This is a genomic window from Radiobacillus sp. PE A8.2 (genome assembly GCF_045635475.1).
Lineage (GTDB): Bacteria > Bacillota > Bacilli > Bacillales > Amphibacillaceae > JBJGXI01.
The window spans coordinates 1-91,655 of record NZ_JBJGXI010000016.1 but is presented as its reverse complement, the minus strand read 5'-3'; the positions used below and the strand labels follow the sequence as shown (position 1 = coordinate 91,655).

84 protein-coding genes and 1 riboswitch are annotated in these 91,655 nt (G+C 38.3%); of the genes, 59 read left to right on the top strand and 25 right to left on the bottom strand.

The annotated features are described in order from the left end of the window. Positions 1 to 120: 120 nt before the first annotated feature. On the bottom strand, positions 121 to 264 hold the full coding sequence (locus ACI6MV_RS10620) for a hypothetical protein (RefSeq protein ID WP_407270268.1): 144 nt from the start codon (positions 262 to 264) through the stop codon (positions 121 to 123). Between the two features lie 502 nt (positions 265 to 766). Here ACI6MV_RS10620 and ACI6MV_RS10615 point away from each other — a divergent pair. Then, on the top strand, positions 767 to 922 hold the full coding sequence (locus ACI6MV_RS10615) for a hypothetical protein (RefSeq protein WP_407270267.1): 156 nt from the start codon (positions 767 to 769) through the stop codon (positions 920 to 922). Positions 923 to 1,120: 198 nt separating this feature from the next. On the opposite strand, the gene ACI6MV_RS10610 is transcribed toward ACI6MV_RS10615, so the two are convergent. The 3 genes from ACI6MV_RS10610 to ACI6MV_RS10600 all read right to left on the bottom strand — a co-directional run bounded on the left by ACI6MV_RS10610 (position 1,121) and on the right by ACI6MV_RS10600 (position 4,127). After that, on the bottom strand, positions 1,121 to 1,732 hold the full coding sequence (locus tag ACI6MV_RS10610) for a YpmS family protein (protein WP_407270266.1): 612 nt from the start codon (positions 1,730 to 1,732) through the stop codon (positions 1,121 to 1,123). Positions 1,733 to 1,754: 22 nt separating this feature from the next. Next, positions 1,755 to 2,651, bottom strand: a complete 897-nt coding sequence (locus ACI6MV_RS10605; protein WP_407270265.1) for an SGNH/GDSL hydrolase family protein — start codon at positions 2,649 to 2,651, stop codon at positions 1,755 to 1,757. Between the two features lie 852 nt (positions 2,652 to 3,503). Beyond that, positions 3,504 to 4,127, bottom strand: a complete 624-nt coding sequence (locus tag ACI6MV_RS10600) for a YitT family protein (RefSeq protein WP_407270264.1) — start codon at positions 4,125 to 4,127, stop codon at positions 3,504 to 3,506. Positions 4,128 to 4,292: 165 nt separating this feature from the next. Here ACI6MV_RS10600 and ACI6MV_RS10595 point away from each other — a divergent pair, with 165 nt between their 5' ends. From ACI6MV_RS10595 to ACI6MV_RS10500, 20 genes are all read left to right on the top strand, one after another. Further along, a complete protein-coding gene (locus ACI6MV_RS10595) occupies positions 4,293 to 4,730 on the top strand; it encodes an Lrp/AsnC family transcriptional regulator (protein ID WP_407270263.1) in 438 nt (145 codons plus the stop codon). A 73-nt stretch (positions 4,731 to 4,803) separates the two neighbouring features. Beyond that, the gene (locus ACI6MV_RS10590) at positions 4,804 to 5,547 is read left to right on the top strand and encodes a ZIP family metal transporter (RefSeq protein ID WP_407270262.1); all 744 of its coding nucleotides are present in this window, start codon (positions 4,804 to 4,806) and stop codon (positions 5,545 to 5,547) included. Positions 5,548 to 6,045: 498 nt separating this feature from the next. After that, a complete protein-coding gene (locus tag ACI6MV_RS10585; RefSeq protein ID WP_407270261.1) occupies positions 6,046 to 6,477 on the top strand; it encodes a MarR family winged helix-turn-helix transcriptional regulator in 432 nt (143 codons plus the stop codon). 33 nt (positions 6,478 to 6,510) lie between these two features. Next, complete coding sequence (locus ACI6MV_RS10580) at positions 6,511 to 7,476, top strand: ATP-binding cassette domain-containing protein (RefSeq protein ID WP_407270260.1); 966 nt, start codon at positions 6,511 to 6,513, stop codon at positions 7,474 to 7,476. A 7-nt stretch (positions 7,477 to 7,483) separates the two neighbouring features. Continuing rightward, complete coding sequence (locus tag ACI6MV_RS10575) at positions 7,484 to 8,314, top strand: ABC transporter permease (protein ID WP_407270259.1); 831 nt, start codon at positions 7,484 to 7,486, stop codon at positions 8,312 to 8,314. Positions 8,315 to 8,403: 89 nt separating this feature from the next. Continuing rightward, positions 8,404 to 9,015, top strand: coding sequence for a flavin reductase family protein (locus tag ACI6MV_RS10570; RefSeq protein ID WP_407270258.1), 612 nt, complete (start codon positions 8,404 to 8,406; stop codon positions 9,013 to 9,015). A gap of 567 nt (positions 9,016 to 9,582) precedes the next feature. Next, positions 9,583 to 10,296 carry a gamma-glutamyl-gamma-aminobutyrate hydrolase family protein gene (locus ACI6MV_RS10565; RefSeq protein ID WP_407270257.1) on the top strand — a complete coding sequence of 238 codons (714 nt, stop codon included), beginning with the start codon at positions 9,583 to 9,585 and terminating at the stop codon, positions 10,294 to 10,296. Positions 10,297 to 10,308: 12 nt separating this feature from the next. After that, positions 10,309 to 11,259, top strand: coding sequence for a dipeptidase (locus tag ACI6MV_RS10560; protein ID WP_407270256.1), 951 nt, complete (start codon positions 10,309 to 10,311; stop codon positions 11,257 to 11,259). 227 nt (positions 11,260 to 11,486) lie between these two features. Beyond that, positions 11,487 to 12,245 carry a threonine/serine exporter family protein gene (locus ACI6MV_RS10555; protein ID WP_407270255.1) on the top strand — a complete coding sequence of 253 codons (759 nt, stop codon included), beginning with the start codon at positions 11,487 to 11,489 and terminating at the stop codon, positions 12,243 to 12,245. Between the two features lie 382 nt (positions 12,246 to 12,627). After that, the gene (locus ACI6MV_RS10550; RefSeq protein ID WP_407270254.1) at positions 12,628 to 13,071 is read left to right on the top strand and encodes a threonine/serine exporter family protein; all 444 of its coding nucleotides are present in this window, start codon (positions 12,628 to 12,630) and stop codon (positions 13,069 to 13,071) included. A 64-nt stretch (positions 13,072 to 13,135) separates the two neighbouring features. Continuing rightward, positions 13,136 to 14,044, top strand: coding sequence for an AEC family transporter (locus tag ACI6MV_RS10545; protein WP_407270253.1), 909 nt, complete (start codon positions 13,136 to 13,138; stop codon positions 14,042 to 14,044). Between the two features lie 523 nt (positions 14,045 to 14,567). Next, the gene (locus tag ACI6MV_RS10540) at positions 14,568 to 15,464 is read left to right on the top strand and encodes an NAD(P)/FAD-dependent oxidoreductase (protein WP_407270252.1); all 897 of its coding nucleotides are present in this window, start codon (positions 14,568 to 14,570) and stop codon (positions 15,462 to 15,464) included. Positions 15,465 to 15,991: 527 nt separating this feature from the next. After that, entirely contained in the window at positions 15,992 to 16,300 is a 309-nt protein-coding gene (locus ACI6MV_RS10535; RefSeq protein WP_407270251.1) for a PTS sugar transporter subunit IIB, read from the top strand. Positions 16,301 to 16,325: 25 nt separating this feature from the next. Then, entirely contained in the window at positions 16,326 to 17,636 is a 1,311-nt protein-coding gene (gene celB, locus ACI6MV_RS10530) for a PTS cellobiose transporter subunit IIC (protein ID WP_407270250.1), read from the top strand. Positions 17,637 to 17,720: 84 nt separating this feature from the next. Beyond that, the gene (locus ACI6MV_RS10525) at positions 17,721 to 18,026 is read left to right on the top strand and encodes a PTS sugar transporter subunit IIA (RefSeq protein WP_407270249.1); all 306 of its coding nucleotides are present in this window, start codon (positions 17,721 to 17,723) and stop codon (positions 18,024 to 18,026) included. Positions 18,027 to 18,040: 14 nt separating this feature from the next. Then, positions 18,041 to 19,429, top strand: a complete 1,389-nt coding sequence (locus ACI6MV_RS10520) for a glycoside hydrolase family 1 protein (RefSeq protein ID WP_407270248.1) — start codon at positions 18,041 to 18,043, stop codon at positions 19,427 to 19,429. Between the two features lie 281 nt (positions 19,430 to 19,710). Then, positions 19,711 to 21,651, top strand: coding sequence for a BglG family transcription antiterminator (locus tag ACI6MV_RS10515; RefSeq protein ID WP_407270247.1), 1,941 nt, complete (start codon positions 19,711 to 19,713; stop codon positions 21,649 to 21,651). A gap of 235 nt (positions 21,652 to 21,886) precedes the next feature. Next, the gene (locus tag ACI6MV_RS10510; protein WP_407270246.1) at positions 21,887 to 22,768 is read left to right on the top strand and encodes a basic amino acid ABC transporter substrate-binding protein; all 882 of its coding nucleotides are present in this window, start codon (positions 21,887 to 21,889) and stop codon (positions 22,766 to 22,768) included. A 136-nt stretch (positions 22,769 to 22,904) separates the two neighbouring features. After that, on the top strand, positions 22,905 to 23,594 hold the full coding sequence (locus ACI6MV_RS10505; RefSeq protein WP_407270270.1) for an amino acid ABC transporter permease: 690 nt from the start codon (positions 22,905 to 22,907) through the stop codon (positions 23,592 to 23,594). Continuing rightward, on the top strand, positions 23,591 to 24,313 hold the full coding sequence (locus ACI6MV_RS10500; protein WP_407270245.1) for an amino acid ABC transporter ATP-binding protein: 723 nt from the start codon (positions 23,591 to 23,593) through the stop codon (positions 24,311 to 24,313). Before ACI6MV_RS10505 ends, ACI6MV_RS10500 begins: the two co-directional genes overlap by 4 nt. A 54-nt stretch (positions 24,314 to 24,367) precedes the next feature. Here the strand turns inward: ACI6MV_RS10500 and ACI6MV_RS10495 are convergent, their stop codons facing one another. Beyond that, on the bottom strand, positions 24,368 to 25,090 hold the full coding sequence (locus ACI6MV_RS10495) for a phosphoadenylyl-sulfate reductase (protein WP_407270244.1): 723 nt from the start codon (positions 25,088 to 25,090) through the stop codon (positions 24,368 to 24,370). Between the two features lie 223 nt (positions 25,091 to 25,313). Between ACI6MV_RS10495 and ACI6MV_RS10490 the strand changes: the two genes are divergently transcribed. The 15 genes from ACI6MV_RS10490 to ACI6MV_RS10420 all read left to right on the top strand — a co-directional run bounded on the left by ACI6MV_RS10490 (position 25,314) and on the right by ACI6MV_RS10420 (position 42,472). Further along, positions 25,314 to 26,255 carry a fumarylacetoacetate hydrolase family protein gene (locus tag ACI6MV_RS10490; RefSeq protein ID WP_407270243.1) on the top strand — a complete coding sequence of 314 codons (942 nt, stop codon included), beginning with the start codon at positions 25,314 to 25,316 and terminating at the stop codon, positions 26,253 to 26,255. Between the two features lie 631 nt (positions 26,256 to 26,886). Beyond that, positions 26,887 to 27,924: an N-acetyl-gamma-glutamyl-phosphate reductase gene (gene argC / locus ACI6MV_RS10485; protein ID WP_407270242.1), complete on the top strand. Its 1,038-nt coding sequence runs from the start codon at positions 26,887 to 26,889 to the stop codon at positions 27,922 to 27,924. A gap of 13 nt (positions 27,925 to 27,937) precedes the next feature. Beyond that, positions 27,938 to 29,179 carry a bifunctional ornithine acetyltransferase/N-acetylglutamate synthase gene (argJ, locus tag ACI6MV_RS10480; RefSeq protein ID WP_407270241.1) on the top strand — a complete coding sequence of 414 codons (1,242 nt, stop codon included), beginning with the start codon at positions 27,938 to 27,940 and terminating at the stop codon, positions 29,177 to 29,179. A 20-nt stretch (positions 29,180 to 29,199) separates the two neighbouring features. After that, positions 29,200 to 30,003: an acetylglutamate kinase gene (gene argB, locus ACI6MV_RS10475; protein ID WP_407270240.1), complete on the top strand. Its 804-nt coding sequence runs from the start codon at positions 29,200 to 29,202 to the stop codon at positions 30,001 to 30,003. Then, entirely contained in the window at positions 29,996 to 31,180 is a 1,185-nt protein-coding gene (locus ACI6MV_RS10470; protein ID WP_407270239.1) for an acetylornithine transaminase, read from the top strand. Before argB ends, ACI6MV_RS10470 begins: the two co-directional genes overlap by 8 nt. A 71-nt stretch (positions 31,181 to 31,251) precedes the next feature. Then, positions 31,252 to 32,151 (top strand): formyltetrahydrofolate deformylase, encoded by a 900-nt coding sequence (gene purU / locus ACI6MV_RS10465; RefSeq protein WP_407270238.1) that lies wholly within the window; start codon positions 31,252 to 31,254, stop codon positions 32,149 to 32,151. 92 nt (positions 32,152 to 32,243) lie between these two features. After that, positions 32,244 to 33,224, top strand: coding sequence for a serine hydrolase domain-containing protein (locus ACI6MV_RS10460; protein ID WP_407270237.1), 981 nt, complete (start codon positions 32,244 to 32,246; stop codon positions 33,222 to 33,224). Between the two features lie 212 nt (positions 33,225 to 33,436). Continuing rightward, positions 33,437 to 34,219, top strand: coding sequence for a hypothetical protein (locus ACI6MV_RS10455; RefSeq protein WP_407270236.1), 783 nt, complete (start codon positions 33,437 to 33,439; stop codon positions 34,217 to 34,219). Positions 34,220 to 34,270: 51 nt separating this feature from the next. Continuing rightward, positions 34,271 to 35,263, top strand: coding sequence for an NADPH:quinone oxidoreductase family protein (locus ACI6MV_RS10450; RefSeq protein WP_407270269.1), 993 nt, complete (start codon positions 34,271 to 34,273; stop codon positions 35,261 to 35,263). Between the two features lie 108 nt (positions 35,264 to 35,371). Continuing rightward, positions 35,372 to 35,698 carry a DUF2680 domain-containing protein gene (locus ACI6MV_RS10445; RefSeq protein WP_407270235.1) on the top strand — a complete coding sequence of 109 codons (327 nt, stop codon included), beginning with the start codon at positions 35,372 to 35,374 and terminating at the stop codon, positions 35,696 to 35,698. Positions 35,699 to 35,790: 92 nt separating this feature from the next. Beyond that, positions 35,791 to 36,288, top strand: coding sequence for a cupin domain-containing protein (locus ACI6MV_RS10440; protein ID WP_407270234.1), 498 nt, complete (start codon positions 35,791 to 35,793; stop codon positions 36,286 to 36,288). 12 nt (positions 36,289 to 36,300) lie between these two features. Further along, on the top strand, positions 36,301 to 38,298 hold the full coding sequence (locus ACI6MV_RS10435; RefSeq protein WP_407270233.1) for a S9 family peptidase: 1,998 nt from the start codon (positions 36,301 to 36,303) through the stop codon (positions 38,296 to 38,298). A 667-nt stretch (positions 38,299 to 38,965) separates the two neighbouring features. Further along, positions 38,966 to 39,658 carry an L-ribulose-5-phosphate 4-epimerase gene (gene araD, locus ACI6MV_RS10430; protein WP_407270232.1) on the top strand — a complete coding sequence of 231 codons (693 nt, stop codon included), beginning with the start codon at positions 38,966 to 38,968 and terminating at the stop codon, positions 39,656 to 39,658. 62 nt (positions 39,659 to 39,720) lie between these two features. Further along, complete coding sequence (gene araA / locus ACI6MV_RS10425) at positions 39,721 to 41,205, top strand: L-arabinose isomerase (protein ID WP_407270231.1); 1,485 nt, start codon at positions 39,721 to 39,723, stop codon at positions 41,203 to 41,205. A gap of 157 nt (positions 41,206 to 41,362) precedes the next feature. Then, entirely contained in the window at positions 41,363 to 42,472 is a 1,110-nt protein-coding gene (locus ACI6MV_RS10420; protein ID WP_407270230.1) for a GntR family transcriptional regulator, read from the top strand. A gap of 41 nt (positions 42,473 to 42,513) precedes the next feature. On the opposite strand, the gene ACI6MV_RS10415 is transcribed toward ACI6MV_RS10420, so the two are convergent. Next, positions 42,514 to 42,915 carry a secondary thiamine-phosphate synthase enzyme YjbQ gene (locus tag ACI6MV_RS10415; RefSeq protein ID WP_407270229.1) on the bottom strand — a complete coding sequence of 134 codons (402 nt, stop codon included), beginning with the start codon at positions 42,913 to 42,915 and terminating at the stop codon, positions 42,514 to 42,516. A 157-nt stretch (positions 42,916 to 43,072) separates the two neighbouring features. Here ACI6MV_RS10415 and ACI6MV_RS10410 point away from each other — a divergent pair, with 157 nt between their 5' ends. Both ACI6MV_RS10410 and ACI6MV_RS10405 read left to right on the top strand, forming a co-directional pair. Next, complete coding sequence (locus ACI6MV_RS10410) at positions 43,073 to 43,447, top strand: RidA family protein (protein ID WP_407270228.1); 375 nt, start codon at positions 43,073 to 43,075, stop codon at positions 43,445 to 43,447. A 500-nt stretch (positions 43,448 to 43,947) separates the two neighbouring features. Further along, positions 43,948 to 44,850 (top strand): DUF1002 domain-containing protein, encoded by a 903-nt coding sequence (locus ACI6MV_RS10405; RefSeq protein ID WP_407270227.1) that lies wholly within the window; start codon positions 43,948 to 43,950, stop codon positions 44,848 to 44,850. Positions 44,851 to 44,889: 39 nt separating this feature from the next. Here ACI6MV_RS10405 and ACI6MV_RS10400 read toward each other — a convergent pair whose 3' ends face one another. From ACI6MV_RS10400 to ACI6MV_RS10375, 6 genes are all read right to left on the bottom strand, one after another. Further along, positions 44,890 to 46,077, bottom strand: a complete 1,188-nt coding sequence (locus tag ACI6MV_RS10400; RefSeq protein WP_407270226.1) for an MFS transporter — start codon at positions 46,075 to 46,077, stop codon at positions 44,890 to 44,892. Between the two features lie 245 nt (positions 46,078 to 46,322). Further along, entirely contained in the window at positions 46,323 to 47,117 is a 795-nt protein-coding gene (phnE, locus tag ACI6MV_RS10395) for a phosphonate ABC transporter, permease protein PhnE (RefSeq protein ID WP_407270225.1), read from the bottom strand. Next, positions 47,117 to 47,926, bottom strand: a complete 810-nt coding sequence (gene phnE / locus ACI6MV_RS10390; RefSeq protein ID WP_407270224.1) for a phosphonate ABC transporter, permease protein PhnE — start codon at positions 47,924 to 47,926, stop codon at positions 47,117 to 47,119. The genes phnE (ACI6MV_RS10395) and phnE (ACI6MV_RS10390) overlap by 1 nt, the downstream gene beginning before the upstream one ends. Beyond that, positions 47,926 to 48,696, bottom strand: a complete 771-nt coding sequence (gene phnC, locus ACI6MV_RS10385) for a phosphonate ABC transporter ATP-binding protein (RefSeq protein WP_407270223.1) — start codon at positions 48,694 to 48,696, stop codon at positions 47,926 to 47,928. Before phnC ends, phnE (ACI6MV_RS10390) begins: the two co-directional genes overlap by 1 nt. A 151-nt stretch (positions 48,697 to 48,847) precedes the next feature. Further along, a complete protein-coding gene (locus tag ACI6MV_RS10380; protein ID WP_407270222.1) occupies positions 48,848 to 49,792 on the bottom strand; it encodes a phosphate/phosphite/phosphonate ABC transporter substrate-binding protein in 945 nt (314 codons plus the stop codon). Between the two features lie 95 nt (positions 49,793 to 49,887). Continuing rightward, positions 49,888 to 50,679 carry an inositol monophosphatase family protein gene (locus tag ACI6MV_RS10375; protein ID WP_407270221.1) on the bottom strand — a complete coding sequence of 264 codons (792 nt, stop codon included), beginning with the start codon at positions 50,677 to 50,679 and terminating at the stop codon, positions 49,888 to 49,890. A gap of 369 nt (positions 50,680 to 51,048) precedes the next feature. Between ACI6MV_RS10375 and ACI6MV_RS10370 the strand changes: the two genes are divergently transcribed. From ACI6MV_RS10370 to ACI6MV_RS10350, 5 genes are all read left to right on the top strand, one after another. After that, positions 51,049 to 52,788, top strand: a complete 1,740-nt coding sequence (locus ACI6MV_RS10370; protein WP_407270220.1) for an ABC transporter ATP-binding protein — start codon at positions 51,049 to 51,051, stop codon at positions 52,786 to 52,788. Beyond that, positions 52,769 to 54,601 carry an ABC transporter ATP-binding protein gene (locus ACI6MV_RS10365; protein WP_407270219.1) on the top strand — a complete coding sequence of 611 codons (1,833 nt, stop codon included), beginning with the start codon at positions 52,769 to 52,771 and terminating at the stop codon, positions 54,599 to 54,601. The genes ACI6MV_RS10370 and ACI6MV_RS10365 overlap by 20 nt, the downstream gene beginning before the upstream one ends. Positions 54,602 to 54,700: 99 nt before the next feature. After that, positions 54,701 to 55,711, top strand: a complete 1,011-nt coding sequence (locus ACI6MV_RS10360; protein ID WP_407270218.1) for an LLM class flavin-dependent oxidoreductase — start codon at positions 54,701 to 54,703, stop codon at positions 55,709 to 55,711. 273 nt (positions 55,712 to 55,984) lie between these two features. Then, on the top strand, positions 55,985 to 58,351 hold the full coding sequence (gene helD / locus ACI6MV_RS10355; RefSeq protein WP_407270217.1) for an RNA polymerase recycling motor HelD: 2,367 nt from the start codon (positions 55,985 to 55,987) through the stop codon (positions 58,349 to 58,351). Between the two features lie 458 nt (positions 58,352 to 58,809). Next, positions 58,810 to 59,649, top strand: a complete 840-nt coding sequence (locus tag ACI6MV_RS10350) for an aldo/keto reductase (protein WP_407270216.1) — start codon at positions 58,810 to 58,812, stop codon at positions 59,647 to 59,649. A gap of 331 nt (positions 59,650 to 59,980) precedes the next feature. Here the strand turns inward: ACI6MV_RS10350 and ACI6MV_RS10345 are convergent, their stop codons facing one another. The 6 genes from ACI6MV_RS10345 to ACI6MV_RS10320 all read right to left on the bottom strand — a co-directional run bounded on the left by ACI6MV_RS10345 (position 59,981) and on the right by ACI6MV_RS10320 (position 63,443). Then, positions 59,981 to 60,415, bottom strand: a complete 435-nt coding sequence (locus tag ACI6MV_RS10345; RefSeq protein WP_407270215.1) for a hypothetical protein — start codon at positions 60,413 to 60,415, stop codon at positions 59,981 to 59,983. Positions 60,416 to 60,554: 139 nt separating this feature from the next. Then, positions 60,555 to 60,920 (bottom strand): hypothetical protein, encoded by a 366-nt coding sequence (locus ACI6MV_RS10340; RefSeq protein WP_407270214.1) that lies wholly within the window; start codon positions 60,918 to 60,920, stop codon positions 60,555 to 60,557. 314 nt (positions 60,921 to 61,234) lie between these two features. After that, positions 61,235 to 61,483, bottom strand: a complete 249-nt coding sequence (locus ACI6MV_RS10335) for a hypothetical protein (RefSeq protein WP_407270213.1) — start codon at positions 61,481 to 61,483, stop codon at positions 61,235 to 61,237. 119 nt (positions 61,484 to 61,602) lie between these two features. Beyond that, complete coding sequence (locus ACI6MV_RS10330) at positions 61,603 to 61,815, bottom strand: hypothetical protein (RefSeq protein ID WP_407270212.1); 213 nt, start codon at positions 61,813 to 61,815, stop codon at positions 61,603 to 61,605. Between the two features lie 408 nt (positions 61,816 to 62,223). Continuing rightward, a complete protein-coding gene (locus tag ACI6MV_RS10325; RefSeq protein ID WP_407270211.1) occupies positions 62,224 to 62,769 on the bottom strand; it encodes a SurA N-terminal domain-containing protein in 546 nt (181 codons plus the stop codon). 344 nt (positions 62,770 to 63,113) lie between these two features. Continuing rightward, positions 63,114 to 63,443: a hypothetical protein gene (locus ACI6MV_RS10320; protein WP_407270210.1), complete on the bottom strand. Its 330-nt coding sequence runs from the start codon at positions 63,441 to 63,443 to the stop codon at positions 63,114 to 63,116. Between the two features lie 139 nt (positions 63,444 to 63,582). On the opposite strand from ACI6MV_RS10320, the gene ACI6MV_RS10315 reads away from it, so the two are divergent. From ACI6MV_RS10315 to ACI6MV_RS10300, 4 genes are all read left to right on the top strand, one after another. Next, positions 63,583 to 63,819, top strand: coding sequence for a ferredoxin family protein (locus tag ACI6MV_RS10315; RefSeq protein WP_407270209.1), 237 nt, complete (start codon positions 63,583 to 63,585; stop codon positions 63,817 to 63,819). 147 nt (positions 63,820 to 63,966) lie between these two features. Then, positions 63,967 to 64,437, top strand: a complete 471-nt coding sequence (locus ACI6MV_RS10310; RefSeq protein ID WP_407270208.1) for an NUDIX hydrolase — start codon at positions 63,967 to 63,969, stop codon at positions 64,435 to 64,437. A 79-nt stretch (positions 64,438 to 64,516) separates the two neighbouring features. Next, positions 64,517 to 65,383, top strand: coding sequence for an AraC family transcriptional regulator (locus tag ACI6MV_RS10305; protein ID WP_407270207.1), 867 nt, complete (start codon positions 64,517 to 64,519; stop codon positions 65,381 to 65,383). 177 nt (positions 65,384 to 65,560) lie between these two features. Beyond that, positions 65,561 to 66,466 carry a DMT family transporter gene (locus ACI6MV_RS10300; protein WP_407270206.1) on the top strand — a complete coding sequence of 302 codons (906 nt, stop codon included), beginning with the start codon at positions 65,561 to 65,563 and terminating at the stop codon, positions 66,464 to 66,466. A 64-nt stretch (positions 66,467 to 66,530) separates the two neighbouring features. On the opposite strand, the gene thiW is transcribed toward ACI6MV_RS10300, so the two are convergent. Further along, a complete protein-coding gene (gene thiW, locus ACI6MV_RS10295; RefSeq protein WP_407270205.1) occupies positions 66,531 to 67,031 on the bottom strand; it encodes an energy coupling factor transporter S component ThiW in 501 nt (166 codons plus the stop codon). A gap of 74 nt (positions 67,032 to 67,105) precedes the next feature. Continuing rightward, a riboswitch (TPP riboswitch) is annotated at positions 67,106 to 67,219 on the bottom strand. A gap of 187 nt (positions 67,220 to 67,406) precedes the next feature. Here thiW and ACI6MV_RS10290 point away from each other — a divergent pair. The 7 genes from ACI6MV_RS10290 to ACI6MV_RS10260 all read left to right on the top strand — a co-directional run bounded on the left by ACI6MV_RS10290 (position 67,407) and on the right by ACI6MV_RS10260 (position 75,656). Next, positions 67,407 to 68,381, top strand: coding sequence for a ring-cleaving dioxygenase (locus tag ACI6MV_RS10290; RefSeq protein ID WP_407270204.1), 975 nt, complete (start codon positions 67,407 to 67,409; stop codon positions 68,379 to 68,381). A 106-nt stretch (positions 68,382 to 68,487) separates the two neighbouring features. Continuing rightward, positions 68,488 to 69,276, top strand: a complete 789-nt coding sequence (locus ACI6MV_RS10285; protein WP_407270203.1) for an SDR family oxidoreductase — start codon at positions 68,488 to 68,490, stop codon at positions 69,274 to 69,276. A 250-nt stretch (positions 69,277 to 69,526) separates the two neighbouring features. Next, a complete protein-coding gene (locus tag ACI6MV_RS10280) occupies positions 69,527 to 70,381 on the top strand; it encodes a Cof-type HAD-IIB family hydrolase (RefSeq protein ID WP_407270202.1) in 855 nt (284 codons plus the stop codon). Between the two features lie 227 nt (positions 70,382 to 70,608). Then, a complete protein-coding gene (gene ade / locus ACI6MV_RS10275) occupies positions 70,609 to 72,402 on the top strand; it encodes an adenine deaminase (protein WP_407270201.1) in 1,794 nt (597 codons plus the stop codon). Positions 72,403 to 72,498: 96 nt separating this feature from the next. Further along, entirely contained in the window at positions 72,499 to 73,344 is an 846-nt protein-coding gene (locus ACI6MV_RS10270; protein WP_407270200.1) for an NAD-dependent epimerase/dehydratase family protein, read from the top strand. 20 nt (positions 73,345 to 73,364) lie between these two features. Next, entirely contained in the window at positions 73,365 to 74,348 is a 984-nt protein-coding gene (locus ACI6MV_RS10265) for an aldo/keto reductase (protein ID WP_407270199.1), read from the top strand. 93 nt (positions 74,349 to 74,441) lie between these two features. After that, a complete protein-coding gene (locus ACI6MV_RS10260; RefSeq protein WP_407270198.1) occupies positions 74,442 to 75,656 on the top strand; it encodes an ROK family transcriptional regulator in 1,215 nt (404 codons plus the stop codon). Positions 75,657 to 75,853: 197 nt separating this feature from the next. On the opposite strand, the gene ACI6MV_RS10255 is transcribed toward ACI6MV_RS10260, so the two are convergent. Continuing rightward, the gene (locus ACI6MV_RS10255) at positions 75,854 to 76,621 is read right to left on the bottom strand and encodes an IS4 family transposase (protein ID WP_407270197.1); all 768 of its coding nucleotides are present in this window, start codon (positions 76,619 to 76,621) and stop codon (positions 75,854 to 75,856) included. Positions 76,622 to 76,813: 192 nt separating this feature from the next. Between ACI6MV_RS10255 and ACI6MV_RS10250 the strand changes: the two genes are divergently transcribed. Next, positions 76,814 to 77,458, top strand: a complete 645-nt coding sequence (locus ACI6MV_RS10250) for a hypothetical protein (protein ID WP_407270196.1) — start codon at positions 76,814 to 76,816, stop codon at positions 77,456 to 77,458. A 156-nt stretch (positions 77,459 to 77,614) separates the two neighbouring features. Here ACI6MV_RS10250 and ACI6MV_RS10245 read toward each other — a convergent pair whose 3' ends face one another. From ACI6MV_RS10245 to ACI6MV_RS10230, 4 genes are all read right to left on the bottom strand, one after another. Then, on the bottom strand, positions 77,615 to 78,652 hold the full coding sequence (locus ACI6MV_RS10245; protein ID WP_407270195.1) for an aldose epimerase family protein: 1,038 nt from the start codon (positions 78,650 to 78,652) through the stop codon (positions 77,615 to 77,617). A gap of 625 nt (positions 78,653 to 79,277) precedes the next feature. Next, positions 79,278 to 80,768: a UDP-glucose--hexose-1-phosphate uridylyltransferase gene (galT, locus tag ACI6MV_RS10240; RefSeq protein ID WP_407270194.1), complete on the bottom strand. Its 1,491-nt coding sequence runs from the start codon at positions 80,766 to 80,768 to the stop codon at positions 79,278 to 79,280. A gap of 7 nt (positions 80,769 to 80,775) precedes the next feature. Then, positions 80,776 to 81,771, bottom strand: a complete 996-nt coding sequence (gene galE / locus ACI6MV_RS10235) for a UDP-glucose 4-epimerase GalE (protein WP_407270193.1) — start codon at positions 81,769 to 81,771, stop codon at positions 80,776 to 80,778. Continuing rightward, positions 81,768 to 82,961, bottom strand: coding sequence for a galactokinase (locus tag ACI6MV_RS10230; RefSeq protein WP_407270192.1), 1,194 nt, complete (start codon positions 82,959 to 82,961; stop codon positions 81,768 to 81,770). The genes galE and ACI6MV_RS10230 overlap by 4 nt, the downstream gene beginning before the upstream one ends. A gap of 1,373 nt (positions 82,962 to 84,334) precedes the next feature. On the opposite strand from ACI6MV_RS10230, the gene ACI6MV_RS10225 reads away from it, so the two are divergent. The 3 genes from ACI6MV_RS10225 to ACI6MV_RS10215 all read left to right on the top strand — a co-directional run bounded on the left by ACI6MV_RS10225 (position 84,335) and on the right by ACI6MV_RS10215 (position 89,566). Next, entirely contained in the window at positions 84,335 to 85,771 is a 1,437-nt protein-coding gene (locus tag ACI6MV_RS10225) for a glycoside hydrolase family 1 protein (RefSeq protein WP_407270191.1), read from the top strand. A gap of 411 nt (positions 85,772 to 86,182) precedes the next feature. After that, positions 86,183 to 87,757 carry a bifunctional metallophosphatase/5'-nucleotidase gene (locus ACI6MV_RS10220; protein WP_407270190.1) on the top strand — a complete coding sequence of 525 codons (1,575 nt, stop codon included), beginning with the start codon at positions 86,183 to 86,185 and terminating at the stop codon, positions 87,755 to 87,757. Positions 87,758 to 87,910: 153 nt separating this feature from the next. Next, a complete protein-coding gene (locus tag ACI6MV_RS10215) occupies positions 87,911 to 89,566 on the top strand; it encodes a catalase (protein ID WP_407270189.1) in 1,656 nt (551 codons plus the stop codon). Positions 89,567 to 89,975: 409 nt separating this feature from the next. Here ACI6MV_RS10215 and ACI6MV_RS10210 read toward each other — a convergent pair whose 3' ends face one another. Continuing rightward, the gene (locus tag ACI6MV_RS10210) at positions 89,976 to 90,176 is read right to left on the bottom strand and encodes a DUF6199 family natural product biosynthesis protein (protein WP_407270188.1); all 201 of its coding nucleotides are present in this window, start codon (positions 90,174 to 90,176) and stop codon (positions 89,976 to 89,978) included. Positions 90,177 to 90,433: 257 nt separating this feature from the next. Between ACI6MV_RS10210 and ACI6MV_RS10205 the strand changes: the two genes are divergently transcribed. Next, the gene (locus ACI6MV_RS10205; protein WP_407270187.1) at positions 90,434 to 91,201 is read left to right on the top strand and encodes a 3D domain-containing protein; all 768 of its coding nucleotides are present in this window, start codon (positions 90,434 to 90,436) and stop codon (positions 91,199 to 91,201) included. The last annotated feature ends 454 nt before the right edge of the window (positions 91,202 to 91,655 follow it).

The following is a 91,655-nucleotide window of genomic DNA, read 5'->3' as shown; positions in this document are numbered from 1 at the left end:
ATAGCCAAAGAAAATATATAAGTTAAATGCGAGTAAAATTCTTCCCCCTTTAGCTTTTCTTGATAACAGCTCGATAATTAATGAAACAGGGAAACCATATAAAGCAATACCAATGCTAATTTATGATCCTACAAGCATCAGATCTAGATATATCGTATCTTGTTTTGGTTTTCCAAGAAGACCATCGATCGGCAGAAAAATAGTAATTACTATGGTTGAAATTAGTAAAGTTAAAATTGCAGAGAATAGCTTTCTTTTTAGCATTTATAATGACCTCCTATCCTTACTATTCAGAACTATAATTCAAGTTTTTAGTTCCTATGTTCTGATATTCGATTTAGACTTCTAATTAGTATTTTACCATTTTATTCTATACTGTTGTTGATTTATGTAATAATCACAATGTTTGGAGAGACGCTGCTCATAAGCAAACACTGATATATCAATTAAAAAAATACGCCAATCAATATGCGATGGAATGCTAGCTTATTAACTTTTTATTTTTATCTATGAAAGTAAACTACTTAGTGAATATAATGAGTAGTTGCGTTTCGTTTGAGAAACAGACGAAATCGAATAATGTCAATAGCTGTTGTCAATGTGCTTCTTTCCTAGGTGAATTTGTATGTTACTTACGATGCCGATTTCTTTATAATAAGAGGGTAATTGTAATTTTATGTTAAAATAAGTGTAGAGATTGTGAATAGATCTAGTTAAACTAACTGGTAGAAGAGTTTAATAAACGAATTGCAAATGGGAGGAAAAAATGTCTAAGCTACTATCGGGTTTTAAAAATATGTTTTTGGACTTATTTTCAATGGGCAAAGGCTTTACTTATGGTTTTGTAATGGTTGGACTATTTGTTGTTATATGTGGTGTCTTGATATATGGTTTTCTTTATTTAAGAAATTTATTTTTCTGATAAAGTTATCATCTTTGTTCAGTTAAACCAGCTAATAGAAGCTCAGTGCTTATTGCGTTAACGGGTGCTTTAGTCAAACAGAACACTCTATAAACAAAACGCTCGGATAGAAAATCCAAGCGTTTTGTACGTCATTTAATATTTTAGATTTTATCCATTATATCGGAACTATTTATTAAAATTTAGTTTCTTTGCAAATCACAAACCTAGTGTTTCATTAGGTACCTTTATTCGAAAAGAAATGTCGTCGTTTTCTAAATCGAACTGCTGGACCTTCACTTTAAAATTACTTTTCACTTCCATTTGAGTGATCGCCATATAGATGTCTTCCTTGTTAGGATCTATCGTTACCCATTCAGGAGTTGGTAAGTTATTTTTTAAATAACGCAGTACTTGTTCATTTGGTAAGTGCAACAATCCAAGTGATATTTCTTTTTGACGTAGAATAAGATCTCCATTTTCTTGGACGATTGGCTCCAAACGAATGGAAAAAGGAATCTCTATTTGGAATGCCTTGACAACCCCTGTTAACTCTACATCCTCATCAAGGTGAACCGTATATTTTCCATCATTGTCTTTTAGTAATTTATCCAGGTAGCCATTGACGAGCTCGCCTACATTCTGTTTGCTAGACTGAACAGTAAATTCGGCACCAGCCACATTTTCAATATCTTGTTGTTCTGGAAATTCTACGGTGGCAGATGGCAGGAATAATAAAAGACAAATGATAACAATGATACCAATGTTAATACTGAGTAAGCTAAAAAATAAAAGCTTCCACTTATGTTTTAATCCAAGCAGTTTGTTCATTGTGTTCACCTTTCTTCAATGCTTATTCCATTACGATGATGGATGGTTGAATTTTGTTTAAAATACGATCTGCCATTAATTGATAGCCTGCTTTGTTTGGGTGAAAATTATCGGTTGCTAATAAATCGTCTCGATCCTCAAATAGATCTTTTGTAGCGATAAAGTATGCATTATCAAATTCATTGGCTATGCTTTGCTCTGTCGCATTCCAGCTATTCACAATCAGGTCTAGCTCTTTAATGTAACCAAAATATTGCTCAAAAGGATTATAGAAGCCTATTAAATAAATGATTGCATCGGGATTTTTGGATGCGATATTATCCATGATGGAACGCATACGATCTTTAAAATGTACTTGCTCTTTTTCAAATGGTTCATATTCTAGATTAAGAATGTTGTCTTGTGCTACTTTCATAATATCATTGGCACCGATCGTAATAAGAACAATATCAGCATCTTTAATAGAATCGATAATAATATTACGATCCAATCGCTCCAGTAAATTATCTGTACGATTTCCTTGCACGCCATAATTAGTTATAGTTACATTTTCACTACTTGTTTTTAGGGTCTGTTCCAATATACCAACATATCCTTCACCATTGCTTTCATCCCCGATACCTTCTGTTAACGAATCACCAATCGCAACAATATTTAAATCTTCTTTGATTGATAAATTCATATTATTATCTGTGATTTTAGCAACGGGTGCTGTAGATTGTTGATCTTCAGCGGATACTTGATTAAATACTGCGGTAGATTCTAGTGGATTATCTGTTTCACCCTGCTGATTTGATTGCTCCTCTTCTTGGTGTGTTGATTCGTTGTCAAATAAATTATATGGTCTTAGCAAAATGAACAAACCAACAATCATAATGACTAGAAAGGTAAAGAGCAATGTAGTATTTCTTTGGCGCACTTCTATCCCACCTATCTAAAAATAGTAATGCTTACTATTTATTCCCATTAAAATAAGTAACCAAACGAAGCAAAGGGAAGTGTAAAAGAAATGAAATATTGTTTGCGAAGCACGAGTCAATTTTGTAATATATTGTACGGTTATCTGCATCCACTTATCGTTTGAGACTGGATGCGGATTATGAAATGGAATAAACAGCTAATAATAAAACCTACCATTAGTATACTATAGGCGGGTTGAATTCGCATTATGATAGTTTTTCCTGTTAGTGGTGTTAATTTAATAGACAAAGGGCCTGTGCATTTATCAATTAATATTAAAATATTATCCTTCATATGATAACCAAACGAAACACGCATGGATTTACAAATCCATGCGTGTGATTAAAAACTATGGCTCATTTCGTAAAGATTGTGGATTTTAGAATTCATAGTTGAAGTAAACTCCGTCGTAACTTGGACAGTGCTAGCACCGCTCCGGAAATCCACTTCGCTTTCCGCGGGGGGCTTGTGAGCCTCCTCGTCGCTTCGCTCCTGCGGGGTCTCACTTACGCCACTAGTCCCGCAGGAGTCGAAGGGCATTTCCTCCGCTGCTAGGGGGTATGCCTTTACGTTGGGTGATTGGAGCTCCAGGCAGTCAACTCCAGCGGGAAAAGCGCGAGCTGAAGATCCACTCAGAAGCGCTCTTTGCTTCTGAGTTAGCTGAAGCCGTGCCCGCGGAAAGCGACTGCCTGGAGCGGAAATCACGTGCACTACGTTACGACGGAGTTTAGCTATCTAACGCAAAAAGAACGTGTCACCATATTGGTGACACGTTCTTTTGATTGAAATTTAATGACTGGTTAGACAGTCCCTATGCTTCGACTGTATGTTTTTTAACAGCAACATTTTTCGAGCGAACAGGCTTTTCTTGTTTCGTAGCAATGTAATTTTTAAAGTAGCTAATTACTATTGATGTGATGGCGATCGAAAACACAGAGGATACGCCTCTTAATAGACCAACTGCATAAAGGCTTGTAGCCACAACGATAAAATCAAAAATGAACGTTGTTACTCCGGGATTAAATTTATACTTCTTATGAAGGAATAGAGCTAGTATGTTCGCTCCTCCTAATGAAGAACCGTTAGCGAATAATATCGATAGTCCTAAACCGATAATAACCCCACCAGCAGATACACCAACCCAAACAGGTACGGAGAAAGCTGGTAGCCATTGGTCGATACTCGTTAAGCCTGACAAAAGACTAACCGATGCAATTGTGTATAATGTAAATTTCCAGCCCATTTGAACGACCGAAAAAATATAAAAAGGAATGTTAACAATAAAAAAGAGAACGGAAAAAGGTAACCCGAACAAATAAGCAAGGTTTAACGAAAGCCCAGCTGTTCCCCCGGTGACGACATGTGTATGTTTCAGGATAATCACACCTGTACTAACGATTAATACACCTAAAAATATCATAAACCATTTTTTCATATAGTATGAACTCCCCTTCAATGGTTTTCACGAAATACTCCTATCTTTAATTTTAGTATATAAAGAGGCTTTTATATATAACAAAAGGTATGTATAATCTAAAATATACTTCATAATGAATATAGATAGGTTGTATAAAATTCAAAATGAAATGAGAGGGTTTACGTGGATAAACTAGATATTCAGTTATTGAGCTTACTACAAAAGGATGCACGGATTACAATTAGTGATTTATCTAAAGCTTTAGCGTTAAGTCGACCTAGTGTGTCGGAACGGATTCAAAGGTTAAAGGAAAAGGGGATCATTGAAGCATTTACAGCTAGGGTGTCGCTTCCAGCGGTTGGACGTGAAATTTTACTAATTATTCAAGTGAGTGGATTGAAGGTGTCTCCACAGGAATTTGAAAAAATGGTTGCACAGAAGGAAGACATTATTGAATGTCACCGTGTTACAGGTCATGTTAGTTATTTTCTGAAGGCAGCAGTTGCTAGTATGGACCGGATGCGTTTGCTAATTGACAGTTTAATGCCGTATGCAACAATTAACACATCAACGGTGTTAACATCACCAGTTTCTTACCGTCATATCTTGCCACAAGAGTGAAATTAGCATTATGGAAGCGGAAACGGGGCACAATAAGAGCAAAGATAGCTTGATTGTGGGAGGAACCGCTTTTATGTGGAATGCCATCATGTGGGGAACAATTGCTGCCTCTGCTACCATGCTCGGGGCTGTGATTGTTTTGTTAGTATCGATACCCAAAAGAATTATCGGATTTATTATGGCGCTTGGTACGGGCGCTTTAATTGGAGCCACAACCTATGAATTGTTAGAAGATGCGTTGGAAATTAGTGGTTTTACAGAGATTGGATTAGGGTTTCTAGGTGGTGCATTAGTATTTACAATATTGGATATTATCGTCTCTCACCGAGGGGGTAAGCATCGGAAAGTAACCGATGGCAAACAACAATCGATAGCAAAAACAGCTGTTAAAGGATCGGGGTTAGGCATTTTCATTGGGACAATCATGGATACGCTCCCGGAGTCAGCGATGATCGGGCTGAGTATACTTACAGAGGATTCGGTTAGCTTAGCGTTAGTCATCTCGATTTTTATTAGTAACCTTCCCGAAGGTATCTCCAGCACAGTTGGCTTGCAGCAGAGTGGTTATTCTAAGAAAAAAATTATGGTGCTTTGGCTTGCTGTCGTTTTCTTTTCGGCGTTAAGTTCATGGGGAGGCGTAATGCTCGAAGATGCCTCCAATAGTATAAAAGCAATCATGAGTGCTTTTGCAGGTGGAGCAATTATTGCGATGGTTGCTTCAACAATGATGCCTGAAGCGTATAAAGAAGGTGGACCGACTGTAGGCTTTATAACGGCAATCGGCATATTCATTTCGTTGTGGCTGCACCATTTATAACCACTTTTGATGGGAAATGCGATGCAGTGATTAGCCATAGAAATATGAACTTTTTCCGCATACAATGTCGGCTAGGAACAGGGCGCATAAGATGGTCGGTAAGTCGAGCACGAGCAGATAACAAAACTTTTTGGCGGACGCAGAAGACCTTATTTTGCTCGAAATGCCTGGATCAGTGATTTGGCGGCCACCAGAGAGCTTATTTACTAAAACAAGTTACAGTAACAACGGTTTTATTCAAATAAGCTCTCTGGTGGCCGCGCAATTCTATTTTTGCCCTTTTTGTCACAGATAAGCGCTCTGATGTCCGTCAAAAAATAACTTGCCGGTTTCGTCCTACATCTTGATCCACCTCATGCCTAGTGTCCGCAAAAACCGTCGTAATTTCTACCAATTTTTCCGAAATACAATAATGTTTTCTTACATAGTATCGTATGTTATAATATTTCGTATACGAAATATTAGCTTGCGAAATATATCATTAAGGAGAAATAACCAATGAGACACCAAGTTGGTTCAGAAATTAACACATTGTTAAGAGAGATTAATGCTTCGCTCAATCATCGATGGCGGGAAGCATTTAAGGAATATGAACTAACACCGCCACAAATGATGATTATGTTTATGCTATCTGAAGAAGAGCAGCTTCGAATTAGTGATATTAGTAAAAAAATGAGTCTGGCAAACAGTACTGTATCTGGAATCATTGATCGACTGGAAAAACAAGGTTATGTTAATCGTTTGCGAAGCGAGGAAGATAAACGAGTTGTATATATTGTTCCATCGGTGCAAGTAAAAGAATTACACGAATCGATGCGCAATATGGTAACAACATTTTTAGGGGACTTGGTAGATGAATCCAGTGAAGCAGAAAAACAACAAATCGTTAAAGGGTTAACGTCATTAAGAAACTTAGTGAAGAAAGCTTAAAAAAATCAGGTAAAGTGACAGGGGGAAATGCTAATGTCAAATATTCTTGAAGTGAAGGGAATAAAAAAGCGCTATAAAGATTTTGAAGCAGTAAAGGGAATAGATCTATTTGTCAAAGAAGGAGAAATCTTTGGATTCCTTGGACCAAATGGAGCAGGTAAAAGTACAACGATCAATATGCTGTCTACGATTATCAAACCATCAGAAGGTACAGCGCGTATTAATGGGTTTGATAATGTAACAGAGAAAAACAAGGTTAGAGCAAGTATTGGATTAATCTTTCAAGAGTCAACATTAGATGAAAAGTTAACCGCTAATGAAAACTTGATGCTACACTGCAAATTTTACGGTATCGACAAAGATAAGCGAGAAGCACGAATTCAAGAGGTACTTCAAATAGTAGATTTAACCGATAAACGAAAAAACATCGTAGAAACATTTTCTGGTGGTATGAAAAGAAGATTAGAAATTGCCCGAGGATTACTTCATTATCCTAAGGTGCTTTTTTTAGATGAACCAACGGTAGGATTAGATCCTCAGACGCGCGCTCATATTTGGGAGTATATTCTAAAGTTAAAAGAAAAAGCTGGAATCACCATTTTTCTAACAACCCACTATATGGACGAAGCGGAAATCTGTGACCGGGTAGCTGTTATGGACCATGGCGAGTTAATTGCACTTGATACGCCAGAGCAATTAAAGACGAATGTTGGTGGCGATATTATCGCAATTTCTACCGAAAACAATCAAGATGCTAAACAATTAATTGAACAAACTTATAATACGGAAGTGAAATTAGAGCAAGGCATACTTACCTTCCAAGTAGATAAAGGTAGTGAGTTCCTCGTGAATTTTGTGAAAGAGTTCGATATTCCGATAACGAGCGTCAATTTACGTAGACCAACGTTAAATGACGTTTTTCTCCACCTTACTGGGCGAGAAATTAGGGAAGAATCGGCTTCTAGTAAAGACAAAATGAAAAGAACTATGAGGGGGTAACAATAAGATGGAAGGAATAATAGCGATATGGCAACGAGACGTGATTAAGTTTTTCAGAGACCGAGCTAGAATGGTAGGATCCTTTGCGATGCCGTTTATGTTTCTTATACTATTTGGTAGTGGTATGAGCGGGGCAATGTCATCGATGATGGGAGCAGGAGGCACATCGGGTGCACTTGCTGACTTTGATTTTGTTGAGTTTATGTTCCCTGGTATTATTGGAATGACCGTTTTTAATACGGCAATATTTTCGGCATTATCAGTTGTGCAGGATAAGGAATTTGGGTATATGCGAGAGATATTAGTCGCACCAATATCAAGAGTTTCTATTGCTATAGGTAAGGTACTTGGAGGGAGCACTGTTGCCTTATTTCAAGGATTAATGATGTTGATTTTTGTACCGTTTATTGGCGTTTCGATATCGTTTATGATGATCCTGCAGTTAATCCCGGTCATGTTCCTAGTCGCATTTGCGCTATCATCGATTGGTTTATTGATTGCAAGTACACTAAAAACATCGCAAGCCTTTCAAATGGTCATTCAAGTTTTAATATTCCCGATGCTATTCTTATCAGGGGCATTGTTTCCTTTAAACGGAATGCCGGGCTGGATGAACTTTATCGTAAAAATAAATCCATTAACATATTGTGTTGATATGTTTAAAAAAATCATCTTACAACCAGATCAAATGGCACCTATATTGCGAGAAGCAATGGGGCTGGATTTAACAGTATTTAATCATGTGATTACCTTTACGGATGAAATTATTGTTGTTCTTCTAATCAGTGTAGTGTTTGTTGTGCTAGCAACATTTCGGTTCTCGCGTTCGGAAGCATAAGCAATTTTAAAAAAGCGGTAAGTATCCTTGTTGGATGCTTGCCGTTTTGTGCGTATAATGGAGATAATTAATACTCGCGAGGTGATTTTATGATCATTGACCATACCCAATTTTCCGAACGTCAAATGGACAAATTAATCAAAGGAGCGGTGGTGCCTAGACCGATTGCGTGGGTATCAACAGTTAACAAAGCAGGGGAAACCAACCTTGCCCCTTATAGCTTTTTTACAGTTGCATCATTAGATCCAATTACATTATGTATCTCCATAGCAGCTAAAGAGGAGGGTAACGGAGCCAAGGACACGTTGAATAATATTAGGGAGATTGGAGATTTTGTTATCAACATTGTAAACGCCCCTCTTGCAAATGCGATGTATGAAAGTAGCCTGAACGTTCCTCCACATGAAAGTGAATTTGAATTAGCTGGGCTAACCACCGCTAAAAGTAAGCATGTCACGTCTCCAAGAGTTGCTGAATCACCGATTAGTATGGAGTGTCAGCTTGATCAATTAATTCCAGTAGGTAATAGCACTCTCGTTCTTGGTACACTTGTTTGTTACCATATTGATGAAGAGATTCTTGCAGATAACGATAAAGTTGATCCCCACAATCTAGAAGTAATCGGTCGAATGGCCGGTGATTATACATATAGTAATAATTTCTTTTCTTTGCCGATTAAAAAATTCCCTTCCCGTAAATGACAAATTTGAAGTAAAATGCGTCGTAGTACTCGAGATTTCCGCTCCGTGCAGTCGCTTTCCGCGGGCACGGCTTCAGCTAACTCAGAAGCAAAGAGCGCTTCTGAGTGGATCTTCAGCCCGTGCTGTTCCCGCTGGAGTCGACTGCCTGGAGCTCCAATCACCCCACATGAAGAGCAATCCCGTTAGCAGCGTAGGAAATCCACTTCGACTCCTGAGGCACGGCAAGGGTCATGCAGGCGTTGTCCGACAAGGACGGGTTTAGCCTGTAGTCCTTAAGAAACGGCCTAAGTGAGACCCCGCAGGAGCGAAGCGACGAGGAGGCTCACTAGCCCCCCTATGGTGCGCGAAGTGGATTTCCGGAGCAGTGCAAGCACTCTCCAAGTTACGACAGAGTTTAGGATAAATTGTGCAATAACACCACTATTTTAGATGACAGTCTAAAGAAAAGAAGAATAAAACAGTTGTAAAAAAGAGTGAAAAAATCACCAGACCTCTAACTAAGACAACTTCATACTACATAAGATATATCATTGCATATGATATGGAAGAAATGAGGGGGACGATTATATGAAGCCAATCATAGGAATTACTTCATCGATGGAAATAGATGAACAAGGTTATTCCGTTAGTTCAGCTAATGCGGATGCGATTGTTCGTGCAGGTGGAATCCCAGTGTTTTTGCCGAATCTTACTGAGCTAGAGGATATTCGGCAGGTGGCTAAAAAAATAGATGGATTATACGTTACTGGTGGCTACGATATTGATCCTACGCTATTTGGTGAAGAGCCTCATCAACAACTAGGTGTAATTACCCCTGCACGGGACCATTTTGAAATTTTGCTAATAAAAGAGTTTTTACAGATGAATAAACCACTCCTTGCCGTTTGCAGAGGTTGCCAGGTGTTGAATATTGCGGCGGGGGGCGATATGTATCAGGATATATACTCGCAAATTGAAATGGACTTGCTGCAGCACCAACAGCAAGCACCAAAAGGGCATGGCTCTCATTATATTCAAATAATGAAGGATTCATTACTGTATGAACTTACGGGTTCGGATAAAATAAAGGTAAACAGCAGACATCATCAGGCAAATCGTCAAGTTCCGGAAAATTTTCAAATAAGCGGAAGAGCAAATGATAGAATTATTGAAGCCATCGAGAGTGTTGATCATCGCTTTGTACTTGGTTTACAATGGCATCCAGAAAATATGGCTTCAATACAAGACGTGACTTCGCTAAAAATATACGATGGGTTTATTTCTGCTTGTCAATCAAACTAGGAGGGACAATTCATGCATATTATTGATACACATTGTGATGCATTATTAAAACTACAATTAGCTAAAAGAGGTAGCATATACAACCAAAAGCCGCTAACATTTAGAGATGCTAGTAGCTTAGATACGAATCTTGAGCGATTAATTGCTGGCGAGGTAAAGGCTCAATTTTTTGCTATATTTATTGAACCTGATGTGCCTTCTGACGAAAAGTGGCAGCATGCATTAGAGCAAGTTGATTTATTTTATACAGAAGTGCTCGCGAAAAATCCGGAAATGAAACATATCAAACAATGGGAAGATTTTCAGCTTCTACAAGACGGGGAAGTTGGTGCTGTCCTTACACTAGAAGGTGCAGATGCATTCGGAAACGATTTAGTAAAGCTAAGACATCTTTATCGGTTAGGGGTTCTTTCGATTGGGATGACGTGGAACAATGCGAATCTTTGTGCGGATGGCGCTGGAGAGCCACGCGGTGGCGGCTTAACATTACTTGGCAAGCAAGTGGTAAAGCTTAATAACGATCACCGGGTGTTTACAGATGTAGCACATTCGACTGTGAAAGGATTTTGGGATATTCTTGAATATGCTGACTATCCAATTGCTAGTCATTCTAATGCAAGAGCCATCTGTGATCATCCAAGGAATCTTTATGATGATCAGGCGAAGGCGATGTTCAACAAAGGCGGTCTTATTCAAATGGTGTTTAATCCGCCATTTATAAATAAGGATAGTGAGCAAGCATCAATTGGTGACTTAATCAAGCATATCGATCATCTGTGTGGATTAGGTGGAGTAAACAATATTGGATTCGGCTCTGATTTTGATGGAATTTCTTCTTTTGTGAAAAATTTAGAGCATGCTGGTAAATACCAGAATTTAATTGAGGAATTACTTAAGTATTATAATGAAGAACAAGTTAAGGGGTTCGCTTATCAAAACTTTTTAGCGCATTTGCCTAAATAAATTATGTTACGCTAGGATAGGTCCATTTCATAGGGTAATTATAAGTTTGAAAAAGTTTAGTCAATTTCATAATACTGATTTTTAGCTATCTGCATCCACCATCTCCGAACTATATGTGGACGAAGCATAAGGTAGCTATGAAATTGACTCAGTTGCGAATAAATTTCACATATATCTAAATAGTACAATCAAAAGCATTTGACAAGTGTTTATAGATTATCGGAGCGATGAGGATGAACGATCAACCGAACAATACAGAAATTATAAAAATCTGTTTGTTAGCAGGCAGAATTATGCTACAAAGTGGAGCGGAAACGTATCGAGTGGAAGATACGATGATGCGTATGGCGTCATCATTAGGTATAAATAGTTCACAAAGCTACGTTACGCCCACGGGTATCATATTTTCCCTAGGTGAAACAGAACAAACGAATTTTGTTCGAATTTTAGAAAGATCAACGGATTTATATAAAGTAACATTGGTTAATAGCGTTTCACGAAAGTTAACTGGGGGAGAGTTATCGGTCAATGAGGCAGCAGAACAACTAAAAGAGATAGAGGCACAAACACATACATATGCAATAGCTGTACAAATTGCTGCTGCTTCACTGGCGAGTGGTTGTTTCACGATTATGTTTCAGGGAGGATGGAGCGACTTCTTACCTTCCTGTGTGGTTGGTGGAGTTGGTTTTTCTTCCATGGTGTACTTTCACCAGATCGTAAAAATTCGCTTTTTTGCTGAATTTCTTGCTTCTTTTATTATTGGTTTGTTAGCATTTATCTCTATATATCTCCATATCGGTACGGAACTAGATAAAATTATTATTGGATCAGTTATGCCACTTGTACCAGGGCTGCTCATTACAAATGCGGTACGCGACCTGATGGCAGGCCACCTCGTTTCGGGTTTGTCAAAGGGAGCGGAGGCTTTCCTAACAGCATTTGCGATTGGTGCTGGCATAGCTATCGTTTTTTCGTTTATTTAAAAGACTCTTTTCGTATACATTGATGTTCTTCATAGTTGAAGTAAACTCCGTTGTAGCGTGGTGCTCGTGATTTCCGCTGGCACGGCTTCAGCTAACTCAGAAGCAAAGTGCGCTTCTAAGTGGATCTTCAGCTCGTGCTAATCCCGCTGGAGTCGACTGCCTGGAGCTCCAATCACCCGACGTAAATAGCAATCCCGTTAGCAGCGTAGGAAATCCACTTCGACTCCTGCGGGACTAGTGGCCTAAGTGAGACCCCGCAGGAGCGAAGCGACGAGGAGGCTCACTAGCCCCCCGCGGAAAGCGAAGTGGATTTCCGGAGCGGTGCAAGACTCTCCGAGTTACGCCGGCGTTTAGCAAAATTGAGTCATAGGAAGGAAAACTTATGATTATTGAACAATTAATTACAAGCTTTATTGCAGCAAGTGCATTTGGTGTTATTTTTAATGCACCAGTTCGCTCGCTTATACAATGTGGACTAGCAGGTATGATTGGCTGGGTTATATATTTTTTGTTAACAGAACAAGCTATCGATGCTGTTCCAGCGGCGGTTGTTGCTTCATTTGCAGTGGCAATTTGGAGCCAAATTTGTGCGAAGCGTTATAAAACGCCAATTATTATTTTTATTGTGTCAGGCATTATCCCTTTAGTGCCAGGGGGTCTTGCTTATGATGCGATGCGTAACTTTGTCGAAAATGATTATAACGAAGCAATTCAGTTGGCTGCGAAGGCTTTTCTCATATCGGGGGCAATTGCGATTGGTCTTGTTTTCTCGGAAATTATTAATCAGCTGATTCGTAACACGAAATTATTAAAAGCAAAACGTTAACATAGCACATTATGGTAGCTTCTTTACCAACAATTTCGTTATAATCTAATGCAGGTGATGCTACATGAATGTGTTAACTGTTCTCATACCAATCTTCGGTGTGTTTGCGATCGGATACATAGGGTTTAAGTTATTAAAGTTTGAAATTAAGTCGATTTCAACGATGGCACTTTACTTAATGTCGCCATTTTTGGCTTTTCGCACGTTTTACGAAAATGAAATTAATATTGATTATTTCTACTTAGGAGCCTCCTTACTACTGCTATGTGGCTTGTCTATTTTTATTTGTTATGTGATCGGAGCGATAGGCAAGTGGAATAAGCAAGAGCGAAGTAGTTTTATATTAGCATCTTCCTTTATGAATAATGGAAATTATGGGACGCCACTAGTGCTTCTTGTATTTGGCGAAGCCGGTTTTCATTATGCAGTTATACTTATGGTATTACAGCAATTAATTATGTGCACGATTGGTATTTATATTGCTGCGTACGGCGGTGCATCTAATGCTAGAGGTCAAAAGCATTCTCCCTTAAAAGAAGTATTAATGATGCCAATCGTTTATGGGGCACTCTTAGGTGTTGTTTTTAATCTTGCTAATTTTAATATTGGAGCGCAGTTGATGACTGCTGTTAGCATGGTGGCAGATGCGGCAATTCCTACAATTATGATCGTCTTGGGCATGCAGCTAGCAACGATTAAGTTGAAGAAGCTGGAGAAGGGTAGATTATCGTTAGCGTTATTGTTGCGGTTGGTTGGCGGACCAATTATAGCGTATTTGATCACGGTTCCACTTCCGCTTGATGATATGATAAGGAATATTATCATCCTTATGGCAGCGATGCCTACGGCTGCAAATACGACAATGTATGCATTGCAGTTTGATACAAAGCCGGATTTTGTTTCGAGTGCCACGTTAACGAGTACCTTACTTAGTGTTGTTACTATTCCCATTATACTTGCACTTTTATTGTAAAATAAAAGACCCTCTTCCATTTGAATTGGAACGAGGGTCTATTTTTGTTGGCATGTATACATTTTTAAGTTCACCCCGATTTCATTTTTTTACTTGTTAATTATTATTTAGGGCGACGATCACTTATAATTTGTTCAAGCTCGAATTCATTAAACATGTAAAGATCCTCCTTCATCAATATTATTGTTACTTCTGACGTCTGTCATTAACTGATTGTTGAACTTCATATGCATTAAACATATATTTATTCCTCCTTTTGTAAGTGTTAATTACTTCTGGCGACGATTATCTACGATTTGCTGAACTTCATATGCATTAAAAATCTTCATCACTCCTCTGTTTTCTATATCTTTATTATAGGGAAAAATACTACGAACCATAACCGCAGGAAGATTGATTTTGTCTCCGTCTCTAGACCGAACTATCGCTAGTCCTCTCTTGTTAAATTGGGTTGAACTTCCACACGTAGGGTGTAACAAAGACGTTAAAACTATAAATATGAGTTGAAGTGGAGAGGTGTTATATGATTTATGATTGCGTGATCATTGGTGGTGGAATTGCGGGACTGCAAGCTGCTATCCAGTTAGGAAGATATCAGCATAACGTGTTAGTAATTGATGATGAAAATGGGCGCTCAAATTTATGTCGTAGTTATCATAATATTCTTGGTTGGCCTGATGGTATTTCTGGTGAGGAACTTAGGCGTATTGGCAGGAGCCAAGCGGAAAAATTGGATATAGCGTTTCATAAAGGTACAGTGAGTGAAGTGGAAAAAAGCGAAAAGCTATTTGAAGTTAAGGTTAAACAGGGAGCCTTAATCAAAGCCAAACAAATATTAATCGCAACAGGGATCATGGATCATATTCCCTTACTTGAGCAATTAACACCCTGTTTAGGTGTTAGCGTTTATGTTTGTCCGGATTGTGATGGTTATGAAGTTAAGGGACAACGTACAGTTGTACTTGGGGCTGGAAATGCGGGAGCTCATATGGCAATAACATTGAACTATTGGACAGATCAGATTACTTATATTAACCATGAACAAACGGCAGTGGACAAGGAATTATTAGAACAACTCGATATATTAGGTATCGAATTCTACAACCAGTCAATTAGTGAAGTGGCTTGTCATCAAGGACAGATTGGCCATGTTGAATTAAAAGATCATACTTGTATCACTGCGGATAAAGGATTTGTTGCCTTCGGTGGTAATGATGTTAAATCAACCATTGCCAGTAAGTTGGGAGTAGAGCTTCACCATAATAAACACATCTTAGTTAATCCAAGAACAAAACTTACAAATGTAGAAAATGTCTGGGCTGCTGGTGATGTTGTTGCCCATTCCGAGCAAGTGACCATTGCCATGGGAGATGGTATGCAGGCCGCGATATGGATGCATAAATTTTTGTTGAAGGAGTAGGGAAGTTAGGACAGGATGTAGTTGAACATCTGAGGCAATTGTTGCGAGGGTGGAAAGCCGTTGGCGGCCACCATTGCTCTTATATGTGACAAAAGAGGAATTATTAGAATTATGCGGCCACCAGCGCACTTATTTAACTGATATTCTTGTTTTTGTAGGTTGTTATCGATAAATAAGTGCTGTGGTGGCCGTTAAATCATCAAAACTGGAAATACGGGAGAAATATGCGCTTGTATGGCCGTTCAATTCGGTTATGATTTCGGCAGGCAAAGCTAACTAGGTTGCTCTCCTACGTCGGATTTTAATTCAATCCTATAAAAGCGACAAACTATCCGAAAAAAAGACTAATATATAAATAAGTTAAAGGATTATAGCTGATTCTAAATCGGGCATAATCTTTTTTATTTCCTTTCATGTACTCTCTCTTATTAATCATTTCCGCTTGTTAACGGAAAAACAATGTGTGTTGTTGAAAACGCTTTTTCATTACAATGTAATTACAGAAACAAATAAGGAGGAATTTCGACATGAAACGTATTTTATTAGCTTGTTCAGCTGGTATGTCGACTAGTTTATTAGTATCTAAAATGAAAGAAGCGGCAGACGCTCGAGGTATAGAGGTAGAAATATGGGCAGTAGCTCAAGACAAAGCTCCAAAAGATATGGAGAAAGCAGATGTTCTTTTAATTGGACCACAAATGAGGTTTATGAAAAAGAAATTTGCAGTAACTGCAGAACAAGTAGGAATTCCATTAGACGTTATCGACCCAATGGCTTATGGCCGTGTTGATGGCGAAGCGGTACTAAATAAAGCCTTAGAATTAATAGGCGAATAACACACGCAGAATAGGAGAGAGATGCATGAATAGATTTATGGAAGTATTAGAAAACATTCTAATGCCGGTTGCTGATAAATTAAATAACAACCGATATTTAACTGCTCTACGTAATGGTTTCATGGTAGCATTACCACTAATCATTTTTGGTTCCATTTTCGTAGTATTAGCAAACTTACCGTTCGTTAATGAGTGGGTTGGTGAAAGTGCTTGGTCAGCTTACCAAAACGCACTAGGACCAGCATCAGCTGCTACACTAAGTATTATGGGATTATTTGTAATCATGGGTATTGGTTACAAAATGGTCGAACAACGTGAAGGAGAATCAATCTATGGTGCAGCTGTTGCACTTGGAGCATTCTTAATTTTAACACCACAATTATCTGAATTTGTCTTAGATGATGTTGCACATGAAGTTGGAGGAGTTATCCCTACATCCGTATTGGGTGCAGAAGGTATGTTTCTTGGAATCTTCGCAGCATTTTTTGCGGCTGAATTATATCAATACTTTGTAAAGAAAAATCTTACTATTAAAATGCCAGCCGGTGTTCCGGATGCGGTATCAAGATCGTTTAGTGCTCTTATTCCAATAACTTTAACACTTACTATATTCTTAGTAGTGCGTATTATCTTTAGCTATACACCGTTTGAAACAGTACAAAACTTTATATATACACTTATCCAAGAACCATTAACTGCGCTAGGTAGTGGTTTGCCAGCAACAATCATCGCAGTTCTATTAATTCAATTATTTTGGTTCTTTGGTCTACACGGACAAATTATTGTAAACTCAGTATTCGATCCGATTTGGTATGCGTTAAATGATCAAAACTATCAAGCTTTTGTAAATGGAACAGAACTACCGAACATTGTAACAAAACAGTTTATCGATACATTTATCGTTGGTATTGGTGGATCAGGTATGACACTTGCGGTAGTGATCGGTATTTTCCTAATCGGACGAAGTCGTCAGTTGAAAGAACTTGGTAAATTAGGTGGACCTCCAGGAATCTTTAACGTTAACGAACCAATTATCTTTGGTTTACCAATCATTATGAATCCATTAACACTTATTCCTTGGTTGCTTGCACCTGTAGTAATTGCACTTGTAACTTACTTCTCAATGGCAACAGGTATAGTTCCAAAACCAGCGGGCGTAATCGTACCATGGACAACACCGGCAATTATTAGTGGATTCTTAGCAACAGGTAATGCGTGGCAGGGGGCAGCTCTGCAATTAGTTAACATTGTAATCGTATTTGTAATCTGGTGGCCGTTCCTTAAAATCATGGATAACCAATATTATAAAAATGAACAAGAAGCAAATTCTAAATAAAACATAAAATTTTATCCGTATCTTCAAACTCAATTTGGAGATACGGATTGCTATTAAACTAACAAAATATAGAGGTGAAAAAGAATGGACAAAATTACAGAAATTGCGTTTCAAATTATTCTTTTTGCAGGAAACGGTAAATCAAGCGCAATGGAAGCTATTCAAGAAGCAAAAGAGGGAAATTTTGATCGTGCAGACGAACTAATTAAAGAAGCTGGTGAAGAGCTAGCAAAATCTCACCAATTTCAAACAAAATTGTTACAAGAAGAGGCTAGTGGAGAAGGACAATCCGTTAACATTATTCTTGTCCATTCACAAGACCATCTTATGACAGCTATGACAGTAAGAGATCTAGCTATTGAAATTATTGAAATATATCGTACTAAATAATTGGAGGGTTCCACATGTCTTTACAATATAGATTCCCTGAAGGTTTCTGGTGGGGAAGTGCAGCCTCAGCAACACAAACAGAAGGCGCAGCATCAGATGGTGGAAAGGGTAAAAACATCTGGGACTATTGGTATCAACAACAGCCCAACCGTTTTTTTGAAGAAGTAGGGCCAGAAACAACATCTGATTTTTACCATAAATATAAAGAAGATATCCAACTAATGAACCAAATTGGTCATAACTCATTTCGTCCATCAATCTCGTGGTCTCGTTTAATCCCTAGTGGTACAGGTGAAGTGAATCAAGAGGCTGTTGATTTTTATAATAACGTGATTGATGAGTTGATTGCTAATGATGTGGAGCCATTTATTAACTTGTTTCACTTTGACATGCCATTAGAGCTGCAAGAAAAAGGCGGCTGGGAAAGTCGCGAGGTTGTCGAAGCATACACGGTCTATGCAAAAACATGCTTTGAATTGTTCGGGGACCGAGTGAAAAAATGGTTTACTTTTAACGAACCTATTGTACCCGTGGAAGGCGGATATTTATATGATTTCCACTATCCTAACGTCGTTGACGCAAAGAAAGCATTTCAAGTAGCTTATAATACAATGATTGCTCATGCTAAAGCTGTAAAAGAGTTTAAGTCATTGGATGTGAAGGACGGCAAAATTGGGATTATTCTTAACTTAACGCCTTCATACCCAAGAAGCCAAAATCCAGCAGACTTGAAAGCTTCACATATAGCAGATCTGTTTTTTAATAGAAGTTTCCTTGACCCAGCTGTATTGGGAGAATACCCACAAGAGCTAATAGATCTTCTACAAGAACACGGACAACTGCCTTCAACGGTCACCGGTGATGCAGAGCTATTAAAAAATAATACTGTAGATTTGCTCGGTGTAAATTATTATCAACCACGCCGTGTAAAGGCGAAAGAGAGTTTGCCAAATCCGTATAGTCCATTTATGCCTGATTGGTTTTTCGACAATTATGAAATGCCAGGTAGAAAGATGAATATATACAGAGGTTGGGAAATCTACGAAAAAGGTATATATGACATCATGATTAACCTGAAAGAAAATTATGGGAATATTGAATCATTCATTTCAGAAAATGGTATGGGTGTTCAAGATGAAGCTCGTTTTATTAAAGATGGCAGAATTGAAGATGATTACCGTATTGAATTTATTCAAGGTCACCTAAAGTGGTTGTATAAAGCAATTGAAGAAGGCTGTAATGCCAGGGGTTATCACTTGTGGACATTTATGGATAATTGGTCATGGTCTAATGCCTACAAAAATAGATATGGATTTTTCTCAGTAGATATAGAAACAAAAGAAAGAACGGCTAAGAAAAGTGCTTCATGGTTTGCAGATGTATCTAACAATAACGGATTTTAAAATAATAGGTGTAGCGACAAAAAGTCAGCTACACCTTTATGTATAGTCTTCTGTAGGTAAGAATATTTAATATATGATGGATGGTCATAGTATAATATGGATATAAAAATACAGAGTTAGATTAACAGAAACTTTTTATTGAATGTGATTGTTCAAAAAGGCGACAAATGATCAGAGGCCCTTTCTAAAGTTGGTTATTTCATGCGTAACATCTTTGATCATTCGTCCTCTTTTTGAACACGTACTTACAGGAAAATAGATAGAACGAGAGGAGATGAGAAATGAACTCCCGTCTAATGCAAATCTTACAGGAATTAATAGCTACTGAACAGCCATTGACAAGTGAGTATTTAGCTAATGTTGCTGAAGTCACATCAAGAACAATTCGAGAAGATGTTAAGACACTGGACCATATTCTTGTAAAGCATGGTGCTTGTATAAATTCATTAAAAGGTAAGGGTTATCAACTTGTTATCGAAAATGATCTTGAATTTCGGAATTTTTTAAACGATGAGATTAAAGATGAAACAAGTGAAGCGCAACCTTCTCCTGATTTACCTGAAGACCGAATCCAATACTTAATTAGGCGCTTTTTACTTGCGGAGAATTATTTGAAATTAGATGATTTAGCCGATGAGATGCATATAAGCAAATCGACGATTCAAAATGATATACGTCAAGCCAAAAAAATCATAGATGGTTACGGTGTAACCTTGGAAAAGCGGCCGAACTATGGGTTGAAAGTTAAAGGCAGCGAAGTGAAACTACGCTATGCCGTATCTGAGTTTGTATTCAATAGGAATGAACGGGTAATGAACATGGTTATTCGTGATCAGTTAGCAAAACTTATCGATGAGGAAAGCTTACAGGAACTATGGACTACCATCCTCGCTCAAATAAAATCACACGGCATTACGCTGTCTGATATAGCAGTCAATAATTTATTTATTCATATGGTAATTGCTTATCGAAGAATCAAAAGTGGACATCACGTTTCCATCGTTAAACAAGATCTAAAGGAAATAATAGATAAAAAAGAGTATGAAGTAGCTAAGCAGATTGTCGAAAAAGCAGAGGGTATCTTACAAGTTACCTATCCAGCTGTAGAGGTTGCTTACATTGCCATTCATTTGCTCGGAACAAAAATGATTCGGCAGTCGAATATGAGCGAACAAGAAATCGGTAAAGTGATGGAAGCGGATGTTTATGAACTAACGACAGCGGCTTTGGACCTGATAGAGGAAAAGTTGAATCTTAACATTCGGCATGACCGCGAATTGATTATTGCATTAGGTTTACATTTAAAACCAGCGATCAATCGGTTTCGCTATGGAATGAATATTAGAAACCCGATGCTAGAGGATATTAAGGCAAATTATGCACTCGCGTTTGAAGCAGGTATCATAGCTGGAATTGCTATAGAAGAGCAGATTGGTGTAAAAATAGATGAAAATGAAATTGGTTATCTTGCTTTGCATATTGGCGCGGCGATTGAAAGAAGTAAGCTCAATAAGCGTCCGACACGTTGTATGATTGTGTGTGCGTCAGGGTTGGGTAGTGCGCAGTTAATTAAATATAAAATTCAATCGAAATTCGGTGGTTTAATCGAAATTGCAGGTACGACAGAATATTATAAGTTAAACCAACTACAATTGGATGATGTGGACCTTGTTATAAGCAGTATCCCTATCCAGGAAAATCTTTCTGCCCCTGTAATAGAAGTGAACACAATTCTGGGTGAGAAGGATTTGGATAAGATCGAAAAGCATATACTTGGTCATGCTAATAGTGTAACGGATTATATAAAGGAAGACCGTGTTTTTTTGAACCAGAAATTTGAATCAAAAGATGAGGTTCTTACGTTTATCTATGAACAATTAAAGGCCAAAGATATTGTGGAAGACGGTTTTCTTGATGCGGTGTATAAAAGAGAAGCAATTGCTCCGACAGCTTTTGGCAACTTAACGGCGATTCCTCATCCGATTACACCACAAACAGATCATACTTTTATTTCAATATGTACATTAGATAAGCCGATACTTTGGGAAGATAAACGTGTACAATTCGTTTGTTTATTATGTGTAGAAAAAAACAGCAGCGAAGATTTGCAAAACATGTATGCAATGCTTACCAAAATCGTTGAGAACCCATCGTTAATACAACAACTATTAAAATGTAAATCCTATAACGAGATGATATCGATATTAATTCGTTCATCTTAATGTAGATAAAGAAAACAGGTAGGTTAAGCTATCTGTTTTTTAGTTTATAATTATTTCTTACAACTAGTTCGATTCTACATAAAAGAAGCCTTATATTTAAAATGGGGTTATATTGATTTTTTTGCATAAAGAAATAAATTCCAGTATTTTTATGCAAAAAAACGTTGATTAAAATGTATGTAATGTGTATTATTCTCTTATTAGATTTATAAATATGCAATTAAGGGGATATATAATGAAAAAGAGAATATCAAATATACATGTATTCATGTTACTTTTAGGACTGTTGGTTCTAGCGGCATGTGGGACAAGCACGAATGATGAAGAAAATGCTACAAGTGGAGATGCGGGTACAACGGACAACGCACCAGCGGAAGGTACAAATGACGAAGCAGCAGAAGAGAAGCCAGTTTTACGAATCGGTACGGATGCGGCATTTGCTCCATTTGAATATATGGAAACAGGCGAAATGGTTGGATTTGATGTAGATCTATTAGCTGCTGTAATGGAAGAAGCAGGTTATGAGTATGAATTGGAAGATGCGGGTTGGGATCCTTTATTTGCTTATTTACAATCTGAGGATTTAGACCTTGGGGTTTCTGCAATAACGATTACCGAAGAACGTTTAGAGTCTTATGATTTCTCAGCACCTTACTTCCAATCTACACATATGATTGTATTTAATGAAGGTGGCAGTATTACTAGTGCAAATGATTTAGAAGGTATCAAAATTGGTGTGCAAACAGGTACGACTGGTGAAGAAGCAGCGGAAAAAATTGTTGGAGAAAACAACGAAAATATTTCTAAATATGACACAACAGCTGTAGCTTTCTTAGCATTAGCGAATGGAGATATCGAGGCTGTCGTTACAGATAACGTCGTTGCTGCCGAGTATGTGAAAAACAATCCTAATGCAGGCGTTGAAGCGATCACTGACGAAGAGAATTTTGAATCTGAATACTACGGCTACATGTTCCCTAAAGGTAGTGAAATAGTTGATGAAATTAGCGCTGCGTTAACAACAGTAATAGAAAATGGTACGTACAATGAAATCTATCAAGAATGGTTTGGGAACGAAGCAGAAATTGATAAATTGCTAGAAGCTGCACAAGAATAAGTGAAAATTATAAAAGTGGCGTAACGGTTTAATCGTTACGCTATTTTTTCCGAATAATAGGGTAATTAGAGGGAGTAATATCATGTTCGATTTTAATGCAATTATAGAGCTAATTAAAGATAAATTTGATGCAATTATGCAATTAATTATAGATAAAGTTTTTTTGTGGTTCGATTTTAATTTAAATATCGTCATCGAGTACATGCCATTCTTTCTTAAAGGTGCAGTTCTGACGATAGGTATTTCTGTTGCCGGTATCTTAATAGGAACCTTCTTAGGGTTATTTATTGGGATAGGGAAAATGATAAAAATAACTGTGTTTAGATTGCCGTTCATATGGTATATTAACTTTTTTAGAGGTACACCATTGTTAGTGCAGTTATTTTTGATTCATTTCGGTGTGATGGGGTTATTTATGTCACCAGTAAGTAAAACAGCTTCAGCAATCGTTGCGTTATCGTTAAATTCAGCTGCCTATGTAGCAGAAATATTCCGTGCTGGTATCAAATCGATCGATATCGGCCAATCGGAAGCAGCGAGTTCGCTAGGAATGAACAAATTTCAAGTGATGCGCTATGTTGTTTTACCCCAGGCGTTTAAACGAATGATCCCACCTCTAGGGAATGAATTTATTGTATTACTAAAGGATTCATCACTAGCAGCCATGATTGCTGCCCCTGAATTACTTTACTGGGGAAAAGCGGCAGTAGGACAGTATACACGTGTATGGGAGCCGTATTTAACGGTAGCAATTTTTTATCTTATTCTAACATTATCCTTAACTTATCTATTGAATCGCTTAGAAAAGAGGCTTGATGCACAATGATCTCGGTACAAAACTTAAAAAAATCGTTTGGTGATCTAGAAGTATTAAAAGACATTAGTGTTGATGTTAAACCGCAAGAGGTTGTGGTAGTTATCGGTCCATCAGGGTCTGGTAAATCGACCTTTTTACGTTGTTTGAACCGCATTGAATCGATTACTGATGGTCATGTTTTTATTGACGATGTTGACATTACCGATAAAAAGACAAATATTAATGATATACGAACAGAAGTAGGAATGGTGTTTCAACAGTTTAATTTATTTCCACATAAAACGGTGTTAGAAAATATTACGCTAGCGATGCGTGTTGTAAGAAAGTGGAAAGGTCCAGAAGCGAAACAAAAGGCACTTGAGCTTTTAGACAAAGTCGGACTAGCAGAAAAAGCTAATGTCTATCCAGATTCACTATCTGGTGGTCAAAAACAGCGGGTAGCTATTGCTCGGGCTTTAGGAATGGAGCCAAAAATCATGTTGTTTGATGAACCAACATCTGCGCTTGATCCTGAAATGGTTGGTGAAGTGCTAGAAGTTATGAAGCAGCTTGCCAAAGAAGGCATGACGATGGTAGTCGTTACACATGAAATGGGGTTTGCTCGTGAAGTTGGCGACCGCGTTATATTCATGGATGAAGGCTATATTGTGGAAGAAAATAAGCCGGAATTGCTATTCGGTAATCCGCAGCATGAGCGGACAAAGGCGTTCCTTAGTAAAGTGCTTTAATATTGTTACAGAAAAAGCGAAGGTGTATTTGCAAACCGCATACCTTCGCTTTTTTTAGCTATTCGTATGTAAACCGCATTCGGTCTTGTTTGACCCCATCCATCTGCCTTCACGTGAATCAGATGAATGATCGACAGGTTTGGTGCAAGGAGCACAGCCAATACTAGGATAGCCTTGGTCATGTAGAAGATTATATGGAAGATCGTTATCGTTAACATATTCCCAGACATCATTCCAAGACCAATGTATTAAAGGACAAACCTTGATGGATTGAAACCGCTCATCCTTGTTTACGAAGTTCGTCTTGCTTCTACTTAAAGATTGTTCTCTCCGCAGGCCACTTATCCATGCTTGTGCACCGTGCAATGCATCCTCTAAAGGTTTAATCTTTCTCAAGTAGCAACACTGGTTTGGGTTTTTATCCCAAAGCGATTCTCCGTATTGCTCGGTTTGTTCTATTAAAGATAAAGACGGCTGTTTCATCTCAATTTGTAACTCAGGATATTTTTCTTTTACCTTGTTAATCAACTCATATGTTTCTTTGAAATGGACACCTGTATCAAGAAAGATGATTTTTGCATCACGCTTCACTTTCGATATAAGATCGATCAAAACGATACCTTCCACTCCAAAGCTACATGCATAAAGAATAGAATTGCCAAACGTATCATAAGCCCATTGTAATACTTGAGACGCACCCTTGGTTTTGTCATTTGGTACATATGTCTTAAATGGATCCTCCGTGAAGGTTGTATAGGTGATAAGTTGTTTTTGCACACTATTCACTCCAATAAAACAGTTTGATTACCAGTTAAAAGTTGCATATTGTTATGATGAAGCGTAGTTCAGTCTGCTCTTAGCTTCATTTTATTTTTAGGGTAAATGAAAGTCAATTGGATTTAACCAATCTTTTCATTTGTAACAGTAACTAAACAATTATGTATGGTTTGATGTGCAATGTTAAAATAGAATAAAATCTAACTATGATGGGGTGAATACTTTGAAATTAGTAAGTTATAAACCACGTAATTTCAATAGTCCATACCGGATGGGCTTTATACTCGAAGACCAGGTAATAGATTTACACGATGCCTATAAGCAAAAACTAGTATCAACAGATGAACAAGATCAGGCCGCAATTAGTGAACAGTTGTTACCAGCAGATCCAGATCATTTTTATGCATTATCACATGTATCATTGCGCAGAGCTGTAGAAGCTTATCATTATGCAATCAAGCATACGGATGCACTAACAACTTATGATCGCACGAACCTAACTCTTGGCCCACCAGTGCCCAACCCATCGAAGATTATCTGCATCGGGACAAATTATAAAGACCATGTTGCGGAAATGAAAAGTCAAATTCCTGCGTACCCGGTGTTGTTTGCAAAATTTGCAAATGCATTAATTGGTCCTGAAGACGATATCGAAAAATCACCATTAACAAATAAGCTTGATTATGAAGTGGAATTGGCTATTGTAATAGGTAAAAAAGCGTCAGAAGTTACTAAAGAATCAGCATTAGAATATATTGCTGGATATACAATAGCAAACGATGTATCAGCAAGAGATTTGCAAAAACGCACACCACAATGGTTACAAGGAAAATCTTTAGATAGAAGTACACCGATTGGCCCATGGATTGTAACAACGGACGAACTCACAAATCCAGCGGTTTTAACTATTAAATCATATGTTAACGGTGAGATCCGTCAGAATTCGAATACTAAGCATTTAATTTTTGATATCCCATACTTAATAGAGTTTATTTCTAATTTAATCACACTAGAACCAGGAGACATCATTTTAACGGGAACACCGGATGGCGTTGGTTTTGCAATGGACCCACCGGGGCTGTTAGAGATAGGCGATGTCGTTACGTTAGAAATTGAGGGTATTGGAAGATTGGAAAATATAGTTGCAGAGAAAACAACCAAATAATCTTGTTATTGCAAAAGCTGCACCTATTTTGGGACAGCTCTATTGTATACTATGACTTATATCTATATGACAGTATTTATCTAGAATTCGACGTAGTACCGTATTTAGCTACAGGTTGGTATGGGTAATAATCTGATTCATTATGTCAGCGAAGGCAAGTGCTGCGGGGCGATGAGTTGCTGACGGACACCACTGCGCTTATCTGTGACAAAAGAAGCATAATTTGAATTGTGCGGCCACCAGCGCACTTATTTGTCTGAAATCGTTGTTTTAGTTGGCTGTTATAGGTAAATAAGTGCTATGGTGTCCGTCAAATCATTCTAACTAAAATTTCAAGCAAAATAAGCGCTTATATGGCCGCTCAATTCGGTTAGTTCCTTTGCTTCTGGTATAGCTAGACGCGTGAGCGGAAATCACGAGCACTACGTTACGACGTATTATACTTCTCTTGCGAATTAACAACCACTTATTAAAATTCCACTTTAGCAAAACTGCCTAAACCATAGAGGCAGTTTTTTTTATGCACTAATATTAAAAATTCTCAAAATCTTTTAGCAACCTATTGTATAAAAATACATATTCAAGTATAATAATAAACCAATCGACATGTCTGTTAGGAGTGAAAAACCAAGTGAAAGTTGCGATAATTGGTGGAACTGGCTATGGTGCCGTTGAACTCATAAGATTTATAAATAATCATCCTTATGCAAAAATTGAGGCAGTTGTTTCTCATTCACAGAGCGGTTCAAAGTTGTCTGAAGCATACCCTCATTTAACAGCTGCAATGGAAATAACGATGGAAGAATTACATATTGCTGCATTAAGTGAAAAAATTGATCTTGTATTCTTTGCGACACCATCAAACGTTAGTAAAGAGTTAGCACCTCAGTTTTTAGAGCATGGTGTAAAGTGTATTGATCTGTCCGGAGATTTTCGATTAAAATCACAAAGCGATTATGAACAGTGGTATCAAGCATCAGCTGCACAGCAGCAATATTTAGATCAAGCGGTATACGGATTAACTGAACTGAATCAAGAGCAAATAAAAGATGCAGCATTGATTGCAAATCCTGGCTGCTATCCGACGGCAACTTTATTAGCACTTCTGCCAGCAGTCAAACATAACCTTATAAACTATCAATCTATTATTATAGATGCAAAAACAGGTGTATCTGGAGCTGGACGAAGCCTTTCACTAAATACACATTTTGCGGAGATGAATGATAACTTAAAAGCTTATAAGCTTGGAGAACACAAGCATATTCCAGAAATAGAACAGGTGTTAAAAGAGGAAAGTGGAGAGTCTCTGCAAGTTACTTTTACTACTCATCTTGTTCCAATGACGCGAGGAATCATGAGCACGATCTATTTGGATGTAAATAAGCGAGTGACAACTTCTGAACTATTAGAATTGTATACTGCATATTATGCAGATCACCCGTTCATCCGAATCAGGCCAGAAGGCAACTTTCCAGCGACGAAGGAAGTCCATGGTAGTAACTATTGTGATATTGGCATTCATGCAGATCAGCGAACGGGCAAAGTAACGATAATTTCAGTGATTGATAACTTAGTTAAAGGTGCTTCAGGTCAAGCAATTCAAAATATGAACATAATGAACGGTTGGGATGCAATGACAGGGATTCAGTCTATTCCCGTATACCCGTAAGGAGGATGTAAACATGGGAGAATACACGAGCAATCTAGTTACCAAGGATAAGATACATGTAGTGGAAGGTGGTAATGTTACCACGCCAGCAGGATTTAAGGCAGGTGGACTCCACTGTGGTATCCGTAAAAGTAAATTAGACCTTGGTTGGCTATATTCAGATGTACCTGCAAGTGCTGCGGGTGTATACACGACGAACCTCTTTCAGGCAGCACCACTTAAGGTGACACAAGAAAGCATTGCCAAAGAGAACAAATTACAAGCAATCATTATAAATTCTGGTGTAGCCAATGCATGCACGGGGGAGCAAGGCTTACGTGATGCTTATAAAATGAGAACAAAGTTTGCTGAAACGATTGGTATTGAGGAACATCATACAGCTGTAGCGTCTACTGGTGTAATTGGCGAACTGTTACCAATGGATAAAATCGAGGATGGAATTAATCGTATCAAGGATCAAGAAAATGGATTTGTATCCCGATTTGAAACAGCTATTTTGACTACAGATACAAAGGAAAAAGCAGCGGCTATTCAATTTGAAATTGACGGTCAGACGGTATCTATTGGCGGAGCCGCGAAAGGATCGGGAATGATTCATCCTAACATGGCAACAATGCTTAGCTTTATTACGACAGATGCAAACATTGATGATGCGGCGTTATCTCAAGCTTTGAAAGATATTACAAACAAATCGTTTAATATGATTACGGTTGATGGTGACACGAGTACAAACGACATGGTATTAGTAATGGCTAATGGAAAAGCGAATAATCAAAAGCTATCACCTGCACATCCAGAGTGGGATGTATTTGTTCAAGGACTTGGTGATATTTGTGCATTATTAGCAAAAGAGATTGCGAGAGATGGAGAGGGAGCTACGAAGCTAGTAGAAGTGCAGGTGACCGGAGCGGGTAGTGATGAAGCAGCACGTGCGATTAGTAAATCAGTGATTTCTTCTAATTTAGTAAAAACAGCTATCCATGGATCTGATGCCAACTGGGGAAGAATTATAACTGCTGTTGGGTATAGTGGACAGAAGTTAGACCCTGATCAAGTGAGCATATGCTTAGGACCTGTTTCGGTTGTTAAAAAGGGTGTTCCGGTTAACTTTAACGAAGACGAGGCAAAGCAATATTTGCTTCAAGATAATATCACCATTTATGTAGAACTCGGTGATGGTAATGGAGAAGGTACAGCTTGGGGTTGTGATTTATCGTATGAGTATGTTCGAATCAATGCATCTTATCGGACGTAAGCCTGGGAGGGAAATATGACATGAATTATGTGGTAATCAAATGTGGAGGAAGTGTGTTTGAAAAGCTACCAACATCCTTTTATGAAAACATCGTTGAACTCAAAAAATCAGAAGGTTGGCAGCCAATCATTGTCCATGGTGGCGGTCCACTGATTTCTTCTTTATTAAAAAATATTGGCGTTGAGACAACGTTTGTCAATGGATTGCGTGTTACGACCAATGAAGTACTAGATGTCGTTGAAATGGCGTTAAGCGGAGCGATGAACAAACAAATTGTTCGGAAATTAGCCGAAGCCGGTGGTCAAGGTTATGGCATTAGCGGTATTGATGGTTCATTGCTTACGGCGACACCCATGGATCAAAAAAGTCCTTTAGGCTATGTTGGCAAAGTAACGAACGTAAAAACATCTCTTATCGAAGCAATTGTTGAACAAGGACATATTCCAGTCATATCTCCACTAGGCATTGATGGCACAGGCCAGCGGTATAATATTAACGCAGACAATGCTGCATCTGCAATTGCGGAAGCATTGAAGGCAAAGCTTTGTTTTATTAGCGATATTCCAGGCATCTACACCGAACATAATGGACAAAAAGAAATATTGCATCAATTAGGGAAAACTGAAATCGAGTTGTTGATCGAGCAAGGTGTCATTCACGGTGGAATGATTCCGAAAGTGACATCCGCATTACATGCACTAGCGAACCAAGTACCTGAAGTATCGATTGTAAATGGAATGGAGAAGAATAGTCTAATCCAATTTATTCAAGGTAAAAAGGTCGGTACAAGAATACGAATGGATAAGGAGATTACTCATGTCTAACAACACTACTATAACTAACACCCATCCGGTGATGCAGACGTATAATCGTTTTCCAGTCACATTAGTTAAAGGGAAAGGCAGCTATGTTTGGGATGATACAGGGAATAAATATTTAGATTATACATCAGGTATTGCAACGTGCAACCTTGGCCATGTGAATGAACAAATCAAATCTAAGGTTTCAGACCAGTTGGATAACTTATGGCATTGCTCTAATTTATATCATATTCCGACGCAAGAAAAATTAGCGAGCTTGCTTGTTGAGAACACGTGCACGGACCAAGTGTTTTTTTGTAACAGTGGTGCAGAAGCAAATGAGGCGGCAATTAAAATTGCCCGCAAGTATGCCCATGATGTAAAGGGAACGGACGCCTATGAAGTGGTTACTTTTAAAAATTCATTTCACGGAAGAACGTTAGCAACACTTGCAGCAACAGGACAAGAAAAAATACAACAGGGCTTTGCCCCAATGACACCAGGCTTTCGCTATTTACCATACAATGATATCGATGCACTAGATCAATTAGCATCTATAAATACCTGTGCTGTATTACTAGAACTAGTACAAGGTGAGGGCGGCGTCGTTCCAGCAGACCCTGCATGGTTGAAAAAGCTGGCCGCGATTTGTGAGCAACAAGATTTATTATTAATGGTCGATGAAATCCAGACCGGTATGGGACGGACAGGGACGCTGTTTGCATATCAGCAATATGAAATCGAACCTGATGTAATTACGGTTGCTAAAGGACTAGGTAATGGTATTCCAATCGGCGCAATGCTGGCAAAACAAAAGGCAGCTGATGCATTCACTGCAGGTAGTCACGGTAGTACGTTTGGAGGAAATCCGATCGCGACTACGGCTGGTCTAGCAACAATGGAATATTTGTTAGGTAGTGATACGTTACAGCAGTCAGATCAGTTAGCAAAATATCTCGTCACAGAACTGCAAGCATTAGTAGAAAAGTATGACCAGGTTGAAGCAATTCGTGGAAAAGGTATGCTAATCGGAATTGTTGTTAAAGGAAATGCGATCGATTACGTAACGAAAGCAAGAGAGCACAATCTATTAATCCTAGTTGCAGGACCAAATGTTGTACGCGTTTTACCACCCCTAACAACGACTAAGGAAGAAATCGACATTTTTTTAAGTGTTATGGATCAAGTGTTTGCCGTTTAAGACGCTTTCTTAGTATACATGGTATGAAATTTCGTATAGTATAAGGGAAGCAAAGTTTAGAGGGAGTATTTATGAAATCAACAATTAAAGAAAAAATTAACTCATTCCAAGAACAAAACAAAAATCGTGCACGTTTACTTATCCATTGTCACGATCAGCCTGGGATCGTTGCTGCTGTATCTGAATTTTTGTTTCAGCATCATGCCAATATTACCGAATCTAACCAATATACCACGGACCCTGAAGGCGGAGAATTTTTTATACGCCTTGATTTCGAATGTCCAGACTTACATCATAAACGAACACAACTGGAACAAGATTTTAGGCCAATTGCAGAAAAATTTAAGATGGAATGGCAGTTTACTTATGTAGAATCGGTTAAAAACATGGCCGTATTTGTCTCCCAAGAACCGCACTGTTTACTGGAGTTATTATGGGAATGGCAAAGTGGAGATCTCATGGCGGACATCGCTTTGGTTATTAGTAATCATGAAACAACACGGGATATTGTTGAATCATTAGGAATTCCATTTTATTATATACCAGCAAATAAAGATATTCGTGCAGAAGTAGAAGCAAAGCAGTTACAGCTTTTAGAAGAATACGAAGTCGATTTCATCGTATTAGCACGTTATATGCAAATCTTAACGCCAAGCTTCGTAGCTGCTCATCCAAACCGAATTATTAATATCCATCATTCTTTCTTACCAGCATTTGTTGGAGCTAAACCTTACGAACGTGCCTACAATCGTGGTGTGAAATTAATCGGTGCTACGTCGCATTATGTGACAAATGATTTGGATGAAGGACCAATTATTGAACAGGATATTGGCAGAGTTAATCATCGAGACAATGTGGAAAGACTAAAGAAAATGGGTCAGGCAATCGAACGAAGCGTGCTTGCCCGAGCTGTAAAGTGGCACATTGAAGATCGAATTATCGTGCATGGTAATAAGACAATTGTATTTTAAGGTAACAACAACACAGAAGCTGGTCGCTTCTGTGTTTTCTATTAGTAAATTTTTCTGCTATGCTAGAGCTACAAAATCGAGTGGGTGGATATATGGACAAATTTAAACGAAAACTGGATGAATATTTGCAAGACTGTAACCGAGACCACGATTTGCATGGATCTATCCTTGTATCCTATAAAGGAGAAATCATCATTAATGAAAGTTTTGGTATGGCCAATTACGAGCACCATATACCGAACACACCAAAAACAAAATTTCGGATTGGTTCGATTACGAAAAGTTTTACTGCTGCCGCTATTTTTCAACTACAACAGCAGGGCAAGTTACATATAGAAGAACCGATTAGTAAGTATCTTCCTGCGTTTCCTTCTGGCGACACGATTAGCATCTATCACTGTTTAACCAATAGCACAGGTATAGTTGATTTTGTACGATTAGAAAACTTCTGGGAAAAGACAATGCGCTTACCTGCTAGCATAAATGAAGTAATTGCTTCTGTTAAAGATCTGCCATTACAATTCGCGCCGGGGACAAAGTTTGGTTATTCTAATACTAATTATTTGATCCTTACGAAAATATTGGAACAAGTAAGCGGTGAAACCTATGCAAGCTACATGAAAGATCATATATTCAACCCTTTACAAATGCATGATACTGGGTGTGATGACGGTGTAAATATTGTAGAAGGGTTAGCTTCTGGCTACACGTTTGATAAGAAGCCTAAACACGCAGCATATGCAGATTTATCTTTTCCGTTAGGCGCATATGGCTTGTACACAACAGTGGAAGATTTGTATAAATGGGACCAAGCATTAATGACAAATGAATTACTAAGTGAAGCTTCTTTGAAAACAATGCTAGAACCTTACCAGGTTGGCTATGCCTGCGGATGGGCAGTGTCACCAATACATGGTCATACCTGCTGGAATCACTATGGTGATATTAGTGGGTACGTGAATTATATGATGCGGTTTCCAGAAGAGGAGCTGACAATTGTGTTCTTAAGTAATATGGATACAGTGCCTGTTAGTACTATTGGCCAAATAATCGCGAAGCTGGCGTTTCGTTAATCTGTGATTGACTTCCGTCTTTAGTAGTTACGATCATTGATACTCCAATTGAGTATTTGTTACGACAATATAGATTCAAACGGATAACTATAATTACTCTCCTTATTCACATAGTAGAGAGTAAATTAGCTATTGCTCATAAATGAACAAATAAATATTAAATTCACAATTATCGTTGTCCATGAATATAGTATTCGTGGGCGGTGATAAATGTGGAAAGGCATTTTAATGTAGTACAAAATAAAAACGTACTTACCATAGAGGATAAAACTTCATTACCTTTATCCTTATGTGATTACTGGATATATATTGACAACCAACTTGTAGCTAGTTTTCATGCGGGTAATACATTTTATGTTCATCACAAGGCTAGTCATCAATCACAACACATGTTAATTGTGGCGGCACACGTTGTTCATGGGATCCCTTATACAATAGCAGAGCAATTTGTAATTATGCCAACAAATAATGGGGATCGTGAGCCGAATCGTAATTTTAAGGCTGGCGATATTTTAGTTGCTAGTGATAATTTGAATAAAAAGCTGACAGGATATGTTGGTCATTCGGCGATTGTTGTTGATGATTCCCACTTAATAGAATCTCCTGGTGGACATCCGGCAATACAAAAGGATTCGATTCAACAATTTCTAGATAAGCACCCGACACATGCACAGTTTCGTCCGAAGTCTGCAGACCTTGGTAAAAAAGCAGTGGAATATGCAGAAAAATATTATGCTAAGTATCAAAAGAATTTAGAGGAAGGTAAAGCAGAGCCTGAGTTTTCCTTTATGGAATCCCAATCTCTTGAAGATCCATGGAAGTACATTTATTGTTCAAAGCTCGTATGGTTAAGTTATTATAAAGGGGCAGATTATAAGTTGGAAAATGATTATCTATGGTATTCTCCAGAAGACTTGTATACGAACTTAAAGAAAAATGATGATTTTAAGACGATTTATGAAAATGAAGATGTGAAATTTGATTTAGATACGTAAACGCACCATGCGTTTCGTATCTATATTCTATAAAGGAGTACATAATAAATGATGAATTCTACATTTAGAGCATTCCAAGTGAATCAGATTGATGAGGCATTTTCTGCAAACGTGACGATGTTATCTGTTGATGATTTACCAGATACTGAAGTTTTGATTAAGGTACAATACTCAAGCATTAACTATAAAGATGCTTTGGCGACTGTTCCTAATAGTACAATTGTAAAGCACTATCCATTTGTACCGGGGATAGATTTAGCGGGAATAGTTGTGGAGTCGAATGATACGAGATTTAAGGAAGGCGATTCGGTTATTGCGACGAGCTATGAAATTGGTGTATCGCATTATGGTGGATTCAGCGAATATGCACGTATTCCTGCCGACTGGATTGTTCCTTTACCAGAGGGGCTTAGTTTGCAAGAAGCGATGATCTATGGAACAGCCGGGTTCACTGCAGCACTGTCGGTTCATCGTTTAGAAAACAACGGGCTATCACCTCAAGATGGAAAGGTGCTCGTGACTGGAGCAACAGGAGGAGTCGGTAGTATGGCAGTCGCTATGCTGGCCAAGTTAGGTTATGAGGTTGTAGCAAGCACAGGTAAGCATAGTGCACATGAGTTTTTAAAGAAAATAGGTGCATCTGAGGTAATTGGGAGAGAAGATGTTCTAGCGGATAAAATTAAACCGTTGGACAAGCAACTGTGGGCTGGGGCAGTCGATCCGGTTGGAGGTCAAACACTAGCCGCCATTGTTAGTAAACTCAAGTATGGTGGAGGAGTTGCTGCAAGTGGACTAACCGGAGGAACCCAGGTGCCAACAGCTGTATTTCCATTTATATTGCGCGGCGTGAGCTTGCTAGGTGTTGATTCTGTCTATTGTCCAATGTCGTTACGGAAAGCGCTATGGGAGCGAATGGCTGATGATTTAAAGCCGGTTGGGTTACAGCACTTGATGGCCGGGACGACAACGCTAGAAAAATTACCACAAGAATTAAGAAGAATTCTAGATGGTAATGCACTCGGCCGAACTGTTATTAGACTGTGAAGTGAATGATTAGCGGAAATTTTTTTGGAAAGTGAATAATCCCCTTCTATTTAGCAAAAAGTAAGTTGGTAAATTTGAAAGGGGATGTATCACATGAAAAGTGTATGCATGAAGATCTTGGCTTTTGCTTTGTTTTTGACGGTATTCAGTGTAGGAGCGTCACCATTACAAGCGGAAGAAGCTCATCCAGAACCACCAGAGTATAAGGATGTTAAATTAACAGATGAGCAGCTAACCGAGTTGAAATCTCTTTATGAAGATATGATGAAGCAACGTAAAGGGATTATCGACAAGTACTTAGAACTTGGTATTCTAACTGAAAAAGATGCGAAGAATATGAAGGAACATTTAGACATGTATTTTAAAAAGTTAGAAAATGATAGCTTTATTCCTAAGTGGGACAAGCATAAAAAACATCCAAAGAAAGATGAATAACACACATAAAACTCAATTCTTGCAGAAGGATTGAGTTTTTGTTTGCAAGAAAAAAGTAGTAGAATAAGGAAAAGGATTCTAGGGGGAATTTCATGTCAACAGCAACTAATTACATTGAGCAATTACAGATGCAATCACATCCAGAAGGTGGATATTTTTCTGAATCATTCAGAGCCTCGGCAAGCTTAGAATTAGGAGAAGTAGTGGGTCGACCAGGCGTGGAACGACAATTATGGACGAGCATATATTTTTTATTAGAAGCAGGAGAAGTATCACATTTTCACAGGCTCCAATCAGACGAGTTATGGTATTTCCATGACGGTGGTACGTTACATATACATATGATTCATCCAGATGGAACATATTCATTTGGAAAGTTAGGAAAAGATATTGAAAAAGGGGAGATGCCACAGCTGTTAGTACCTCGTGGTACCATCTTTGGTGCATCTTTGGAAGAGGATGCTTTTGCGCTCGTAGGATGTATGGTATCTCCGGGATTTGATTTTGTTGATTTTGAATTGTTTGAACAGAACGATTTACTCTCCATGTATCCGGAACACGAAGCTATTATCAAAAAGATGACGAGATAGGAGGAGTATCATTTGGCTAAGCAAAAAAGAAGCATAACAGCGGAAGATTTACTGCATCTAAATGTGGTTAATGATCCACAATTTTCACCAGACGGTAGCAAATTTGTATATACCTCACGAACAGTAACGGAAAAACATGCATATCAATCACATCTGTTCATGCAAGATATAGCAGATGAAAAGACGATAAAGTTAACGAATGGAACAGCTATGAATAGCCAGCCGCGATTTTCGCCTGATGGTAGTAAGCTTGCGTTCTTGTCTAATCGCAGTGGACGTAATCAAATATGGGTGCTTCCACTAACAGGTGGAGAAGCGTATCAGCTTACACATTTTAAACATGGTGCAAGTGAACTGTTTTGGTCACCAGATGGAAACTATCTTCTTTTTTCGGCAAGATTACAAGCTAGTGATGATGTGAATGCACAGCAAGAGCCTACTGCAGAGCAGATTCAAGCTGAGGAAGAAAAGAAAAGCAAACAAGGATTTGTTGTAAATCGACTGAAATATAAATCCGATGCTGCAGGATTTCTTGATGATACGTGGAAACAGCTCGTCCTTTATGACATAGAGAATAATAGTTTTCAACAGTTAACAACAGAGGCGGCAGACCATAGTCCCGGTGGTTGGTCCCCAGATAGCCACTATATTGGTTTTACTGCCAATATCGGACCACAAGCTGATCAAACGCAAACACAGGATATTTATACATTTGAAACGAGATCAAAAACGATCAATAAATTAACGGATTCAAACGGGTTTTATTATGGAATACAGTTTTCGCCATCAAGTGAGAAAATAGCTTGTTTGGGACATCAATTTGAATATGCAGGCGCAACCTTAAGTAAATTGTGGACGATTGATTTGCATTCAAAAGAGAAGAAGAACTTGGTAGAACAGTGGGATGTTCAACTTGGTGATAGTATGATTGGAGACACCGCATCTAGCTCAATTTATGGTCCCGAATGGGCGAGTGATGGTAGTAGTATTTATGTTGCCGCAAGTGAGTATGGAAAAACGGGATTGTTTGAGATCGATATGGATGGCAAGAAACAGAGTATCTATGATCAAGACAATCATGTTTATGCATTTGCATATGACAAAGCGTCAGAAGCAATCATTGTTGGAATTAGTGACCCATTAAACCCAGGAGATTTTTATTTGTTAAGCAAATCAGAGGCAAAACGGTTAACAAGTGTAAATGCGAGACTGTTAGAAGAAGTAGTTTTAGCAACACCACAATCTGTCAAAGCAAAAGCGGCAGATGGGCTAGATATTCACGGTTGGTTAATGAAGCCTGCTCAATTTGAAGAAGGTGAGAAATACCCGCTCGTCTTGGAAATACATGGAGGTCCACACGCCATGTACGGTCTTACTTTTTTCCATGAACTACAGCTTCTGGCTGCCCAAGGCTATGCGGTACTTTTTACAAATCCACGAGGTAGTCACGGATATGGTCAAGCGTTTGTAAATGGATGTAGGTCGGACTATGGCGGCAAAGATTATACAGATATTATGTCTAGTTTAGATGCTGTTTTAGAAAAAAATGATTGGATTGATCAATCAAAGTTAGCGGTTACTGGTGGAAGTTATGGTGGTTTTATGACGAACTGGATTGTTAGCCATAATAATCGCTTTAAAGCAGCAGTTACGCAGCGTTCAATTTCAAATTGGCTTAGCTTCTATGGTGTAAGTGATATTGGTTTTTACTTTACTAAATGGGAAATTGGTCATGATTTGTTAGATAATCCGGAAAAATTGTGGGATCATTCGCCATTAAAGTATGCCAAAAACGTAGATACACCGTTACTAATTCTGCATGGGGAAAACGATTTTCGTTGTCCGATTGAGCAAGCGGAACAGTTATTTATAACGTTAAAACACTTACGTAAAGATGTAGAATTTGTTCGCTTTCCAGGTGCGAACCATGAATTAAGCCGTAGTGGTGATCCGTTATTACGAATTGATCGATTGCAACGAATTGTTGGATGGTTTAAGAAGTATATATAAGTAATAGCGGAGAGCAGACAGCTGGTTAATAATTGGCTGTCTGCTTTTTGGTTGCTATCTTACAGAGGGTTGTTATTGCACAAAAAAACTTGAATGCGACGTAACTTGAAGAGTGCTTGCACCGCTCCGGAAATCCACTTCGCTTTCCGCGGGGGGCTAGTGAGCCTCCTCGTCGCTTCGCTCCTGCGGGGTCTCACTTAGGCCACTAGTCCCGCAGGAGTCGAAGTGGATTTCCTCCGCTGACTTAGGATCTTCTACTTTGAACGCACTACCTACCATTGAGAAAACCTATGCAGTGGAGGCAGAATACTTCGACTCCTGCGGGAAAAAAGAGCAATGACGAGACCCCGCAGAACGCAGTTCGAGGAGGCTCGTCGCTCCCCGCGGAAAGCGAAGTATTCTGACGGAACGGTGTCAAAGCACGCACCTTTATTATTACGATACGTTGCATTTTACTTCAACCCTGAAGTTCAGAACCTCTTGTAAAAATACAAGTTTGGGTGATCTATCGATATTGAGATGTGGGACTTAATCTAAAGTGTCCAACACTTTCGCACAATAAGTAAAATAAATTAGTTGATTATACGTATGAATTATAATAAAATAAAATCAACAGAATAAGATGTACGTATAAGTTAAGTGTTTATAACGGAAGGTGAGGACGCAAATGCTAGAAAATTTAAAACAACAAGTACTTGAAGCCAACTTAGAGCTCCCTAAACATGGGCTAGTAACTTTTACCTGGGGTAATGTGAGCGGTTACGATGAAAAGTCAAAACTAGTAGTCATTAAACCGAGTGGAATTGATTATGAAAAATTAACAGTGAATGATATGGTCGTAGTCGATTTAGATGGAAATGTTGTGGAAGGCGATTTAAAGCCATCTTCTGACACACCTACGCATTTAGTGCTTTATAAGAACTTTCCTGGTATAGGAGGGATTGTACATACACATTCTCCGTGGGCGACGTCATGGGCGCAGGCTGGAAAGTCGATACCTGCATTAGGAACAACCCAAGCAGACTATTATTATGGCACGGTTCCTGTTACGCGTAGAATGACAGAACAAGAGATTCAAGGTGCTTATGAACTAGAAACAGGGAATGTGATTGTGGAAACATTTAACGATATTAATCCACTTGAAATACCTGGTGTGTTAGTACACAGTCATGCCCCATTTAACTGGGGGAAAGATGCAAAACAAGCTGTACACAATGCTGTAGTCCTAGAAGAGGTCGCAAAAATGGCATATCACTCGTACCAGATAAATCCAGATGTACCGCCAATGGATCAAGTATTATTGGATAAACATTATTTACGTAAGCATGGTGCGAATGCTTATTATGGACAGAAGAAATAATAAGAAGCAATTAATATATAAATCTATTAAAATGACAACAATAAAAACTAGGAGGAAATACAATGTTAACTTTAAAGCCATATGAATTTTGGTTTGTTACAGGTAGTCAGCACTTATACGGAGACGATGCAATAAGAGAAGTAGAGTCTCACTCAAAAGAAATAGTCGAAGGTTTAAATAAGCAAGGAGATCTACCGTATCCGGTTGAATTTAAAGCAGTTTTAACAAATTCTACAGATATTCGTAAGCTTATGCTTGAAGCGAATGCGGATGAAAACTGTGCTGGTTTAGTAACTTGGATGCACACCTTTTCACCAGCGAAGATGTGGATAGCTGGGCTGGGTGCACTACAAAAGCCGTTATTACACTTGCATACCCAATATAATCGTGACATTCCTTGGGGTAAAATTGATATGGATTTTATGAATCTAAATCAAGCTGCTCACGGTGATAGAGAATATGGATTTATTGGTACAAGAATGAATATTCCCCGTAGAGTAGTTGTCGGTCATTGGCAAAACACCGAAGTGTTACAAAAAATAGGTAACTGGATGAAGACAGCTGTATCGTTTACAGAAGGTCCTAATATCCGCGTAGCACGGTTCGGTGATAATATGCGTAATGTAGCTGTTACCGATGGAGATAAAGTAGAAGCACAGATTAAATTTGGCTGGACAGTAGATTACTATGGCATTGGTGATTTAGTTGAGGAAATGAATAAAGTTACTGAACAACAATTGGAACAGCTTTTCGGTGAGTACAATGAATTGTATGAGCTTCCTGCAGAAGCAAGCGAGGCAGGTTCAATTAGAGACTCGATCATGGAGCAAGCTCGCATTGAACTAGGGCTAAAAGCATTCTTATCAGCACGAAATTATAATGCGTTTACGACAAACTTTGAAGATTTGCATGGCATGAAACAGCTTCCAGGATTAGCAGCACAACGATTAATGGCTGAAGGCTATGGTTTTGCTGGTGAAGGTGACTGGCGGACAGCAGCATTGTTACGTGTTATGAAAGTAATCGCTGCTAATAAAGGTACTTCATTTATGGAAGATTATACGTACCATTTAGAGCCGGGTAACGAAATGATTCTTGGATCACACATGCTTGAGATTTGTCCAACAGTTTCGGCAACAAAACCTAAAATTGTCGTCAACCCATTAGGTATAGGTGGTAAAGAAGATCCAGCTCGATTAGTGTTTGATGGTAGAGGAGGAGAAGCAGTTAATGCCTCCCTAATTGAATTGGGCGGCAGATACCGTCTAGTGATCAATGAAGTGAAAGCAGAACAACCAACGATTGAGACGCCTAACTTACCTGTAGCAAAAGTATTGTGGAAGCCAGAACCATCATTAAGTGAAGCTACAGAAGCATGGATCTATGCTGGTGGAGCGCACCATACCGTATTTTCTTTTGAGGTAACAACAGAACAGCTTTATGATTTTGCGGACATGGCTGGAATTGAGTGTGTTGTAATCGATGCTAATACAAACCTCAGACAACTGCGAAACGAGTTAAAGTTAAGTAATCAAGTTTGGCGATAAGTAGAATCAAAGCATGTAGAGATTGCAGACGATGCAGTCTCTATATTTTTTTAACTAGATGTGTTTTGACTTAATGCCAACCATTAGTTAATATGGTATGCTCTACTTATACGGATAACTATTACAAATTGATTAGCAAATTTGGGGTGTAAGTATAATGGAAACAAAATACAATATAGTAAAACAAGCAATTAAATCTAAAATATTAGATGGATCGTTCTTACCTCATCAAAAGATAAGTTCAGAATCAGAGATTATGAAGCAATTCGGTGTAAGTCGGCATACGGTCAGATTAGCAATCGGAGATCTGGTTAACCAAGGCTGGCTGTATCGAAAGCAGGGATCAGGTACGTTTTGTGCCGATCGATCAAAAGAAGAAACGCCGCTAAGCAATAGAGAACAATATAAAAATATTGCAATCATTACAACGTATATTTCAGATTATATATTTCCATCGATTATCCGCGGAGCAGAATCATATTTAAGTGACCAGGGCTACCATGTATCGCTATTTAGTACGAATAACGACCATCATGTTGAGAAGCAGATATTAGAAAAGATACTTACACAACAATTTGATGGCATTATTATTGAACCTACGAAAAGTGCGGTATCTAATCCGAATTTAAATTACTACTTAAATCTGGAGCGACTTGAGATCCCTTATATTATGATAAATTCATTTTATGATGAATTAGAGCCAATAAGTATCACCATCAATGATGAACAAGGCGGTAAAAATCAAACACAACACTTAATTGATTTAGGACATCGAGAAATTTTAGGCATATTCAAAACGGATGATATACAAGGCACGAGACGGATGAAAGGATATATTAAAGCCCATCGCCAAAACGGTTTGTCGATTAATCCGAATAATATCGTTACCTATAATACGAGTGAAAAGCTTATAAAACCTGCAGAAGCATTGCGCAAATCATTGTCATCAGCTGAGAACAAGCCAACAGCAATCGTTTGCTACAATGATGAACTGGCAATCAACTTGCTCCACGTATTGAGAGACATGGATTTACAAGTTCCTAACGATATTTCTATCGTTGGATTTGATGACTCATTTTTAGCAAATGTTTCTGAAGTGAAGTTAACCACGATCGAACACCCTAAAGCAGAAATGGGAGTCATGGCTGGAAAAATGATACTTTCTTTAGTAGAAAGCAACGAGGGTGATGAATCTAAAAGTAAACCAGAATCAGTCATTTACGAGTCAAACTTAGTGGAACGTAGCTCGACAATGCGATTAAATTAGACTACTAACCCCATGATTTTTCACGGCATGGGGTTAATTGTTCAGCCTTCAATCACCTTTACAGTATATTTTCTATTTCTTGGTCCATCAAATTCGCAAAAATAAACACCTTGCCATGTGCCTAATACGAGTTGTCCGTTAGAGATAATTAGAGTTTGTGCATGACCGACGGTGCTCGTTTTTAAATGTGACGCCGTATTTCCTTCCATATGCATGTCCTTTGGATGTTCCCATGGATAAACTTCCTCTAAACGCCGCAGAAAGTCAGTTTTCACATCTGGGTCAGCATTTTCATTTACTGTAATGCCTGCTGTTGTATGTAAGGAAGAAACGATCATAATCCCATTATCTATCCCCTCCGAACGAATCCATTTTTCTAATTCTGTAGTAATTTCGATCATTTGTGCATGTGCAGATGTTTGTAAATGAAATTGTGCTAGCATATATAAACAACTCCTCATCCTCTTTATCTTTATCATAATAGACAACCACGCATGGAGCAAAAGTTATGATAAGCGTTAATTCTATATCAAAATCGAAACTGTGGTAGAATTTGATTATTAGTTTCTCTATCTTTTAAATAGAAAGGATGTTATTACATTGGTTAAAGCAATTTATACAAATGAAGCACCACAAGCACTCGGACCATATTCTCAAGCGATTGATTTAGGAGATTTAGTGTTTGTATCGGGACAAATTCCGATCATTCCAGAAACTGGAGAAGTTGCAGAGGGAATTGAAGCACAAACGGCACAAGTGATGAAAAATCTTAGCGCTATATTAACAGAAGCGGGCTTAACGTTTGCGAACGTAGCCAAATTCACCATTTTTATTACGAACATGGATGATTTTGCGAAAATTAATGAAGTGTATGCTACATTTTTACAAGAGCCTTATCCGGCAAGAGCAACAGTAGAAGTGAGTAAGCTGCCAAAAGGCGTAAGTATCGAAATGGAAGTTATTGCAAAACGGTAGGTAGTTGTAAATTCACCTATGCTAAAAAATTTAGGATAGGTGAATTCAATTCTTTTAAAACTGTAGGATCCCATATCACCCCGCCTGCGGTCTCCAAGTAAATAGCCACTTTTGATTCTCAATTAATTTCAAAAAAGAAAAGACTAACAAGACCATAATGCCAACAGAAGGCAAAGCAATGATAATCGTAAATGTCTATAGGGTATTCAACCACCAATAAACAATAAAGCGGTCGTTGGAAGTGCTAATGCAAAAGCCCAGAAAAGCCGATTCCATCGGCTGGGTCATCTGTTAATTGAGAGTCCAAATAGCCCCCCGCGGAAAGCGAAGTGCATTTCCGGATCGGGGCAAGCACTCTCAAATTACGTTGGATTTTACTTCAACTACGAAAGCAGAAACATTCAAAGAATGATATGTCTGAAAATAAATACTTTTAAAATTGAAGAAAAACAAGCATAATAAAGGCGTAGCAAATCTATGAAAAAAAGGAGAAAGATGGAATGAAAAAGAAGTTTCTTCTCATCTCAGTGATACTAGGCTTAGCCTTAATGGTTAACTTAGTAACGTCATTAAACGTAAACGCTAGTACGGATAGTATAAATGAAAAATTTGGCCAACCGATTGTTGTGTATGGGGAAACGTTAAATGAAGATCAAAAACAACAGGTGCGAGAGCTATTAAATATAGACGACCCTTCACAAGTGCAAGAACTAATTGTTACAGCGGAAGATTTAGTCAATTATATTAATGGTGACCCGAGTGCGAATATGTACTCTTCGGCAAAAATTACACGCAAAGAAGACGGCAATGGACTTAATGTCACGATTGTCAATCCGGAAAATATTACGGAAGTTACAAAAGAAATGTATGCTAATGCTTTACTTACAGCAGGCATTGAAAACGCGGAAGTAGAAGTAGCATCTCCACTAAAGGTGAGTGGACATTCGGCGTTAACGGGTATTTATAAAGCATACAATGTTGATGGGGAATCCCTTGATCAAGATCGTATGGAAGTCGCAAATGAAGAACTAGGGGTTGCAACTGATCTAGCGGAGCAGGAAGGGCTAGATCAAGCGAAGGTTAGTGAATTGTTAACAGCGATTAAGCAAGCTATTGCAGAGCAAAACCCTGCTACAAAAGAGGATGTAGAAAGAATTATTCAGGAACAGCTTGATCGGTTGAATATTGAGTTAAACCAAGACGATTTAAACAGACTAATAGAGCTATTTGAAAAAATGCGCTCAATCAATATTGATTTTGATCAAGTAACGAATCAACTCAATGACCTAGCGAATACGATAAAAGATCGCATACAAGAAGTTGCCGGTGATAAAGGCTTTTGGGAAAGTGTCGGAAACTTTTTTAGGAACATTTTCCAAGCAATAGCTAACTTATTTAATTAAAAAGATGAAGGGCCTGTGACACGTCACGGGCCCTTTTAATTATATAGACGGTGAATGCTGATTCACTACTTGCGTGCTTTTATATTTAGCGTAAAGTAAGAAAATGCCACAGGCAACTAGTAAGGAGCTAGTAACAAAAAACACCGCTGAAAATCCAAAATAACCAGCAATAGTACCTCCAAGAATCGGTCCGATGATGTTACCAAAAAAACGTATGCTCGTATTATAGCCAAGCACTTCTCCTTGCATAGCAATCGGTGCCTCTTGTCTAATGTAAGCTATACGTACAGGGATAATTCCGCCAATTGCGATACCAAGCATAAACCTTAGAGCTATAAGTTGCCAAAGGTTGGTGACAAAGGCACCTGGGAAATAGACAATCCCAGCCATAAATAATAAGAAGATGAGAATCTTTATATAACCAACACGATCAGCAATCCTCCCCCATCTTCTTGTCATTAGTAGATTGCCAAGTCCTGCAGCAGAGAAAGCAATACCGGAAAACAGAGCGATATGTGCGGGACCGTGCAGTTCAGAAACATATAAAGATAAAATCGGTTGAATACTGAAATGTGCAATCTGAATAAATAAAGAAACGAACATAACTGTTAATAGCACTGGTCGCTTTGTAATATGTGATAATACTTCTTTACTAGAATAATTAGTTTTTGCATTAGCTTCGGATTTAATTTTATATTCATTAATACCGAACAGCACGAGTAAAGAAGATATGATTAATGTAATGGAAACAAGTTGAAATGTCGTTCCATAACCAATCGCATCTGCGATTCCACCACCTATTAAAGGGCCGAATAAACTTCCAGTAACACTCCCGGTCTGTAATGTGCCCAACACTTTTCCGGCAATATGCTTCGGTGTCTGTGTAGAAATTAATGCTTGTGACATCGATATAAATCCAGTAAATACACCCATGAATAAGCGAAGACCAAAAAGTTGCCAAACATTCGTTACAAACCCCATCAACAATACGGATATCGCCAAACCAAACCCCGATAAGACAAGAATATGTTTTCGGCCATAGCGGTCACCAATTTTACCCCATATAGGTGAAAAGATGAATGCTGCTACAAACGTGATACCAAAAGTTAAGCCAGACCAGTGTTGTACGTAATCGTTACTGAAGTTCCCAAGGGTTTCAATATATAAAGATAAGAACGGTAATACCATTGTAATACTTCCTGCAATGAAGAAGTTGGCAAACCACATGATAAATAAGTTTTGCTTGATTTGTTTTTCTTCGGCGGAGATAGCGGATCACTTCTTTCGGGAAAAATTATTTCGAAAGTCTAAATACATATCTTACAGAAATTCAATGTATTTTAAAAGTGATTAGCTTTGAATGAAGAATATGGGGAAGTATGTGTTCCGAGTATTATAAGGGGATATATGGCAAGGAATATAAGCTATCTCTAGTAATTAAAAACACCGGGCATATTGCCCGGTGTTTTTAATTAAACAATTTTAGCGCGGATTTTACCACTAATAAGATCGATAATCGTAACGACGACAATAATTACAATTAACATCATTCCTACTTCTTCCCATTTACGCTGTAACGACGCTAAGATTAATGGAGCACCAATCCCACCGGCACCTACAACCCCAAGAATCGTTGATGATCGAACATCAATTTCGTATCGATAAATGGCGTATGAAGAAAATGAAGGAATAACTTGCGGAATCACTCCAAACCACATGACTTGGATTGGATTGGCACCATTCGCTTTTAAAGCTTCAATGACTTTCATGTCAATAGATTCAATCACTTCTGCATATAATTTGCCTAACATTCCAATTGAATGAATCCCGATGGCTAGTACACCAGCGTAAGGTCCCATACCAACTGCAGCAACGAAAATAATAGCTAGCATAATTTCAGGGAAGGCACGAATACCGTTTAATATAGCTTTACCAATGTAGGAAACCTTTGACATATTACTTGCAGATAGAAAACCGAATGGTATTGCTAAAACAGCAGCAATTAGTGTACCGGCATAAGCAATAGCTACAGTTTCAACCATGTACATGATATATTCTGGAATTTTTGATAGGGCAACTTCATCCGTAAAGGGCCCTATAAATAGACGTTCAAATACATTCAAAGGACTTAGGGACGATCCTCTATATGTTAAATCTGTCATTGTAAAAGCAACATAGTATAAGTATATTAATATTGCAGCTATGACAAAAACTTGCACTCTTCTCTTAATACTCATTTTTGGTTTTTTAATATCTTTAATATCCATTACAATAAACGCTCCCTTAATCGGTTACTTACGAAATCGATAATTGTCACCGCAAAAAATGTCATGACGACAATCGTAGAGACGTTTCCGTAGTTAAAAAGCGCCAATTGGTGTTTCAAGATCAAACCAATACCTCCAGCACCAACAAAACCAAGTACTACAGAGGCACGAACATTAATTTCAAAAACGTACAGTGCATAGGAAACAAACTGAGGCAAAATCTGTGGCATAACACCATACCATATTACTTGAATAATGTTTCCACCTGTAGCTCGAATCGCTTCTAGTGGGTGTGGATCAATTGATTCAATTGTTTCACTAATTAGTTTTGCAAGTATTCCAAAAGAAAACACAAATAGTGCCATTGTACCCGCTAAGGCACCAAGTCCAATAAACGCAACAAATACAACAGCAAGAATAAGTTCAGGTATAGTTCTTAAGATATTAAGCACGAAACGAACAATTTGATAAAAAACATTTTTAGTATTTATGTTCTTCGCAGCTAAGAAACTAATTGGTAAGCCAAAAATAGCTGCAAGAGTGGTTGCGATTAATGCCATATTCCATGTTTCAATTAAAGATTCTAAAACGGAGTCTACATAACTCCAATTGGGTGGTATTAAGTCTAGAACGATAAAATCAATAACAATCGGCATACCCGATATTATTTTGTTAGGATATGCTTCAGTAAAAATAGCAGAAGCAATATAAAATCCAATCACAACAATTAGAATGTATGTCATTGATAATTTTGTGCGAGTCGGAACTAACGGAATTCTTTTAATCTTTCCTTCAGGAGAATTTGCCATTACGCCTCACTCCCGCGTTTATCATCTTCTTTAATCGGACGACCGTATATTTCTTCAAAAGTTTTTTCTGTCACAGAAGATGCTGGACCATCAAATACGATTTCTCCTGCTCTCATCCCAATGATTCTATCTGCATACTCCATAGCCATATCAATAAAGTGTAAGTTAACGATCGTTGTGATGTTGTCCTCACGATTTATTCTCTTTAAGTCTTTCATGACAATGTGTGAAGTTGGTGGGTCTAAACTGGCCACCGGTTCGTCCGCTAAAATAACTTTAGGCTTCTGAGTTAACGCACGCGCGATACTAACACGTTGCTGCTGACCACCACTTAATTGATCTGCACGCGAATAAGCCTTTTCTGCAATTCCGACACGATCTAAACTTTTCAGTGCTAGTTGCTTGTCCTGTTCAGAAAACAATCCAAATAAACTCTTAATTGTTCCGGTATGTCCTAGTCTCCCCGTCAAAACGTTACGAATCACCGACATACGATTGACTAAGTTGTAACTTTGAAAAATCATACCAACGTTTTTACGAAGATTCTTTAAATCTTTGCTACCAAACTTCAGTGAATTTTCTTCGTCAATCAGAAGTTCGCCCTCGGTTGGTTTAACCAACTGGTTAATACTTCTAATAAATGTTGATTTCCCTGCACCAGAGAGTCCAACAACTACGACAAATTCACCAGGATTTATCTTAACATTTACGTTTTTTAAACCCTGATGTCCATTTGGATATGTTAATGAAACATCTTTAAATTCAATCATGTCTTTTGCCCCTTTATTGCAAAAAAATTACGTAATTAACGTATCCTCTTATTAATATTATTATAACGTGATAATAATATTATAATCCTTAAACTGTGAAAAAAAAAGGGAGGAAAAATCTCCTCCCTTTTTTTGAGATTATTGCTTCCTATTATTCTGATAGTTGTTCTTCAAATTTATCATAGACACTACGAACTACATCGTAATCAGAATCTTGCGCTTTTGCAATACCGTCCCAAGTGTATACTTCATTCATTACAGCTAATACTTCTTCATTATCGTTAATTGCCATAAAGGCATCAATAACTTTTTGTTTTAAGTCTTCAGGGAAATTCTCGCGTAATGCGATACCATCATTAGGAATTGGATCAGTGTGTCCAATGATTTTTAAATCTTCCATGATCGTAGGATGCTCTTCTACTAAAGTATCACGCGCATCATCGAAAGTAGTAGCGAAATCTGCTTGACCTTCTAAAACTGCTAATGCTGCGTTGTCATGTCCTCCAGTTGCAACTTGCGTATAGAATGTTTCTAAATCTTCTACACCAAGATCCATCAACTGTGCACCAGGGAATAAGTAACCAGATGTTGAAAGAATGTCTGGATATGCCCAAGATAACCCTTCAGTTGTCGCGATATCCTCAACTGATTCTAATTCCGAATCTGCTGGTACTAAGTATTGTGCAACATAAGTGTCAGATCCGTAACGAATAGATTTAAGAATAATTTCAACATTTGCACGATCAACGGCTTGTACGTAACCAAACGGGTTGATGAAGCCAATATCAATTTGACCAGTTCTCATACCTTCAACAAGGCCAACAAAGTCTGTCATTACTTCAGCTTCTACAGTGATACCAAGCTCTTCTGTTAAGTATGCTTCTAAAGGCTCAACGTTATCTGCAATTTCATCTGCTTCTTGAGATGGGATAAAACCCATAGTTAGTGACTCAATTTCTTCAGTTTCGTTGTTTTCAGAATCAGCATTGCCTTCATTTCCAGTGTTGTTTTCAGCATTTTCACTTTCGTCTCCACCACAGGCTGCAAGAACTAATACGAACACTAATGTTGCAAGTAAAGCTAGAAGTTTCTTCATCAAATTTTCCCCCTAAAATTTTTTGTATATTTTATTACCGTCTAATTATATAACAGGCAGTTCCAAAAATCGACACCTAAACAGAACTTTTACATTCAGTTAATATAATCCAATAACTTATTGTGTAGTGAGGGTCTTGAGAAAACCGTCGTACTAGGTGAAAACAACTCAATAGGCTGTCGGTTAATTGTACTCATTTCTGCATTAACTTCAGCCAAGATCACCATCGCCCCTGCCATATCCCAAGTTGATAATCGAAAATCAAAATAAGAGTCTAAACGTCCACATGCTACATATGCCATTTCAAGTGCAGCTGAACCAAAGTATCTGGTTCCTCTTACATCCTGTACAAGCTTATGTAACTTCTTATTGTCAACCTTATTATTTGGCACTGTCCATAATTGATTTATACTTATTACAGATTCTTCGATCGTTGTTTCAGTCAGCTCGTCTAACTTGTTATCATTTAAATAAGCACCTGAACCGACCATCGCGTGAAAAAGCTCATCCGCAATCGGATCATATACTATACCAATAAGTGGTTTGCCTTTTTGATAAACAGCTAAGGATATACAAAAAATTCTGCCAAGATGAACGAAATTAGTTGTTCCATCAATTGGATCGATAATCCAAACTGTTTCATCAGCAGGATCAAATTCTTTATTGTGCGAAGCACCTTCCTCTCCCAATAAATAATGCGATGGAAAAGCACTTCTCAGTCGATCAGCAAAAAATGTCTCAATCTCGACATCTTTTTGGGTAACAATATCAGCAGCTGATGTTTTGTATGTAATCGTCAGTGAACCATCCATCGTCTTCCTGAGTTGTTCTCCAGCTTCTAGAACCCATTGTTTAGCTAACCGATATAATTCACTGCTACTTTCCATTCAATATCTCCTTCCATATGTTTATTTAAATCGACAATTGTTTAACAGTCAATTCACTTGTAAGATAATATAACACATATTCCTTATACACTTTTTTGAGAGACTACACAAGTTGTTGGCTGTCGTACATAACATTACTATTCAAACCTCCCTGGTTACTAAGCATAATACACGTAATAATTTGACTCCTTTAAATTCCTTCTTAATTTAATTTTGACGGAATTTTTTTAGTTGAATTATTATCCATAGATAGTAATGGAGATCAACACGTTAGTTTCGAATAGATACTATATGGACTAATAGTTGGTATATCTTTTCAAGTATCCTATATAATGAAACTACTAAAATTCATGGTTCGGAGGAACATGCATGAAAAAAATGCTATCATACGTAAAAACTTATAAAAAGGCAGCTTGGATCGCACTTTTATTAATGGGAGTAGAGTTAGCGGTAGAATTAGTTCAACCGTTAGTTATGTCTCAAATAATAGATGAGGGTATTCAGAAAGGCCACCTTCCGACGATCTGGATATGGGGGGGAGTGTTACTTGGCCTCACAGCAATTGCATTCGGTGCAGGGATTATTAGCTCTTTTTATGCATCTGATGTCAGTCAATCTGTAGGGCATGATATTAGGAGAGATGTTTTCGGTAAGGTGCAACTGTTTTCAGAAACCGAAGTGCAGACGTTTTCACCTTCAACGCTAATTACTAGATTAACAAATGACGTCACGCAAATACAGGGGCTTATATTTGCTGGCTTACGAATTATGCTTCGAGCACCGCTGTTTATCATCGGTGGAATTATCATGTCATTTACTATTAATGTTGGTTTTGCTCTTATATTTACTGCTATTATACCGATTCTTTTCTTTATTATGTTATGGATCATGAAGCGAGGAGTCACGCTTTTTCAAAAAGTACAGCGTAAACTAGACAGACTAAACACTATTATTCAAGAAAATTTACTAGGCATTCGTTTGGTTAAAGCTTTTCATCGAGAAAAACATGAAACAGCAAGATTTGTTGGTGTAAATAACTCACTAATGGATGTAAACAAAAAAGCGCTCCGGATTATGGAACTAACGATGCCTGTTGTTATGCTAACGATGAATTTAGGTATTGTATTAATTCTTTGGATTGGTTCAAGGCAAATTCAAACAGGGACGGTCCAGTTAGGTGATATGGTTGCGATTTTAAATTATGGCACACGAATGATTGCCTCTTTCGGCGTATTTTCTTTTCTATTAATGAGCTTTACACGAGGGCGTGCATCGGCGAATCGGATCGCAGATGTATTAGACCATGAGAGCACCGATGTGACGGAAACAGGTGAAGGTATGCAACATACGATTAATGGTGACATTTGTTTCGATAATGTAATGTTCAAGTATCCAACCGCTCGCGATGCTTCACTAAAAGGCATATCCTTCTCAGTTCGTCACGGAGAAACAATCGGTATATTAGGAGAAACGGGTTCAGGTAAATCAACAATGGCACAGTTGATTCCTGCACTATATAAACCGACATCTGGCGAATTACGTATAGATGATAGGCCGATGGATAACTATGATGTACTTAACTTGCGCAAACAAATCGGAATTGTGACCCAGGAGATCCAGTTGTTTTCTGGTTCTATTAAAGAAAACATTATGTGGGGATCTGAAGAAGCAACGATGGAAGAAGTGGTTGAAGCAGCAAAGGATGCATGTATCCATCGTTTCATCATGGATTTGCCTGATCAATATGAGACAACCGTTGGACAACGTGGTGTCAATTTATCCGGAGGACAGAAGCAACGATTACAGATAGCGCGGGTATTTGTCCGTAATCCCAAGATCTTAGTTCTTGACGATAGTACAAGTGCACTAGATGCACACACAGAACGCAGTGTCCTACAATCAATAAAAAACAAACAGTGTACGACACTAATTATTTCCCAGAAAATAAGTTCTGTTATTGAAGCGGATAACATTCTCCTCTTTCATCAGGGGAAAATACTTGCTCAAGGAAAACATAATACCTTATTGCAATCAAATATAATGTACCAAAATATTCATAGATCACAAATGAAAGAGGAGGTGGAACCAAATGGTCAATCCTTCGAATGACTCTAGCCAAGGCGGAGGCGATGTGCCAGGACCGTCAAGAAGACCACAACAGCGCGTGAAGCGGCCTCAAAAAATAGAGAACTTATCCGAAACGGTCCTTCGAATTTGGTCTTATATGTCTGGTCGTAGGGGATTGTTTACTATTGTCCTTATACTAGTATTGTTAAGTGCCGTTTTATCCTTACTAGGTCCATTTTTACTAGGGTTAACAGTTGATAATCTTATTGAAGCCTGGGATACAGACACACTTATTACTATGTTGCTGCTTATTATAGTTACATATGTACTGTTGTCCGTAGCTTTATGGTTGCAAAACTATTGGATGATTGATATTGCACAAGCAGCAGTCTATCGTATGAGGAATGAATTGTTTACTCATATTCAACGCTTGCCGATTATGTTTTTCCAGAAAAGGCAAAGCGGAGAATTAATGAGCAGGTTAACAAATGACGTGGAAAATGTCAGTAGAACGCTTAATTCTTCGGTCATTCAATTAACAACAAGTGTGCTAACGTTAATTGGTACGATTGGCGTTATGCTTTGGCTTAGTCCTTTACTAACAGTGTTAACCTTAACGATTGTACCGTTCATGTTTTTTGGGATGAACTGGATCACGAAGCGAACGAATCGTTATTTTAGACAACAACAAAAGCATTTAGGTGATTTGAATGGGTATATAGAAGAAACATTGTCAGGGCACACGATGGTGAAGGCATTTTCTCAAGAACAACGTGTAATCCAAGCGTTTAGTGTTAAAAATGCTCAATTAAAAGAAGCTGCATATTGGGCGCAGGTTTATTCAGGTTTTATTCCAAAATTAATGAACTCACTTAATAATTTGAGTTTTACGATTATTATTTCGAGCGGTGCGTTAATGGCGATAAATGAGTGGATTACAATCGGAACTATTGTGATATTTATTACGTATGCTAGACAGTTTACAAGGCCATTAAATGACCTTGCCAACCAATTTAATGTGATTTTATCAGCGGTTGCTGGTGCGGAACGCGTTTTTCAAATCATGGATGAGGACGAAGAATACAAACAAGACAACGAGTTACTTGAAGTGGACACATTTAAAGGCGAGGTAACATTTGAAAATGTATCTTTTGGCTATGATGAATACGCACTTGCTTTAGATAATATCTCGTTCGAGGTTAATCCAGGACAAATGGTTGCGCTAGTCGGTCCAACTGGAGCAGGTAAAACAACGATTATTTCGTTGCTTATGCAATTTTATCATTCTAAACAAGGGACTATTAAAATAGATGGCTATGATATTGAAAAATTGAACAAAAAAAGTTTGCGAACAAACATAGCCACCGTACTGCAGGATACGTATTTGTTTGAAACTACGGTGAGGGAAAATATTCGGTATGGACGACTAGAGGCAACAGACGATGAAGTGATTGCAGCAGCGAAAACAGCAAATGCGCATCAATTTATCGAACAGTTATCCGATGGTTACGATACAATCTTAACTGAAAATGGCAGTGGTATTAGCCAAGGACAACGTCAGCTATTAGCGATAGCGAGGGCGATGCTTGCCAATCCATCTATTTTAATATTAGATGAAGCAACTAGTAGCATTGATACGATCACAGAGTTAAAAATCACAAAAGCGCTTACAACATTAATGGAAGGAAGAACGAGCTTTGTGATTGCACACCGTTTAAATACAGTTGAAAAAGCAGATCAAATCTTAGTCTTAAATCATGGAAGAATTATAGAAGCGGGTACGCATGCTTCTTTATTAAAAGCAAAAGGTTTTTATGCAAATCTATTTCAAACTCAAACGAAAGCAGTCAAATAACTTCCATCTTTCATGCATGTTCAAGCAGTTCAATTACTAAAATGAACAAAGAAGAAGATAAATAAGCTTGTTAATGCTTTGAAGATTGGAGGAAGCTATGTGGTGAAATTAAGTATTTTAGATCAATCAATCATTCCACAGGGAAGCAATGCACAAACGGAACTGCATAATACAGTAAAACTTGCACAAATTGCTGAGCGACTTGGTTTTCATCGTTTCTGGGTTTCCGAACATCATCTAGAAATGCTAGGGCATTCTAGTCCGGAAGTGTTTGTTGCTCATATTGCAGCACAAACAAATAAAATAAGGGTAGGTTCTGGTGGGGTAATGCTCCCACATTATAGTGCATATAAGGTTGCTGAAAATTTTAGACTATTAGAAGCACTTTACCCAAATAGAATCGATTTAGGGGTAGGTCGAGCGCCCGGTGGTATCCCGCTTGCTACTAGTGCATTACAGGAGCATAAGCAGCTACATCATAACGATTTTACTCAGCAAATAACCGATTTAATTCATTATTTGACAGGATCAAAAAACGCAGACCATCGATTTAGTGGACTAAAGGCGATGCCAGATATTGAAACAACTCCGGAGCTTTGGTTGTTAGGATCTAGTGGATCTAGTGCAGCAACCGCTGCGAACAATGGTATATCGTATGCTTTTGCTCAATTTATTAGCGGACAGCATGGTGGCACAACGATCAATGGCTATAACAAAAGCTTTCAAGCTAGTGAAATGCAGTCCAAGCCACAGGCAATTGCTGCTTTCTTTGTTGTTTGTGCAGAAACAGATGAAAAGGCAGAAAAACTAGCTGCTAGCTATGATGTGCATTTCATCCAAATCGCAAAGGGAGAAATTAATACAGGGCTAATGTCTCCCGAACAAGCGGTTAAGTATAAATTTTCAGTAACGGAACTAGAACAAATCCGTGAAAACCGCAAGAAGATATTAGTCGGTTCACCAGATACTATAAAAAAACAATTGATTCGTCTGTCTGAACAATACCATACAGAGGAAATTATGCTGGCGAGTATGATGTATGATTTTCATAGCAAGGTGAAAGGATTTCAATTACTCGCAGAGGCACTACATTTAAAGAAAGTAAAGTAGAGGTAGCCACCTGGTGATATATTGCTAGGTGGTGTTTAATTGTTGGTGTGATGGAATATAATAATATGTGTTGTAATAGAATAACGCTATTGATATGATGAGAAAAATATGAATAATATGGTAATGCGTCAGATTTAAGTTAGCGATATCTTAATCTATATAGTTGGAAATGGTTTAAACAAGGAGTATTCTATTGGTAACAAAATGTGAAGAGTTAAATAATACGAGTTATAGTTATTAAAGAATTGAAATGCTTTACGGGGGTGTAGTTCGTTGGATCGAAACGACAAAGAATGGATAGACGAGCAGAAAAGAGTAGATAACGTCGTTCAAGAAATAGAAAATAAGATGAAGCAATTGAAATCCCGTGCTGGCGAATTAAAAGATAAGGTAATTGATATAAGAAAGAACTTCTGGGAAGATGTTACCGTCAATTTGGATGAACCAGACGATATCATTGAAACACAAGCTAGTTTAAAACAACAGGCGGAATTTCTATCTGAACGAGAACGAAGCCATGGCCAGTTAAGCGAACAACTAAAGACATTGCAAAAATTGAAGCAATCCCCATACTTTGGTCGAATTGATTTTCGTGAAGATGGAGACAAACAAGCGGACGCTATTTACATAGGTATTGCATCAATGATGGATGAACAAGAGGAAGATTTTTTAATCTATGATTGGCGCGCACCTATTTCCAACTTGTATTATGATTATCCTCCGGGAAAAGCTGCCTACAGAACCATTGACGGAATGATTGAAGGCGAGATGGATCTGAAGCGACAGTATATTATTCGGAATTCTATTTTAAAAGGGATGTTCGATACAGGTTTAACGATTGGTGACCATTTACTACAATCCGTGCTTGGCAATTCCGCAGATACGAATATGAAAAGTATTGTTGCAACAATTCAACGAGAGCAAAATCAAATTATTCGTAATGAAAAAAGCAAGCTACTTATCGTACAAGGAGTTGCTGGGAGTGGGAAAACCTCGGCAGCCTTACAGCGTGTAGCTTATTTGTTATACAGGTATAGAGAAATCCTATCATCCGATAACATCATGTTGTTCTCTCCTAACCCGCTATTTAATAGTTATGTGGCTACTGTTCTACCGGAGTTGGGTGAGGAAAATATGAAACAAACGACATTTTATGAATACGTAGATGCTCATCTCGGGCAGCAATTTAAGGTAGAATCGCCATTCGAACAAATGGAGTATTATTTGGCGAAAACAACCGATCAACACTATGAAACGAGAGTAGCTGCAATTCAATATAAAGCAAGTATCGAATATAAAAATGTACTAGATGACTTTGTAGATGCACTTGGTATGAAGGGCTTGCAATTTAAAAACATAACCTTCCGCGGAGAGAGAATTATTTCTAAAGATGAAATAAAGAAATATTTTTATTCCCTTAGCCGTTCACTATCAATACCAAACCGGTTAGAACAGGTTGCTGACTGGTTGTTAACAAAGGTGAAGCAATTTGAAAGAAGAGAACGTTCCAAAGACTGGGTACTAGAAGAAACTGAGCTTCTCGATAAAGAGGATTATTTGCATATTCATCGAAAGTTGCAGGAAGAAGAGAAATTTTCCAGTGATTCATTTAATGAGCATGTACGAGAAGAATGGCTCTTGCGTAAAAAGGTAATTGGTGAACGATTGAAGCCGTTAAAATATAAACTTAAGAAGCTATTTTTTGTTGATGTAAAGTCGACGTATATAAAACTTTTTAAAGAAAATTATACGGCAATGTTAGCTAACCACCCACTACCAGAGGATTGGAAGACTATATTCTCTGATACGGCACATTATCTTAATGAGAAATTTTTGCCTTGGGAAGATGCAACACCTTATTTATACTTTCAGAAAAAACTAATTGGATTCCATGCCAATACAAACATACAGCATGTATTTATTGATGAAGCACAAGATTATTCACCGTTTCAATTTGCCTACTTCAAGAAGATATTTCCGAGTAGCCGTATGACACTGTTAGGTGATATTAATCAAGCGATTTATGCCCATGCCTTGCATGAGGAAACGTTATTATCTGAAAAAGTGAACGAAGCGCATGAAAAAATCACCTTGACGAGAAGTTATCGGTCTACCAAGCCAATTGTTGAGTTTACGAAATCATTCATGCCAAATGGTGATACGATCGAAGCGTTTAACCGCGACGGCGATAAACCGGTACTGATGGAAGTAGAAAGTATCGATATGTTGCATGAAAAAATGGTTATGGAAATAGCAAGATTGCAAGAAAAAGGATATCAAACGGTCGCGATCATTTGTAAAACGATGCGAGAAAGTGAGCGTCTCTATTTATGGTTAAGAAATAAGATGGACGAAGTGATGCTCATGGACCAAGATACGTTCACCTTTCAAAAAGGGTTAATCATTATCCCTGCTTATTTAGCAAAAGGCATCGAGTTTGATGCGGTTATTATTCATAATGCATCAGCAGAACAATATAGCGGTGATTTAGAACGAAATTTATTTTATACTGCGGGTACGCGGGCGATGCATGAATTAATTATGCTTTCGTTCGGAACGCCAAGTCCGTTTATAATGGAAGTGCCAAAAGCATACTATAACCATTACAAAATACATGCAGTCCAGAAAAGCAATAAGTGAACCTAGCTTATTGTTTTTTTCTTTAGTGTCGGTAGCTGATTACGGTTGCCTTGGAGCAGCTTGAGTTGTGCGGCCATCAAAGCCGCTATCTGTGACAAATATCCATTATTCTGAGTTCGGCGGCCACCACAGACCTTATTCAGTTAATTGAGAGCTGTTTTGTTTGATATTATGCAAATAAGTGCACGTGTGGCCGCTCACGTTTTAATTCAAGGGATTTTGTTGAAATAAGCGCTCCTGTGGCCGCCAAATCATTTTAGAATTTATATTGGGATCTGGAGTCTGCTGCTTCTGTCTAGCTACTCGAAGGAATTGAGTTCCACGTGGGGAGTACATGTTCCGATTATATAATTCGTAGTTTTAAAGAGGTGTTTCAAACAATAGCAAAGAGCAAATTAGTTTAAAAATCAGGTGAAGCGTGTAAAATATTATGTGGAACAATTAAAGGAGGAATTTGCATGCCAACTAATCTTCAAGATACGACTACTCTACATAATGGAGTGAAAATGCCGTGGTTAGGTTTAGGAGTCTTTCAAGTAAAGGATGGAGAAGAAGTAGTTCATTCGGTTAAATCAGCTCTTAAGCATGGTTACAAAAGTATCGATACTGCAGCTATTTATAAAAATGAAGAAGGTGTAGGACAGGCGCTAAAAGAATCTGGCGTTCCTCGCGAAGAAATTTTTGTTACGTCAAAGGTGTGGAATGGTGATCAAGGCTATGAATCCACATTGGCGGCATTTGAAACAAGCTTAAACAAGTTAGGTTTAGACTATCTTGATTTGTATTTAATTCACTGGCCAACACCTGCACAAGGGAAATACAAAGAAACATGGAAAGCCATGGAGAAATTATATAAAGACGGTAAAATCCGTGCAATCGGTGTTAGTAATTTTAAAGAACACCATTTGGATGATTTAATAAAAGATGCAGAGATTAAGCCGATGGTAAATCAGGTTGAATTCCATCCGCATTTAGCGCAAAAAACATTACGTGATTATTGCAAAAAACACGAAATTCAATTAGAAGCATGGTCTCCGCTAAAGCAGGGACAACTATTGGATGACCCAACATTACTTGCAATTGCCGATAAATATGGTAAATCAACTGCACAAGTAATTATTCGTTGGGACTTGCAAAGTGAGGTTGTGACAATACCGAAGTCAGTGAAAGAACATCGTATTGTTTCAAATGCAGATGTTTTTGATTTTGAGTTGTCTGCAGAAGATATGGCAGCAATTGATGGATTAAACAAAGATGAAAGAGTCGGATCGGATCCAGACGAAATGAATAAAGCATAACAACAAAAGGCGCACTTAGTGGTAACGGGTTCAGTTTCGGGAGAGAAAAATGCTAATCGAAATAGAAATAACATAATAATTTAGTCAATTTCATAATACTGATTTTTAGCTACATGCTTCCATATATAGTCGGATTAAACCGTCTCTGAATTATATATGGAAGCACTTAGCTGTGTAAGGTAATTATGAAATTGACTCAATTAGCATACATTTCGAACTATAATTCGCAGTATAAGCAGCAAGAAAAAACGCTCAGAAAAAAATTTTGAGTGTTTTTTTCGTATTATTTACTTTTCTTGTTCAACTAAAGCACCCTATAGTTGAACAATTATTATTCGGAGCTTTGTTCGTTGTCAGACTTACTATACAGAGTAATTCTTTCGTTAATATTTTTTTCACTTTGAATATCCCGCCAACTAACAATCATATATACTTCATTTACATCTTCAAGCGTAATAGGTTCTCCATTATTGTTTTTAAATACTACGCTTTCGATTCCTCCAGTGGACTCTTCTGTTATACTAGCTGTCATTGCAGTAACAGACTTATGGTGGATAGTTTCATCAGTACCGTTAATTATAGCATGTGTATTAAAGGAGAAAGAATCTGTTCTACGCTCATTTTTGAAAGAGATTGTTCCATTATCTATTTTAAATTCCTCTGGAGTAATCGACATTTCGTATCCACTAACTTGCCAATGATTACTATTACCACTAAGAGGTAAATGATAATCTGGAGTTATATTTTGATTATTACAACCACTCATTATGGAAAACCCTACAATTAAACAAATTCAAAAGAAAGTTTTTTTCAAGTAATGACCTTCTTGTGACTGCTCTGTAATGGAACAAGTGTGCAAATCCTTATTAAAGATAAGCACCCGTTAGCACAACAAAATAGTAAGCTTATCCTTCAACTAAAGCGTGGTAGTCAATAATTTTTCCGTCCATTTCAACTAAAATTACAAATGGTGCATCACCACTTTTATAATCTTCATCTGTTGAAAAAACTTCTGTTCCTTTTGGTAGATTACTCGCAAAAAGATTTCGAAACAACCAAGTATTAGTAGTTGTCTTCTTAATTTCCCCTATTTTCTTCCCTTTAGAATAGTCATTCTCTGGTTTGGTTTCGGGGTTAGTGTTTTTAGAATAAATTAGACCATCTAACTTAATTATATCGGCATCACCATTACCATCTAAGATTTCTTTTGCTGTTGGATTGTCGGTAGCACCAGAACTACAACCTGTTATTATTAATACAATTACTAACATAACGAACACTTTGAGGTGCTTAATAATAATCTCCCCCTTATTTATATTTAACCAAGAAAGCTATTACCCTTATTGTACATAACTGCCCTTTGCTTTAAGATCATAAATTCACATTTCATTTTAACGTAAAATTCCAATAATTCTTGAAACTATTCAAAAAGTAAAGGATCGCCAATAGTATATGAGGATCCTTTTTTTTACTAAAGCCCCCGTTAGTGTAAGTGCATATTTTCTCAAGGGTTGTTTAAAATGTTTTATTTCTCCTGACAATCAAAACATTATACTAAGAATAAAGGGCGCCTATATAGCGCCCCCTAGTTATTACTTTTATTCTTTAATATGTAAAGTTCTCTCTCAAGTTTATTTACTTTATCAGCGATAAAATCTACGTCAATAATTCTTGATTCATTGGTTAATTCGAACTGTCCGCCTACACCTTCAAGTTTTGCTTCAATAGTATCAAATCGATTATGCATTTCAGTTTTCAAATCATTTACATCTGTTTTCATACTTTTAATTTCTTTATTCATTTCTGTAAGTAAATCAAGAATTTGCTTATCCACGTTATATCACCTCTATCAATAATTATAATAGATATTTAGTAAACAAGCATTACTTTTCTGTTAATGTACCGACTGTTTTTTTCGTAATCGCCCCCGTTACTGCAATAAGGATACGGTGTTTATTTTATCCTTTTAATTGATCCTGATTTGTCTGGAAAATGTAATAAAACATTTCCGCCTGATGAAAATAACACTTCGAATGATATTGTTAATTGGTCAATCGGTAAAAACTCTTGATATAACCATTCATCTATCTCTCTGTGAAAGATACTTTTCTCATTATCATAATTATAGTGCTGATATTGAGAAAAAGAGACCTTTTCAAAACTCAATACCCATAACTTCTCATTTTCTATATTTCAACATCACTTGAAATAGTGAAATGTACGTTTAAATCAAGAAAACTTTTATGTTCTAACTCCATTTTCATTAAACGGTAGTCGTGGAATCCCCAAGAATTAAAGTGTTCAAAAATATCGAGGGGGTAATCGTTTAGACAATCCCTTGTATATTTCTTGATATTCTGCAACGTTTGTTTGCCATTGTCTATCGTTTCGGTCAAATTCTTCATCACTGATATTGTCCATATTTTGAGCTAAATGTAAGTCATACAAAAAATATTTCAACTAATAACCTCTCCTATCTTCATTTTCAACTCTTCTGCTCCTTTACTTCTACAAAGAAAAGCGAATACCCTTGTTAAGCATTCGCTACCGTTAGTTGAATAATCTGATCCATCATTATTTAATTAAAATCTCAATTTCATCGTCGTACTTTGTTAAAAGTTGATCATAAAACTCATTCAGTCTATTATGATACTCTTTTCCTTTTTCCCCTTGAGAAGTTCCCTCACCTAATTCTTGGTTTATATATCTACTAACATATTCACTTCTTTCGGTTGATTTACATATATAGATATCAACGTATTCTTCAGCGGTCATTCCCAATTCCTTAGCTTGACTCTTATAAAATTCAAGGATTGGATTTTCCTTACCTTCAGGTGGTTCAGGAGGTAAAGAATGGTCTGAAGAAATAACTTCTTTTACTTCTTTTGGAAGTTCTATTCCCATCTGCTTTGCTTCCTGAATCATAATCTCTTCTCTTACATAATGTTTTACCACCTGAGGTAATTCTTCATTATTAAAAATTGCTACTAGGCGAATATCTCTAACGGTTATCTCTTTCCCTCTAACTATCGCAGCAATATCATTTTCATCATAAGCAACTGAAGAAGAGCAACTTACACTGACAAACATAATACACAAAAACACTATTATTTTTTTCATTATAAGATCCTCCAATATTAAGTACATATAAATTCTATTTATTCCACATAACTGCGGCGTTAGTTGAACAATTTATTATCAGCAACACTTATCACACTTCTAATAATAAAGCTATTTACACTCGTTTTAGTACCTTATTTACACAAGGTACATAAATTTATTTACCGTTGTTAAAAAGATTCCGATTTCTTATGTTAAATTAGGTGTTAATAAGTTATAAATGTTGTGAGATCAATAAAAAGGAGTACGAAACGTTATGTGATTTTGTACTCCTATTTGATGTGTTATTTACTATTTTTTCTCCTAGAACTGAACCTGTTACACTACGTGGCGCCTTTTTAAATTTACTTTTCTATATGTCGTTCAAAAACAATATAAGAATAAATCCGGTAACCGACGACGATTAAAGCGGCAGCGGATAGCCACTTGAAAGGTGAATCATAAATAAGCAAAATAACGATAAAAGCAAGCAACGCAACTATTGTAACAAAATTACCTGCGAAACCATTGATCGGTTCATTGCTTAGAAAAAGTGTTTTAGCACCTTTCAAATCCTCTGCATAACAAGCTGTATGATATGGGTCTACGATGAAAAAACTAGTTGCTGTAACAAGGTCATCACGAACCCTAATCTCTTTAAGACATTTCGTACAATAGACTGTTCGATCCGTCATCTGTTTACGCCCCCTTATTAACTGTACGAAAAGATTATTACGTTAGTTTCATTTTTTAGGGCGCATTACTTGCAAGATACCGGGTAAATGTTATTTAATCAGAAGGGAAAGCACGGACTTATACGAAGGAGGAATACGGATGGCTTTTGTAATCACCGGACCCTGTGAGACAGAAAAAGCAGGAGAATGCGTGACCGTTTGCCCTGTTGATTGTATTGAAGAAGGACAAGATCAATTTTATATAAATCCTGATATTTGTATCGATTGTGGTGCTTGTAAAGCAGTTTGCCCAGTTGATGCAATTGAAGAGGAATACGATTTAACACCAGAGCAAGAAACTTATTTAGAAAAGGCTGAAAAATATTTCGGCATATAATATAGTGGGGCCCATTCGTAATTCAAGCGAATGGGCCTTTCATGTGAGCGGAGAAAGTTGCTAGCGGGAGAGAAGTATTGACGAAACTAATAACAGGTTGTGTTAATCTATTCTTATAAATAACGGTTTGGACAAGGAGTGGTATGTATGGATTATATTAGCTATTTGCGCTCTATGGTAGGACATGAAAAAGTCATTATGGTAGTAGCTGGTGCGTTAGTATTTGATGCTAGTGATCGGCTGTTGCTTCATCTTCGTAGTGATAATCAAACATGGGGACTTCCTGGTGGTTATATGGAGCTCGGTGAATCGGTTTCTGATACCGCAAGGCGGGAGGCATTTGAGGAAACTGGCTTGCGATTAGGAGCATTGGAGTTATTTAGTATCTATTCAGGACCAGAAAATGAAAAGACATTGCAAAACGGAGATCAGGTGTCTTTAGTGCAAATTTGGTTTACTTGTAAGGATTTCGGTGGTGAGCTAGTCGAACAAAATGAAGAAAGCTTGGATGTGAAATTTTTCGAATTAAACAATCTACCAGATAATTTCTTTCCAAGTCAGAAAAAAGTTATTAATGACTTCCTTTCAGATGGCAAAACTCCTTATGTTAAAGAATAAACATGTCTTTATTAAGCATGGAATGACAGGATTATGCTGTGTCATCTTGTTACGATAAATAAGAAAGGAAGGAGAACATGTGGACGAATTCAAAAGGTTAAGTGCATGTCTTAGCTACATTGAAGCTAACTTGGATCAACAGATAGAAATGGAGCAGTTGTCTACTATTTTCTGTGGCTCAAAGTTCCACTTTTTAAGAATGTTTCAGATCATTACAGGATTTACAGTAGCAGAGTATATACGAAACCGCCGACTAACTTTAGCTGCTAAAGAGCTAACAGCAACGCATGTAAAAGTAATTGATATTGCACTAAAGTATGGCTATGAAACACCAGAATCATTTTCTAAAGCGTTTCGAAAAATGCATGGGATAAGTCCATCCAAAGCGAAGCGTAGCCAAGACATGTTAAAGGCTTTCCCACCGCTTTCCTTTCAAATAACGGTGAAGGGGCTTGAGAATATGAATTATAAGATTGTAGAAAAGGACGCATTTCAGGTTATCGGAAAAGGGATTCGAGTTACGATGAAGGATGAAGAAAATTTCACGGAAATTCCGCAATTTTGGCAAGATATCTACAAATCAGATGTAGGAGAATTAATAGAATCTCATGCAGGCGACCTCGGAATGCTCGGTGCTTGTTTAGAGTACGAGTCAGAAGCAGATGCGTTCATTTATTTTATCGGAGTGGAAAAGGGATTTGCAGAGGTTCCGGAACAGTTGGAAGAAAATCAAATACCAGCATCTACATGGGCAGTGTTTGAAGTGGTTGGCCCAATGCCTGAAGCAATACAGGAGACGACCAAACGAATTTTTTCAGAATGGTTCCCTGCAACAGGCTTTGTCCATGCCGGAACAGCTGACATCGAGGTATATCCACCGCAAAAAGCAACGCCACAGGACGCTGATTACCGGACAGAGATATGGATGCCCGTAAAGAAAGCGTAAGCATAGAAAAAGCCTAAATCGGATTAAGATTTAGGCTTTTTCTATGCTTTTTCAGACAAACGCGTTTGATTTAAGAAACTAATTACAAATTGCTATGGTAGAACAGCCATCCGTGTTATCGTGGAAGTTGTCACTTTCGCTTTGAAAAGAGGGGATTTTATTTATCCATATATTTTAATGATATTCGTAGTTATTTTTTACGCTGGCAATATCTTAGTTGGAAAGGCGCTCAATGATTTACCACCGTTTACGATTGCATTTATGCGATTATTCGTTGCGTTTATTGTGTTAACTCCACTAGGGATCTCATCTTTCTGGAAAAACCGGTTAACTTTTTGGAATCATAAAATACCATTACTCGTGATGACATTAAGTGGGGTCACCTTTTTTAACACATTTATCTACGGAGCGTTACAATTCACTACGGCAACCAATGTGTCTGTATTAGAATCGGTTATACCCGTCGTGACAGTATTGCTAAGCATTTTTCTATTAAAAGAAAAGCTGCAAGGCATCCAGTGGATTGGAATTATATTATCTTTTCTAGGGGCGATATGGGTTGTTTTGGATGGGAAAATCTTTGAATTGGCATCGATAGCTTGGAATATCGGAGATGCTATCATGATAGGAGCTATTATTTCCTGGGCAATTTATTCCATTTGCGTGAAGCGATATATGCATTTGTTTCCGTCTTTTGCTGCCTTGTTTGTGATGACTGGAGTTTCTGTTGTCGTGTTATTACCTATTGTAGGGATCGAATGGGTAGTGACCGGGGTACCTGCATTTTCGGCTTCTAGTCATATGATCGGATTTTTGTATTTAGGAATTTTCCCGTCATTTATTGCGTTAGTTTTTTATAATCGAGCCGTTGATTTATTAAGTGCATCACAGGCTTCTGTATTTTTAAATTTTCTTCCAGTCGTTACGATGCTTGGAGCCTACCTTTGGTTAGGTGAAACGATCACTGTAATGCAAATAATCGGTACATTTATCGTAATTACTGGTGTTATATTGACAACACAATTCCGTGTGAATCGCGGGAAAGTTGATAAGGTTGAATCAGGTCTACGTGAATCTGGGTAAGGTCTGAACTAGAAAACGCATGGATGTTTATACATCCATGCGTTTTCAGTAGGATTTTCATAAATTATGATCGTAGCTCTTTCGGAACCATATTTTCTAGGTTTACACGGTTTAACACCAATACACCAATAACAGCTCCTAAAGCACTACTAGCTAAAAAGCTAGGAATAAATCCAAGTGCCCCGTAAGAAGTTCCCATTAACACATTGGCGTATGGGACAGAGAACAGTGCGCCGATGATACCTGTACCAATCATTTCACCGGTTGCAGCCATATATTTCTTTTTTGTCCAACGATACAAATATCCTGCTAATAGTGCGCCAATCATACCACCTGGGAATGCAAGCAAAGTTCCTAAGCCTAATAAGTTCCGTAGTAATCCAATCGTAAAAGCGATAGTCACTGCTGGAATTGGTCCTAACACTACGGCTGCCATAACATTGACCGCGTGTTGAATCGGATAGACCTTTGCGACACCAATCTGAAATCCAAGAATTGATGATCCGATAACTCCGATTGCTACAAAAATTGCCATTGTCGTTAATAATCTTGTGTTGTTCCTCATAAATAGCTCCCCCTAAATAAAAATAAAAAAACCAGATCCATGACAAGCAGGACCTGGTTTATAACCAAATAGTATGATTTTCCGTACTACTTCCCTCCGCTGGTACGAGCCAGATCAGGTCCTTAGAGTTAAAAAGCATTGTGCTCTTCTCTCAGCCTACACATCCATAGGCACCCCTAGTAGTTTCTATTCAATTGATTAATTTCACTATAGCATAGGGAAGAAAAAAGGTAAACAGACTAAAAGTAAAGCAATTATCTTGAAATCGAGATAATTACCAACTATAATAATTTACATAAAATATATGTGACGCTTTGTTGAATGAATTTACACAAATCAGCTTAATCTAAATAAATAAATAAAGGAGTGTGTAGGATGGAACTAAAGGGTATACATCATGTGTCATCCATTACCGCTGTTGCAAAGGATAATTATGATTTTTATACGAAAGTACTAGGCATGCGTTTGGTGAAAAAATCTGTTAATCAAGACGATACGAGTATGTATCATTTATTTTATGCAGATGAGGTTGGTAATCCAGGTACAGATTTAACGTTCTTTGAAATCCCGAGAGCAGGACACACATATGAAGGAAATAATAGTATCTCCTTTACAGCTCTTCGTGTAGCGAACGATGAGGCGTTGGATTTTTGGAAAAGCAGGTTAGCGGATCATAATGTCAAGCATGAAGCGATAACAGAGGAATTTGGTAGAAAAGTCCTTCACTTTACAGATCACGAGGGTCAGCGACTAGTACTCGTTTCTGATCAAAATAACAAAGGCGTGGCCGGTGGTACACCGTGGGATAAGGCGCCAGTTCCGCAAAACAAAGGAATTATTGGTCTAGGTCCGGTTAGGCTCACTGTGCCGAATCCAGAGCCTACTGTAAAAGTACTAACCGAGATCATGGGTTTTAGACATGCTGGAAGTTATCCTGCCTTTGTCGAGGGTCAGCCTAATATTGAAGTATATGAAACAGGTGAAGGCGGCACTGGTGCAGAGGTGCATATTGAGCACAGAACAGATTTGCCAAAGGAAAAACCTGGCCGTGGCAGTGTGCACCATGTAGCTTTTCGAGTACATGACGAACAGGAGTTATCAGCTTGGAGAGATATAATCAGACAAAACCGGATGCCGAATTCAGGTCTGGTGGATCGCTATTATTTCCAATCGCTGTATTTTAGAGAGCCCAATGGGATATTGTTCGAATTAGCAACAGATGGACCTGGTTTTGCTACAGATGAAGATGTTGAACACTTAGGTGAAACTGTTGCATTACCGCCATTTTTTGAAGATAAACGTGCACAAATTGAAGCGAAATTAAAACCGTTAGATACGAAGCAATCATAAGAGAGGGCCTGAATCGATACTGATTTGGGCTTTTTCTCTACCAATTTACACATAGGGCAATTCATTGAGGTTATTCTAATTACAAAAGGATAAGGAGAATGATTACATGGATAAGCAATCTTTAACAAATAAGGTCGCGATTATTACAGGGGCAGGTTCTGGTATCGGGGAAGCCGCGGCAATTCGCTTAGCTCAGGCAGGCGCAAAAGTAGGGCTAGTCGATTTAAAAGAGAAAAATGCTGCAAAAGTGAAGCAGCAGATTGAAGACATGGGTGGACAAGCACTCATCACAGATACCGATGTGTCGGATCCAAAACGGGTGGAAGACAGTATACAACAAGTGGTAGATCAGTGGGGACGACTGGACATGGTATTTGCTAATGCCGGTATAAACGGAAAAGTTGCCCCGATAGAGGATCTGAGCCCGGAGGATTGGGACCAAACGTTAACAACGAATTTAAAAAGTACATTTTTGACAGTAAAATACGCTATTCCTCATTTGAAGCAAAATGGTGGAAGTATTGTGATAACAAGTTCAATCAATGGTAACCGAACCTTCTCTGGTTTCGGCATGTCTGCCTATAGCTCATCAAAGGCCGGTCAGATGGCTTTTGGTAAAATGGCAGCATTAGAGTTAGCACAATACAAAATTCGAGTGAATGTGATATGTCCTGGTGCAATTAAAACAAACATTGGTGAAAATACTTTTCCTGATAAAGATAACCTAGATAAAATCAAGATTCCGGTTGAGTATCCGGAGGGAAATCAACCGTTAGAGCATCACCCAGGTAGCCCGGAACAAGTAGCTGATTTGGTTCATTTTCTTCTATCGGATGCTTCGAGTCATATTACAGGGACTGAAGTATTTATTGATGGTGCAGAGACATTACTATAAGAGGTTGTTCAAAAAGTCCCAATTGATCACAATGATTACTCAAGAAGCTTATTGACGTCGAATATTGGATTCAGCCGAAAAATCCGGTCCTCACGTAGGTTTTGTCTACGCTCCGGTCCTCTTTTTCTAGCTTCATCCAATCTTCTCGGTGCTAAAAATGGAACTTTTTGAACACGAACTATAAGTAAGAAATGCGATTATGATATACTAAATAGCAAATAAAAGTTTCGTTTTAGAATGAGGTGCACCAATGAATCATCAAGTAAAAGCTGTATTTTTAGACATGGACGGTACGATCTTAAATGACCACAATCGTGCTAGTGACCGCTTGAAATTATACATCCAGCAGTTAAGGCAAAATGGTGTGTATGTTTTCATAGCAACGGGTAGAACTTTAATGGAAATTAGTGACGTGATCCCAGATGATTTTGAAGTTGATGGAATCGTTAGTTCAAACGGGATGGTTGTCACAATTGGTGAGGAGAAGTTAGCGGAGAATGCATTGCCAGCAAAGTTAGTTGAGGATTTAGTAGATAGAGCTCGGAAAAACCATATCTACTATGAAGTGCATCCCAATCAAGGACAAAGATTCTCTCTCGAAAAAGATAAATCTTATATTATTGAGCAAATAAATGATCCAAAACCAGATGGTGTAGAGGAAAGTGAGTGGCGCTCTCGAAAAGAGGCGATCACCGAAGATATCGAATGGGTAGATAGTTTACAACCGAAAAATGTATCGAAGTTTTACTTCTTTAGTAAAGACCGTGCGCATATTAATCAATGGATAAACGAATTGAATCAATTGAAGCAAACGGTTGACTTTACTACTTCATCATCAACTCCGCACAATGTTGAAGTGATGGTTGCGGGAGTGAATAAGGCAACAGGTATCGCTTATTTGTTAGACAAATTCAATTTAGATAAGAAAGATGTATTGGCAATCGGTGACAGTCATAACGATATCCAGATGTTCGAGTTAGTCGGGCATGCAGTCGCGATGAAAAACGCTGACGATACGATGAAAAGCTTAGCGGATGAAGTGTGCGAATATACGAATGAAGAAGACGGTGTTTATCACTATTTGCAAGCGAAATTCAACATATAAGATCAGCGTCAATTTCGTAATTACCTTATGCAGCTGATAATGCGTATAGCGAAGAAATTGACTAACAAGCAGAAGTCGAAGGCAATCCAACCGTCGACTTCTTTGTTTATAAAGATTACATAATACCTTACAATGCTATTCACACTTGGGAATTGTATATACGTATGTTACTAGCGAAAGACCAGTATGATGAGGAATTAGATTTTAAAAATTGGGAGGGGAAAGGAATGTTCAAACCAGATAGGAAAAAGCTTTATGAAGTAAGCCAAGCGTTATCAGAGGTTGCGTTAGGAAAGCGAAAAGCGGACGTAGTAATTACAAATGGAACATTAGTTAATGTTATGTCAGGTGAACTGCTGGAACATACAGATATAGCGGTTAGTAATGGCCGAATTGCCTATGTTGGTGATGCAAACTTTACGATTGGTCCCGACACATCTGTTATTGATGCCGAGGGCAAGTACTTAGCACCGGGTTTCATGGACGGGCACATGCATGTTGAGAGTACGATGTTATCTGTTACTGAATTTGCCAAAGCGGCACTAGTGAAAGGCACGACGAGTATCTTTATGGACCCACATGAGATTGCCAATGTGTTTGGCACTAAAGGGGTTCATCATATGCATGAAGAAGGACAACAGCTGCCAATGAAAGTATTTACTACCTTTCCATCGTGTGTTCCAGCAACAGATGGCTTAGAAGATGCGGGTGCTAGTCTTGGAGTCGAAGAGATCACAGCTGGTTTGGATTGGGAAAATGTTGTAGGGTTAGGCGAAGTAATGAATTTTCCTGGCGTTATTTATGGTGATCCGAAAATGGCAGGGGAGATTGAGGCAACGATCAAGAAGGATAAAACAGTGACTGGTCACTTTCCGGATGGAAGTAATCAGATGCTTCAAGCATATATTGCCCGAGGTGTAACGTCCTGTCATGAGACGGTCACGCGTGAACAAGGATTAGAAAAGCTCCGTCTTGGCATGTATGTAATGATTCGTGAAGGATCAGCCTGGCATGATGTAAAAGAAGTAATCAAAATCGTGACGGAAGATAAAGTAAACACCGATCAAATTTTACTTGTTACAGATGATGTTTATCCGCAAACATTAGTCGAAAAAGGACATTTAAATCATGTGGTTAGTCGTGCGATTGAGGAAGGCGTTAATCCGGTAACGGCGATGCAAATGGCTACCATTAATGTTGCTCGTTATTTCAATAAAACCAATGATTTAGGAAGTTTAACCCCAGGTAAGTGTGCAGACATTTTAATTATAGATGATTTGGAACAAATGGACCCGTCTACCGTGCTAGTAGATGGTCAAGTTGTTGTTAAGGATAAGCAGTTAGTGATTGATTTTCCTTCCTATGAATATCCAGCTGATATTAAAAATTCCGTTACCTTAAACGAAGATTTACAACCAGAAGATTTCCTTGTTGCACATGATAGCACCCCAACTGTAAAGGTGAATGTTATAAAAGCAATAGAAAACAGTGCGCGAACAGAAAAAATGACCGCACAATTATCTTCGGTAGATGGAATAATCGAGCCAGATGTAGAACAGGATGTAATACGCCTAGCTTGTATTGAGCGACACCGTGGTACCGGTCAAATTGCAACAGCATTTGTTCATGGTTTTCAAATAAAACATGGAGCAGTAGCGTCCACCGTAGCGCATGATAGTCACAATTTACTTGTAATGGGGGTTGACCCAGCTGATATGGCGATGGCCGCCAATACATTAGCCGAAATCGGTGGAGGAACAATTGTCGTCAACCAAGGCAAAGTGTTAGCACAGGTAGCATTGCCTATTGCTGGACTAATGTCTGATCAACCGTTAAGAGAGGTGGCGGATCAAGTTGCTCAGCTTGATAACGCTTGGCGAGAAATAGGATGTACGATCCATGCCCCGTTCATGACGTTTTCTTTAATTGCCTTGCCGGTCATTCCAGAAATAAGGATTTCCAATCGAGGGTTAGTAGATGTAAAAACATTTACGTTAATCGATACAGTCATCGAAAAATAATAACTTCCAAAAAAAAGCACTTTCTTTTAAAAAAGTGAGCCAGAGATGTATAATAAGTAAGTGAAAGCGTACACAAAATAGTGAGGTGTGTTTATAATGAAAAAGGTTGTTATTACTGGAGGAAGTGGACTATTAGGCCCATCTGTAATACAGGAATTTTTAGATCATGGATATGATGTATTAAATGTCGACCGTCAATTGCCGAAAGAGCCATTATGTAATTCGTTGATTGCCGATTTAACAAACTTAGGAGAAGTGTATGGGGTATTGCAGGGAGCGGATGCAGTTGTACATTTAGCAGCAATTCCAAGACCAGGCATACATACAAATGAAGTTACTTTTGAAAATAATACGGTAACAACTTACAATATCTTGGAAGCTTGTGGTAATTTAGGTATTAAGAAAGCAGTTATCACATCGAGTGAGTCTGCATATGGCTTAGTATTTCCAACAGTGCGGTTGGAGCCTCAATATGTACCACTTGATGAGGCGCATCCGGCACTACCACAAGATCCGTATGGTTTGTCGAAAATCGTTAACGAACAAACAGGAGAAATGATTCATCGTCGTACGGGCATGCAAGTTGTTTCCTTACGAATTGGGAATGTAATTGCGCCACATATGTATGCGGATTTCCCGGATTTCATTCATAAACCAGAAGTAAGAAGAAAAATTATGTGGAGTTATATCGATGCACGTGATGCAGCATCCGCATACCGATTGGCCGTTGAAAAGGACGGGTTAGGTGCAGTTGCTTTAAATGTGGCGGCTGACGATACGAGTATGGATATAAAAAGTGAAGATTTAATGAAAGAGATTTACCCGGAAGTAGAGATTCGTGGGCCATTAGGCGACTATGAAACACTATTTTCTAATAAAAAAGCGAAAAAATTATTAGACTGGAAGCCAGTTCATAAATGGAGAGATTACGTTAAATTGTAATAATCAGGAGGAGTGGCAAAATGAAATATCGTAAATTAGGAAATACAGGATTAAATGTAAGTGAATTAAGTTTTGGTACATGGGCAATTGGTGGTTCTTGGGGAAAAACGAGTGATGAGGAAGCATTAAATGGTTTGTCGCGAGCAATGGATGCAGGTGTCAACTTCTTCGATACTGCTGATGTTTATGGCGATGGCCACAGTGAAGAGTTATTAGCAAAAGCAACAAAAGGGAAAGAAGATAAAATACACGTTGCAACAAAATTTTGTCGAGCAGGAGATATTCACGATTTACAAACGTATTCAGAACAATCCGTAACAGATTATTGTGACGCAAGCCTGAAGCGTTTAGAACGTGAACAGATTGATTTATTCCAAATTCACTGTCCACCCTTTGAAATTCTCAAAGAAGGTAGTGTCTTTGAAGTATTGGATAAATTACAAGCACAAGGGAAAATTCGCAACTATGGTGTAAGTGTTGAAACAGTAGAAGAAGCATTATTTTGCTTAGAACAGCCAAACGTTAGCACGCTTCAAGTAATCTTTAACATTTTTCGTCAGAAGCCTATGGACGAGTTGTTTCCAAAAGCGCTTGAAAAAGGTGTTGGGATTCTTGCACGTGTACCATTAGCAAGCGGCTTATTAACAGGAAAGTTCAATTCTAACCATCAATTTGAGTCTGATGACCATCGCAATTTTAATCGTGATGGAGATGCTTTCAATGTCGGTGAAACCTTTGCTGGATTACCGTTTGAAAAAGGGGTAGAATTAAGTAGACAGCTAGAGTGGATTGCAACCGATAGAGGTAACATGACGCGTGCTTCGTTAAAGTGGATTCTAGAGCATGAAGCGATCTCTACAGTTATTCCAGGCTTTAAAACCGTTAAGCAAGTGGAAGATAATTTAGAAGCGGTAAAAGTTCCTGATTTTACGGATAAAGAAATGCAAAGACTAATGGACTTTTATAATAATGAAATTCATCAGCATATTCGCGGAGCATATTAAATACTGGATGGGACCTGGCAAAAGGCGAGGTCCCATTATATTATAATAAGAATACATAAGATGTTATTGGTGATTGTGGATAGGAGGGTATATATGCAGCGGGGTAGCTTCCAATGGATGAAGTCATTGAACAAATCGATTATTCTAAACAAAATCCGAATAAATGGGCCGATTTCAAGAGCACAAATTTCCAAGGATACACAATTAACCCCTCCAACAGTTGGAACGATTGTAAAAGAGTTAATTGAACAAGGTTTAGTAAAAGAAAGTACACAAGGTATCTCACAAGGTGGCCGTAAACCAACGATGCTTGTTATTAATAGTACTGAATTTTATATTATCGGTATTGATGCCGGCCCTAAAGATATTAAGTTTGTGCTTTCAGATTTATCAGGAAAATTGGTAGACCGTCAGATAATAGCAATTCAAGCTGGTTTGTCGAATGAGAAGTTTTTAACGATATTAAAAGAAGGCATTTACGAAATGATGGACGAGAATCATCAACATAAGGAAAAAATAATTGGTGTTGGTGTTGCGATGCACGGTGTAGTTGATATTGAAACTGGTACTTCTTTGTTTGCACCTAATTTACATTTGCGCGATATACCGATCAAACAAGCGTTGGAAGCAGAATTTGAGTTTGTGGTGAAAGTAGAAAACGATGCTAGGTCGATGGCACTCGGTGAAGCGTGGTTTGGTGACAGTGTTGCTTTAGATAGTATGATGACCGTCAATATTGGCCGTGGTGTCGGAGCAGGATTAATCGTTAATGGCAAGCTGTACCATGGCGCATATGATATAGCAGGTGAAATTGGACATATGACGATTGATATTCACGGTCAATTGTGTGAATGTGGCAATCATGGTTGTTTACAAACCTTTGCATCAGGACCTGCATTAGCAGAGCGTGCACTGCAAGCGCTAGAACAAAACGAGCAAAGTAGTTTAACGCAGTGGACTAAAGATGGAAGTGAATTAACAGGCGAGGTTATTTATCAAGAAGCTATCAATGGTGATGAATTTGCCAAGAAGATTCTCGAAGAAACCGGCATGTATATAGGAGTCGGATTAACCAATTTGATCCATATTATTAATCCGAGCAAAGTTATCATTGGTGGTGGGGTTTCTAACGCTGGAGAATTCATTTTAAACTCAATTCAATCGACGATCGAAAAGCGTGCATTAACGGCGCAAGCCAAAAAGACGGAAGTAGTTATTTCTTCGTTAAGGGAGAACGCTACCGTGTTGGGTGCAGTTGCTTTGCTGCTGGTTGAATTATTTGATTTAAACGGATCAGTTTCAAATTGAAGGAAAGGAACAGTCTGAGACTTCGCAGACAGCGCTCTTTGCGATCTAGGAGGCTGAAGCGTTCCCCATAGCTGTCAACATAAGAAACAGAACAATATAATACAAACAAGTTAGCTCTTTCTAAATCAATACATTGAAAAATTCCGATAATTGGTAAGTTCTCGGACAAGGTGTCAAGAGAAGTGTTTAAAAACCTATCACCCAGAGAACGATTCTTTATAAGAGAGGTTAAGAATGTCGAAAGGGGATATATTTTCCGCGTCTTGCATCGGATCAACTGGAAGCCATCCGCGGTGTGTATCCCATAACCATAGTTTTGTATTTGTTGGTATTCGACTAATATAAGACGCTCCTTGCTTATCAATTTTCTTTAGATTCTCCGCTGAATAGTAACCAAGATCTCTTAAACATAGATCTTCTGGTCGGAGAGATGCTTCTACATCAAGCGCGGCTTTTCGATCACTAGCCTTTCCGTGATGCACAGAAGTATGAAGGAATCGGCCTTGATACCATTCACATTCAAACTGCACCTTCACACCAGAGCCATTAGTACCAAGATAATTTGTAAGGTGATTCGGTAATTGAAAAGACGTGGCATCCATAATCCTTATCCGTGAGAACATGCGATTCTCATCAATCGGAGCAACAAACCAGTCTTGTTTAGATAATAATTGAAAGAAAATCTCTTTCAGAAACGCTGTCGCACTATCATTAAAACGACTATCTAGTGCCTGCTTGGAAAGAGATGTTTTCGATTGAAGAGAAAGTGTGCCACAAAGCTCATGTAAACTTTCATCACTTACGGAATCAGCTGAAAGAGAGCAAAGCACGAGAAAATCTTCAGGCTTTAGCTTGCCTTTTCGTTGAACAAACTTAGTATCTCTAGCAATTCGACGCAACGCTGATTTAGATATTGTAGAATAAATAGCTTCTGCAAACGGACGAATGTCTTTAAGTGAAATCATGAAAAATCATCCTTTCTTGGTGAATTGATCAAGGAAGGATAGCAAAAGATTCCACTATTTTAAAGTATTGTGCTTAGTTTGACGGCTATGGGGTCAGGATTACTGTTCCTGTCTATAAGAATAAAATTTAAGGTCCTGCTGGAACGATAAACCTGACCCCGCGTTCCTCTAACCACATGGAGGGTTCTTATAATGACAATCACAATGGTGTTACTTTTGGTGGTGTCCGCAATTCTTTTTGTTGCATTCTTATTCCTTATCTTATTGGGTAAAACGAACCGATGGGTAAAGATTATTTCATCTATATTAATTATTGGGTTAGTATCAATGATTGGTTTAAAGTATTATCAATTAAATTATGCAGATCGTGGAATTTATAAAAAAGTAACAGAACGAAATGGTTATACTTTAATTAAAAAAGATCCTGTTGATATAGAGTTTTATATTAAATCTGAATGGATCAAAGATAAGGAAAAAAAAGAGAAGATAATAAATAAAAAAGTTGCTGTTGAAAACAATACAATTATTTTACTTAACAAAGTTGTAAACAGAGAAAATGATATATACTTTCTCTTTAATATATCCCCTAAGATGAATTACGAAAAAGGAAATTTTATAGCTAATGTTACATTTAACGAAGATGGATCAATAACAACCGTTTCTAATCAAATAGAACTATATAATGACGAACAACAAGGAATTAATATTGTACAAAGCGGAAATGGTGCTAAATCCAATTTTGGATTCGCAATTTCAAATGAAGATTACGATAAAATAAAAGATGGTTTTTTTGTAAAAAATTCAAATTTCTCACTATATCAATATCAAATCAATTAAATTTCCTTTTTCTGTACAAAACGGGGAACAGAGGGTCAGGTTTACTGTTCCGGTCTATGAAAGCTTAAGGTCCTGCTGGGACGATAAACCTGACCCCACGTTCCACTTAACTAAAAAAATCCACGCCTTGGCAATGAACCAAAGCGTGGATAATAATTATTTTATTACATCAAATGTAAATGTCGTTTTAGCTGTATATGTTTCATCTTTATTTAGAATTACAGAAGGAAATCCTTCGTGATGGAGCGATGCAGGTGATGCCTGTGTTTCTAGACAAATACCAAGATGCTGCTTAGATGGTCCTTCTAATAGTTCTAGTGAGTCGTCTAAGCTATTGGATGTATACATGACCATCCCAGGTTGGTCGGTAGTAACAATTAGCTTTCGACCACTTTGCTGATCTTCTACGATGGCTTGCTCAGGTCTGGTATGATCGAACAGAAAGTAGTGATCATAGCCTTTTCCAGCATTAAGGTTTTGATCATAATCTGATTTTACACCGTCAATAATCTGGCGCCCTAATTGGAAATCAAACACGGTATTCTCAACAGACAGTTGTTTTCCAGTTGGGATTAGTTCCGCGTCTAATTCAACAAATTTACTGCTGTTTAAGGTAACCTTATGATTCTTGATATCATTTTTTAAATTACCACTTAAGTTGAAATAAGAGTGGTTTGTTAATGTTAATGCGGTCTTATGATCAGAATTAGCTTGATAACTTATCGCTAATTCGTTTTTGTTATTAAGCGTATAAGTAACATTTACTTGTAGGTTACCAGGATAACCACCTTCACCGTCAGGGCTAAAATGGGATAGTTTTAAGCCAACTTCATCTGCATTTTCAAATGGTGCCACATCCCAAATTGCCGCATGAAATCCGTGCGATCCACCATGTAAGTGATTTTCTTCATTATTCGCTTCCAATGAGTAAACTTCGTTGTCTAATTCAAACTGTGATCCTTGAATTCTTCCTGCTACTCTACCGATTAGTGCGCCAAAGTAAGTTGGATTCTGCTTGTAATCATCAAGATTTCGGAAGCCTAAAACAACATTCTCTATATTGTTGTTACGATCTGGCGCCATAATTTTAGTAATCACACCACCAAGGTTTAAACAGCTAACTTCCATACCGTTGTCATTCACTAATGTATAAAGCGTTATGTCGGTTTGTACTTGCTCTGATTTTACTTGCATCCTAAAGCCTCCAATTGATAAGGCTGTTTTCTAAGAGATTGTTGTTAATGCGCAAAATAGCTAATATGCGTCGTAATGCAGTGCTCGTGATTTCCGCTCCAGGCAGTCGCTTTTCACTAGTTTAAAGCGTTTTTCTTTAAACAGGCACAGCTTCAGCTAACTCAGAAGCAAATGTTTTCGATGGGACGAGTAATCGCAGTCCAAAATTGCGCTTCTGAGTGGATCTTCAGCTCGTGCTTTTCCCGCAGGACTTTGAATTAACTTCCCCGAATTACACCGCACGAAGAAAATGCGGTTTTCATTTTTGAGGATCGACTGCCTGGAGCTCCAATCACCCGACGTAAAGTGCAATCCCGTTAGCAGCGGAGGAAATGCCCTTCGACTCCTGCGGGAATAGTGGCCTAAGTGAGACCCCGCAGAACGCAGTTCGAGGAGGCTCACTAGCCCCCCGCGGAAAGCGAAGGGCATTTCCGGAGCGGGTCAAGCACTCTCCAAACAACGACGCATTTTACTTCAAATATGACATAAAAAACAACAAACTCTACGAAAAGAGCCATTGATAAAAATGCTGTTCAAAAAGTGACGAAAAGATTCGCCGCGGATCATTTGGCACTTTTTGAACACTCTATGCGTTTAACGTATTAATAAATGCCCTAAAAGCATCCCTTCCTACTTTATTCACCTTAAACACGCCAGAATCCTCTAACACTCTGGTGAATTTCTTTCCTAATTCATCCTTAATCGTTTGGTCAACATTGCTCTCATTTAATCGATCTTTGTAACTGGATTTCATTTGATTGGCCCATTGTTGGTGATAATCAGCTACGCTTGATACCTCACCTAACAAATAAGCACGTATTTCATCGATTTCCGTTTTTAGACGAGGCGGTAAGACTGCTAATCCCATTACCTCAATAAGGCCAATATTTTCTTTTTTAATGTGGTGTACATCTTCATGTGGATGGAAAATCCCTAACGGATGCTCATCTGTTGTACGGTTATTTCTTAACACTAAGTCAAGTTCAAACAGTCCATCACGCATTCGGGCAATTGGCGTAATTGTGTTATGTGGTGTCTCATCAGTATAAGCATGAATGGCGTTACTTTCATCGCTGTAGTTTTTCCATACATCAAGAATATAAGTTGCCGCGTCAATTAGTTTAGTTCTACTTTTCCCAGATAAACGGATCACGGACATTGGCCATTTCACAACGGCTGCTTGAAGGCTAGGATATTTGTCTAGAACAAATGTAAACTCATTTTCTGCTCTCGTCATCCCGAACTCGTATCGACCAGCTTGATAGTGATCATGACTCAAGATACTGCCACCGACAATTGGCAGGTCAGCATTTGAGCCAACAAAATAATGAGGGAACTTTTCAACAAAAGCTGTTAAACGATCAAAGGAACCGCGGTTTACTTTCATATCTCGATGCTCACCCGCAAGTAAAATTGAATGCTCGTTGTAATATACATATGGTGAATATTGAAGGAACCATTGTTCACCAGCTAAAGGAACTTCGATAATACGGTGATTCGATCGTGCTGGATGACCAATTCGTCCTACGTAGCCTTCATTTTCCGCACAAAGCAAGCATTTAGGATACTGAATTGTTTGCTTCATCGCACGTTCTCTTTTAATCTGTTCGGGATCTTTTTCAGGTTTTGATAGGTTAATTGTAATATCCATCTCACCATAAGGTGTACTTGTTTTATAATGGATGTTCTTGCTAATTCGCTTCATTTGGATGTAATTACTATTTTTGCTGAGTGCATAAAAATAGTCTGTTGCTTTTTCCGGTGAATGCTCATATCTATCATAAAACTGTTTATTCACGGTTGATGGCATTTCTAAAAAGCAATTCATGATATTTGCTGATAATATTTCTTTTTCGTCTAATATATCTTCGACGATATTATTGTCTACCGCATAAGTTATCAGTTCTTCAAGTAGATCGGGTATCGATTTGTCAGTTGGCGTATAGTCTTCTTCAAAGCTAGCAAGTTGCAGGTGACCAAGGATCTGATTCCGTACATAAATAGCATCACTTTTTTCAATTAACTCTACTTCCACACCTTTTGCCACCAGCTGAGAGATGCGTTTATATATAGACATAATCTTATTACCCTTCCTCTCCATAACCAGTTGGGTTATTTTGATGCCAATTCCAGGCATCTTTAATAATGTTAGTGATTTCTAATCTTTTTGGTTTCCACCCGAGAATTTTATTCGCTTTATCAGACGAAGCAATAAGAACACTCGGATCACCTGCGCGTCTGTCAACTAACTTTGCTGGAATGTCTTTACCTGTTACTTTTCTTGCTGCTTCAATTATTTCTTTAACAGAAAATCCTTGGCTGCTTCCTAAGTTGAACACATCGCTAGTTCCACCGTTTTTCAAATAATCAAGTGCCAATAGATGTGCTTCAATTAGGTCTTCAACATGAATATAGTCACGTATGCAGGTACCATCTTCGGTATTATAATCGTCACCGTAAATCATGATCTGCTCTCGTTGTCCTAAGGCAACTTGTAATACAATTGGAATTAAGTGTGTTTCTGGTCGGTGATCCTCACCAATTTCAGCAGATTCTCTTGCACCTGCAACATTAAAGTAGCGTAAGGAAACGTATTTCATATCATAAGCTACTTCACACCATTTCATGATCTTTTCCATTGTTAACTTTGTTTCGCCATACGTACTGGTTGGCAATGTTGGCATATCTTCCGTTATCGGTACTGACTTTGGCTCGCCATAGGTTGCTGCTGTTGAAGAAAATACAATCTGTTTTACACCAAATTCATGCATTGCTTGCAGCAGGACTTGTGTACCATAAACGTTGTTATCAAAGTATTTTAAAGGATTTTCCATCGATTCACCAACAAGGGAATTAGCTGCAAAGTGAAGCACAGCTTCAATATTCTCGTGCTCAAATACTTCTCTTAAGAAATGTATGTCGCGAATATCGCCTTGATAAAAATTAGCATCAGGGTGAACCGCATCTTTATGCCCGGTTTCCAAGTTATCGATAACGACAACATCTTTGTTTTGATCAATTAGTTGATATACCGCATGTGAGCCAATATAACCAGCGCCACCTAAAACTAAAATACTCATTTGAACACCCCTTCATTCTCGATTTCTTTTGCTCCGTCTCCAATCGTAGCAACATAAAACGTAGGTTCATAACCAATTTTATTCAGATATACATCGTGGATGTTTTGTTTAAAGCTATCAACATGGTCCTTTTCAACGATGGCGATGGCACAACCGCCAAATCCTGCACCAGTCATGCGTGCGCCTAACACACCTTCTTGTTGCCAAGCTGTTTCAACAATCGTATCTAATTCAATGCCTGTTACTTCATAATCATGCTGTAAAGACAGATGAGATTCGTTCATCAGCTTACCGAAGTCATCTAGTTTGTTTTCTTTTAATTTTTCTAAAGCGGCCAATGTACGTTGATTTTCATATACCGCATGCTTTGCTCGGATCATGTCCGTCGAGTTTTTAATTAAGTGTTTATGTTCTTCAAACTGTTCAATTGATAATTCTCCCAAACTAGTAATGCTCAACTCGGACTGCAAATCACCTAAAGCGCGCTCACATTCACTTCTTCTTTCATTGTATTTAGAGCCAGCAAGTTCTCTTCGTTTGTTTGTGTTAATAATGATAATTACTTGGTTTTCTAGGTCTAGTGGTGCGTAACGATACTCGAGCGATTGACAATCCAAAAGAATTGCATGGCCTTTTTTCCCTTTTCCTATTGCAAACTGATCCATAATTCCACTGTTTACACCGATGTACTCGTTTTCAACTTTCTGTCCAAGCTGCACCATACGAACACGATCAATCGTTAGGTTAAATAAATTTTCTAAAATAACACCAGTTGCCATCTCAATCGATGCTGATGATGACAAGCCTGCTCCATTAGGGATGTTTCCGTAATAGAGAATATCTGCGCCAGTTGTTATGGAGAAACCGTCTTGTAAAAAGGCGCGAATCATTCCTTTAGGATAGTTAGCCCAGTTATCTTGATCCTTGAAATCAAGATTGCTAAGGTCACATTCAATGACACCTTTTTCCGGAAAGTTAACCGAATAAAATCTAAGTTTATTGTCGTTGCGCTTTGCTGCTAGTGCATAGGTTCCGAATGAAATAGATGCTGGGAATACATGACCACCATTATAGTCCGTGTGTTCTCCAATCAAGTTGATTCTACCTGGTGCGAAAAAATAGCGAGGTGTATCATCGCTGTTAAAAATAGTCTGAAATTCCTTTAATAAAGAAGCGGGTGTTTGTTCCATCAGTTATCATCCTTTGCATGTTATTATACTTAATTAAATTAATTTATTATCTATTTTACATGTAGTTTCTGTTTATTTCAATCTAATCTCACATATTATTTACATTAAATTTTGGTAGTATGTAAAAGAAAATCCAAATAATATGATAGTAGTTAATTGCTAAGTCATCGCCGATTCTCTCCAGTCGCTCCGTTTCTAGGGCGGCGCTCTGAGCTTTTCTTAATTAATGAAAATCCGATCTGTTCTGGCTGTGCCATCAGTTCACCTATTTGCATGAAATCAAACAGAATAGCAGTTAATTCATAAAATAAGGACAGTGGTGGCCGATTAATCTTAAATTTATTAGTTCAACACGTGACCGAGTATGTTTAAGGCTAAGAGCTTCCAACATGTACTAGATCAGGGCGTGACCGAGTATGTTTAATGCGAAGAGCGCCCAACATGTACCAGATCAACACGTGACCGAGTACGTTTAAGGCTAAGAGCTTCCAACATATACTAGATCAGGGCGTGACCGAGTATGTTTAATGCGAAGAGCGCCCAACATGTACCAGATCAACGCGTGAACGAATACGTTTAATGCGAAGAGCGCCCAACATGTACCAGATCAACGCGTGAACGAGTATGTTTAAAGCCAAGAGCGCCCAACATGTACTAGATCAACACGTGAACGAGTACGTTTAATGCGAAGAGCGCCCAACATGTACTAGATCAGGGCGTGACCGAGTATGTTTAAGGCGAAGAGCGCCAACATGTACCAGATCAACGCGTGAACGAGTATGTTTAATATGAAGAGCCCCAACATGTACTAGATCAAAGCGTGAACGAGTACGTTTAGTGCCAAGAGACCCTACATCTACTAGATCAGAGAACTAAACTATCCACGCAACCCACTCCAGCCAGATCGAGCAAGGGTGTTGAGGTAGCAAAGTTTTGGGCTTCATGTACTTTTCTTTAAAAAGCTGTTTTTATATAGATTGTTGCTTTTTATACCGTACTGAATATAGGTTGATATAAAAAGGTTTAAGGAGGCATTTGAGTATGTGGAAGGAGTTCTATTTATCTCCAAAAAAATAGGCCTGCTCGATAACAAGCAGGCAACAGAAAGAATCACTTAAAGGGGCTATCATTTTGTTGAGAAAGCTAAATTGTTAGCATTGCTCTGTCGAACAACTTCACTATTTCATCCAGTTAATAACCTAGTGTTAATTTAGTTTTAAACAATTGTAAATTCAACAGAAACACTACGTTACATAAAAGAAACAAGTTTTAAATGATAAAAATAGTTACTAGATGTTGCCAAATATTTAATATTCTAGCCCACATCGTTTATCATAGAGGTGAACTATTATAAATTAGGAGGTTTGCAACATATGGAACATAAACAGTTGAAACCATTTCCAAATAATTTTCTATGGGGCTCTGCTTCAGCAGCTTATCAAATTGAAGGCGCTTGGAATGAGGATGGGAAAGGTCCGTCCGTGTGGGATGTATATACGAAGAAAGAAGGCACTACATATAAAGGAACTAACGGTGATGTTGCGGTAGACCATTACCACCGATATAAAGAAGATGTTGCCCTTATGGCGGAAATGGGCTTGAAGGCTTATCGTTTCTCAATCGCTTGGAGCCGCATTTATCCACAGGGTAAAGGAGAAGTAAATGAAGCTGGCTTGAAATTTTATGATGATTTGATCGATGAACTTATTAAACATAACATTGAGCCACTTGTTACTGTATATCATTGGGACGTTCCACAAGCATTGATGGACGAGTATGGTGCTTGGGAATCACGTCAGATTATTGAGGATTTTGACAACTATTGCTCCACATTATTTAAACGCTACGGAGATCGCGTAAAGCATTGGGTTACGCTAAATGAGCAAAACATTTTTGTTGGCTTAGGCTACCGTGATGCGATTCATCCTCCAGGGGTTAAAGATCTGAAGCGCATGTATCAAGCGAACCATATTGCAAACTTGGCTAATGCAAGAGTAATTCAATCGTTTAGAAAACTTGTTCCAGATGGAAAAGTAGGGCCAAGTTTTGCCTATGGACCTGCGTATCCATTTGATAGCAATCCAAAAAATGTGATTGCTGCGGAAAATGCAGAAGAAATGAATAGTCATTGGTGGATGGATATCTACGTGTGGGGTAAATATCCACAAGCAACATGGAATTATTTAGAAGACAATGGTTTGGCGCCAACAATTGAAGAAGGTGACATGGAGCTACTTGCAAATGCAAAACCTGACTTCATGGGTCTGAACTATTATCAATCGGGTACATTTGAGCATAACCCACTAGAAGGTGGCGTTGGTGCTACGAAGATGAATACAAGTGGAAAGAAAGGTACATCCAAAGATTCTGGTGCACCTGGACTATTTAAAACAATAAAAAACCCATACCTCGATACAACGGATTGGGATTGGACAATTGACCCACAAGGAATACGAATTGCCTTGCGTAGAATTTCAAACCGCTATCAATTACCTGTACTTATTACGGAAAATGGATTAGGTGCGTTTGATACATTAGAAGAAGGCGACATTGTTAACGATGATTACCGCATTGACTACTTACAAAGTCACGTAGAAGCTATCCAAGAAGCAATTAGTGATGGCGTTGACGTATTAGGTTATTGCACATGGTCGTATACAGATTTATTAAGCTGGTTGAACGGTTACCAAAAACGTTACGGCTTTGTCTATGTTAACCGTGATGAAGATGGTCCAAAAGATCTTCGCAGAATTAAAAAGAAGAGCTTTTATTGGTACCAAGACGTTATTAAAAATAATGGTTTAAAATAACAAGGAAAGAGACTGCTCATTCACGAGCAGTCTCTTTGCATTGCGGACAAAGCTGGGGAGTCATTGGCGGCCACCACAGCCTTTATCTGTGACAAAAAAGGCATAATTTCAATTGGGCGGCCACCACTGCACTTATTTGAAGAAAGTGGATGCTAAAGTAGGGTGATTCTGGCAAATAAGGGCTGTGGTGTCCGGACAATCATCAAAACAGGAACTTCAGGTAAAATAAGTGCACTGGTGGCCGCTCGTTTCCGGTTGCAGCCCCTAAACAGTGAGCAACAGTGCCCAACCCATTAATTCCAGTAAAACAAGCATATATCTAATTTTTTGTAAATAACTATCATAGTAGTTTACTTTCCTATTAAAAAACTACTATGATGAATAGAAGGACTTACATAGGAGGAACATTCTTTGAACAATACGAATCAAATACATATATCATTACTAGTAACTAGTGATGTCCATGGTTATATTTTTCCAACTAATTATATAGACCATACCGAGCGTCATTTAGGTTTAGCTAAAATAGCAACAATCGTTAAACAAAAGCGAAAACAAGGGCATGTCCTATTAATGGATAATGGCGATTTAATCCAAGGCAGTCCACTTACGTTTTATCATGCTAAATATAAAGCAAATACACCGAACCCGATGATTAAAATTGCCAACCAATTAAACTATCGTGCATCTGTATTTGGGAATCATGAATTCAATTACGGGTTAGATTATTTACAGTCGGTGATGAACGAATCTAATTTTCCTTGGCTTTCTGCAACGGTTTTAGATGAACAAGGTGAGCCTGCATTTGGAAAACCTTATATTATCGAAAATATAGATGGTGTGAAGGTCGCTATCTTAGGTATTACAACCCATTACATTCCAAACTGGGAAGATCCAAAAAATATTAAAGGCTTAACATTCTCCGATGCACTAGAAACGACAAAAACATGGGTGAACAAGATTCGAACGAATGAACAACCAGATGTACTTGTTGTATCGTACCATGGGGGATTTGAGCGTGACTTAGAAACAGGTGAACCAACAGAAGAACTAACGGGAGAAAACCAGGGTTATCAAATCTGTATGGAAATCGAAGGAATTGATGTGCTATTAACGGGACATCAGCACAGGTCGATTGCCGACTATTTAAATAATGTAGCGGTTGTACAGCCAAGTAATAACGGCCAGTTGTTAGGCGAAGTAAAGCTCTCCTTACAGAAAAATGAAGACAAATGGGAATTGAAACAATGTCAGCCAGCATTGATTTCTGTTGATGAGGAGATACAAGCGGACCCTGAGGTTTTATTACTGGCGAAGGAGTATGAGGAACAAACGCAAGCGTGGTTGGATACACCGATTGGCGAGATCGACCGTGATATGCTAATCACCGACCCATTCCAAACGAGGCTGCAAGATAGTCCATTGATTGAGTTTATTAATTCTGTGCAAATGGATGTTGCAGGAGTAACGATTTCGAATACATCGCTATTCAATAATACGTCACCAGGTTTTAAACAAAAGGTAACGATGCGTGATATTGTATCGAACTATGTTTATCCAAATACGTTAAAAGTAATTCGAATTACAGGCAAGGACATTAAAGATGCTTTGGAAAAATCAGCAACGTACTTTGAAATTGACGAAAGCGGCGAAATTAGTGTTAACCCTGCATATGTGGAACCGAAACCACAGCATTACAATTATGATATGTGGGAAGGTATCGAGTATGAGTTGAAAATTTCTAATCCTGTTGGCGAACGCGTCACGATGCTACACTATCAAGGACAACCAATCGATTATAAAGCCGAATACGATGTAGTGATGAATAACTATCGTGCAGGTGGCGGTGGAAACTTTCATATGTTCCAAGGAAACCCAGTTGTGAAGGATATTCCTACTGATATGACGGAATTAATCGCTAACTATATAATGAAACAAGGTAAAATTAATGCGACCTGTAATCAAAACTGGAAAATAACCAAATAAGTAACAATTTTGTATGAAATAACCCCTTCTAGTGGACAATATCCCTAGAAGGGGTTATTTGCGTTTTGTCTTGGTTGTAAGAAATGTAAGACTGTATAAATCCACTAATAAGGGGAAAAAGATGAAAGTGATTTTAATGAGGAGGTTATTATCATGGCGGAAAACAAAGATAAAAATGCTTCAAATCAAGAAAATGAAAACCGTGAGACGCTGACAACTCGTCAGGGACATCCTGTGTATGACAACCAAAATATTCGTACTATTGGAGATCGTGGTCCAGCTACACTTGAAAATTATCATTTTATCGAGAAAATTTCGCATTTTGATCGCGAAGAGGTACCAGAGCGTGTGGTGCATGCACGTGGTTCAGGAGCATTTGGTTATTTTGAAACATACGGAAAAGTTGGTGATGAGCCGGTAGAAAAGTATACACGTGCTAAAGTATTTTCTGGAGCTGGTAAGAAAACACCATTAATGGTTCGTTTCTCTACGGTGGCAGGAGCGAAAAATGCGCCTGAAACTGATCGTGACCCCCGAGGTTTTGCGGTGAAAATGTACACAGAAGATGGAAACTGGGATCTCGTTGGTAACAACTTAAAGATTTTCTTTATTCGTGATGCGATGAAGTTCCCTGACATGATTCATGCGTTTAAAGCAGATCCGGCTTCCAATGTTCCCAATCCTGAACGGATGTTTGATTTCGTTTCCCGTACACCGGAGGCGACACATATGATTACATTTCTTTTCTCGCCATGGGGAATTCCGGCTACATATCGCCACATGCAAGGTTCTGGTGTTAACACGTATAAATGGGTGAACGAAAAAGGTGAGGCCGTTCTTGTAAAGTATCACTGGGAGCCAAAGGTAGGCATTCGAAATTTAACACAAAAAGAAGCTGATATGATTCAAGCGAAAAATGTAAATCATGCCACAGAAGATTTATATGAAGCGATTGAAAAAGAAGATTATCCGGAATGGGAGTTATTCGTTCAAATTATGGAGGATAGTTACCACGAGGAGCTTGATTTTGATCCGCTTGATGATACAAAGTTGTGGCCAGAGGATAAGTTCCCGTGGTTGCCGGTAGGACGCATGGTCTTAGACCGCAATCCAGTAGACTTTCATGCAGATATTGAACAGGCAGCTTTTGGTACAGGAGTGCTTGTTGATGGCATGGACTTTTCGGATGATAAAATGTTACAAGGACGCACCTTCTCATACTCCGATACACAACGCTATCGTGTTGGTGCAAATTATTTAAAGTTGCCAGTAAATGAGCCGCAAACAAAAATTCGCACAAATCAGGAGCGCGGACAAATGGATGTACGCGACCCGAAAGAGTCTGGTGATAATCCACATATTAACTATGAGCCATCGATGCTTGGCGGTTTTAAGGAAGCAGATAGAGAAGGACGCATGCCGCATAGACCAACATTTAATGCAGCAGCAATGAGTGCACCAATTGACCGTCCCAACAACTTTGGGCAAGCAGGCCACACCTACAGAAGCTTCGAAGACTGGGAGCGTGACGAATTAATTAAAAACCTATCCGATGCACTTTCGATATGTGATAAAAAAATTCAGGATGCTATGATTGATCACTTCACACAAGCAGATGGAGATTATGGTCGTCGTGTGAAAGAAGCAATTGAAATGAAAATGAAAAGTATGAAGGAAATGAAAGATATGGAAATGGATAAAGTCCCAGGGCGTGAAGCGAGTAAAACAAGATATGGGCAAGGTTCATTAGCTGCAAACGAGGCAACAGAGGAAGCCGTTAAGAAAAGCCACGAAGCTGATCCGTATTAATATGTGAAGATGATTGAAGCTTGAGGGGAAACCTCAAGCTTTTTCTATACTTGGAGAGTACTTGCACAGCTCCGGAAATCCACTTCGCTTTCCGCGGGGGGCTAGTGAGCCTCCTCGTCGCTTCGCTCCTGCGGGGTCTCACTTACGCCACTAGTCCCGCAGGAGTCGAAGTGGATTTCCTACGCTGCTAACGGGATTGCTCTTCATGTCGGGTGATTGGAGCTCCAGGCAGTCGACTCCTGCGGGACAGCGCGAGCTGAAGATCCACTCAGAAGCGCATTTTGCTTCTGAGTTAGCTGAAGCCGTGCCCGCGGAAAGCGACTGCCTGGAGCGTAAATCACAAGCACTTCGTGGAATTTAACTTTAAATATTAAATAAAAAAGCAACAAACGCTACGAAAAGAGTCATTCTATAAAAGGACCGATGCAATAACTCCACCAATTCCTGCTAACGTACACATTACACCACCAAATCGCGTAGAAAAAATATAAAAATCAGAAGGCTCTGTACCGTCATTTGACTTCCAGCTCTCTGTTATTTCCCACACTAAACTAGGCTTGAAAAGCATGAGTACACCTGCTGCTAGTACAAATATCGCGAGCAATATCATTTCCTTACACCTCCGTATGTTCATCTCCTGTACTATACGGTTAGACTCGGCGGATAGTTTCAGTCTATTAAGCGCAAATATTCTGCAATTATGTAATTTCCATGTATAAAACATTCAAATATTACCCCACAATGACAAAGATGACAAGAATATGATAGATTGCTAGGTTTGTCATACACTCTTAATCTCCCTGTAACCACAGGAGTTTCTTATCTATGTTAGGATAGGGCTTGTCACAGAAAAAGGAGGTACAATAAATGAAGAAAGTAATAGTGTCTCTAATCATTTTAATCAGTATAGCAATTGTAATCAGCTTACCGGCATCAGCGGTAGAACAAAACAATCAACGAACTCACAATACACAATTGATTATAGATGAAGAATTAAATTTCTTTTCACTTTTCCAAAATGAGAACAATGCAGCAGAAGATGTAGTAACACATGATGTACAAGCAGGTGATTCCTTAAAGGAAATTGCTAACGAGTATAATGTACGTATCGAGGATTTAACAGCTGTGAATGCATTAACATCAGATGTGATCACTCGTGACCAGCAGCTCGTAATCCCAAATATCGATGTGCCAGAGCCTACTCCTGTTAAAACGGAACAAGCAACTGCTAAAAAGCAAGAACAAGCTGACCCGCAACAAGATGAAGTGCAGAAAGCAAGAACACAAGAAAATAAGGCACAGCAAGAACAAGACAAAACACCAGAGAAGAATAAGCAAGAATCTGCTGAAACGTTAACAATGGTAGCCACAGCTTATACAGCAGAGTGTGCAGGATGCTCTGGTATAACATCAACAGGGATTAACTTAAACGAAGATCGTGACAAAAAAGTGATTGCAGTTGACCCTAATGTGATCCCATTAGGAACAAAAGTACACGTTGAAGGCTATGGAACAGCTATTGCTGGTGACATAGGTGGCGCAATCAAAGGAAACAAGATTGATCTACATGTCCCAACAACAGAAATTGCTTTACAATGGGGAGTTAGGGAAGTAGAAGTTACTATATTAAGTTAGTTTTAGTTAATTTAAAAAGCGGAGGTATACTTGAAATCATTCAAGGCCCTCCGCTTTTGTTTGTTATAGGTAAAAATAAATTGATGATTCTTATGGATAGGCACTTTTCGTAAAGTTTGTTGCTTTTTATTACATAGTTGAAGTAAACTCCGTCGTAACTTGGAGAGTGCTAGCACCGCTGCGGAAATCCACTTCGCTTTCCGCGGGGGGCTTGTGAGCCTCCTCGTCGCTTCGCTCCTGCGGGGTCTCACTTACGCCACTAGTCCCGCAGGACAAGGAAAGCTACGACAGCGAAGCATCGCACGAAGAAAATTGGGTTCCATTTTCGAGGAGTCGAAGTGGATTTCCTCCGCTGCTAGGGGGGTGCCTTTACGTTGGGTGATTGGAGCTCCAGGCAGTCGACTCCAGCGGGAACAGCACGGGCTGAAGATCCACTCAGAAGTGCTCTTTGGGA

Bases quoted from the DNA above. Each gene is read 5' to 3' on its own strand.
- ACI6MV_RS10470 (WP_407270239.1), top strand. From the start codon at position 29,996: ATGTCTAACAACACTACTATAACTAACACCCATCCGGTGATGCAGACG.
- ACI6MV_RS10230 (WP_407270192.1), bottom strand. From the start codon at position 82,961: ATGGAACAAACACCCGCTTCTTTATTAAAGGAATTTCAGACTATTTTT.
- ACI6MV_RS10400 (WP_407270226.1), bottom strand. From the start codon at position 46,077: ATGTGGTTTGCCAACTTCTTCATTGCAGGAAGTATTACAATGGTATTA.
- ACI6MV_RS10225 (WP_407270191.1), top strand. From the start codon at position 84,335: ATGGAACATAAACAGTTGAAACCATTTCCAAATAATTTTCTATGGGGC.
- ACI6MV_RS10540 (WP_407270252.1), top strand. From the start codon at position 14,568: ATGATTTATGATTGCGTGATCATTGGTGGTGGAATTGCGGGACTGCAA.
- ACI6MV_RS10415 (WP_407270229.1), bottom strand. From the start codon at position 42,915: ATGCTAGCACAATTTCATTTACAAACATCTGCACATGCACAAATGATC.
- ACI6MV_RS10310 (WP_407270208.1), top strand. From the start codon at position 63,967: ATGGATTATATTAGCTATTTGCGCTCTATGGTAGGACATGAAAAAGTC.
- argB (WP_407270240.1), top strand. From the start codon at position 29,200: ATGAATTATGTGGTAATCAAATGTGGAGGAAGTGTGTTTGAAAAGCTA.
- ACI6MV_RS10420 (WP_407270230.1), top strand. From the start codon at position 41,363: ATGGAAACAAAATACAATATAGTAAAACAAGCAATTAAATCTAAAATA.
- ACI6MV_RS10585 (WP_407270261.1), top strand. From the start codon at position 6,046: ATGAGACACCAAGTTGGTTCAGAAATTAACACATTGTTAAGAGAGATT.
- ade (WP_407270201.1), top strand. From the start codon at position 70,609: ATGTTCAAACCAGATAGGAAAAAGCTTTATGAAGTAAGCCAAGCGTTA.
- thiW (WP_407270205.1), bottom strand. From the start codon at position 67,031: ATGAGGAACAACACAAGATTATTAACGACAATGGCAATTTTTGTAGCA.
- galE (WP_407270193.1), bottom strand. From the start codon at position 81,771: ATGAGTATTTTAGTTTTAGGTGGCGCTGGTTATATTGGCTCACATGCG.
- ACI6MV_RS10285 (WP_407270203.1), top strand. From the start codon at position 68,488: ATGGATAAGCAATCTTTAACAAATAAGGTCGCGATTATTACAGGGGCA.
- ACI6MV_RS10255 (WP_407270197.1), bottom strand. From the start codon at position 76,621: ATGATTTCACTTAAAGACATTCGTCCGTTTGCAGAAGCTATTTATTCT.
- ACI6MV_RS10440 (WP_407270234.1), top strand. From the start codon at position 35,791: ATGTCAACAGCAACTAATTACATTGAGCAATTACAGATGCAATCACAT.
- ACI6MV_RS10510 (WP_407270246.1), top strand. From the start codon at position 21,887: ATGAAAAAGAGAATATCAAATATACATGTATTCATGTTACTTTTAGGA.
- ACI6MV_RS10280 (WP_407270202.1), top strand. From the start codon at position 69,527: ATGAATCATCAAGTAAAAGCTGTATTTTTAGACATGGACGGTACGATC.
- ACI6MV_RS10370 (WP_407270220.1), top strand. From the start codon at position 51,049: ATGAAAAAAATGCTATCATACGTAAAAACTTATAAAAAGGCAGCTTGG.
- ACI6MV_RS10260 (WP_407270198.1), top strand. From the start codon at position 74,442: ATGCAGCGGGGTAGCTTCCAATGGATGAAGTCATTGAACAAATCGATT.
- ACI6MV_RS10320 (WP_407270210.1), bottom strand. From the start codon at position 63,443: ATGACGGATCGAACAGTCTATTGTACGAAATGTCTTAAAGAGATTAGG.
- ACI6MV_RS10565 (WP_407270257.1), top strand. From the start codon at position 9,583: ATGAAGCCAATCATAGGAATTACTTCATCGATGGAAATAGATGAACAA.
- ACI6MV_RS10555 (WP_407270255.1), top strand. From the start codon at position 11,487: ATGAGGATGAACGATCAACCGAACAATACAGAAATTATAAAAATCTGT.
- ACI6MV_RS10600 (WP_407270264.1), bottom strand. From the start codon at position 4,127: ATGAAAAAATGGTTTATGATATTTTTAGGTGTATTAATCGTTAGTACA.
- ACI6MV_RS10580 (WP_407270260.1), top strand. From the start codon at position 6,511: ATGTCAAATATTCTTGAAGTGAAGGGAATAAAAAAGCGCTATAAAGAT.
- araA (WP_407270231.1), top strand. From the start codon at position 39,721: ATGTTAACTTTAAAGCCATATGAATTTTGGTTTGTTACAGGTAGTCAG.
- phnC (WP_407270223.1), bottom strand. From the start codon at position 48,696: ATGATTGAATTTAAAGATGTTTCATTAACATATCCAAATGGACATCAG.
- argJ (WP_407270241.1), top strand. From the start codon at position 27,938: ATGGGAGAATACACGAGCAATCTAGTTACCAAGGATAAGATACATGTA.
- ACI6MV_RS10545 (WP_407270253.1), top strand. From the start codon at position 13,136: ATGAATGTGTTAACTGTTCTCATACCAATCTTCGGTGTGTTTGCGATC.
- ACI6MV_RS10515 (WP_407270247.1), top strand. From the start codon at position 19,711: ATGAACTCCCGTCTAATGCAAATCTTACAGGAATTAATAGCTACTGAA.
- ACI6MV_RS10315 (WP_407270209.1), top strand. From the start codon at position 63,583: ATGGCTTTTGTAATCACCGGACCCTGTGAGACAGAAAAAGCAGGAGAA.
- ACI6MV_RS10325 (WP_407270211.1), bottom strand. From the start codon at position 62,769: ATGAAAAAAATAATAGTGTTTTTGTGTATTATGTTTGTCAGTGTAAGT.
- ACI6MV_RS10265 (WP_407270199.1), top strand. From the start codon at position 73,365: ATGAAATATCGTAAATTAGGAAATACAGGATTAAATGTAAGTGAATTA.
- ACI6MV_RS10620 (WP_407270268.1), bottom strand. From the start codon at position 264: ATGCTAAAAAGAAAGCTATTCTCTGCAATTTTAACTTTACTAATTTCA.
- ACI6MV_RS10520 (WP_407270248.1), top strand. From the start codon at position 18,041: ATGTCTTTACAATATAGATTCCCTGAAGGTTTCTGGTGGGGAAGTGCA.
- ACI6MV_RS10550 (WP_407270254.1), top strand. From the start codon at position 12,628: ATGATTATTGAACAATTAATTACAAGCTTTATTGCAGCAAGTGCATTT.
- phnE (WP_407270224.1), bottom strand. From the start codon at position 47,926: ATGGCAAATTCTCCTGAAGGAAAGATTAAAAGAATTCCGTTAGTTCCG.
- araD (WP_407270232.1), top strand. From the start codon at position 38,966: ATGCTAGAAAATTTAAAACAACAAGTACTTGAAGCCAACTTAGAGCTC.
- ACI6MV_RS10270 (WP_407270200.1), top strand. From the start codon at position 72,499: ATGAAAAAGGTTGTTATTACTGGAGGAAGTGGACTATTAGGCCCATCT.
- ACI6MV_RS10610 (WP_407270266.1), bottom strand. From the start codon at position 1,732: ATGAACAAACTGCTTGGATTAAAACATAAGTGGAAGCTTTTATTTTTT.
- ACI6MV_RS10375 (WP_407270221.1), bottom strand. From the start codon at position 50,679: ATGGAAAGTAGCAGTGAATTATATCGGTTAGCTAAACAATGGGTTCTA.
- ACI6MV_RS10405 (WP_407270227.1), top strand. From the start codon at position 43,948: ATGAAAAAGAAGTTTCTTCTCATCTCAGTGATACTAGGCTTAGCCTTA.
- phnE (WP_407270225.1), bottom strand. From the start codon at position 47,117: ATGGATATTAAAGATATTAAAAAACCAAAAATGAGTATTAAGAGAAGA.
- ACI6MV_RS10575 (WP_407270259.1), top strand. From the start codon at position 7,484: ATGGAAGGAATAATAGCGATATGGCAACGAGACGTGATTAAGTTTTTC.
- ACI6MV_RS10350 (WP_407270216.1), top strand. From the start codon at position 58,810: ATGCCAACTAATCTTCAAGATACGACTACTCTACATAATGGAGTGAAA.
- ACI6MV_RS10340 (WP_407270214.1), bottom strand. From the start codon at position 60,920: ATGTTAGTAATTGTATTAATAATAACAGGTTGTAGTTCTGGTGCTACC.
- ACI6MV_RS10525 (WP_407270249.1), top strand. From the start codon at position 17,721: ATGGACAAAATTACAGAAATTGCGTTTCAAATTATTCTTTTTGCAGGA.
- ACI6MV_RS10590 (WP_407270262.1), top strand. From the start codon at position 4,804: ATGTGGAATGCCATCATGTGGGGAACAATTGCTGCCTCTGCTACCATG.
- ACI6MV_RS10500 (WP_407270245.1), top strand. From the start codon at position 23,591: ATGATCTCGGTACAAAACTTAAAAAAATCGTTTGGTGATCTAGAAGTA.
- galT (WP_407270194.1), bottom strand. From the start codon at position 80,768: ATGTCTATATATAAACGCATCTCTCAGCTGGTGGCAAAAGGTGTGGAA.
- purU (WP_407270238.1), top strand. From the start codon at position 31,252: ATGAAATCAACAATTAAAGAAAAAATTAACTCATTCCAAGAACAAAAC.
- ACI6MV_RS10345 (WP_407270215.1), bottom strand. From the start codon at position 60,415: ATGAGTGGTTGTAATAATCAAAATATAACTCCAGATTATCATTTACCT.
- celB (WP_407270250.1), top strand. From the start codon at position 16,326: ATGAATAGATTTATGGAAGTATTAGAAAACATTCTAATGCCGGTTGCT.
- ACI6MV_RS10250 (WP_407270196.1), top strand. From the start codon at position 76,814: ATGACAATCACAATGGTGTTACTTTTGGTGGTGTCCGCAATTCTTTTT.
- ACI6MV_RS10460 (WP_407270237.1), top strand. From the start codon at position 32,244: ATGGACAAATTTAAACGAAAACTGGATGAATATTTGCAAGACTGTAAC.
- ACI6MV_RS10570 (WP_407270258.1), top strand. From the start codon at position 8,404: ATGATCATTGACCATACCCAATTTTCCGAACGTCAAATGGACAAATTA.
- ACI6MV_RS10615 (WP_407270267.1), top strand. From the start codon at position 767: ATGTCTAAGCTACTATCGGGTTTTAAAAATATGTTTTTGGACTTATTT.
- ACI6MV_RS10290 (WP_407270204.1), top strand. From the start codon at position 67,407: ATGGAACTAAAGGGTATACATCATGTGTCATCCATTACCGCTGTTGCA.
- ACI6MV_RS10215 (WP_407270189.1), top strand. From the start codon at position 87,911: ATGGCGGAAAACAAAGATAAAAATGCTTCAAATCAAGAAAATGAAAAC.
- ACI6MV_RS10560 (WP_407270256.1), top strand. From the start codon at position 10,309: ATGCATATTATTGATACACATTGTGATGCATTATTAAAACTACAATTA.
- ACI6MV_RS10535 (WP_407270251.1), top strand. From the start codon at position 15,992: ATGAAACGTATTTTATTAGCTTGTTCAGCTGGTATGTCGACTAGTTTA.
- ACI6MV_RS10365 (WP_407270219.1), top strand. From the start codon at position 52,769: ATGGTCAATCCTTCGAATGACTCTAGCCAAGGCGGAGGCGATGTGCCA.
- ACI6MV_RS10205 (WP_407270187.1), top strand. From the start codon at position 90,434: ATGAAGAAAGTAATAGTGTCTCTAATCATTTTAATCAGTATAGCAATT.
- ACI6MV_RS10300 (WP_407270206.1), top strand. From the start codon at position 65,561: ATGATATTCGTAGTTATTTTTTACGCTGGCAATATCTTAGTTGGAAAG.
- ACI6MV_RS10210 (WP_407270188.1), bottom strand. From the start codon at position 90,176: ATGATATTGCTCGCGATATTTGTACTAGCAGCAGGTGTACTCATGCTT.
- ACI6MV_RS10380 (WP_407270222.1), bottom strand. From the start codon at position 49,792: ATGAAGAAACTTCTAGCTTTACTTGCAACATTAGTGTTCGTATTAGTT.
- ACI6MV_RS10450 (WP_407270269.1), top strand. From the start codon at position 34,271: ATGAATTCTACATTTAGAGCATTCCAAGTGAATCAGATTGATGAGGCA.
- ACI6MV_RS10445 (WP_407270235.1), top strand. From the start codon at position 35,372: ATGAAGATCTTGGCTTTTGCTTTGTTTTTGACGGTATTCAGTGTAGGA.
- ACI6MV_RS10505 (WP_407270270.1), top strand. From the start codon at position 22,905: ATGCAATTAATTATAGATAAAGTTTTTTTGTGGTTCGATTTTAATTTA.
- ACI6MV_RS10245 (WP_407270195.1), bottom strand. From the start codon at position 78,652: ATGCAAGTAAAATCAGAGCAAGTACAAACCGACATAACGCTTTATACA.